General features: G+C 60.3%; 122 protein-coding genes (2 of these 122 cut by a window edge). 37 read left to right on the plus strand and 85 right to left on the minus strand.

What is annotated here, in order from left to right; all coding sequences use genetic code 11:
- The 4 genes in view from TSACC_RS16855 to TSACC_RS16870 are tightly spaced (at most 39 nt apart) and all read right to left on the minus strand, a layout consistent with a single transcriptional unit that may run on beyond the window.
- Positions 1-283, minus strand: partial view of a monocarboxylic acid transporter gene (locus tag TSACC_RS16855; RefSeq protein ID WP_075080384.1) — the beginning only. Its footprint begins 1,346 nt before the window's first position; the window shows 283 of its 1,629 coding nt (coding positions 1-283); the start codon lies at positions 281-283; its stop codon lies beyond the left edge, outside the window.
- Positions 284-322: 39 nt separating this feature from the next.
- The gene (locus tag TSACC_RS22225; RefSeq protein WP_202815988.1) at positions 323-742 is read right to left on the minus strand and encodes a DUF485 domain-containing protein; all 420 of its coding nucleotides are present in this window, start codon (positions 740-742) and stop codon (positions 323-325) included.
- Between the two features lie 25 nt (positions 743-767).
- On the minus strand, positions 768-1,898 hold the full coding sequence (gene alr, locus TSACC_RS16865; RefSeq protein ID WP_169809685.1) for an alanine racemase: 1,131 nt from the start codon (positions 1,896-1,898) through the stop codon (positions 768-770).
- Between the two features lie 31 nt (positions 1,899-1,929).
- Entirely contained in the window at positions 1,930-2,811 is an 882-nt protein-coding gene (locus tag TSACC_RS16870) for a 3-methyladenine DNA glycosylase (RefSeq protein ID WP_075080385.1), read from the minus strand.
- A gap of 91 nt (positions 2,812-2,902) precedes the next feature.
- Between TSACC_RS16870 and TSACC_RS16875 the strand changes: the two genes are divergently transcribed.
- Genes TSACC_RS16875 through TSACC_RS16885 form a run of 3 tightly spaced genes read left to right on the plus strand, consistent with a single transcriptional unit; the run spans position 2,903 to position 3,832 of the window.
- Positions 2,903-3,301 carry a hypothetical protein gene (locus TSACC_RS16875; protein ID WP_075080386.1) on the plus strand — a complete coding sequence of 133 codons (399 nt, stop codon included), beginning with the start codon at positions 2,903-2,905 and terminating at the stop codon, positions 3,299-3,301.
- A complete protein-coding gene (locus tag TSACC_RS16880; protein ID WP_075080387.1) occupies positions 3,298-3,603 on the plus strand; it encodes a hypothetical protein in 306 nt (101 codons plus the stop codon). The genes TSACC_RS16875 and TSACC_RS16880 overlap by 4 nt, the downstream gene beginning before the upstream one ends.
- Before the next feature lie 10 nt (positions 3,604-3,613).
- Positions 3,614-3,832, plus strand: a complete 219-nt coding sequence (locus tag TSACC_RS16885) for a hypothetical protein (RefSeq protein WP_075080388.1) — start codon at positions 3,614-3,616, stop codon at positions 3,830-3,832.
- 12 nt (positions 3,833-3,844) lie between these two features.
- Here TSACC_RS16885 and TSACC_RS16890 read toward each other — a convergent pair whose 3' ends face one another.
- Complete coding sequence (locus TSACC_RS16890; RefSeq protein WP_237763987.1) at positions 3,845-4,102, minus strand: DUF167 domain-containing protein; 258 nt, start codon at positions 4,100-4,102, stop codon at positions 3,845-3,847.
- 198 nt (positions 4,103-4,300) lie between these two features.
- Here TSACC_RS16890 and TSACC_RS16895 point away from each other — a divergent pair, with 198 nt between their 5' ends.
- Genes TSACC_RS16895 through TSACC_RS16910 form a run of 4 tightly spaced genes read left to right on the plus strand, consistent with a single transcriptional unit; the run spans position 4,301 to position 6,806 of the window.
- On the plus strand, positions 4,301-5,659 hold the full coding sequence (locus tag TSACC_RS16895; protein WP_075080390.1) for an Nramp family divalent metal transporter: 1,359 nt from the start codon (positions 4,301-4,303) through the stop codon (positions 5,657-5,659).
- Positions 5,660-5,667: 8 nt separating this feature from the next.
- Positions 5,668-6,096: a universal stress protein gene (locus tag TSACC_RS16900; RefSeq protein WP_075080391.1), complete on the plus strand. Its 429-nt coding sequence runs from the start codon at positions 5,668-5,670 to the stop codon at positions 6,094-6,096.
- Positions 6,097-6,147: 51 nt separating this feature from the next.
- On the plus strand, positions 6,148-6,396 hold the full coding sequence (locus TSACC_RS16905; RefSeq protein ID WP_075080392.1) for a type II toxin-antitoxin system Phd/YefM family antitoxin: 249 nt from the start codon (positions 6,148-6,150) through the stop codon (positions 6,394-6,396).
- Positions 6,393-6,806: a putative toxin-antitoxin system toxin component, PIN family gene (locus TSACC_RS16910; RefSeq protein WP_075080393.1), complete on the plus strand. Its 414-nt coding sequence runs from the start codon at positions 6,393-6,395 to the stop codon at positions 6,804-6,806. The genes TSACC_RS16905 and TSACC_RS16910 overlap by 4 nt, the downstream gene beginning before the upstream one ends.
- Positions 6,807-6,886: 80 nt before the next feature.
- Here the strand turns inward: TSACC_RS16910 and TSACC_RS16915 are convergent, their stop codons facing one another.
- The gene (locus TSACC_RS16915) at positions 6,887-8,482 is read right to left on the minus strand and encodes a hybrid sensor histidine kinase/response regulator (protein ID WP_075080394.1); all 1,596 of its coding nucleotides are present in this window, start codon (positions 8,480-8,482) and stop codon (positions 6,887-6,889) included.
- Between the two features lie 683 nt (positions 8,483-9,165).
- Between TSACC_RS16915 and TSACC_RS16920 the strand changes: the two genes are divergently transcribed.
- Positions 9,166-10,347 (plus strand): tyrosine-protein phosphatase, encoded by a 1,182-nt coding sequence (locus TSACC_RS16920; protein WP_075080395.1) that lies wholly within the window; start codon positions 9,166-9,168, stop codon positions 10,345-10,347.
- Between the two features lie 16 nt (positions 10,348-10,363).
- On the opposite strand, the gene TSACC_RS16925 is transcribed toward TSACC_RS16920, so the two are convergent.
- The 4 genes from TSACC_RS16925 to TSACC_RS16940 all read right to left on the minus strand — a co-directional run bounded on the left by TSACC_RS16925 (position 10,364) and on the right by TSACC_RS16940 (position 13,987).
- Positions 10,364-10,711 carry a hypothetical protein gene (locus TSACC_RS16925; protein WP_075080396.1) on the minus strand — a complete coding sequence of 116 codons (348 nt, stop codon included), beginning with the start codon at positions 10,709-10,711 and terminating at the stop codon, positions 10,364-10,366.
- A 147-nt stretch (positions 10,712-10,858) separates the two neighbouring features.
- The gene (locus tag TSACC_RS16930; RefSeq protein ID WP_237763988.1) at positions 10,859-11,311 is read right to left on the minus strand and encodes a hypothetical protein; all 453 of its coding nucleotides are present in this window, start codon (positions 11,309-11,311) and stop codon (positions 10,859-10,861) included.
- 25 nt (positions 11,312-11,336) lie between these two features.
- Positions 11,337-12,764: an aldehyde dehydrogenase family protein gene (locus TSACC_RS16935; RefSeq protein WP_075080398.1), complete on the minus strand. Its 1,428-nt coding sequence runs from the start codon at positions 12,762-12,764 to the stop codon at positions 11,337-11,339.
- A complete protein-coding gene (locus tag TSACC_RS16940) occupies positions 12,761-13,987 on the minus strand; it encodes a saccharopine dehydrogenase family protein (RefSeq protein ID WP_084400558.1) in 1,227 nt (408 codons plus the stop codon). Before TSACC_RS16940 ends, TSACC_RS16935 begins: the two co-directional genes overlap by 4 nt.
- 108 nt (positions 13,988-14,095) lie before the next feature.
- On the opposite strand from TSACC_RS16940, the gene TSACC_RS16945 reads away from it, so the two are divergent.
- Complete coding sequence (locus TSACC_RS16945) at positions 14,096-14,614, plus strand: hypothetical protein (RefSeq protein ID WP_075080400.1); 519 nt, start codon at positions 14,096-14,098, stop codon at positions 14,612-14,614.
- A 233-nt stretch (positions 14,615-14,847) separates the two neighbouring features.
- On the opposite strand, the gene TSACC_RS16950 is transcribed toward TSACC_RS16945, so the two are convergent.
- The 14 genes from TSACC_RS16950 to TSACC_RS17015 form a co-directional block, all read right to left on the minus strand.
- A complete protein-coding gene (locus TSACC_RS16950; protein WP_075080797.1) occupies positions 14,848-15,528 on the minus strand; it encodes an LbetaH domain-containing protein in 681 nt (226 codons plus the stop codon).
- A 74-nt stretch (positions 15,529-15,602) separates the two neighbouring features.
- Complete coding sequence (gene cysS / locus TSACC_RS16955; RefSeq protein WP_075080401.1) at positions 15,603-16,997, minus strand: cysteine--tRNA ligase; 1,395 nt, start codon at positions 16,995-16,997, stop codon at positions 15,603-15,605.
- On the minus strand, positions 16,994-17,470 hold the full coding sequence (gene ispF, locus TSACC_RS16960; protein WP_075080402.1) for a 2-C-methyl-D-erythritol 2,4-cyclodiphosphate synthase: 477 nt from the start codon (positions 17,468-17,470) through the stop codon (positions 16,994-16,996). Before ispF ends, cysS begins: the two co-directional genes overlap by 4 nt.
- 1 nt (position 17,471) lies before the next feature.
- Positions 17,472-18,218, minus strand: coding sequence for an inositol monophosphatase family protein (locus tag TSACC_RS16965; protein WP_075080798.1), 747 nt, complete (start codon positions 18,216-18,218; stop codon positions 17,472-17,474).
- Between the two features lie 158 nt (positions 18,219-18,376).
- Complete coding sequence (locus tag TSACC_RS16970; protein ID WP_075080403.1) at positions 18,377-18,631, minus strand: hypothetical protein; 255 nt, start codon at positions 18,629-18,631, stop codon at positions 18,377-18,379.
- Between the two features lie 144 nt (positions 18,632-18,775).
- On the minus strand, positions 18,776-19,333 hold the full coding sequence (locus TSACC_RS16975; RefSeq protein ID WP_075080404.1) for a flavoprotein: 558 nt from the start codon (positions 19,331-19,333) through the stop codon (positions 18,776-18,778).
- A complete protein-coding gene (gene gmk, locus TSACC_RS16980; RefSeq protein WP_075080405.1) occupies positions 19,330-19,944 on the minus strand; it encodes a guanylate kinase in 615 nt (204 codons plus the stop codon). The genes TSACC_RS16975 and gmk overlap by 4 nt, the downstream gene beginning before the upstream one ends.
- The gene (locus TSACC_RS16985; RefSeq protein ID WP_075080406.1) at positions 19,937-20,803 is read right to left on the minus strand and encodes a YicC/YloC family endoribonuclease; all 867 of its coding nucleotides are present in this window, start codon (positions 20,801-20,803) and stop codon (positions 19,937-19,939) included. The genes gmk and TSACC_RS16985 overlap by 8 nt, the downstream gene beginning before the upstream one ends.
- Before the next feature lie 33 nt (positions 20,804-20,836).
- Positions 20,837-21,682 carry an ABC transporter permease gene (locus tag TSACC_RS16990; protein ID WP_075080407.1) on the minus strand — a complete coding sequence of 282 codons (846 nt, stop codon included), beginning with the start codon at positions 21,680-21,682 and terminating at the stop codon, positions 20,837-20,839.
- Entirely contained in the window at positions 21,679-22,548 is an 870-nt protein-coding gene (locus tag TSACC_RS16995) for an ABC transporter ATP-binding protein (protein WP_075080408.1), read from the minus strand. The genes TSACC_RS16990 and TSACC_RS16995 overlap by 4 nt, the downstream gene beginning before the upstream one ends.
- Before the next feature lie 4 nt (positions 22,549-22,552).
- The gene (locus tag TSACC_RS17000; RefSeq protein WP_075080409.1) at positions 22,553-23,068 is read right to left on the minus strand and encodes a type II secretion system protein; all 516 of its coding nucleotides are present in this window, start codon (positions 23,066-23,068) and stop codon (positions 22,553-22,555) included.
- The gene (locus TSACC_RS17005; protein ID WP_075080410.1) at positions 23,065-23,616 is read right to left on the minus strand and encodes a magnesium transporter; all 552 of its coding nucleotides are present in this window, start codon (positions 23,614-23,616) and stop codon (positions 23,065-23,067) included. Before TSACC_RS17005 ends, TSACC_RS17000 begins: the two co-directional genes overlap by 4 nt.
- Before the next feature lie 48 nt (positions 23,617-23,664).
- Entirely contained in the window at positions 23,665-25,680 is a 2,016-nt protein-coding gene (locus TSACC_RS17010) for a BamA/OMP85 family outer membrane protein (RefSeq protein WP_075080411.1), read from the minus strand.
- On the minus strand, positions 25,677-29,150 hold the full coding sequence (locus tag TSACC_RS17015; protein WP_075080412.1) for a translocation/assembly module TamB domain-containing protein: 3,474 nt from the start codon (positions 29,148-29,150) through the stop codon (positions 25,677-25,679). Before TSACC_RS17015 ends, TSACC_RS17010 begins: the two co-directional genes overlap by 4 nt.
- A gap of 93 nt (positions 29,151-29,243) precedes the next feature.
- Between TSACC_RS17015 and TSACC_RS17020 the strand changes: the two genes are divergently transcribed.
- Positions 29,244-30,203, plus strand: a complete 960-nt coding sequence (locus TSACC_RS17020) for an MlaD family protein (protein ID WP_075080413.1) — start codon at positions 29,244-29,246, stop codon at positions 30,201-30,203.
- On the opposite strand, the gene TSACC_RS17025 is transcribed toward TSACC_RS17020, so the two are convergent.
- The gene (locus TSACC_RS17025; RefSeq protein ID WP_075080799.1) at positions 30,200-30,754 is read right to left on the minus strand and encodes a histidine phosphatase family protein; all 555 of its coding nucleotides are present in this window, start codon (positions 30,752-30,754) and stop codon (positions 30,200-30,202) included. The genes TSACC_RS17020 and TSACC_RS17025 overlap by 4 nt on opposite strands.
- A gap of 210 nt (positions 30,755-30,964) precedes the next feature.
- On the opposite strand from TSACC_RS17025, the gene TSACC_RS17030 reads away from it, so the two are divergent.
- The 4 genes from TSACC_RS17030 to TSACC_RS17045 all read left to right on the plus strand — a co-directional run bounded on the left by TSACC_RS17030 (position 30,965) and on the right by TSACC_RS17045 (position 34,935).
- Positions 30,965-31,225: a heavy-metal-associated domain-containing protein gene (locus tag TSACC_RS17030; protein ID WP_075080414.1), complete on the plus strand. Its 261-nt coding sequence runs from the start codon at positions 30,965-30,967 to the stop codon at positions 31,223-31,225.
- A 126-nt stretch (positions 31,226-31,351) separates the two neighbouring features.
- Entirely contained in the window at positions 31,352-31,819 is a 468-nt protein-coding gene (locus TSACC_RS17035; RefSeq protein WP_075080415.1) for a PTS sugar transporter subunit IIA, read from the plus strand.
- A 3-nt stretch (positions 31,820-31,822) separates the two neighbouring features.
- Entirely contained in the window at positions 31,823-33,535 is a 1,713-nt protein-coding gene (argS, locus tag TSACC_RS17040; protein ID WP_075080416.1) for an arginine--tRNA ligase, read from the plus strand.
- An 80-nt stretch (positions 33,536-33,615) separates the two neighbouring features.
- Positions 33,616-34,935, plus strand: a complete 1,320-nt coding sequence (locus tag TSACC_RS17045) for an ATP-dependent 6-phosphofructokinase (RefSeq protein ID WP_075080417.1) — start codon at positions 33,616-33,618, stop codon at positions 34,933-34,935.
- Positions 34,936-35,014: 79 nt separating this feature from the next.
- Here the strand turns inward: TSACC_RS17045 and TSACC_RS17050 are convergent, their stop codons facing one another.
- From TSACC_RS17050 to TSACC_RS17080, 7 genes are read right to left on the minus strand one after another with little or no spacing between them, the layout of a single operon-like run.
- Positions 35,015-36,016 (minus strand): 2-hydroxyacid dehydrogenase, encoded by a 1,002-nt coding sequence (locus TSACC_RS17050; protein WP_075080418.1) that lies wholly within the window; start codon positions 36,014-36,016, stop codon positions 35,015-35,017.
- Positions 36,017-36,073: 57 nt separating this feature from the next.
- Positions 36,074-36,541: a GNAT family N-acetyltransferase gene (locus TSACC_RS17055; protein ID WP_075080419.1), complete on the minus strand. Its 468-nt coding sequence runs from the start codon at positions 36,539-36,541 to the stop codon at positions 36,074-36,076.
- Between the two features lie 56 nt (positions 36,542-36,597).
- Positions 36,598-37,251 carry a purine nucleoside phosphorylase YfiH/LACC1 family protein gene (locus TSACC_RS17060; protein WP_084400561.1) on the minus strand — a complete coding sequence of 218 codons (654 nt, stop codon included), beginning with the start codon at positions 37,249-37,251 and terminating at the stop codon, positions 36,598-36,600.
- Positions 37,248-39,344, minus strand: a complete 2,097-nt coding sequence (locus TSACC_RS17065) for a TolC family protein (protein WP_075080420.1) — start codon at positions 39,342-39,344, stop codon at positions 37,248-37,250. Before TSACC_RS17065 ends, TSACC_RS17060 begins: the two co-directional genes overlap by 4 nt.
- Positions 39,332-39,805 (minus strand): MarR family winged helix-turn-helix transcriptional regulator, encoded by a 474-nt coding sequence (locus tag TSACC_RS17070; RefSeq protein WP_075080421.1) that lies wholly within the window; start codon positions 39,803-39,805, stop codon positions 39,332-39,334. The genes TSACC_RS17065 and TSACC_RS17070 overlap by 13 nt, the downstream gene beginning before the upstream one ends.
- Positions 39,806-39,859: 54 nt before the next feature.
- Positions 39,860-40,351 carry a hypothetical protein gene (locus TSACC_RS17075; RefSeq protein WP_075080422.1) on the minus strand — a complete coding sequence of 164 codons (492 nt, stop codon included), beginning with the start codon at positions 40,349-40,351 and terminating at the stop codon, positions 39,860-39,862.
- Entirely contained in the window at positions 40,351-40,584 is a 234-nt protein-coding gene (locus TSACC_RS17080) for an FmdB family zinc ribbon protein (RefSeq protein WP_075080423.1), read from the minus strand. Before TSACC_RS17080 ends, TSACC_RS17075 begins: the two co-directional genes overlap by 1 nt.
- Before the next feature lie 44 nt (positions 40,585-40,628).
- On the opposite strand from TSACC_RS17080, the gene TSACC_RS17085 reads away from it, so the two are divergent.
- Both TSACC_RS17085 and TSACC_RS17090 read left to right on the plus strand, forming a co-directional pair.
- Positions 40,629-41,504 carry a prephenate dehydratase gene (locus TSACC_RS17085; protein ID WP_075080424.1) on the plus strand — a complete coding sequence of 292 codons (876 nt, stop codon included), beginning with the start codon at positions 40,629-40,631 and terminating at the stop codon, positions 41,502-41,504.
- Between the two features lie 46 nt (positions 41,505-41,550).
- Positions 41,551-42,687, plus strand: a complete 1,137-nt coding sequence (locus TSACC_RS17090) for a PD40 domain-containing protein (protein ID WP_075080425.1) — start codon at positions 41,551-41,553, stop codon at positions 42,685-42,687.
- Between the two features lie 12 nt (positions 42,688-42,699).
- On the opposite strand, the gene TSACC_RS17095 is transcribed toward TSACC_RS17090, so the two are convergent.
- The 3 genes from TSACC_RS17095 to zwf all read right to left on the minus strand — a co-directional run bounded on the left by TSACC_RS17095 (position 42,700) and on the right by zwf (position 48,056).
- Complete coding sequence (locus TSACC_RS17095) at positions 42,700-45,336, minus strand: autotransporter outer membrane beta-barrel domain-containing protein (RefSeq protein ID WP_153811496.1); 2,637 nt, start codon at positions 45,334-45,336, stop codon at positions 42,700-42,702.
- 147 nt (positions 45,337-45,483) lie between these two features.
- On the minus strand, positions 45,484-46,527 hold the full coding sequence (locus tag TSACC_RS17100) for a glucose-6-phosphate dehydrogenase assembly protein OpcA (protein WP_075080427.1): 1,044 nt from the start codon (positions 46,525-46,527) through the stop codon (positions 45,484-45,486).
- Positions 46,524-48,056, minus strand: coding sequence for a glucose-6-phosphate dehydrogenase (gene zwf, locus TSACC_RS17105; protein WP_075080801.1), 1,533 nt, complete (start codon positions 48,054-48,056; stop codon positions 46,524-46,526). Before zwf ends, TSACC_RS17100 begins: the two co-directional genes overlap by 4 nt.
- Before the next feature lie 55 nt (positions 48,057-48,111).
- Here zwf and TSACC_RS17110 point away from each other — a divergent pair, with 55 nt between their 5' ends.
- The 6 genes from TSACC_RS17110 (at position 48,112) to TSACC_RS17135 (ending at position 55,565) form a co-directional block, all read left to right on the plus strand.
- Entirely contained in the window at positions 48,112-48,447 is a 336-nt protein-coding gene (locus TSACC_RS17110; protein ID WP_237763990.1) for a metallopeptidase family protein, read from the plus strand.
- A 52-nt stretch (positions 48,448-48,499) separates the two neighbouring features.
- Entirely contained in the window at positions 48,500-52,246 is a 3,747-nt protein-coding gene (locus tag TSACC_RS17115) for a protein kinase domain-containing protein (RefSeq protein ID WP_084400562.1), read from the plus strand.
- A gap of 85 nt (positions 52,247-52,331) precedes the next feature.
- Positions 52,332-52,514, plus strand: a complete 183-nt coding sequence (locus tag TSACC_RS17120) for a hypothetical protein (protein ID WP_075080430.1) — start codon at positions 52,332-52,334, stop codon at positions 52,512-52,514.
- A gap of 45 nt (positions 52,515-52,559) precedes the next feature.
- A complete protein-coding gene (locus tag TSACC_RS17125) occupies positions 52,560-52,976 on the plus strand; it encodes an OsmC family protein (protein WP_075080431.1) in 417 nt (138 codons plus the stop codon).
- Positions 52,977-53,030: 54 nt separating this feature from the next.
- Positions 53,031-54,329 (plus strand): adenylosuccinate lyase, encoded by a 1,299-nt coding sequence (gene purB, locus TSACC_RS17130; RefSeq protein WP_075080432.1) that lies wholly within the window; start codon positions 53,031-53,033, stop codon positions 54,327-54,329.
- Between the two features lie 33 nt (positions 54,330-54,362).
- Positions 54,363-55,565: a polysaccharide deacetylase family protein gene (locus TSACC_RS17135; RefSeq protein ID WP_075080433.1), complete on the plus strand. Its 1,203-nt coding sequence runs from the start codon at positions 54,363-54,365 to the stop codon at positions 55,563-55,565.
- Positions 55,566-55,659: 94 nt separating this feature from the next.
- On the opposite strand, the gene TSACC_RS22160 is transcribed toward TSACC_RS17135, so the two are convergent.
- On the minus strand, positions 55,660-56,529 hold the full coding sequence (locus TSACC_RS22160) for a 50S ribosomal protein L11 methyltransferase (RefSeq protein WP_169809687.1): 870 nt from the start codon (positions 56,527-56,529) through the stop codon (positions 55,660-55,662).
- Positions 56,530-56,541: 12 nt separating this feature from the next.
- Between TSACC_RS22160 and TSACC_RS21365 the strand changes: the two genes are divergently transcribed.
- From TSACC_RS21365 to thiD, 3 genes are all read left to right on the plus strand, one after another.
- Positions 56,542-57,666, plus strand: coding sequence for a M24 family metallopeptidase (locus TSACC_RS21365; RefSeq protein WP_169809688.1), 1,125 nt, complete (start codon positions 56,542-56,544; stop codon positions 57,664-57,666).
- A gap of 121 nt (positions 57,667-57,787) precedes the next feature.
- Complete coding sequence (locus tag TSACC_RS17150) at positions 57,788-58,480, plus strand: zinc metallopeptidase (protein WP_075080435.1); 693 nt, start codon at positions 57,788-57,790, stop codon at positions 58,478-58,480.
- Complete coding sequence (gene thiD / locus TSACC_RS17155) at positions 58,464-59,261, plus strand: bifunctional hydroxymethylpyrimidine kinase/phosphomethylpyrimidine kinase (protein ID WP_075080436.1); 798 nt, start codon at positions 58,464-58,466, stop codon at positions 59,259-59,261. Before TSACC_RS17150 ends, thiD begins: the two co-directional genes overlap by 17 nt.
- A gap of 98 nt (positions 59,262-59,359) precedes the next feature.
- Here the strand turns inward: thiD and TSACC_RS17160 are convergent, their stop codons facing one another.
- The 32 genes from TSACC_RS17160 to TSACC_RS17315 all read right to left on the minus strand — a co-directional run bounded on the left by TSACC_RS17160 (position 59,360) and on the right by TSACC_RS17315 (position 79,323).
- Positions 59,360-60,553, minus strand: a complete 1,194-nt coding sequence (locus tag TSACC_RS17160; RefSeq protein WP_075080437.1) for a DegT/DnrJ/EryC1/StrS family aminotransferase — start codon at positions 60,551-60,553, stop codon at positions 59,360-59,362.
- A gap of 8 nt (positions 60,554-60,561) precedes the next feature.
- On the minus strand, positions 60,562-61,062 hold the full coding sequence (locus tag TSACC_RS17165) for an OmpA family protein (RefSeq protein WP_075080438.1): 501 nt from the start codon (positions 61,060-61,062) through the stop codon (positions 60,562-60,564).
- 98 nt (positions 61,063-61,160) lie between these two features.
- Positions 61,161-62,201, minus strand: a complete 1,041-nt coding sequence (recA, locus tag TSACC_RS17170) for a recombinase RecA (protein WP_075080439.1) — start codon at positions 62,199-62,201, stop codon at positions 61,161-61,163.
- A gap of 238 nt (positions 62,202-62,439) precedes the next feature.
- The gene (rpsD, locus tag TSACC_RS17175) at positions 62,440-63,051 is read right to left on the minus strand and encodes a 30S ribosomal protein S4 (protein ID WP_075080440.1); all 612 of its coding nucleotides are present in this window, start codon (positions 63,049-63,051) and stop codon (positions 62,440-62,442) included.
- Positions 63,052-63,074: 23 nt separating this feature from the next.
- Positions 63,075-63,764 (minus strand): 30S ribosomal protein S11, encoded by a 690-nt coding sequence (gene rpsK, locus TSACC_RS22785; RefSeq protein WP_075080441.1) that lies wholly within the window; start codon positions 63,762-63,764, stop codon positions 63,075-63,077.
- Between the two features lie 11 nt (positions 63,765-63,775).
- A complete protein-coding gene (gene rpsM / locus TSACC_RS17185; RefSeq protein WP_075080442.1) occupies positions 63,776-64,171 on the minus strand; it encodes a 30S ribosomal protein S13 in 396 nt (131 codons plus the stop codon).
- 41 nt (positions 64,172-64,212) lie between these two features.
- The gene (gene rpmJ / locus TSACC_RS17190; protein WP_075080443.1) at positions 64,213-64,326 is read right to left on the minus strand and encodes a 50S ribosomal protein L36; all 114 of its coding nucleotides are present in this window, start codon (positions 64,324-64,326) and stop codon (positions 64,213-64,215) included.
- A complete protein-coding gene (gene infA / locus TSACC_RS17195; RefSeq protein WP_075080444.1) occupies positions 64,323-64,568 on the minus strand; it encodes a translation initiation factor IF-1 in 246 nt (81 codons plus the stop codon). Before infA (TSACC_RS17195) ends, rpmJ begins: the two co-directional genes overlap by 4 nt.
- Complete coding sequence (gene map, locus TSACC_RS17200; RefSeq protein ID WP_075080445.1) at positions 64,541-65,305, minus strand: type I methionyl aminopeptidase; 765 nt, start codon at positions 65,303-65,305, stop codon at positions 64,541-64,543. The genes infA (TSACC_RS17195) and map overlap by 28 nt, the downstream gene beginning before the upstream one ends.
- The gene (locus TSACC_RS17205; RefSeq protein WP_075080446.1) at positions 65,302-65,997 is read right to left on the minus strand and encodes an adenylate kinase family protein; all 696 of its coding nucleotides are present in this window, start codon (positions 65,995-65,997) and stop codon (positions 65,302-65,304) included. Before TSACC_RS17205 ends, map begins: the two co-directional genes overlap by 4 nt.
- Positions 65,998-66,001: 4 nt before the next feature.
- Positions 66,002-67,507, minus strand: a complete 1,506-nt coding sequence (gene secY / locus TSACC_RS17210) for a preprotein translocase subunit SecY (RefSeq protein WP_075080447.1) — start codon at positions 67,505-67,507, stop codon at positions 66,002-66,004.
- Between the two features lie 30 nt (positions 67,508-67,537).
- Entirely contained in the window at positions 67,538-68,011 is a 474-nt protein-coding gene (rplO, locus tag TSACC_RS17215) for a 50S ribosomal protein L15 (RefSeq protein WP_075080448.1), read from the minus strand.
- Positions 68,012-68,014: 3 nt separating this feature from the next.
- A complete protein-coding gene (rpsE, locus tag TSACC_RS17220; protein WP_075080449.1) occupies positions 68,015-68,566 on the minus strand; it encodes a 30S ribosomal protein S5 in 552 nt (183 codons plus the stop codon).
- 6 nt (positions 68,567-68,572) lie between these two features.
- Entirely contained in the window at positions 68,573-68,935 is a 363-nt protein-coding gene (gene rplR / locus TSACC_RS17225) for a 50S ribosomal protein L18 (protein WP_075080450.1), read from the minus strand.
- A 3-nt stretch (positions 68,936-68,938) separates the two neighbouring features.
- A complete protein-coding gene (gene rplF / locus TSACC_RS17230; RefSeq protein ID WP_075080451.1) occupies positions 68,939-69,478 on the minus strand; it encodes a 50S ribosomal protein L6 in 540 nt (179 codons plus the stop codon).
- A gap of 6 nt (positions 69,479-69,484) precedes the next feature.
- Complete coding sequence (rpsH, locus tag TSACC_RS17235) at positions 69,485-69,877, minus strand: 30S ribosomal protein S8 (protein ID WP_075080452.1); 393 nt, start codon at positions 69,875-69,877, stop codon at positions 69,485-69,487.
- Between the two features lie 16 nt (positions 69,878-69,893).
- Positions 69,894-70,508, minus strand: coding sequence for a 50S ribosomal protein L5 (gene rplE / locus TSACC_RS17240; RefSeq protein WP_075080453.1), 615 nt, complete (start codon positions 70,506-70,508; stop codon positions 69,894-69,896).
- Positions 70,509-70,518: 10 nt separating this feature from the next.
- The gene (gene rplX, locus TSACC_RS17245; RefSeq protein ID WP_075080454.1) at positions 70,519-70,791 is read right to left on the minus strand and encodes a 50S ribosomal protein L24; all 273 of its coding nucleotides are present in this window, start codon (positions 70,789-70,791) and stop codon (positions 70,519-70,521) included.
- Entirely contained in the window at positions 70,788-71,153 is a 366-nt protein-coding gene (gene rplN / locus TSACC_RS17250) for a 50S ribosomal protein L14 (protein ID WP_075080455.1), read from the minus strand. The genes rplX and rplN overlap by 4 nt, the downstream gene beginning before the upstream one ends.
- Positions 71,154-71,168: 15 nt before the next feature.
- Positions 71,169-71,456 carry a 30S ribosomal protein S17 gene (rpsQ, locus tag TSACC_RS17255; protein WP_075080456.1) on the minus strand — a complete coding sequence of 96 codons (288 nt, stop codon included), beginning with the start codon at positions 71,454-71,456 and terminating at the stop codon, positions 71,169-71,171.
- Positions 71,457-71,458: 2 nt separating this feature from the next.
- Positions 71,459-71,668, minus strand: a complete 210-nt coding sequence (gene rpmC, locus TSACC_RS17260; protein WP_075080457.1) for a 50S ribosomal protein L29 — start codon at positions 71,666-71,668, stop codon at positions 71,459-71,461.
- Positions 71,669-71,677: 9 nt separating this feature from the next.
- Complete coding sequence (rplP, locus tag TSACC_RS17265) at positions 71,678-72,100, minus strand: 50S ribosomal protein L16 (RefSeq protein WP_075080458.1); 423 nt, start codon at positions 72,098-72,100, stop codon at positions 71,678-71,680.
- A 20-nt stretch (positions 72,101-72,120) separates the two neighbouring features.
- The gene (gene rpsC / locus TSACC_RS17270; RefSeq protein WP_075080459.1) at positions 72,121-72,885 is read right to left on the minus strand and encodes a 30S ribosomal protein S3; all 765 of its coding nucleotides are present in this window, start codon (positions 72,883-72,885) and stop codon (positions 72,121-72,123) included.
- Between the two features lie 2 nt (positions 72,886-72,887).
- Positions 72,888-73,373, minus strand: a complete 486-nt coding sequence (gene rplV, locus TSACC_RS17275; protein ID WP_075080460.1) for a 50S ribosomal protein L22 — start codon at positions 73,371-73,373, stop codon at positions 72,888-72,890.
- Positions 73,374-73,403: 30 nt separating this feature from the next.
- On the minus strand, positions 73,404-74,084 hold the full coding sequence (locus tag TSACC_RS17280) for a hypothetical protein (RefSeq protein ID WP_237763991.1): 681 nt from the start codon (positions 74,082-74,084) through the stop codon (positions 73,404-73,406).
- 131 nt (positions 74,085-74,215) lie between these two features.
- Complete coding sequence (rpsS, locus tag TSACC_RS17285; RefSeq protein WP_075080462.1) at positions 74,216-74,494, minus strand: 30S ribosomal protein S19; 279 nt, start codon at positions 74,492-74,494, stop codon at positions 74,216-74,218.
- 2 nt (positions 74,495-74,496) lie between these two features.
- A complete protein-coding gene (gene rplB, locus TSACC_RS17290; RefSeq protein ID WP_075080463.1) occupies positions 74,497-75,342 on the minus strand; it encodes a 50S ribosomal protein L2 in 846 nt (281 codons plus the stop codon).
- A 14-nt stretch (positions 75,343-75,356) separates the two neighbouring features.
- Positions 75,357-75,641 carry a 50S ribosomal protein L23 gene (rplW, locus tag TSACC_RS17295; protein ID WP_075080464.1) on the minus strand — a complete coding sequence of 95 codons (285 nt, stop codon included), beginning with the start codon at positions 75,639-75,641 and terminating at the stop codon, positions 75,357-75,359.
- Positions 75,641-76,255: a 50S ribosomal protein L4 gene (gene rplD, locus TSACC_RS17300; RefSeq protein ID WP_075080465.1), complete on the minus strand. Its 615-nt coding sequence runs from the start codon at positions 76,253-76,255 to the stop codon at positions 75,641-75,643. Before rplD ends, rplW begins: the two co-directional genes overlap by 1 nt.
- A 3-nt stretch (positions 76,256-76,258) precedes the next feature.
- On the minus strand, positions 76,259-76,906 hold the full coding sequence (gene rplC, locus TSACC_RS17305) for a 50S ribosomal protein L3 (RefSeq protein WP_075080466.1): 648 nt from the start codon (positions 76,904-76,906) through the stop codon (positions 76,259-76,261).
- Positions 76,907-76,914: 8 nt separating this feature from the next.
- Positions 76,915-77,232, minus strand: a complete 318-nt coding sequence (rpsJ, locus tag TSACC_RS17310; RefSeq protein WP_075080467.1) for a 30S ribosomal protein S10 — start codon at positions 77,230-77,232, stop codon at positions 76,915-76,917.
- 936 nt (positions 77,233-78,168) lie between these two features.
- Positions 78,169-79,323, minus strand: coding sequence for an acyl-CoA desaturase (locus TSACC_RS17315; protein ID WP_075080468.1), 1,155 nt, complete (start codon positions 79,321-79,323; stop codon positions 78,169-78,171).
- Positions 79,324-79,441: 118 nt separating this feature from the next.
- On the opposite strand from TSACC_RS17315, the gene TSACC_RS17320 reads away from it, so the two are divergent.
- The 4 genes from TSACC_RS17320 to TSACC_RS17335 are packed head-to-tail and all read left to right on the plus strand — an operon-like array spanning position 79,442 to position 83,703.
- A complete protein-coding gene (locus tag TSACC_RS17320) occupies positions 79,442-80,425 on the plus strand; it encodes a hypothetical protein (RefSeq protein ID WP_075080469.1) in 984 nt (327 codons plus the stop codon).
- Positions 80,422-81,498 (plus strand): acyl-CoA reductase, encoded by a 1,077-nt coding sequence (locus TSACC_RS17325; protein ID WP_075080470.1) that lies wholly within the window; start codon positions 80,422-80,424, stop codon positions 81,496-81,498. Before TSACC_RS17320 ends, TSACC_RS17325 begins: the two co-directional genes overlap by 4 nt.
- 19 nt (positions 81,499-81,517) lie before the next feature.
- Positions 81,518-81,769, plus strand: coding sequence for a translation initiation factor IF-1 (gene infA, locus TSACC_RS17330; protein ID WP_075080471.1), 252 nt, complete (start codon positions 81,518-81,520; stop codon positions 81,767-81,769).
- Between the two features lie 20 nt (positions 81,770-81,789).
- Positions 81,790-83,703 (plus strand): AMP-dependent synthetase/ligase, encoded by a 1,914-nt coding sequence (locus TSACC_RS17335; protein ID WP_075080472.1) that lies wholly within the window; start codon positions 81,790-81,792, stop codon positions 83,701-83,703.
- Here TSACC_RS17335 and TSACC_RS17340 read toward each other — a convergent pair.
- Positions 83,681-84,721, minus strand: coding sequence for a DUF2059 domain-containing protein (locus tag TSACC_RS17340; protein WP_075080473.1), 1,041 nt, complete (start codon positions 84,719-84,721; stop codon positions 83,681-83,683). The genes TSACC_RS17335 and TSACC_RS17340 overlap by 23 nt on opposite strands.
- A 61-nt stretch (positions 84,722-84,782) precedes the next feature.
- On the minus strand, positions 84,783-85,757 hold the full coding sequence (locus TSACC_RS17345) for a metallophosphoesterase (RefSeq protein ID WP_075080803.1): 975 nt from the start codon (positions 85,755-85,757) through the stop codon (positions 84,783-84,785).
- A 105-nt stretch (positions 85,758-85,862) separates the two neighbouring features.
- On the opposite strand from TSACC_RS17345, the gene TSACC_RS17350 reads away from it, so the two are divergent.
- The 8 genes from TSACC_RS17350 to TSACC_RS17385 all read left to right on the plus strand — a co-directional run bounded on the left by TSACC_RS17350 (position 85,863) and on the right by TSACC_RS17385 (position 95,020).
- Positions 85,863-88,043 (plus strand): PAS domain-containing sensor histidine kinase, encoded by a 2,181-nt coding sequence (locus TSACC_RS17350; RefSeq protein ID WP_075080474.1) that lies wholly within the window; start codon positions 85,863-85,865, stop codon positions 88,041-88,043.
- Positions 88,024-88,659 carry a response regulator gene (locus tag TSACC_RS17355; protein WP_075080475.1) on the plus strand — a complete coding sequence of 212 codons (636 nt, stop codon included), beginning with the start codon at positions 88,024-88,026 and terminating at the stop codon, positions 88,657-88,659. The genes TSACC_RS17350 and TSACC_RS17355 overlap by 20 nt, the downstream gene beginning before the upstream one ends.
- A 123-nt stretch (positions 88,660-88,782) precedes the next feature.
- Positions 88,783-89,460 carry a hydrolase gene (locus TSACC_RS17360; RefSeq protein ID WP_075080804.1) on the plus strand — a complete coding sequence of 226 codons (678 nt, stop codon included), beginning with the start codon at positions 88,783-88,785 and terminating at the stop codon, positions 89,458-89,460.
- A 12-nt stretch (positions 89,461-89,472) separates the two neighbouring features.
- Entirely contained in the window at positions 89,473-90,024 is a 552-nt protein-coding gene (locus TSACC_RS17365) for an antibiotic biosynthesis monooxygenase (RefSeq protein ID WP_075080476.1), read from the plus strand.
- Complete coding sequence (locus tag TSACC_RS17370; protein WP_084400565.1) at positions 90,021-91,862, plus strand: amidohydrolase; 1,842 nt, start codon at positions 90,021-90,023, stop codon at positions 91,860-91,862. The genes TSACC_RS17365 and TSACC_RS17370 overlap by 4 nt, the downstream gene beginning before the upstream one ends.
- Positions 91,863-91,872: 10 nt before the next feature.
- Positions 91,873-92,718, plus strand: coding sequence for an alpha/beta fold hydrolase (locus TSACC_RS17375; protein WP_075080477.1), 846 nt, complete (start codon positions 91,873-91,875; stop codon positions 92,716-92,718).
- A gap of 110 nt (positions 92,719-92,828) precedes the next feature.
- Positions 92,829-94,184, plus strand: a complete 1,356-nt coding sequence (locus TSACC_RS17380) for an alginate export family protein (RefSeq protein ID WP_084400566.1) — start codon at positions 92,829-92,831, stop codon at positions 94,182-94,184.
- A 65-nt stretch (positions 94,185-94,249) separates the two neighbouring features.
- Positions 94,250-95,020 carry a hypothetical protein gene (locus TSACC_RS17385; protein WP_075080479.1) on the plus strand — a complete coding sequence of 257 codons (771 nt, stop codon included), beginning with the start codon at positions 94,250-94,252 and terminating at the stop codon, positions 95,018-95,020.
- A 21-nt stretch (positions 95,021-95,041) separates the two neighbouring features.
- Here the strand turns inward: TSACC_RS17385 and TSACC_RS17390 are convergent, their stop codons facing one another.
- The 15 genes from TSACC_RS17390 to TSACC_RS17460 all read right to left on the minus strand — a co-directional run.
- Entirely contained in the window at positions 95,042-95,629 is a 588-nt protein-coding gene (locus TSACC_RS17390) for a hypothetical protein (protein WP_075080480.1), read from the minus strand.
- Between the two features lie 126 nt (positions 95,630-95,755).
- Positions 95,756-96,031, minus strand: a complete 276-nt coding sequence (locus TSACC_RS17395) for a hypothetical protein (RefSeq protein ID WP_153811498.1) — start codon at positions 96,029-96,031, stop codon at positions 95,756-95,758.
- A 170-nt stretch (positions 96,032-96,201) separates the two neighbouring features.
- Positions 96,202-97,596: an O-antigen ligase family protein gene (locus TSACC_RS17400; RefSeq protein ID WP_084400567.1), complete on the minus strand. Its 1,395-nt coding sequence runs from the start codon at positions 97,594-97,596 to the stop codon at positions 96,202-96,204.
- 67 nt (positions 97,597-97,663) lie between these two features.
- Entirely contained in the window at positions 97,664-99,418 is a 1,755-nt protein-coding gene (locus TSACC_RS17405; protein ID WP_075080483.1) for a glycosyl hydrolase family 28-related protein, read from the minus strand.
- Positions 99,415-100,776, minus strand: a complete 1,362-nt coding sequence (locus TSACC_RS17410) for a glycoside hydrolase 5 family protein (RefSeq protein ID WP_153811499.1) — start codon at positions 100,774-100,776, stop codon at positions 99,415-99,417. The genes TSACC_RS17405 and TSACC_RS17410 overlap by 4 nt, the downstream gene beginning before the upstream one ends.
- Positions 100,760-101,962: a glycosyltransferase family 4 protein gene (locus TSACC_RS17415; RefSeq protein ID WP_153811500.1), complete on the minus strand. Its 1,203-nt coding sequence runs from the start codon at positions 101,960-101,962 to the stop codon at positions 100,760-100,762. The genes TSACC_RS17410 and TSACC_RS17415 overlap by 17 nt, the downstream gene beginning before the upstream one ends.
- The gene (locus tag TSACC_RS17420; RefSeq protein WP_075080486.1) at positions 101,955-102,953 is read right to left on the minus strand and encodes a glycosyltransferase family 4 protein; all 999 of its coding nucleotides are present in this window, start codon (positions 102,951-102,953) and stop codon (positions 101,955-101,957) included. Before TSACC_RS17420 ends, TSACC_RS17415 begins: the two co-directional genes overlap by 8 nt.
- Positions 102,954-103,108: 155 nt before the next feature.
- Positions 103,109-104,071 carry an acyltransferase family protein gene (locus TSACC_RS17425; protein ID WP_153811501.1) on the minus strand — a complete coding sequence of 321 codons (963 nt, stop codon included), beginning with the start codon at positions 104,069-104,071 and terminating at the stop codon, positions 103,109-103,111.
- A gap of 102 nt (positions 104,072-104,173) precedes the next feature.
- On the minus strand, positions 104,174-105,475 hold the full coding sequence (locus TSACC_RS17430) for an oligosaccharide repeat unit polymerase (protein ID WP_075080488.1): 1,302 nt from the start codon (positions 105,473-105,475) through the stop codon (positions 104,174-104,176).
- Positions 105,476-105,491: 16 nt separating this feature from the next.
- Positions 105,492-106,400: a glycosyltransferase family 2 protein gene (locus TSACC_RS17435; RefSeq protein ID WP_075080489.1), complete on the minus strand. Its 909-nt coding sequence runs from the start codon at positions 106,398-106,400 to the stop codon at positions 105,492-105,494.
- Between the two features lie 37 nt (positions 106,401-106,437).
- Positions 106,438-107,328, minus strand: a complete 891-nt coding sequence (locus TSACC_RS17440) for a glycosyltransferase family 2 protein (RefSeq protein ID WP_075080490.1) — start codon at positions 107,326-107,328, stop codon at positions 106,438-106,440.
- Between the two features lie 203 nt (positions 107,329-107,531).
- The gene (locus TSACC_RS17445) at positions 107,532-108,509 is read right to left on the minus strand and encodes a glycosyltransferase family 2 protein (RefSeq protein ID WP_075080491.1); all 978 of its coding nucleotides are present in this window, start codon (positions 108,507-108,509) and stop codon (positions 107,532-107,534) included.
- 17 nt (positions 108,510-108,526) lie between these two features.
- Positions 108,527-109,702 carry a polysaccharide pyruvyl transferase family protein gene (locus TSACC_RS17450; RefSeq protein ID WP_075080492.1) on the minus strand — a complete coding sequence of 392 codons (1,176 nt, stop codon included), beginning with the start codon at positions 109,700-109,702 and terminating at the stop codon, positions 108,527-108,529.
- Positions 109,699-110,499, minus strand: a complete 801-nt coding sequence (locus TSACC_RS17455; protein WP_202815990.1) for a nitroreductase family protein — start codon at positions 110,497-110,499, stop codon at positions 109,699-109,701. Before TSACC_RS17455 ends, TSACC_RS17450 begins: the two co-directional genes overlap by 4 nt.
- Positions 110,500-110,840: 341 nt before the next feature.
- Positions 110,841-111,172 carry the 3' portion of an MOP flippase family protein gene (locus TSACC_RS17460; RefSeq protein ID WP_075080493.1) on the minus strand. Its footprint extends 1,168 nt past the window's final position, so the window shows 332 of its 1,500 coding nt (coding positions 1,169-1,500); its start codon lies beyond the right edge, outside the window; its stop codon occupies positions 110,841-110,843.

The raw sequence follows: 111,172 nt of genomic DNA on the forward strand, positions 1-111,172 counted from the left end.
AGGCGACGAGGAAGCCGACAGAGTACATGAAACCGTCGTATCCCTTGAAGGCGATCATCCCGGCGATGCCGAGAAAGCTCGCCGCGCTCATGTAGTCACCGGCAACGGCGAGGCCGTTTTGCCAGCCCGTGATGCGCCGCCCGGCGGCGAAGTAACCAGCTGACCCCGACGACTTGCGGGCGCTGAAGTACGTGATGACGAGCGTGGCCGCGACAAAGGCCATGAACATGAAGAGAGCGGTATGACTCTGCTGAGCCACCGCCAGAAGCAATGTGGAGGACATGGTGTGGAGAAAGTGGGGGAGGAGTGATGCGAGACCTGATTACTTGCGAAACTTCGCCAGCAGCGCCGCCGCCTGCTTGTCCCAGCCCGCAGCCGCAGCCACGTAAAGGAACGCGACGACCCAGGCCATGATGAACTGCGAGAAAGCAAAGACGTACGCCCAGTTCAGGCCGCCAAATGCCTCTTTGGTCATCAGATTGGGGAACCAGCCCACCAGAATGGGAAGGGCAAGGTAATACGCCAGGAAGAACACGGTCGCCGGCACGATGAAGCGGGCCTTGGAGGCGAGGAGACTCTTGAAATCCGGGTCAGCCGCGATGGCATCCCAGTCGGCCATGGCCTTTTCCTCGTCGGCGGTGCGTTCATGGGCGGGGACGGTGTCCCGGCCGAGTGGAGCAATATCCGTCGGAGCCGCAGACTCCGGGGTCAGGTCGCGATTGTGGGGGTCGCTTGGGGGCATGGTGGGGGAACTTAGGCAGGTTTTCTTACACTGTCGAGCCTGTGTCGGAATCGTAATAAAAGTACGATCCGCGCGGCTTCAAGCCGGTAAAAATGTGCCATGAGATCGTTCCCGCCTTGTCGGCCAGCTCCCGGGCGAGGATTTCCTCCCCGCCTTGACGACCGATCAGCACCGTCTCGTCGCCCACCCGGGCGTCGGGCACATCGGTGACGTCGACGAGGATCTGGTCCATCGTCACCCGGCCAAGCACCAGACAGCGCTTGCCATGAACCAGCACCGCCGCATCGTGGCCGGAAACCTGTCGCGGAAACCCATCGGCATAGCCGACCGGCACCGTGGCGATACGCATCTGGTGCGGTGTAAAAAAGGTGCGCCCATAGCTCACGCTGCGGCCTGCCGGGACATCGCGCACGAGCACGAGCCGGGCCTTCCAGCTCAGAGCGGGCTGGATTTGCGGCTGGTAGATATCCGGGTAACACGACCCGTAAAGCACGAGTCCCGCCCGCACGTAATCCGGCGCAAACCCTGCGAACTCAAAGATGCCCGCGCTGTTGAGGGCGTGGAACTTCGCCCGCGGCGCGATGGCCTTGATTTCCGCCGCGAGCCGCCCGAACCCCTCCAGCTCCTCCCGCGTAAAGTCCGCATCCTCATCCGGCGCGGGGAGATGGGTCGAAATATGAAACGCGCCAAGATTGGGGAGCTTCACGATCTGGCGCACAACCTCCGCGGCGTCCTCGTGCCAGCAGCCCATACGCCCCATGCCGGTATCGACCTTGAGATTGAGCGCACAGGACCGGGTCCCCGCCAACCCAGCAACGGCAGACGCTTCCTCAGCGCTGGAAACGGAAACGATGTACCCGGCATCCACCGCCGCCTGCCGTTCATCGGGCAGGCAGGGGCCGAGGAGCAGGATATCCCGCCCAAGGCCGAGCGCCGCAAGTTCGTCCGCCTCATGCACATTGGCCACGGCAAAAAGATCGATTTGATCCACTATTGCCGGTGCGACCCGCGTAATACCGTGCCCGTAAGCGTCGGCTTTAACCACGGCGATGATCCCTGCCGTCGAGCCGATTCGCGCGCGAATGGCCTTCAGATTATGCCGGAAGGCGGCGAGATCGATTTGAACCCAGGTACGAAGGTTCGAAGGAATGGACACCTGACTAGATGACACCCACGACGGAAGGATTTCAACCAACTTCCACCCCGGGCGCGATGAGTTCCTGGCACAGAGCGATCAAATTTTCCCGCAAGGGAGCAGCCCGTCGGCTGAAATCCCGTTGCCGCGATTCGTACTCCGCGCGCCCCTCCGGCGTCTCCACTCGGACCGGCTCATACCCGAGCTCTCGCAGGTCGTATGGGCTGGCCTGCATGTCGAGGGTGCGAATGTCCCGCGCCAGTTCGAAGCAATCGGCCACCAGCTCCGAGGACGAAAAGGGCGCGAGTTTGAAGGCCCATTTGTACAGGTCCATGTTGGCGTGGAGGCAGCCGGGCTGCTCAAAATCGATCGTCGTCTCGCGCGTGAGCGAGTGCTTGTTCAGCGGCACGGCCTCCGTGGTGAAAAACCGGAAGGCGTCGTAGTGCGTGCAGCGCAGCCCGAGCGACTCCACCGCCGAGGCCAGTTCGTCGCCCGAAACCCGCAGCGGCCAGGAGTGGCGCGTCTCTTGGGTCCGGTACACCATCGCCCACTCGTGCAATCCGAAACACCCGAAGACCGCCGGGCGATTCGCCGCTGCCATGAGAAACCCGGCGAGCCAGCGCGGGAAGGTCCGCCGTTTTTCCGGCAACTCCGCCGGATCAACCATCACCCCATCGCCCTCTCGCCGATACCCGGTGATGGCGAGATATTCCTCGCAACCTTCGCCCCTGAGCACGACCCCCAGCCCCGGATGCCAAAGCAGCAGCTTCGCGGGGCGGTTCGGGTAGTATTCGAAAAGGAAATCATCCACAGGGTGCTTCTGCTGCAATGACATGCGCCGCAGCCTCGGCTCGATCCATGGGCGCACCCGCGCCTCATGGTCGCGGCGCATCTGCCGCCACGCCGGGGCATTGAGGATGAGAGCGGATTTCATGGAGCGCCGATCTTAACCCACCGCGCGGGATTTGCCACCCGCTCCGCAATTCTTCTCGCACCCATCAACCGCCGGGCGCACACTTTCCCTCATGCGATTCCTCCGCATCCTCCCCGTTCTCACGCTGTTTTTCATCCTTCCCTGTGCCCTCGCCGAGTCCGATCTCTCTGGTACCTACTCGGGTGAACACGCCGTCAATAAAGACACCCTTCTTTGCGAAGTCACCATCACGGCAGAAGGCAAAGGCTACGCCATCTCCGGCTCGTATGCGCTGGAGTCCGGTCGTGGAGCGACTCCGAGCTTCGACGGTTCAGGCAAGGTCAATGAGCAAGGCACGCTCGTCGCCACCTTCACCGACTCTTTTGAAAACACCGGAACCGCGATGATTACGCCCACCGATGAGGGTGTCACCATTTCCATTCGCGTGACTGATGTAAAAGACCCTCGCTGCATCCCGCTCTACAAAGAGTGCACCCTGAAAAAGCAATGATGCCACGTCTCGCCCTACTTGCCGTCCTGGCGCTCTTGGTGGTCACACCTCTTTTCGCCGAGGTGACACTCGCTGGAGGAGACGGATCATCGTTCGAAAAAGCTATCCTCGTCCAGGGAGCAACCGAACCCACCGGTGTTGCGGCTGAGTACGCGTATCTAGACAAACACTACCCTGGATACGCCGTCACCAAGCAATCTTTACTTAACCACAAAGATCGTCTCTACGACGCGCTCGATTTCACCTGGGAGGGGAAGCCGCATCGCATCTATTTCGATATCACCGAGTTCTTTGGTAAATAATCGCATCCTTATGAGCACTTACGAGAAAGTCGTGATTGTCGTCATTCGCTTCGTCGCCGTCCTTTGGTTCGTCTACTCGCTTACGGCGTTCGCTTCGATGACATTGTCGGGACTCAACCAGTTGGGAATCCGGCTCACTCCCGTTTTCCTCATCTCCTTCCTCGCCCCGCTGGCACTCTATTTCGCAGCCCGACTCCTTGCCCGCATCATCACGGCAGGAGTGGATTAGCTGGAAATTCGCTTACTCCGCCAGCAGTCTGGCGCGGATCTCCGCCGCCGCCAGTCCGCTGACAAGCACCTGCTTTTCCCGACTCGACTGGCCCCGCAGCAGGCTCAACGCCGCGCTGGGGACGCCGAGTTTCTCCGCGAGGAACTTCAGCAGCCGGTCATTCGCCTTGCCATCGACCGGTGGCGCATTGAGCCGCACCTTCAGCGCGTCGCCATGCGTACCAGCGATCGCATCCTTGCTCGCGCGCGGCGCGGCATGCACGGCTATCACACATCCTTGCGAACTCTCTCGGAGCCAACTCATTGCACCCTCCACCCTACCCAGTCGGAGCCAAGGCGTCAGCAGGAATCCCGATTTTGTCTATTGACACATTATGCCAAAGAGAAGTAGCTAAACCTACAAAAGTGTATCACTGGCTACAAATAAAGGGACTCCATGGGAACTGGTAGCGGGCCGGAATCTCCAGATATGGCATGGCGGAGGGAAGCGGCGGCGGTGAGCCTGCCGGAGGTCCACCGCAGTATTTTCGTCCCGAACAAGGCGCCGTTCTGGCGCAAGATGATGGCCTTCGCCGGTCCGGGCTTCCTCGTGGCCGTGGGCTACATGGACCCGGGCAACTGGGCCACCGACCTCGCGGGCGGGTCCAAGTTTGGCTACACGCTGCTCAGCGTCATCCTCATATCCAATCTGATGGCCATCCTGCTGCAGCACCTATGCGTGAAGCTCGGCGTGGCTACAGGGCGCGATCTGGCCCAGGCCTGCCGCGATCATTATCCCACTCCCGTCGTGTGGGGTCTCTGGTTCCTCTGCGAACTCGCCATCGCAGCATGCGACCTCGCGGAGGTCATCGGCTCGGCCATCGGCCTCCAGCTCCTCTTTGGCATTCCGCTTGTCTGGGGCTGCATCATCACCTGTCTCGACGTGCTGGCCGTGCTGTATTTGCAAAACAAGGGCTTCCGCTACATCGAGGCGCTCGTGCTGACGCTTATCCTCACCATCGGAGGGTGCTTCGTGGCCGAGCTGTTCTTTGCCAAGCCCAGCCTCACCGGCGTGCTGCTAGGCTTCGTGCCGAGCACGGAGATCCTGAAGAACCAGGAAATGCTCTACGTCAGCATCGGCATCCTCGGCGCGACCGTCATGCCGCACAATCTGTACCTGCACTCCTCCATCGTGCAGACGCGCAACTTTGAGCGCACGAACGAGGGCAAGCGGGAGGCCGTCCGGTTTGCGACGATCGATTCCACCGCAGCGCTCATGTTTGCCCTCTTCATCAATGGCGGCATCCTGGTCCTGGCGGCGGCGGCGTTTCACTTCAACGGCCACAACGAGGTCGCGGAGATTCAGGACGCCTTCCAGCTCCTGAGCCCGACGCTGGGAGTCGGGGTCGCGAGCACGCTCTTCGCCGTGGCCCTGCTCGCTTCCGGACAGAACGCCACGCTCACCGGCACACTCGCCGGGCAGATCGTGATGGAGGGTCTCTTGAATTTCCGCCTGAAGCCCTGGCTGCGCCGCCTCATCACCCGCGCCATCGCCATCGTGCCGGCCGTCGTGGTGATCGGCATGTATGGCGAGAGCAGCACGACCTCGCTCCTCATCGCCAGCCAGGTCGTGCTCAGCATGCAACTCGGTTTCGCCGTGTGGCCGCTCATGCGCTTTACCGGGGAAAAGGCCAAGATGGGCGAGTTCGCCAATCCGCTCTGGATCAAGATCCTTGGCTGGTCGACCGCGATCATCATCATCGTGCTCAACCTGAAGCTGCTCTTCGACACCTTCGTGCCGGAATCCATCCGGCGTCCGTTCTACGCGTTCTTCGGACTCAGCATTTAAAATCCGTCATGTACCACCACATCCTCATCCCGGTGGAGAACAGCCCCGCCGACGAAACGATCCTCGACCACATCAAGCCGCTCGCGCGCTGGTCGAATGCCTGCATCGTCCTCCTCCACGTGGCCGACGGCTGGGTCGCCCGCAACTACGACCAGCTCAAGCTCGCGGAGAGCGAGGAGATCATCGAGGACCGCGCCTACCTGGAGCGCCGCGCGAAAGAACTCACCGCCGAGGGATTTACCGTCACGTATCATCTCGCGATGGGCGAACCTTCCGACGAGATCGTGAAATTCGCCAAACAGGATCACATCGACCTCATCGCGATGTCGACCCACGGCCACCGCTTCATCAGCGACCTGCTCTACGGCGCCACCGTGGACAAGGTGAGGCACCTCGTCGACATTCCGGTCTTGTTGCTGAAGGCGAAGGATCGGTAACGGCCCAAAAGCACGCTTGAAGATTCATCCATATCATCTATTTTAGATGATATGACGATCATTGCCGCAAACGAGGCCAAGCAGAGCTTTGGGAAAGTCCTCGATGCTGCCCAACGAGAGCCGGTGCTGATCCAAAAGCACAACCGGGCAACTGCGGTCATTCTCTCCGCTGAAGAGTATGAGCGCCTGCGCGGCATCAATACCGCCGAATTTGAAGCTTTTTGCGATCGCGTCGGCGAACGTGCCAAGCAAGCAGGACTGACGGAGAAGAAGCTTTCCGATCTCTTGGATAATCCATGATCCCACCGCGCCGTTGGGTCGTGGATACCAATGCGCTCATCAGTCGCCTCCTCCTCCCGACATCAGTGTCTGCACACGCTGTTCAAAAAGCGCTGTCTTCAGGTGATCTCATTGTATCCGATGCCACCCTGCAGGAACTGGCAGACGTTCTGGGCCGCCCAAAGTTTAACAAGTATCTCTCTCCGGAAGAGCGCCGAGAATTCTTTCAACTCCTCAGTCGGGTCGCGATACGCATCGAAGTTTTACGCCCCATCAAAGCTTGCCGCGATCCCAAGGATGACAAATTCCTCGAGCTGGCAATCAATGGTAGAGCGGACGCGATCATCACGGGCGACGAAGATCTGCTTGTTCTCCATCCTTTTCTCGGGATCCCAATTCTGAGCCCGAAATCGTTCCTTGATCAGATGTAAGAGCTGGGATCAGTTAATACCTCCAGACCCCCGGTCAGTGTACTGAAAAGCACGGAGATCTCGCGCCGAAAAATGTCTTCCTACACCCTTCCCAGCAGCGCCATCAGCTCGGCCTGCTCGACGGGTTTGACGAGATGGGCATTGCAACCAGCCTCCAGCGAGTTGCGGCGGTCTTCCTCCTGGCCCCAGCCCGTCAGTGCGATGAGCGCGATATTTTCACCCCACGGCTCCTGCCGGATGAGGCGCGCCACGTCGAGCCCGCTCATGCCGGGCAGGCCGATATCGAGCAACACTACGTCCGGACGAAACTCTGCCGCCGCCGCCAGCGCGGCCAGGCCGTCATGCGTCGTGCGGGTTTCGTTTCCGCCCATCGCCAGCAGGATGGCCATGGACTCCGCCGCGTCGACATTGTCATCGACCACGAGAATGCGCCGACCTCGTATTGCCTGCGCCTTCACCTCCGGCGCTTCTTCTCCCGATTCGCCTAAAGATTCGTCATAAAGCGGAAGGCGAACAAGGAATTCACTCCCGTGCCCCAGCCCTTCACTGAACGCCTCGACCGTGCCATCGTGCATCTCGACCAGTCCCTGCACGAGCGTTAACCCGATGCCGAGCCCGCCGTGCATGTGCTCCTGAGATTTACTCGCCTGGCGAAACATGTCGAAGATATGCGGCAACTGGTCAGGTTGAATGCCCACGCCGGTATCGGCCACCTTCACGACGACCTTGTCCGCCTCCGTCCAGACTTCCAGAGAGACCCGGCCGTTGGCATCCGTGTACTTGCAGGCGTTATTCAGGAGATTGCTGAAGACCTGGGTCAGCCGGGCGCGATCCGCCAGCAAGTACACAGGCTCGGCGGGCAACTGCACGACGATCTCGTGACTCAGGCGCTCAGCCAGAGGACAGCATACCTCGAGCGCCTGCTCGATGACCGGAGCCAGCTCCACCCGCGACTTGCGCAAAACCAGTTTGTCGCGACCGACCCGGTTGACGTCGAGCAGGTCGTCCACCAGACGCACCATCTGCCCGAGTTGACGCTCCATTGTCTCGGTTGCCTGGCGGACCAGATCCACGTCGGCCTCGGAGTGCTTCAGGACATTGAGCATGTTGACCAGCGGAGCGAGCGGACTGCGCAGTTCGTGCGCCAGCATGGCGAGAAACTCGTCCTTGCGGCGGTGCGCCTCTGCGAGTTCCTCCTCGGCTTGTTTCCTCTCGGTGATGTCGCTGAAGATCGCCGCCACGCGACGCTGCTCAGGCTCGTCGATGCGAAACGCATATACGCTGAACCATCGCCCCATTCCCTCGCCGCGCTCCTCAAACCGGATCGATTCGCCCGTCTCAGCAACGCGCCCGTAAATCTCATGCCAGTGTTTTTCATGAGCTGGCACCATCTCAAGAATCGTCCGACCCTCGGCATCAGCCAGCCCCGTGTGCTTTTCAAACGCCGGGTTTACCTCAAGAAACCGGTAGTCCACCGGCTGCCCAGTAGCATCGTAAATCATCTCGAAGACGCAAAACCCCTCGTCAATCGAATTGAAGAGCGTACGATAACGCTCCTCGCTCCGCCGAAACTTCGCTTCCGTGCGCAGGCGACGTTCCGCCTCGCTCTCGGAAAAAATCTCACCCTTAGCCGCGGCTACGGCAAACACATCATCGGGCAAATGCGAATCGGTCATAATCTGGCGGCAAACCGTCGCGCCGTCTTGGTGGGTTGTTTGACCAAAGATACATCGTCCTTTTCTGGTCGGGGACGCGCATGCCGATTCGACTCATCCATATTACCGAGTCTGGCAAACTCGGCAAGTGCTCCGCATGCAATTCACCGAAATTTACGCATGGTGTCTCCTAAGGTAATACATGCGCCCCGGGGCACATTAGCTACACAACCGCGAACCCCCGGTTTTTACTAATCACTAGTTTTTTAGAATAAGTTCAACGTGAGGAAAAGCTTCCCGGAGAGCGCCGAACAGGATGACCACGCTTGATGGCTCGGATGTCAGCACGAAACCCACACCCCCCTTGTCTGAATCCATCATCCGTAATTTCTCATCCCCCCACTTCGTCGAAAAACGTCGGCGGCATTCGAACTACACCTGCTCCTGCACGTGTAGAAGAGCTTTGGAGAATACTCTCACTCCGTCTCCTGAAAGATGTTCACCGACACGCCACCGCAAAAGAGAACCGCTGGAGCACCCTGGGCTTGTCACATCCCGACAAAATGGAGAGCACACCGATCTCCCAAACCACGACGGATCTTTTGAATGCTCGCATCGATCCATACTGAAGAAACTGGCGGCCTCCAATGCAAGCCGCCAAATCCCCTTTACCCACCGAAGCGAATTTTTGACAATCCGGCACGATGAAAAGCCGTACGTTCCTGATCGCGCTGGTGTGGGCTCTTCCAGGGTTGCTGCACGCCGAGATCGTCCTGAAATCACCTGCCCCGGATGCCACCATCTCGACAGTCGCCCCCGAACTCCGCGCCTTCCTCGACATGCCGCAGGAACAGCGTCGCGAGTTTTTTAACGATCCGGAAAAGCGCAAATCCCTCAACAAGGTTCGCAACGCCCAGCCCTACGCCTTCACCTGGGAGTGCACCGATGGCGAACACGGTCCCTTCCGGGTGGTGATTTCCGAGAAGGAAGATTTCTCCACGCCATCGCCAGCTCTCGCCTTGCCAACGGGCAAGGACGCATCCCCCAACGAAGCCCGTATCGCGAATTTCCTCATCGAAAAAACCTACTACTGGAAAGTCGAGGGCCTGGATGCGAATGGCCAGCCCACGTCTTCACAGACGGCTCGATTTCATACCGATCCGCTCGCTCCGCGCCTCCTCACCATTCCCAATATCGAAAACGCACGCGACCTCGGAGGCCGCACCGGGCTCGATGGCCGCAATATCCGCCAGGGACTCATCTATCGCTCCGCCGGACTGAATGCCAACAGTCCCGATTTCGACTGGGATCGCACGAAGTGGAAGAAGGAGCGCATCGAGGACTTCCGCATCGGCGACACCAAGCTCTCCCCGGAAGGCGTCGCCTACATCAACGACGTGCTGCGCTGGAAGACCGATCTCGACCTGCGAGGCCCGGGCGAAGTCGCCACCATGAAGGAATCTCCCGCCGGACCAGCCGTAAAGTGGGTTCACAACTCGTCACTCTCCTATGGCAAGGTCTTCGGACAGGACGGAAACTGCACCGGCGAGGGCCCGGAAGCCATGGCCAGAAACTTCCGCCTCTTCTGCGACCGCGCCAATTACCCCATCGAGTTTCACTGCATCGCCGGAGCCGACCGGACGGGCGCCCTCGCCTACGTCCTCAATGGGGTGCTGGGCGTGAAGGCCGACGACCTCGAAAAGGACTGGGAAATCACCGCCAACAGTTATTTCAAGTACGAGAAAATGTTCAACGACCTCTCAGGAGGATTCGAAAAATTCGGCGCGCCCGGCGATCCGCTCCACAAGAAGATTGAAGCCTACCTTCAAAAGATCGGCATCACTCCCGAGGAGATCGCCTCCTTTCGTGCGATCATGTTGGAGTAGCCAACATTCTGCGGAGCTAAACCGCGTCCAATTCAGCCATCAGTCCCTCATAGTCGCTTCCGAGGTCTGACCTCCAGACCTCCAGAGCGTTGAGGATTTTCTGCCGACCGTTCTCCTTGAGCGCCCGGTAGCCGATAAACGAAGGAATAAAGACTATGAGGAAAATCGGAATAATGCTAAGGATGCCCATCATCACCATCATGATGCGGAAGGACTTCAGGTTCATCCGATAGTCAGCAATCGCATTGCGGATGAAGAGCGACTTCGCCTTGCGAATCTCGTCCGTGGGAAGAGTCGACAGCGACGCCACAAAGGCCGTTAGTGCCGCGGGATCTAGGGAAAGCTGGGAGGCGCTGGTGTTCATGGCTGCGTCGCAAGGCTACCCGATTTTCGCGGATGGACAAGGCCGTGCGAACACTCTCCCTGAAGGATTCCCACACGATGGGGCAGCCAACCTTACTCCCACTGAATCAATGAAAGAAGGCCTGAAATCCGCGCATCCTTTTCCAGGTCAACGCAGCCTTTGCTTTAGGTCAGGATGTTCCTCGGAAAACTCCTGGATTCTTTTCAGCATCTCCTTGCCGTCGCCGTTCACGTAGTACTTCGGTGCTTCCGACGGTCCATGAGTATTGTAATACGACACGATCACCATGGACAAAATCTCCTTCGCCGCCCGGGGTTTTGATTGTTCGATAAAATCGATGGCCCTCATCGCCGCCAAGGCCCCCGGTTGAGAGCCCTGCTCAAGGCCGGAGCCGACCTCGGTTATTCGTTTGACGACCTGTTCAGGCGGCACACCTTCGGCGGCAAAAGCCCTTACCATTCGCCTTGCTGCCAACTCCACCTCGGAATCAACCTGCTGCCCGCGGATATACGACCCGGAACCAAATCCGATGATGAATACCAAAACGGAAGCCAATCCATACCAAAAGATTCGCATCAGCGGAAAGGTTGTACTCCTCATCTTCACTTTTCAACGGCGAGAAGAATCACCCGAGATTAACAATCAGGCTCCGTGGCTCGGTCATTTCCTCCATCGCGTAGCGGATTCCTTCGCGACCGAAGCCGCTGTCCTTCACGCCGCCGTAGGGCATGTTTTCCACGCGGAAGGTCGGGACCTGATTGATCATCACGCCGCCAACATCGAGAGCTTCATAAGCCTGAAAGGCTTTGGTGATATTCGGCGTGAAGACACCCGCCTGAAGGCCGAAAGCGGAGTCGTTCACAATGTTCAGCGCTTCCTCGAAGGTGTCGTAGGGCTGGAGCACGGCGAGCGGAGCGAAAGCTTCCTCGCAGGAAACCGCCGCATCGCCGGGAGCGTTTTCGATCAGGACGGGATGCAGGAGCGAAGCTCCCTCGACCTTGAGCGGGGTGAGAAGTTTCGCCCCGGCAAGCTCGGCATCCTGAATCCAGTCGACCACCTTGTCGCGAGCGCGGGAGTTGATCATGGGACCGACGATGGTGGCGGGAAGCGAGGGGTCACCTGCTGCGATCTTTTCGCGAATATAAGCAATGAGTTCGCTACGGAAGTCCTCATAAATCCCACGCTGGACGAGGATGCGCTGCACGCTAATGCACGACTGGCCCGCGTAGCCATATGCGCCTGAGGCGACCTTCGGAATGGCGGCGCGCCAGTCCGCGTCGGATTCGATCACGACTGCGGCATTGCCTCCGAGCTCGAGAGCGACCTTGAGCTTCGCGGCCTCAGTCTTGAGCTTCCAGCCCACATCGACACTGCCGGTGAAGCTCAGCATCTTGATCCGCTCATCCATGAGGAGTTGCTTGATATGCTCGTGACCGAAGGGCGTGACGTTGATCTGCCCCGCAGGCAGGCCCGCCTCGTGCAGCACCTCGGCAAGGAGCAGTGCGGAAAGCGGAGTTTTCAGCGCAGGCTTGAGCACCATCGTATTTCCCGTCGCGATGGCGGGAGCCACCTTGTGAGCGACGAGATTGAGCGGGAAATTGAAGGGTGTGATCCCAAGGATGACGCCGAGCGGAAACCGCCGCACGAGGCCAAAGTGATTGCGCCCCGGTTTTGTGGCGCCCATCTCGAGGATCTCTCCCGGAGGGTGTGCCGTTTCATGCGCTGCCTGGCGAAAGCAGATCTCCGCGCGCTCGACCTCCACGCGGGCAAAGGTCACCGGCTTGCCCGCCTCAGCGATAAGGGTGGCGATGAAATCCTCACGCCGCGCCGCAATGCCGTCCGCGATGCGCGTGAGCAACTCGGCGCGCTCGACCGGAGGCGTCTTGCGCACAACTTCAAATGCTGCCGCCGCCGTGGCGACCGCCTCCTCGACCTGCGCCGCCTCCGCCACCGCGATCTCGGCTACGAGTTCACCATTCCACGGATTTTCCACCGCGTGGCTCTCGCCTGAGTTCACCCACGACCCGTTCAGATAAAACGCCCGGTTGCTCATAGTCTCTCCACTTCACGCTTCTCAACGAAAATGGGCAATCCTTCGCGCGTGAAATTTGCCATGAGCTCCTCGGGATCGAGGGCCTCCGGCATCATCACGCCGCGCTCGGGGATCTTCCCCATCACGAGGAGCTTGGCCGTGAGCGCAGGCGGGATACCCGTTTGTACCAGCGTAAGTGAGTATCCGTAGCGCTCGTAGGTATCGCGGTGGTTATCCATCGAGTAGACAAAGTACTCCACCCTGCGGCGGTCCTTCGTACCGCGTACCTCCGTGCCCACGCAGGAGTACCCGTCCACGGTGGGACCGAGTTGAGCCGGCTTCGGCAAATGCGCGCTCGCCACCCGGACGGGGGCGACCTCCACGCCATCGACCTTCACCTTTTTCCAGGTGTCGAGGTTGAGGAGTTGGAGGGACTTCGAGATATTCACCACCTTGTCCGGGACGCTGTACTTGAAGACCGAATACCGCACGCCCTTTTCCACAAAGGGCGGATAAATCCCGAGACTCACGCCCTCCTCGTGGGCGACGGCGTAGGTTTTCTGAAGGCCAATCGGATCAGGAAACCGGACCCATTCCACCTCCGTCTCCAGCGGACGTCCGCTAATCACCCGGCCATCCTTCACGAAATACGGCGCAGCGCCCAGCTCTTCAAAGAATGTCTCTGGCGAAAACAGCACCGCAAAGCGGTACCCTCGCACCTCGGCGTTATCCGCATCCAGCACGCGAATGCTGGATGCCGTGTCGAGACGATCCATCGCCCAGCGGGCAAAGACGTTTACCGCCCCGGGGTCCATCCCCATGCAAAGAATGCCTGCGAGGCCGCGCTGCAGGTAGGCGTCGTTGAATTTCTCAATCTCGGCCTCGAAGGAATTCTTTCCCGGTCGTTTCACGCCGGGGGGCGAATAAATATCTGCCGCCATGTCGAGGTAATGCGATCCGGCACGTAAGCAGGCCTCCATCACGGAGTGATTGGTCTGGCAGACGCAGGCATTGCACGTCACCTCGACCTTGTGTTCTTTCATTAATGCAGCGAGACGCTCCGTCTCCATGGCGTTTGCCTGCACGACCACGAAGCGGCTCTTGGGTGTTCTCGCTGCAAGCTGTTGCGCGAAAACAGGATCCAAATCCGCCAGGATAATCCTGTCGAAGCAATCATACTCATGGAGCTTCTGCCCGATGACAGAGCCCACGCCGCCTATCCCGATGACCATTGCGTTAGCCATACTATAGGGTGCTTATACGTAACTAAGGTACCCTAAGTCCTTTATTTACACAAGTCGCAGAGCTTTCCTCTGGACAGTCGAAAGCGGGAATTTGCACGCTCGGCGCGCGTGATCAAAGCACTCATCCTTGCTACCTTCTGCCTTCCTTTTGCACTCACCTCCGCCCTCGCAGGGCTTCAGGATTTTGACATCTCGACCACACGCGAAAAGCTCAGTCAGGACCGCGGTCGTGACTCCGGCAACATGACAGTCACCTCGCGCGAGATCCGGTACCGTATCGACGTCAAGAGCCGCTCATTCAAGCCTCTCTCCAACGTCGAGGTAAAATACAATATCGTCTATCAGGACCAGCAGGAAGGATCAAAGGACGATGGCCTTTTGCAATCTCACAAGGGTTCCCAGAAGTTTGACAAGGTCGATCCCAATGGATCTCTGGTCGTCAGTACCGAACCATTTCAGCTCACGACCCATCAACTCGACGGCAACTGGGTGTGGGCGAATGGCGCAAGCAACAAGGCTTCGGACCGCGTGGTCGGCATCTGGACCCGCATCTATGTGGACGGTCAACTCAAGCAGGAATACTGCAACCCTTCCACCCTGTCCAAAAAGGTGGACTGGAAAGACTGAATCTCCCCCCGATATCCCACTCCCCATACCACCAGGAAACCCGTCCTGCTCACGGCTCAAACTCGATCTTGGTCGTGCTCGTGCGAGTGATCATTCCCTCCTTGAAGTAGCAGTGGCTGGCACAAGCCGGCCATGAAAATGGCGTGGAGTCCTCCTCTGTCACCGCGGATCAACTCCCTCGCGGGGTGCGTTCACCAATCAGGGCAACTAATCGCCCTGTCGATAGTCCCGCGTCAGTCGCGGCGCGGGACGATGTCGACCGGCTGGCGGACCTTGGCGATCTGGTTTTCGCCCAGCACGCCGCGCCATTGGATGCCAGGATAGAGAATCGACCGGCGACCGATGATGGAACCGGGCGAAAGCACACTATTGCAGCCCACCTCGGCTTCATCGCCGACGATGGCGCCGAATTTCCGCAGTCCCGTTGACACCGGCTTTCCCTCAGGACCAACGAGCGACACCTCGCGTTTGTCGAGCTTCACGTTGGAAAGGATCACGCCCGCGCCAAGGTGCGCCTTGTAGCCGAGGATGGAGTCTCCGACGTAGTTGTAATGCGGCACCTGCGCTTCGTCGAAGACGAGACAGTTCTTGAACTCGCACGAGTTGCCCGCCACCACGCCATTGCCGATGATGACGTTTTCGCGAATGTAGCAGCCGTTGCGGATCTCGCATCCCTCGCCGATCCAGGCCGGCCCCTTGATCATGGCGCCATGCTCGATGACGGTGCCGCGCCCGATGAAGACCGCGTTGCTGATGAACGGCTTGCCGATCAGCTTGCCATAGATGCCGGGCTTGAGGCGAAATTGCAGGTACGCGGAGATTTTCGGGAGGGCCTGCCACACTGCCTCCACGTTCTCGAAGATCACCCTGTGTTCCGTACGGGTGAGATCGAGAAAACGGTCTGGCTCGAACATCGACGCACTATGCGCGACACCGCGCCCGACCGGAAGCGGAAAAACTCCCGGCTCCATCGGCGCGATGGATCGCTCTACCCCTTGCGGGAGACTTTCTGGCCGTCCTTTGTGTCCTTCACCTGCCAGCCGAGGGCGAGGATCTGGTCGCGCAGCACATCGCTGAGCGCCCATTCCTTCTTCACACGGGCTTCGGCACGCTGATCGACCAGCGACTGCACCTCGGCGGGAACACCCTCGTCGTCGGCAGAGAAATTCAGCACCGAGTCGATGCGCTCGCGCCAGGCGAGAAGCGACCGCGCCTGTCCCGGCGTGAGCTGCCCGGCATCGAGCAGGCGATTGGACTCGCGGATAAGCTCAAATAACGCGCCCAGCGCAGCCGAGATGTTCAGATCATCGTCCAGGGCCGCACCGAATCGCTCGGGGTCGAGGCTCTCAGGCAGCGGCTCCGGCGTGGTCGAGGCGGTTTCCTGCAACCGGCGGCTCCACTCGTCGAAGCGGGCCAGCGATTTGCGGGCAGCCTCAAGGCTCTCGAAGGTGAAATTCAACTGCTCGCGATACTTCACGGAAAGCAGCACGTAGCGCACCTCCCGGCCAGTCCAGCCCTTGGCCTGGAGGTCGCGGAGGGTGAAAAAATTTCCCTCGCTCTTGGCCATCTTGCGGCCATCGACGAGGAGGTGTTTGCAGTGCAGCCAGTAGCGGACGAAGGGCTCGCCCGTCACGCTCTCGCTCTGCGCGATCTCCGCTTCATGGTGCGGGAAGATGTTGTCCTCGCCACCGCAGTGAATATCGAGGCTCGCGCCGAGGATCGCCGTCGCCATCGCGCTGCACTCGATGTGCCAGCCTGGGCGTCCGCGTCCCCAGGGGCTTTCCCAGAAGACATCGCCATCGGCTTCGTCCCACGCCTTCCACAGTGCGAAGTCGCCGATCTGCTCCTTCTCGTACTCGTCGCTGGCCACGCGGCCGGAGGGTTGGAGTTCGTCGAGATTGAAGTGCGCCAGCTTGCCGTAGTTTGGGAAGGTACGGATGCGGAAGTACACCGACCCGTCCTCCGCGCGATAGGCGTGGCCCTTTTTCACGAGGTCGGAGATCATCTCGATCATCCGCGCGATGTGATTCGACGCCGTAGCCTCGGGATAGTGCGATGCGCGCTTGATTCGCAGCGCATCGAGATCCTGGAAGAACGCCTGCTTGTACTCCCGGGTGAACTCACCCAGCGGCACCCCGGCATGGCGGCACCCGCGGATGGTCTTGTCATCCACGTCGGTGAGGTTCATCACGCGATCGATCGTGAACCCGCGAAACTCCAGGTGACGCTGGAGCAGGTCCTCAAAGACGTAGGCGCGGAAGTTGCCGATGTGCGCGTAGTTGTAAACCGTCGGGCCGCAGGTGTACATGCGCACGCGGTTCGGGTCCGCCGGCTGAAAGTCCTCGATCTCTCTGGTGAGAGTATTGAAAAGGCGAATGCTCATTGACGTTCGATGGCGGCGACCGCCATGGCGGCTATCCCTTCCCCGCGCCCGAGGAATCCCAGTTTTTCATTGGTCGTGGCCTTGATGCCCACATGACCGGGAGGCAGGCCCAGCGCCCCGGCGATGTTTTCCTTCATGGCCATGAGATGCGGCCCGATCTTGGGCGCCTCGGCGATGAGGGTCGAGTCGATGGTATTCAGCACATGCCCGCGCTCGTCCAACACCGCGCGCACACGCCGCAGGATCTCCAGGCTGCTGATTCCCCGTATCGACTCATCCGTATTGGGGAAAAGATGCCCGATGTCGGGCTCGCCCGCCGCGCCGAGGATGGCATCGGCGATGGCATGGCACAGCACGTCGGCATCGGAATGCCCCTCGAGCCCGAGCGGGTAATCAAAGGTCACGCCGCCCAGCACGAGGGGACGCCCCTCCACCAGGCAATGCACGTCGTAGCCGATGCCGGTCGCAAACATCTCAGAGTCCCAGGTCGAGTTTTCCGCTGTACGCGACGATGCCGTATTTCTCCTTCACCGTCTCGTGTGGGGTGAGGGTCACAATGCCGCCCGCCTTTTCGACGAGGAGCAGTCCGGCGGCGATGTCCCAGATACTGATCTGGCTTTCGATATAGGCGTCGAGACGTCCACAGGCCACATAGGCAATGTCGAGAGATGCGCTGCCCATCATACGGCACTTCTTGGCAGAACGTGCCATGCGCTCAAAGAGCGGGAGTCCGCGGTCGATCGACTCGGAGGTCTTCGCCACGCCCACCGAGACCACAGCCTCGGAGAGCTCCTTCCGCTGGCTCACCTGAATGGGCTGGCCATTCAGGGTGGCGGGAGAGCTTTCATCCACCGCCCAGAGGTCGTCGCGCATCGGATCGTAGATCACACCCGCGATGATCTGCCCCTTGCGGCGCAGCGCGATGGAGACGGCAAAGTGCGGGATGCCGTAAAAGAAATTCACCGTGCCATCGATGGGATCGATGATCCACTCGTACTCGCTCCCGGCCTCGCCGCGCACGCCTTCCTCACCGAGGATGGCATGATCGGGGAAACGCGAAAGCAGCAGCGACTCGATCAGCGCCTGGCTGCGGCGATCGAGCTCCAGCTTGATGTCGTGCGCCTCGTTGGCGTCTACAGTGAGGGGACGCTCAAAGGCGGCGCGCAAAAGGCCGCCCGCCGCCTGCGCGGCTTCGATAGCTGGTGTGAGATAGTCGGACACGGGTTCGGTTTTAGAGGGAGGCGCGACCGGGGGCAAAAAGATTTTCGCTCCCGGACCTGGCAACAAAGTCCCCCGCGCCATCCGGGCAAAAAATTTGGGAGAAGCCTTTCGGCCTCTCCCAAATCAAGTTGAGTCGTTCGCGGCCGCGAACAACCAGTTTATTTCTTGGTCGCTTTTTTGGCGACTGGCTTCTTGGCAACGGTCTTCTTGGCGACCGGCTTCTTGACTGCTGCGGCCTTCTTGGCCACCGGCTTCTTAGCGACCGCTTTCTTAACGGCGGGCTTTTTAGCTGCGACGGTCTTCTTGGCTGCGGGCTTCTTCGCGACTGCTGCCTTCTTGGCCGGAGCGGCCTTCTTGGCAGGAGCTTTTTTCGCGGGAGCCTTCTTGGCTGCGGGTTTCTTAGCAACTGGCATCAAATTTCCCCCCTTTCCATTCGCAACGGCGAAAGATTGTGAAAAGCATGTGAATAACTCACTATGCGCTGTGAATAAGTCGCCGTTTCTCTCTCGTCAACGAAATTTTCTCGATTTTCTCTTGATTTTTGCGCGCCAATTTATTCACGCAATTTCGCCCTGTGGACCGCGGAGCAAGATTTCATGAGCCTTCGCGACGATTTCGTCCGTCGGCCAGAGTCGTCCAACTCCTTCATATCCGCAGGCTAACATTCCCTCTTCCGGACCGATAAACTCGGCTCCGCGCTCGCGCAGAGTCGCGACATTCTTCTGCGTCGCAGGATGCAGCCACATCTTTCCGTTCATCGCGGGAGCGATGAGAAACGGTGCGCGCGTGGCGAGCGAGATGGAGGTGAGCGCATCATCCGCAATGCCGTTCGCAAGTTTCGCGAGGACATTGGCTGTCGCTGGAGCGATGAGGAAAAGATCCGCGCGGTCCGCGAGATCAATGTGCGTCGGTCTCCAGGACTCCTTTTCATCAAAGACGCCGGTCGTCACGGGATTGCGCGATAGCGTCTGAAAGGTCATCGCGCCGATGAATTGCGTGGCGTTCCCGGTCATCACGACATGTACGCTGCATCCGTCGCGCGTGAGGCGGCTGGTGATATCCGCCGCCTTGTAGGCTGCGATGGAACCGCAGACACCGAGAACGATCGTTTTCATGGCGTATTGACGTAGCGGCGGGTGAGCTGGCGCTCCGCCTGCATGATGGCACGGAAGCTCTCCACATCCTCGGGAGGCGTCCGGCTGAGGATGGTGTATTTGTACTCGTACCAGCGCTCCATCTCGGCCACGGCATTGCGCACGCGCAGGGCGATCTGCTCCGGTGCCTCGGTGCCGCGCCGCTCCAGGCGCTGGCGGAGTTCCTCCACGCTGGGAGGCATCACAAAAACATCGGCGAGCGAATCGGTGATGAACTTGTCGCCGCATCCGCGAATGGAAGCCGCGCCCGCGATGTCGACGTCGATCAACACATCGACGCCCTTGCGCAGGTTCTCTATCACCGTGCTCTTCAGCGTGCCGTAGCAGCGGCCATGCACCTCGGCGTATTCCAGGAACTCCTCCGCCTCCACGCGGCGGGTGAATTCCTCCTGGGAAAGAAAGTGGTAGTGCTCGCCATCACGCTCGCCGGGACGCGGCGCGCGCGTGGTGCAGGAGACGGAATACACGAAGTCCTGGTTGGCGCGCAGGCCGGCGCAGAGCGTGGTTTTTCCTCCTCCGGACGGAGCGGAGAGAACGAACAGGACGCCGGTGCGTTGGAAGGTGCTATTCAATGTTGGCAAGTTGTTCGCGTATTCTATCAAGCTCGGCTTTTGCGTCCACGACCACACGTGAGATTTCCGAGTCGTTGGCCTTGGAGCCGGTCGTATTCCACTCGCGCCCCATCTCCTGAGCGAGAAACTCCAGCGTGCGGCCGACAGGGGCGTCGGATTTCAACGCATCGCGAAATTGCGCGATATGGCTGTCGAGCCGCGTCAGTTCCTCCGCGATGTCGCAGCGTTCGGCAAAGACGGCTATCTCCGTGGCGAGCCTCGGCTCCATCACGTCGATGGGCAACTGCGCGGACTCCAGGCGGCGCAGCAGATTCTCGCGCTGGCGCTTCGGCACATTGGGCGCGAGCGTGCGAACGCGCTTCACCATCGCGGCCATGCGGGTGAGCGATTTCGCCAGATCCTTTTGCAGATGCGAGCCCTCGCGCACTCTCATCTCCAACAGAGCGTCGAGCGAAAGCCCGAGCGCCTTCTTCACGGCGGGCAGCACGTCGCGCTCCGACGGATCACCGGCACGGATCACGCCTGGCGCGGCCAGCACGGTCTCCAGGCTGATCTCGCCGGTAAGGCCGAGATGTTTCTGCAAAGCCTTTGCTTCTTTCAAAAATGCCGCGGCGCGGCTGCGGTCAATGAGTCCGTGGACGGAATCGTCTGTCGTTTCGATCGCCACCGATACCTGCACCTTGCCACGCGAGACGCGCTTGAGGACCTCCTCGCGCACATGCGGCTCCAGCCAGGCGAGTTCGCGGCCGGCAGCCAGCGAAACCTCGGCTTGTTTGCGATTGACGGAGAAACACTCCACGACAGCACGCACCCCCTTGGCGGCGGTCTCTCCGCGTCCGTGGCCGGTCATGCTCTTCATCGGAAAATCTCTAGCGGGGCGGAGCGCCTGTTGTCACGACTTGAAGTCCCGTCGCTCAAAGACCGCCCAGCCGATGATGAAGAGCGTGACATTGATGGCAAAGAGAAACACGTAGCTCTCCACCATCGTCTCCCATGGCACCCGCGCCTGGAAGACCTGGATCCAGGCCGACATCTTGGTGGTCAGAAACCATCCACGGATGCCTTCAAAGAACGGAACGCTCCGCACGATCACATCGGCAAAGAGCAGCGACAGCGTGATGATCGTCGCCGCCGCCGGTTTCATGTTGAAGCACGACAGGCAGAAGGCCAGTAGCGTCACCGTGCACAGGCTCAGCGCCAGCAATGGCAGCGCAATCGCGTAACGCGCCAGCCCCGGCCAGAAATCGTGAAAGGCAAAGATGCCCGCCGGAGGATCGATCACGAACAAGCCTCCCGGGCCACTGTTCAGCAAACCCACTCCCAGTGCGGTGAGCCCCACGAAGAGCGTCAGCACGATCGTGTACAGCAACGTCACGATCACCTTGACCGTCAGGATGCGCGTGCGGGAGATCGGGCGGCACAGCATCATGCGCAGCGTACCGTCCTCGACTTCCTTGCTAACCACATCGCCCGCGACCAGCGCCAGAAACAGCGCCTCGAGTAGAAACACCGTCCACGCCACGATGAGCAGGCCCAGCGTGAGACCGGAGAGATATTGCGTCGGGTCGTACCCCATCCGCTCGATCGCGCCTGAGAGCGACCTTTGCACCGGCGGCAGCCGCAGCAGGAAGAGCACGACGATTTCAAAAACGAGAAACGCGCCGAAACCGATAAACGTCCGCTTGCGGGCGAAGAGCTTGCGGGTTTCCCCGCGCAGTTGGAGCCAGAAGAGATTCATCCTGTCGTACGCTCCAGGTAAAAACTTTCCAGTGTGCGCTCGAACGGTTGCACCCGGCTCACCCGCACGCCGCCGCGCACCAGCGCATCGACCACATCCGCGATCTCCAGCCCGTCTGGCAATGCCACGTGGGAATCCGTGCGAACGACCTTGAGCGCCGCAAGAACACGGTCCGCCGCATCCCACGCATCGACTTCCAGTTCCCACTCCGGTCGTGCATCACGCCAGTTGCCGCAATACATCAACCGCCCCTGGTGGAGGATGGCGACGCGATCGCACAGCTGCTCAACCTCCGAAAGCAGGTGCGAGGAAAGCAGGATCGTCAGCCCATGTTCGTCGCGCAGCCGCAGGATCATCTCGCGCATTTCGCGAATGCCCTGCGGATCGAGTCCCTCGGTCGGTTCATCGAGCAGGATAAAATCGGGATCGGGCAGCAAGGCCTGCGCGAGGGCGAGCCGCTGCCGCATGCCGTGGCTATAGGTGCGCACGGGATCATTTATGCGTTTCTCCAAGCCCACCAGCCGCAGCACATCCTGCATGCGCTCCCGGCTTACCGCTCCGCTCAGCGAAACGAAGAACCGCAGGTTCTGCCAGCCGCTCATGTAATCGTAGAACGACGGCGTCTCAAAAATCGCCCCGACCTTTTCCAGCGCGCGCGGGCGGTCCTGCGTCACCGAGTGCCCGGCGATAAAGGCATCGCCCTCGTCGGGATGCACATGCCCGAGCATCATGCCGAAGGTCGTGCTCTTGCCCGCGCCGTTGTGCCCGAGCAGGCCGAAAATCTCGCCCTTTGCGATCTCGAGCGAGAGCGAATCGAGCGCCTTGCGCCCGCGCCAGGATTTGGAAAGACGTTCGAGCCGGACCACTGGGTTACTCCGTAAAAAGCCGCAGTTCCTTCGTCGCGTGGCCGTCGGCGAAGAGGTGGTTCACCTTGTTATCCGAGTACGTGTGCCAGCCCTCCTTGTCGACCAGCACGGGAATTCGGCCCAGATCCGATACCATGCCGAAGAGATTCAACGCCGCGAGCCTCTGGCCATTGAGCGCGCTGTCCCAGTAGTAACTCGTGCCGGTGTCTCGAAAGTACCGGCGATCCGCGGGACAGGCGAAAACCCGCTGGTCGTCGACGTAGGAGTTCAGCGTGTTGTCGATCACCGGTACGTCTTCGTTACGAGAAGCTCGACCGGCCTTCAGATCCGGCATGGTCGAGTCATGCTCGGCCAGGTAGGCGCTCAGCGCCACGCCCAGCCCGCGGAGATTGCCGAGACATTTCGCCGACTCGCCCCTTGCCTTCACCATCGAGAAAAGCGGCACGGTCAATCCCGCCAGCAGCACGATGATCCCGATCGCAACCATCATCTCGATCAACGTGAAAGCCCGCCGTCTCATGGCCGCTGCGCCGCGCGCTGGAGTTGCTCGATCACGGGGGCGAAGTCGAGTTTCACGTCGGCATTCGCCTCTTCGTAAAAGCTGCTCATGCCCTGATTCACGATCTTGCGCACCTCATCCTCCTGCATGCGCTGGCTGATCTCGGGATTATCCTTTTCCAGATTCTCCAACGCCCGCTTCACGATGCGCTTGCGCCGCTCGGGGTCCATCTTGTTCAGGGCGAGCATGAACTGGCGGAAACCCTCGGGCATCGTCATTTCGATGAACTGCTTTCGCTCCTCCGGGGTGAGTTGTTCGAAGAACCTCCGATCCGATCCCCCGCGGCGCAATTCCTGCCGCTCGTCGAAATTCAGCCGGTTAAGCCGGTCCGCCACGCCGCGAATCACATCCTCTCGCGCCGGTTCGGAGAGCGAAGCCAGCGGATGCTTTTCGATGTAGGCCTGCAGCGAGGCTGGAGTGGGTTTCAGCCCGCGCATCCAAAGCATGACCCCCGCCGCCACGGCCCAGACGACCAGCAGTACCACGACGATCCTGACGACGCGATTCATGCCTTTACTTACGCATGAGGTCCGCCGGGAGCAACAGGGGAATCATCCTCAAAAGGTGAAGCCAAATCCGAACTGCCACGCGCCGACCGGATCGCCCTCCTTGCGAATGAGGTTGTACCCGTAGTCCACGCGCAGCGCCCCGATGGGCGTGTAGAGCCGCGCTCCGAGCCCCGGCCCGACTCGCGTATAACTCCACGATAACGACTCCAGGCTGGGAGAAAGGTTGCCTACATCGACAAAACCCGCCACGTACAGCGCGCGCCAGATGGGCCACTGGATTTCCGCATTGCCGAGCAGGTAGGCCATGCCGCCGACCGGATAGCCGTTCTGGTCCTTCGGCCCGAGGCCATCAAGCTGGAAGCTCCGGACGGTATCCGGTCCACCAAGGAAAAAACGCTCGGGAATGGGCGCCGTGGTGTCGTTGTCGTAGGGAACCATCAGCCCGGCCCGGTGGTTCAGGATCAGAAAGGGAACAAAAGGCCGCTCCGGCGTGATTTTGCGGAACGGAATGTACCAGGTCGCCTGCACGGATAGCCGGAGAAACGACACCTCGCCAGCCAGATAGCGCGACGCGACATCGCCCTGCCAGTTGAGGAAGTACCCCTTGGTCGGCGAGAGTAGATCGTTGCGGCGGTCGAGCGTCTGTTCAAAGCTCACCGCGCCCAGGGTGTAGTCGTCGAGCACATCGTTCGCCTCATCGGCGTAGATCACGGTATTGGTCACGGCCTTCCACTGATACCCCGCCCGCCAGCCTGTAAGGTTGTTCTGGTCATATTGCCGCTCCACGTTGAAACCGCCTCCGTATTGACTCACTTGGAACGCCGGAGTCTCCTCGCGCTGGGCAAATCCGCTCACGGTCGCGATGACCGGCGTGCGCAGGAAAAACGGATCGGAGAGCGCGGCCTGGATGCCGTAGTTCTTGGTCGAGATGTTGCCGCGCAGCGAGAATCGGTTGAGCGTGCCGAGGAAATTGCGGTCCGTATAGGTGGCATCGGCAAATCCGCGTTGCCACTGCCCATACCCGAGCGTGGTGGTGAGCTGCTTTGCCGCCGTTTCCGTCACCTTCACCACCATGTTGACCGTGCCATCGGAGGTCGGCGTCTGCCGGGCATCCACATCGGAGAAGGCTCCCGTAAACCAAAGCCGCCGGATTCCGGCATCCACCGTCGCGGCATCATAGGTTGCACCGGCCTTCACCCCGAGACGCTGAAGGATGGCCGTAGTGAGCGTGCGCCGGTTGCCCGTCACTCCGATCGTCCCCAGGCGAAACTGGCCGCCCGGTTGCACCGCGATCACGATGCGTACTCCCCCGGTCGCTGAGTCGAAGGTGGTCTGCTGGGTCACGACCGCGTTGAAGTACCCGTTGGCTTTTAAATAATCCTGCACCTGCGAACGAATCGTCAGTTCCTGCCCCGGATGATAAACACCGCCTTGCGCCCGCCTCGCAATCTCGTGAATTTTTTCCGGGAGCTCGCTGGAGCTCTCCACCACGGCCTGGTCGACGACAGACTGAGGGCCGGGCGTCGCGGTGACGGCCACATTCACCATTCTCTCCACAAAGTCCGGCTTAACCTGCACCGTTGCACCTAGGAAACCATCCTGCACCAGCGCCTGCCGGATGCGGTCCGCTGCGCTTTCGGTCGCGCTCTGCACATAGCGCAACGCTCCAAAGGGGTTCCGCGTCGCCTGCCGCATTTCCGCCGTGAAGATATCCTCCATCCGCTCGGCGGTGATCGCCTCGCCGCCGGAAAACGTCATCTTTCCCAGCAGGTACTTGGGCCCCTCGCTAATGGTGAAAAACACCGTCGATCCAGCGAAGCGATACTCCACATCGGCCTCCGGCAAACCCTGCTCGAATAGAAACTCCCGCAAAAAATACGCCGCGTCGTCCGCCGTGGTTGGTTCGATCGGCGGCGTAAGGTCGATCTCGTAGCGACCCAACGCCTTGATCAACTGCGCACGGGTGTAGGTTTCGTTTCCCTCAAAGACAAACTCCGTCGCCTGCTGCGCCATCGCCACCGCGCACCAGACGAGAAAAGAAAGGAGTGCCAGCCCGCGTCTCATCGGAACCTCAGCTGGTAGGTAACGCCGGCATTGTAATAGCCGTAGCTGTCCCGTTCGCTCATCACGGAAATCCCCCGCCAGATCTCGAACCGCCCGCGGATGCCTGCGCGGTCGTACGGATCGACCGGCGGCACCGCACTGATCTGGAGGCGATTGACCAGCGACTCGACATCGAAGCCCTTCGCATCGATCTGCCGTAGCAGCGTGCGCAATACCAGCAGCCCCCCCTGCCCCGCCGCGGCCTCGCCGAATCCCGCCCCGGCATACGCACCCGGCGCGAAGCCTGTCGTCAGCAAAAGCACGATCGACTCCTGTGGCAGCGGCGGCTCGGAGCGCAGGATGAGATGCTTTTCATCCAGCGGACCGTAGGCATACGCCTGCACCGTGTAATCCAGCGCCTGCGCCGTGGCGTGAATGTCCAGCATCGGCACCCACGGGCTGGCGGGCGTGAAGGTTATCTCGCCCTGCGGGATCTGCATCGTACTGAAGGGAAGGTACGCGCGCGTATCCTTCAGCGTCACACGCCCGGAGGGCACGGGATTTCCCAGCGTGCCAACGATGCGCAGGTCGGGAATGATTTCCCCCGATGCGATGTTGCCAACGATCTTGAATGGCGTTTCGTTGGAAATCCCGATGTCCACCGTCCAGCCGGCAAATGGGGGCGGGGCTAGCCCCGCCAGCACCGGCGGAACCCAGAGCGGGCCGTTCACCGGCGATGGCACCAGCAGCGGCGTGATCTCCAGCTTCCTGTACACCCGCCCATCAACGAGCTTCACCACTCCCGTGACGGAACCGCCCGAGTTGTCACCCCGGGCACGGATATCGAGATTGGCGCGCAGCCGCAGACCGGCATCGCGAGCCAGGAGGATCTTTCGCCCGGTGAATGCGATGTCGTATTTCAGATTCTTCGGATCGGAAAACGTGACGCCTCCCGTGACCTGAAACGGACCCGCCGCCATGTCGCCCGTGAAGCGCTCGACGGCTACACTGTCCGAGTCGAAGCGCATGGAGCCATTGAGATTCCCGATGATCGGAGCACGGGTGGAAATCTGGAAGCTGCCGCCCGCTAGCGCGATCATGCCTTCCACCTTGGGCTTCGCAAGCGTCCCGGATAGAGTCAATCCACCCGTCAGCGTTCCAGTCAGCCGCCGCATCGGGGGAAAGAATGGCTGCAACGCGCCCACATCCGTGCGCGGCACGGAGACATTTCCCGCGATGGTGCCGTCAGGATTTGCCCAGACCAGCTTGCCATCCGCTCCGCGCACGAAACCAAAGGGAGTCTGCGCCGAAATGGTGAGCGACGGGAAGCCGGGGGTTGCCAGCATTCCCTCGAGTGAAGCCTTGCCATTGGCTGCGCGCAGGGTGGCGTCGAAATTCGCGCGGGGGCTGGTGTGATCCTCCATGCGCACGGCGAGGTCGCGGCCTTGCAGCGATCCATCCACCACCAAGGCGGAGGGCAGGCCGGAGGCTTTCAGGTTCAGCGCCACCGTGCCCTCCGTAGGAAGCGCCTGACCGCAGAGCCGCCCGAGATCGGAAATGCTGAGTGCGCCCGCCGTTGCCACATTGGCCGCCACCTCCCGACCGGCGATCAGGGCGTCACCCAACGGCTTGCGGGCCACGAGGGAGGAATAGTCAACCGGCAGGTACATTTCTCCACCGGCCAATGGAGTTGCCCCCGAGACGAGCTTGAGCCCGGAAACCGCGAGTCCCTCCGGCGTGAATGAAAGCGCTGCCGTGAGTTGCAAGGGGCCGGAGGAAAGCTCGCAAGCCGTGAGGTTCAGCGCCGTCGGCGAGTACGATCCGGCGAACCTCCCATTCAATCCGCTCGCGGTCTTTTCCGTGAAGAGATCGCGCAGTGCGATGTCAAAAGTCCCCGAGTGCCCGGCCTCGCTCCCGCTGCCATCCCATTGCGCCGTGAGGCCGCCGGAATATATCCCCGAGGCCTCCGATCCCGGAATGAGCGACAGAAACGGGCTGATCTCTCCCAGGTCCGCCCGCAGTGTGCCGGAGTACGCAAAGGGCTTTTGCAACGCCACCTCGCCCGAGCCGCGAATCGTATCCGTCCCGCTCTGGATCTCCAGCGAGGTGATCGTGGCCTTTCCATCCCGGAAAACCGCCTCAGCCCGCGAGCGGTCGACCATCAGGCCGCGAAACGACGCCTCGCCCGTCTCGATGCTGGCGGAACCATCGAGGACGCCCGCCTTTCGCGACACCGCTCCGAGCATCGACACCCAGCCCGCCGCATCCTCGCGCGGCGCTCCAAGCCACTCCGCCAGGTCGCCGCCTTCCGCACGACCTCGGAGATTCACCAGGAAGTCTCCCTTCTCCGCGTCGAAGTGGCCACCGGTCGTGGTCAGTTCACCCTCGCCTTCCAGCGAGCTTTGCTGCCGCGCGATGGAGAAGCGCTTCACCCGCAGCACCTCGTTTTCATAGGACGCCGCGGCTTCCAGTGTGTCGCATGAGCGTCCCTGCCACACGAGGTCCTTCAGCAGCAGGCGGGTCGACGAACGCGCCTCGAAGGGCCGCTCGGGGATCCCCCGGAATGCATACCCACCCTCGGCCAGTGTCCCTGTCGCAGCGGGAGCGAAGTTCATGAGTTCGCAAAGAGGTGCGAGGGAGACATTCCGCGCTGTCACGGTGGTATCGATGCCCGGAAGCCCGCGATAGCCGATAAAGGTGATCTGCCCGTTCAACGTTCCGCCAAAGGCATTCCCATCCAGCGTCAGCGTGATGCCCTCGAGCTGGGTGAACCGCGCTTCGAAAAGATTCACCTTCATGTCCGGGCGCAGGGTGAAGTCGGAGAGCGACGCCGTGCCTCGCCCCCACTGCGTCACCGCATGCAGCGGACCGATCCGGGTATGGATGCCGCCGGCATTCACCTCCGCCCACTCTGCCGTGAGGGTTCCCGGCTGGTCTTCGCGAAAATCCGCCGCCGCATTCATCAGCCGGTAGGATTGGTCGATACCGAGAAAGGTCAGATCCGCCTGGCGAAGACGCACCTCGTGCGGGAGGAACTTCAGGATGGTCTCGGCCTGGAGGCGTAGTTCCTCCGTCGTCAGATCCGGAATGTGCGGAGGGGGCGGCAGCGCCGTCGGCCTCAGGTCAAAGCTCCCCTGGATGCCCTGAATCTCGGCCAGCCCGATGAGCCGCTGCCTTCCTTTCCAGACGCTCCAGAGATTGGAGAAATCCACCTGGAGCCGCTGCACTCGGACATCCGTGCCGGAGCGTTTCGGGTCATCGGCATAAATATGGACATCGGTAAGCACGACCGGGCGCCCCGCCGCGACCTGCACCTCGCCGATCGTGATCTTCCACCAAGCCATCCCGATGACATGACGCAGGCCCTCCCGCAGTGCGACGCCGAGCAGCAGCGGGTGAAACACGAAAGCAAGGAGCGCCATGATCGCCAGGGCGACGAGAAGGCGTCTCCAGCGCGAGAGCCGGACGCGCGGACACGGCTCCCCGGTCATGGGAGCTCGGTCTCCGGAGTTAGGCCTTGATACGTCGAGTCCGGACGCATAGAGAACAGCTACATTACGGCGTCAAAGCCGACTCGTGGGAACATGAAAAGCAAGAATTTCGGCGATTGGGCGGTCGCATTGGTGGTGGTCGCATGCAGCGTGGCACTTTTCGCCGCGCTTGCCATGGCTTTAAGCGGTCGCCTGATTACACAACCGGGCCGCACCCTGAAGGTTTATTTCCACGATGTCACCGGCATCAAGGTCAGCTCCAATGTCCGTTACGCCGGAGCTCCCGCCGGACGTGTCGCAGGCATTCGCATGCTCTCGCCGCAGGAACGCATCGCCACGGGCGACCCGCGCAATGTCGTGGAGCTTTCCCTCGCCGTTGACCGCCGCGTTCCCGCCTTGCCCGCCGATGTCGAGGTAAGCGTGGCCGCCGATACACTACTGGCGGACAAGTTCATCCTCATCTCGGGAGGCAATCCTTCCGGTCCCGAGCTGGACGACAAGGTTGTCCTGCAGGGCATCACCCCAGTCACCTTTGACCGTCTCACCCGCAATCTGGACGGCGTCATCGACGGCATCGCAGGCATCCTGAAGAGTTCGCCCGGCGACTCGAGCGATCTTTTCGACCGCCTCCAGGCTTTCATTCAGAACGCCCAGCAAGCCCTCGACGAGGCGCGCGGCCTCATCACCTCGGCCAAGCCCGTCGTGCAGGACGCCTCCGCTCTCCTCACCGATTCGCGTCAATTGATCACGACGAACCGCGATGGTATCACCCGCACGGTGACGAATCTCGAGCGCGCCAGCGTATCCCTCGACAAGCTCACCATCCGCGCCACGACCTTCATCAACACGACAGAAACCAAGATCACGCCTCTCCTCTCGGATTTCCGCGTGACCGCCGAGAATCTCAAGATCACCTCGACCTACACACGCTTCCTCCTCCGCAGCCTCGCGGCGCGCCCGCAGCAGCTCATCTGGGGCAACCGGCGCCCGAACGAGCTCCCGAGCCCCGAAGAAATCCTCAAGTCGGCCAAGCCGCTGCCCTACAATCCCTAGCGGTTCCAGCGCCGGATTGCCGGCAGGTCAAACTCCCGGTCCAACACCGAGATACACCCGGTCTGGAGCATGAGCTGGGCGGCAAAAACCGGCGGCAAACCGAGATAGCACGCAGTCAGCGTACGCAGCAGATGCCCGTGAGCAAAAATCGCGACGGGGCCGGGTTCGTTCTGAACGCGCTCGAGCACCCGGCGGGCGCGGTCGGCTACTTCTTCATGCGTTTCACCACCTGGATACCCATGCGTCCAGGGCGACCATGCCGGTTCCTTTTCCCGGATCTGCTCGACCGTCAGGCCTTCGTAATCACCGTAGTTCCACTCCATCAGGTCGTTGTCCGTGACGAGCCGCTGGCCAAACCCGCAAATCTCCGCCGTCTCCCGCGCCCGGGCGAGTGGACTGCTCAGGATCGTCTGAAACGAAAAACCCTCCAGCTTGAACGCCGCTTTCCTCGCCTCCGAGCGGCCTTCCTCGTTCAGCGGCATGTCTTTGCGACCCGTGTGCAGACGCAGGTCCGTCCAGTCAGTGCGTCCATGACGTATGAGTACGATCATTCCAGACACGTTGCATCCCATGCGCCAGCGAGCAAGCGGCAAAAACCTCCCGCCCTCGCAGAGACTCGCGAATATTCCTGCGTCCCCAGCCATGGAAGGCCCGTCAAACCGCCTCATCCCCCATGAAATCATCCGGGGATTCCCCGCAGGAAATCCCTTTCCCTCCACCACTTCCGGTGCAAACATGGAAAAGCAATCGCTTCGAGCATTATGAAACATCACGGCTTCGATGAGTTGGACTTGATGATTCCCGAATTGCACGATCCCGAGCAGGAAGCCAGGGCCGGAGCGGCTCTGCGCGGCATCTCGGGTATTGAATCCGTGCGCTTCGTCACCGGCGGCGCCCTCGTCACCTACCGCGCCGACAGCGTGAGCAAGGACGAGATCTGCCACACCCTGCGGCAGGCCGGGTTCCGCGCGAGCACCTTTCAGGACTCGTTTTCCGGCGCTACCGGTGTCTCGTCAGATTGAGCAGTTCGCAGCAGGGATGATGGGTTTACTGAAGGATTTCCGTACGCAACATTGCGTTCCGTACGACGGCGAAATGCTTTTCCCTCTTGTCATCTTTGGGGTGATCAGTAGCCTCACGGCTCGCACATGACGTTGGCAAATCTTTTATCGGCCGAGCAAATCGTGCCGGAAATGAAGGCCAAAGGACGGTGGGAGGCCATTGCTGAATTGGTCGACAGGCTGGTGATAGCGGGTCGCATACGCGCCGATGACCGGGAACATGTTCTCGAGTCGATCAAGCAGCGTGAGCAGACCATGAGCACCGGCATCGGCTTCGGCATAGCCATCCCGCATGCTTCATCGGAGAAAGTCGGTGAAGTCGTGGCGTCCTTCGGTCGGTCGACCACTGGCATCGAGTTTGAATCGCTCGACGGCCAGCCGGTCTTCTTTGTCGTGCTCTTTGTCGTTCCCCGCGATCAGTTCCAGACTCACCTCCGCACCTTGGCGGCCATCGCGAAATTTCTCAACGACAAGGCGGTGCGCGACGAGTTGGGCAAGGCGAAGGACGCTCAGCAGATTCTCCAGGTTTTCGAAAACCGTTCTCCCCGCGGATAACACATGATCACCGTTCGCGAACTCCTCGCGGAACGGCTCAAGTCGGCGCTCGACGCCGCGGGCTTTTCCGACATCACTCCCGAAGTCACCCCCACCGCCGACGCCCGTTTTGGCGACTATCAGGCGAACGCGGCCATGATCCTCGCCAAACAGCGCCGCATGAATCCCCGCCAGGTCGCTGCGGAGATCATCCAGCACCTCGCCGTCGACGACATCTCGGCCGCGCCGGAAATCGCCGGGGCCGGGTTCATCAATTTCCGCCTCCTCCCGCAATTCCTCGCCGACCGCGCGCAGGAAATTGTGAAGGACGACCGCCTCGGCGTGTCGGACTCGAGGCAACCGCGCCGCATCGTCGTCGATTTCAGCTCGCCCAATGTGGCCAAGCCGATGCACGTCGGCCACATCCGCAGCACGATCATCGGCGATACACTCGTGCGCATCGCCCGTTTCCTCGGCCACGAGGTCATCGCCGACAACCATATCGGCGACTGGGGTACGCAATTTGGCAAGGTCATCTACGGCTGGAAGCATTTCCTCAACCGTGAGGAACTCGCCGCCAATCCCATTGGCACGCTGGTCGGCCTCTACCGCAAGGTCAACGCCGCCGAGGAAAACGACGAGGCGCTCAAGAAGACCGTTCGCGAGGAACTCGTGAAACTCCAGCAGGGCGACGCGGAGAATTTCGCCATCTGGCAGGAAACCGTGAAGCTCTCCTGGGCCGAGTTTGAAAAAATCTACGGCCTGCTCGACATCCATTTCGACGCGGTCCTCGGCGAAAGCGCCTACAACGACGCCCTCGCCCCGCTCTGCGAACGCCTCGAAAAGGACGGCATCGCCGAGGTCAGCGAAGGCGCTCTCTGCATTTTCTTCCGCGACATCCCGGAGCTGGCCGAAAAGCCCGCCATCGTACGCAAGGCCGACGGCGGCTTCCTCTACGCCACCACCGATCTCGCCACCATCGAGTACCGTGTGAAGCATTGGAACCCCGATGCCATCTGGTACGTCGTCGGCGCTCCCCAGGCTCTCCATTTCCAGCAGATCTTCCTCGCAGCCCAGCGCATGGGCGTCAGTGCCGAGCTAAAGCACATCGCCTTTGGCAGCATCCTTGGCGAGGACCGCAAGATCATGCGCACCCGCGCCGGAGAAAGCGTGGGCCTCGATGACGTGCTGAACGAAGCCATCGAGCGCGCCACCGCCGTCGTAGCGGAAAAAAATCCCGACCTTCCCGCTGAGGATCGCGCCGCCATCGCCCGCACCATCGGCCTGGGAGCGGTGAAATACACCGAACTCTCTCAGCACCGCATGACGGACTACGTGTTCTCGTGGGAGAAAATGCTCTCCTTCCAGGGCAATACCGCGCCGTATCTCCAGAATGCCTACGTGCGCATTCGCTCCATTTTCCGCAAGCTGGAAGCGCCCTTCGATCCCGCCTCGGCCACGATCAGCGTGAACGAGGACGCCGAGCGCGCCCTCGCGATCAAACTCGGCCAGTTTGCCGAGATCCTCCCACTCGTGTTGGAGGATTTCCGCCCGAACCTCCTGGCGAACTATCTCTACGAGCTCGCGATCACGTTCCATGGCTTCTACGAAGCCTGCCCCGTGCTGAAGTCCGAGGAGCCTGTACGTTCCTCCCGCTTAGCCCTTTGCGACCTCACTGCCCGCATCCTGAGGCATGGTCTCGGGCTGATGGGAATACAGTGCCCTGAGCGAATGTAATAATTCGCTCGCCCGACCTTCCCGTTCCGATTATTTTTTCGTCCTCGAAGGGTGCCATCGCACAAGGGGATAGAATTTTCATGAAAGAACTCACGCCTGCCGACCTGACAGTCAGAAACCTGGGCGAGCGAACGATCGTTTCGCCTCTGGAAATCCAGTTCGGCGAGATGGGATACGAACACGCGTTTTTCTCAGACGATTCGCGCGTGCTGGTGGACCACTCGCTGAGCCATCTGAAGAACCTCAATGGCGCGGAACCCGCCTGCTTTGAAGTAGCCGGACCGCGACGCAAGATCTACTTCCACCCGAGAAAGACCACTGGGGCCATCGTCACCTGCGGCGGCCTGTGTCCCGGGTTGAATGACGTCATTCGTGCCATCGTCAACCAATCCTTCTACCGCTACGGCGTGCGCCGCATCTTCGGCATCCGCTACGGGTTTGAAGGTCTCGTGGAATCCTACGGCCACCAGCCGTACAACCTCACCCCCGAGTCCGTCAGCAACATCCACTCCTTTGGTGGGACGCGGCTCGGCTCTTCACGCGGTCCGCAAGACCCGGCGAAGATGGTGGATTATCTCTCCGATCTCGGCGTCAATATCCTGTACGTCATCGGAGGCGATGGCTCCCAGCGCGGAGCGCTCGCAATTGAACAGGAAGCGATTCGCCGCGGCATGGAGCTTGCCGTTGTCGGTGTGCCCAAGACCATCGACAACGACATGATCTACATGGACAAGAGTTTCGGCTACGAAACTGCCTGCGCCGCCGCGGTCACCGCCATCAATGCCGCGCACACCGAGGCCCGCAGCGCCCGCAATGGCGTCGGCCTCGTCCGCCTCATGGGCCGCCACTCCGGCTTTATTGCCTGCTCCGCCTCCATCGCCAGCGGCGATGTGAACTGCGTCCTCATTCCCGAGGTCCCGTTCGAGCTCGACGGAGAACATGGCGTTTTGGCCAACCTCTACGAGCGCGTCATGCGCCGCGGCCATTCCGTGATCATCGTGGCCGAGGGCGCGGGGGAACACCTCATGACCGGTCCCGGCGGTGCGGATGCGTCGGGCAACAAGAAGCTCGGCGACATCGGTGTCTTCCTGAAGGGGAAAATCGAGGAGTATTTCCGCAGCCGCGAGACCGAGCTGACGCTCAAGTACATCGACCCGAGCTACATGATCCGCAGCGTGCCCGCCTCGCCTCAGGACCGCATCTACTGCATGCGTCTCGGCCAGGCTGCCGTGCACGCCGCCATGGCAGGCAAGACCGGCATCGTCGTGGGCCGCTGGCACAGTACCTACGTGCACCTGCCGATCAGTCTTGTCACCTCGGCCCGCAAACAGGTCGATCCCAAGGGCGACATCTGGCTCTCCGTGCTCGAGTCCACCGGACAACCCGCCCGGTTCTACTAAGCCAGAGGCCAACCAACCGCATTCCCAAACGCTCCGCTCGCCGACCGGCTGGCGGAGCGTTTGTCTTAGAGAAGCCCCTTTAGTGGAGCATCTCGATCGTCACGGCGTTCTTCAACTCCTCGCCGTTGGCGAAGGCGGCCACGTTGTCGAGCGTGGTCTGGGCGATATTCTTAAGTGCCGTGTCTGTGAAATACGCCTGGTGCGAAGTCACGAGAACGTTGGGAAAGGCCACAAGACGCTGGAGGACGTCATCCTGAATGATCTCCTCGGAGAGGTTTTCGTAAAAGACATCCGCCTCCTGCTCGTATACGTCGAGACCGAGATAGCCGATCTGGCCGCTCTTGAGACCCTCGATCACCGCCGGAGCATCGACAAGAGCGCCACGGCTCGTGTTGATGATCATCACGCCGCGCTTCATCTTGGCGATGCTGTGCTGGTCGATGATGTGGTACGTGTCCGGGGTGAGCGGGCAGTGCAGGCTCACGATGTTGGACTCGGCAAAGAGCGTGTCCAGATCGACATACTTGCCCATCGCGCCGAATTCCTTGTTGGGAAACACGTCGTAGCCGAGCACGCGCACGCCGAATCCGGAAAGGATCTGCGCCATCACACGGCCGATCTTGCCCGTGCCGACGAGACCGATTGTGCAGCCATTGAGGTCAAAGCCCTGCAGTCCCTCGATGGAGAAATTGCCGTCGCGCACGCGATTGTAGGCGCGGTGAATCTTGCGGTTCAGCGCGAGAATCAGCGTGAGCGCAAACTCCGCCACCGCAAAGGGCGAGTAGGCTGGGACGTGCGTGACCTTGATGCCGATGGAATCCGCATGGCGGATGTCGACCTGGTTGAAACCCGCGCAACGCAGCGCGATGAACTTGATCCCCAGTGCCTTGAGCTGATCCAGCACATGGGCGGTCAGGATGTCATTAACGAAGCAGCAGATCGCATCGTGCCCCTGGGCTAGGAAGACGGTATTGGAGTTAAGCTTCTCCTCAAAGAAGTTGAACTCATGCTCCCCAGCGCCATTGGCGGCGAGAAGGAACTTCTGGTCGTACTGCTTCGTGCTGAACACTGCGATTTTCATGCGTGGCAAAATGGTGCGCACGTCTTTGCGGTATTCAGACGATGATTGGCAAGGCTTTTACGCCTCGAGCTTGCGCTGAAAAATCCGGACTTCGTGCCCATTGGCGGTCGTTTCCGCCATCTCGAGCCACCCCATGCGCCGGAACAACCCTGGCGCGGACTCCGTGAAAAGGTACATCTCACCATACCCGGCCTCGCGTGCAAATCGCTCCGCCTCCCGCACCAAAAACGCCCCGATGCCGCGTCCGCGCTGCTCCGGCACTACGAGCAGCGTGGCCAGCCACGGATTCAGATGCTCAAAGCCCGGCAGGTCATCCTCTATCACGCTCACCGTTCCCAGCAGAGTCCCATCCTCATCGAGTGCAACCAGGGTTGCAGGTATCCCGCCATCCGTCCGCGCCATGCGAAACTCCTCAACCGCCTCCCCTTCTCCCCAGGCCAGATAAAGATGCGCCCATTCGTTGGCGCATTGCTGCGCGAGCGGTGCGATCAGCTCCGGATGATGGGAGAGATAGTCGATATGCATGTCATGACGGAACGAAACTGCATTTCTCCGGCAACGGCGCAGTCGACAATCCCTCTCTAGACCAGCGCAAGCAAGGCGAGAAGGCGTCCCGTTCTCCCCATCTCCCGGCGATAAGAATAGTACGTATCGGGATGCGAAGCGGTGCAGGTGCCGCAATCGATCACTTCGGTGACTCCGGCTTCGCGCGCATCGCGTACGATCTGCGCCGCGAAATCGATCTCGTAATGCGGTGGACGAATGCACGGCGCGATCTGAACGACCAGGTCTTCGGCCGGGATGCCATAGTTCTCACGCAAGGCATCGATGGCAGCGACAACGATGCGTTGCTCGGTGCCCTTCTTGCCGGAATGTACCAGTCCTATCCCCCGCCCCTTTTTGTCGACGAGATAAACCGCTGCGCAATCCGCCACATAAACAGCGAGGCAAAGGCCGCGGGATGAGGTAATAAGTCCATCTGCTCCCGGAACGGGTGCGGAGGTCGGCCCTGAGACTGCGGCCACGATGCTGCCATGCACCTGCTCGGCGACGGCAAAGGGCATGCCCGCAAAACCCGCCTCATCCGCCGTATGGCGATGGACCTCCCAGAGCCGCGCCAGCGCAGTCTCCCGGTCGGTCAGGACGTCAATGCCGGGCGCGCGTTGGAGAAACGCGGCCCGTGCAAACGGCAGGGCGTCGAGGGCGGGAAACGTCTCGACCGGACAGGCGATCACTTGGAAGAGTTCGCCTTGGTCTGCTTCTTTTTCGGAGCCGGAGTCGGATTCGTCTCGAGGATCGGCTTGATCAGATCGCTGTCGCGGAAGGCGCGAGGCAAGGCCGGCTGCGGCTTGTCGGGATTCGTCGCCTTCTGGAAGTGGGCTGTCTCCGCCTTGCTGAGAGCCTGCGGGTTGAGCGGACGCACGAGCGGATCGGAGAATGTCTCGACGTACTGGGTATCGAGCGAAAGTGCATAGTCGTAGCTGGCCATCGCCGCGATGTAATCGTAGCGAGCCTGGAGTACGTTGGTCTGGGCTTGAAGGAGCTGCACCTGGGCGTTCAAGACGTCCAGCTGGGTGCCGGCACCGGCATCGAGTCGCTCGCGGGCGAGTCGGAGGGCTTCCGTCGCCTGTACGACGCTGGCCGTCTGGCTGTCGATCGTCTCCTTGGCCTGTTGCAAATTGGAGATCGACTGCTGGACATCGAGCACGACCTGGCGAATACCGTTGTCGTAGGTGTTCTTGGCCTGCATCAACTGTGCCTTGGCCTGTGCGACATTGCCGTAGGTGAGGCCGCCGTCCCAGATATTCCAAGTGCCCGTAGCACCGAAGAACCATCCCGAAAGCGTGTCGGCCAGGTTCGTCGATCCGGTGTTGTTCGTGTATTGGTAACCGCCGTTGGCGTTAATCGTCGGGAGGAACCCGGCGAGTTGGGCGTTGACGTTGGCTCCGTTGGAGAGGATGTCGAGGCGCTGGGCCTTCAGAGCCGGGTTGCGGGCGATGGCCACACGGATCGATTCATCCGTGTCGATCTTGCGCGGGTTGTAGCCGAGATTGCCAACCACATTGAACGGCACCTCGCTCGGGCGGCCTTTCGGATAATCCATGCCAAGCAGAGCGACGAGTTGGTACAGCGAGATGCGGTAGGCATTCTGCGCCTGAATGAGCGGCGGCTGGGCATTGGCCAGCGCCACCTCGGCCTGCAGCACGTTGAAACGCGGCACGGTTCCCGCCTCGTAGCGGTTCTGCTGATCCTTCACCTGCTGCTGGAGGAGGTTGACGTTCTGCTCCTGCGCCACGATGAGGGCGCGGTTCAGCACCACCTGGTAAAAGCTGGTGACTACCTGCGAGACAATGTTGTCGATCGTCGCTCGGAGGCTGAAGAACGCGCTATTATAGGCGGAGCTTCCGGCCGAAATCCCGGCGACCGCCTGAAGGTCGAAGATCGTCTGAGTTGCCTGGAACTGGATATTCCAAGTCTGATTCTGCACGCCTCCCTGGTTGCCGCCAAAGGTCAGCACGGTGGATTTGCCGTTCGGGTTCGGAATCTCAATGCGGCCACCGGAGGAGCGGCCATTCGTGGTCAAATCCTGCGCCTGCTGGGTGTAACCCGAGGTGATGCCCAGTTGCGGCATCACCTGTGAGACCACCTGGATCAACTGGCCGCGGGTCAAGCGGATCTGCTGGATCGCATTGAGGATTTGCGGATTCTGCTTCAACGCGATCTGCACGGCATCATTGAGCGTGAGGTCCGCGACTTTGGGATTGCGCTGGCGGGCAATGAGAGCCGTGAGGGATTTCTCAAAGTCGGCCATCACCATCTTCTGCTTCATCGCCAGTTCCTCGGAGCTCTCCATCTTGCCGGTCTCTTTGGTCGGCAAAAGATTCTCTGCAGACTGCGTGGGAGCGGGCAAGGGAGGTAACTGGTCGGAGAGCGTCGACGCGTCCTGCATCACCGGGGTGGGCAGAGGCGGAGGTGTAAGCGGCATCGTGCCATCGGGCAGCGGGGTGGGAGCCGGAGTCACTCCCGGCGTGGGTGTGGCCGCTGGAGTCGGAGTCGGAGAGGCCAGGGTGACCTGCACCGGATTGGCCAGCGAGGTCGGCTGCTGGTTCAGGTTATATGGCGTCGGCATCGGCGGCGGCGTGCCGGGCCCGGCATAGGCGGGCATCTGAGGCAGCACCGGCTGGCTCGCACTGAGATTCGGAGTCGGCAGCGGAGACGGGGTCGGGAACTGGCTGTTTGTATTCTGGGCAAAACCCACGGTCGCCGTGATCGCCCAAGCGCAAACGGTCGTCCTGTAAATCGTGCTGACGGTGACTAGGCTTCGCATGACTTTTCCTTGTTGTGGCAAAATTGGTAAATTTTCTCGTAAATGTTCAACCAGGAGCGGCGCTCTTCCGGCTCGAGCATGTCCATGATCTGGCTGAGGTTGTTGACGATGTCCTGACGCATCCGCTCGACCAGCTCCGTCCCCTTGGGCGTAATGCGCACGAGGACCTTTCTCCGATCGTTGGTGGCGTGAGTACGTTCGACGTACCCGAGATTCTCCAGGCGATCGACCAATCCCGTCGCAGCCGCGGTGGAATGATCCATCCGCTCGGCCACCTCACTCATCGTCACCGGCATCCCGTCGGACAGATGGCCCAGCAGGAAGTACTGCGGGAACGACACCTGCCCGCGACCGAGTTGCTCCGAGAGACGCAGCACAAAACAGCGCTGAAGTGACATCACGATATCGGCAAGCCGTTCCACATCGGGCCGGCTCTGGTTCGGTGTCAGGTCTATCGCCATGAAAAATAGTTAAGGTGGTTAAGGATTAGGGGGCAAACTTCACGTTGTCAACCATCATGGCTTGTAAACGCGATCCCCCACCGACGGGGTTCCGGACACGATGTCCGCGATGAGGAAAGGAGGTTTGCGGAGCGGGCTGACATGGAGGCCGGCCGTCTCGCGCTGGTTCGAAATGCAGATGAGCGAATCGCCCGGCGCGCCCGGTGTGTAGACCAAGGCGTCGATCAGGACAAATTTGTCGTCAAGGTTGACCATTTTCACCGTACCGATCAACTGGGCAGGCTCTGCCTTGGGCGGACCTTTTTTCTTGGGAAAAAGCTTATCAAAGAGGCCGAAGCAGGAGAAGACCTGCACCAAAAGCGGCTTCTTGAACTTCTGAGGCGGAGCTGGCGTCGGGGTCGGGATGGGTGCCGGACGCAAAAAGCTCGGTGTTTGCGCCGTGGCAGCTGTCTCTGCGGGCTTGGGTTCCTTCTTGCCAAAAACGGAGCATCCGGCTGGCAGGCAGACCAGCGCCATGGCAAGAACGAGGCTCCCGAGAATGCGCATTACCGACCGCATCCGCCTGCGCCACATCCACAGGACGAGGTATGCACGTGACGGCTCGTCGATGAGGATGAACCGGTTAACACGCCAACTCCCCCGGCGATCACCCGGCGCACAGGTTCGCCGCTCTCCGGATCATGAGTCAACGCGGCATCCTTGATGCTCTGGCGAATCTCGAAGCGGCGCGGCTTGGCGCCCTTCTTTGCCGGAATCGTTTCATACACGTACGTGGGCATTCCGTGATGTAGAGTCCCCCCATCGCCCCCTGACAAGTGAAATAATGCAAACTCGCCACTTGTCAGGCAGCCTGATCAGCCGGAAAAAGAGAGGAATGCCGGAGATTTACTACCTGGGCCCAGAAGGAACCTTCTCTCATATCCTTGCCCGGAAGCGATTTGGCCGCCGCGCCAACCTCGTCGCCTGCCCTGCGATCGAGGCCATTTATGATCGTGTGCGCGAAAATCCCTCCGGCCTCGGCCTCGTCCCGGTGGAGAACTCCAGCGGCGGGACCGTTTACGATTCCGTCGACGCCATGATCCGCAATGCCGGAAAGATCTTCCTCCGCGAAGAACTCTCCCTCGACGTCCGTATCGCCCTCCTCGGTCACGCCGGGCAGGAGGTCACGACCATCTACTCGCATTTCATCCAGCTCAAGCATCACGCGGAATGGCTGAAACAGCGTTATCCCAAGGCTCGCCAGCGAGCCGTCGCCAGTACCGCCATCGCGGCGCAGAAGGCTAAGGCGTCGCCCCACGCGGCGGCTCTCGCCTCGCCCGGAGCCGCCGAGGTGTACGGCCTCGACGTCCTGGAGAAATCCCACGCTGGCAGCGTAAATGTGACCCACTTTGCGATCATCGGCGCATCACCCGCGCCGGAAATCGACGAGGTGCGCAAGACGGCCCTCATCGCCGCCTTGCCCAACTCCTGCGGCAGCCTCCATCAATTCCTTGGTCCCTTCGCCCGTCTCGGCGTGAGCCTCACCCGCATCGTTTCGCGGCCGGTGCCAGGAAAACCACAGACCTACGTCTTCTTTGTCGAGATCGAGGGCGGCGAGCACGATCCAGCAGCAGCCAAGGCGCTCGCACGTGCACGCAAGCTTTCCGAGTCACTCGTAAGCCTCGGAACGTTCCCCGTGCGAGGGCGTTTCAAATCGTAAGTTGCAAACCCGCGATTCTTTTGCCAATTCACACCTACCCATCATTATGAAGCGAGCTGTCCTACTCCTCTTTGCCCTTGCCGCTCTGGCGCAAGCGCAGGAACCGGCCACCATCACCATCCGCAAAGGCGATACCACGAGCGTCGCGCTGAAGACCATCGGAGGCGGAGATGGCGCAACCGCCACCAAGGTGCTGCAGAACGACCTCGACCTCTCCGGTCTCTTCTCGCTCACGCCGCCCGAGCGTGCGAGCTACATCATCTCCGGCAATGCCAACGGCGGTTCCCTGGAGGGACAGGTCGTCGACCAGCGCGGCAGCGTCGTGCTGCAGAAGTCGTATGCTGGCGGCACCCGCGCCGCAGTGCATCACTTCGCCGATGACATCGTCGAAACGCTTACGGGCAAGAAGGGTATCGCGAGCACCAAGATCGCCTTTGTCGCCACCCGCACTGGCCGCAAGGAAATCTATACCGCCGACTACGATGGCGCGAACGTCCGACAGATCACCAATGACGGCTCGATCAGCGTCGCTCCGGCCCTTTCCTCCGACGGCTCGAAACTCGCCTATACGGGATACCAGAGCGGCTACGCCGACATTTATCTCATCGATCTCGCCTCCGGTGCTCGCAACCGCATCATCAAATTCCCCGGCACCAACTCGGGCGCTTCCTTCTCGCCCGATGGCGACCGCATCGCCTGCACACTAAGCAAGGACGGCAACCCCGAGCTTTACATCGTCGGCGCCAACGGCTCCGGCGCTCGCCGCCTGACCAAGACCTCCGGTGTGGAGTCTTCGCCAACCTGGTCGCCTGATGGTTCGCAGATCATCTACTCCTCCGACGATCGCGGCGGTCCGCAGCTTTACAAGATCGGAGCGGGCGGCGGCTCAGGCCAGCCCATCTCGACCGGCTACAACTACTGCACCGAGCCGAGCTGGTCGCCTGATGGTCGCAAGGTTGCCTTCACCGTCCGCACGGGCGGTTTCTCCATCGCCGTGAAGGATCTCCAGGGTGGTGCGACCCAGCTCCTCACCGCGGGCGAAGACCCCGTTTTCGGCGCGGATTCCCGCCACGTGATCTTCAGCAACGGCTCGTCACTCATCCTGCTCGACACGCAGAACGGACGTCAGGTTCCCATCGTTACCGGCCTCGGGAAAGTAACCGAGCCCACCTGGTCTCTGTAAGGCCAGCCCGTCTCAACGGCGTTGGCGGATTCTCCGCGAGGCGATCATCGCTCCGCAGCCCGCCAGCGCCAGCCAGATCACCGCAGGCTCAGGCACCGCGACATACTTCAGATACACGGAGTTGTCAGCAGCCTTCTCCACCACGTCAAAATTTCCATAGTTGAACGACGTGTTTCCATCACCCGAGTCATCCCATGAGTAGGATGTAGCCTGGGAAAAATCCCAGATTTTCCACTCGTGATCTGTCATCCAGAAGGGATCAGCGGTATCCGGCGTGATCACCCCTGCCGCAAACTGGAGATAGATCGTCACCGGGGCGTCCTCCGATCCCACGTGGGAATCGCCAAGGAATGTCAGCAGATTCCACTCGATCCCGGCCTGGGAGGCGTCATCGGTCAGCGAATCCAACTGCCAGAAAAATTGGGAGCTGTTCAGATCAGCCGAGCCTTCAAAGGTGATGTTGCCTCCTGACGCCCCTGAGGTGATAACACCCCGAGCGGTCGTGGAGCCCGAGAGAGTTCCACTACCGGCCAGTGTGCCACCAGGATTCGCCGAGCTTTGTCCCACCTCGGCTACAGTCACATTTCCAGAGATTGTGCCGCCGGAAAGCAACAGCGTACCGTTATTCTGCACGGAGACATTGCCCGCCACGGCCCCGGCTCCGCTGACTGAGAGAGTCGCATTAGCCTGCACGGAAACATTGGCAGAACCCGTGGCCGAACCCTGGGCGCTCTGGGCCGAGAGCGTGCCGGAGTTGACCGTCACAGTACCCGAAAGCGTACTCGTGCTGTCTCCGCTCAAAGCCACCGTACCAGGACCGAAGGTAGTCAGTCCCGCGGAGCTGGTGATCGTCGACGAGATGGCTCCTCCTGCCTCGCTTGCATAAATCACACCCTCTGCAGCTCCAAAATCCAACGAACTGGCCGAGATCGTGCCACCATTCAGGATCACCCCGGCAGAGTCGCCCGCCTGCCGCGATCCGACCTCGAGCGTCGCATTCGTTCCACTCACTTCGGAATCATTAACCTGGAGAGCGTACACTCTTGCCGTTTCATTCGTGGCGATGACCTGATCGGTCTCTGCCGCATAAACCGTGGAACTGGTCGCCACATCGATTGCCGTGCTCAGGGAGGACACTGCTGCCGCCTTCTGAAAGCCCGCGCTTCCGTCATAGTTGAGGAAATACCCGCTGGCACCTGCGTCATTGTCCTGTCCGACGATATACGGAGCGACCATGCCATTCACACTCGCCGGCCTGCTCGACGATCCTCCAGCCACGAGCACCCGCTCGGTCGTGCCAAGCGCCGAAATGCCATGGGCGGGAATGATGACAAACGTCCCCGCGCTCTGACGGATCAGGTTGCTGGAAGTCGCAGATCCATCGCCCATCGTCACCGAGAGCGAATCGTACCCGCCCGCGTCAATCTCCAGAGCCCCTCCACCTGCTCCGAATGTCACGGAGCTGCCCGAGCCGGACGCGATGGAAAAGGCAAGCGGCCCTCCGCTTCCCGCGGGAGTGAGACCGATGGTGCCGCCATTCGTCAGCACGAATGACCCGGTGCCCAGCGGGGTCGAGTCTCCGGCATTGGTGCTACCAAGCGCCCCACCGGAGACAGCATTGTTTCCTGTGAGATCATCGCCCGCAGTCAGCACCAGTGCACCTTCGCCCGTCTTGTTGAAACCTCCCGCGCCAGTCACCGCCGCCTGCACGGTAAATGTCGCACTATTTGTATTGATCGTCTTGCTGCCTGAGATCACCCAATCCGCCGGAGTCCATGACGGGTTCAAAGTCGGATTGGCCATAGTGTCGACAGAGAAGGCATACGCGGAATCCACGATGGCCTTGGTAGTCGACCCATCGCCCACCGTGCCATCAGAGCTCTGGAGTTGCCAGTAGTCCTCTGATGGCAGCGCCATGCCCGGGAGATTCCATCCGGCTGGTACCTGAGTGATGCCGAGCGTCTGGGGATCGCTCTCAGGAACATTGGGAACGTTTTCCAGCGTGCTCGGGTAGGCGTTGTTCAAGATAAGCTGGGCGTTGCCAGTCGGATCAACCACGGCCAGGAGGGCCAGCTCATGGCCGCCTTCGGCACTGAAACTCGTTGAACTGCCCGAGTTCTGGCCGTACCACGAGATCGAAAAATCAATAAAGGTAATGCTGCCCGGATTCGCTCCCGCATTGGGCGCGAGTTGGGCAGCCAGCCAGGATGGATTCAAGAGATTCGATGCCGAATCCCCGCCATTGTAGATATAGCTGAAGGACCCACTGAGACCAGCTGCGGCAAGATAATCCGAAATGCCCTGGATCGCAGAGGAGTCGTACGTTCCTTGCGTGGCGGAAGTCTGCATGAGTCCGCCCATAAGACGCTCGAGGTTGTAGGTATAGGGATCGTTCTGTCCAGGATAGGTCGAGGGCGTAAGTTGAGTGAATCCATTGCTACCCAGCCAGAAGAGCGACATCACCGCCGAGGTGGGTTCGCAATAGTTCTGACCATCGCCGGGGAGCTTGTTTCCGTAAGGGCCAAAATCCAGTTGAATAATGGCCGGCGTATTTGTCACCGGATCATTCCATGCCGCCGCGGCCATCCCGGCTGCAAGCAACGACAATACCCCGATCCAACCACCTGTCCTGGCGAGTTTTCCCTTCATGCGATGAGATGATTCTGCGGCGTTAACATAGTGAGTCCCGCTTCGCAAGCGGAGTCCGCCAAGGTTTGAGATAATCGCTCCTTATCACGAAAAAGCCGCAGCGATCGACCTGATGATCGACGGCTGCGGCCAGGATTTTCGGATCAGCTAGTGGCCGAGCAACGGCTCGATCGCTGAGATCGCCTTGGCGTACAACGGGTGCTTGCCGCCGCGGCTGAGTTCCATGAGGAGAATGTCCTCGATGCGGGACTTGCCGGCCGACAACACCATGTTCGTGTTGCAGAAGCCGCCGCCGTCGATGTAGCCGTGGAAATACTCGGAATACTCCTCGCGTCGGATGCCAAAGGACACATCCGCCGTCTGGAAAGAAACCTCCGCAATATCCGCACCGGGCTTTTCGGTTACGCTGAAATCGATGTGCCCGCCGCTCTGCGGAAGGAAAAACTCCTTGCCGAGCAGCGACTGGAACTTCCAGCCGAACTGTGTAGCCAGCCACCCGAGCAGGAGCAGGCCCGTGCTGCGGCGCGACGTCGTGATCGTGACCTTCTCGATCTCGCGCATGCGGGCATTCGCACAGGAGTGGTCAAACAGTTGGGCCAGCGCGAAGCGTGTCCCAAGCAGACGAGTCCAGTTGAGATCGCAAAGGATCGTGCGCTCGGCATTGAGCGTGGCGATCTTGCGTGCGATGGCGAGCTGCTCGACGGGCTTCTGCCAGTCGGCGCTGTCAAAGATGAGCCGGTCGATCCAGCTCCAGAGCTTCTGGTCCAGCGGCTCGCGGAATTCCCCCTGCCACCAGAAATAAAGTGGCAGGTCGGAGTCGAGGTGGGAAAAGACGATGTTGGGCAGCGAATGCACCATCTCGCCATCGAGCTCGAAGGTGATCTGCTCGGAGCAAATTTGCCGCTCGCCCTTGCCTGCCATGTGGCAGTGAGCGCTGATCCAGGCTCGGGCGTCGGGTTTCTCCGAGGCCGGGTCGGCAAAGATCAGCAGGGCACGGCAGGCGTGTTCGCCCGCGATTTCTGCGATGAGTCCGGTATTCCACGGCACCGCGTCGGGATTCTCGGTATAGATCGCGAGATTGATGAGTGAGGCGCGCGTCTTTGTGTCGCCGCTCTCCTCCCACAATTTCCCGAGCTCCTTGCCGATCGTGCCGATTTCCACCGGCAATCCGGGGTCCACCGCGAGGCTCATAGTCTTCTCCAGGTTGCGCCGTGGCGCTTGATGAGTTCGTCAGCCTCGGTCGGCCCCCACGTGCCCGCGGAGTACATGGCGAGGTCTTCAGACTCCTTCGCCCAGGCATCATGCAGGGCATCAACAAATTTCCACGCCTCCTCGACCTCGTCGCGGCGGGCGAAGAGCGTCGCGTCGCCGCTCATCGCGTCGAGGAGCAGGCGCTCGTAAGCCTCCGGCGTGGCCTTGCCAAAGCTGGTGCCGTAATGAAAATCCATCTTCACCGGCTCAATCTGCAGGCTCGAACCCGGCATCTTCGCACTCATGCGCAGGGAGATGCCCTCGTCGGGCTGGATACGGATCACGAGCACGTTGCTGTCGATCGTCTCGCCCGTGGCATTGAAAAGCACCGCCGGCGCGCCCTTGAACTGCACAGCGATTTCCGTGCAGGCCTTGGGCAGACGCTTGCCCACGCGCACAAAGAACGGCACGCCCGCCCAGCGCCAGTTGTCGATATTCACCTGAAGCGCCACGTAGGTCTCCGTGACGGATGTCGGGTTCACGCCCTGCTCGTCGCGATAGGCCGCCACGCGTTTGCCGTTGATCGCTCCCGCACCGTACTGGGCGCGCACCACGTACTTGCGCACGTCGTCACCCACGATGGGACGGAGGGATTTCAAGACCTTCACCTTCTCGTCGCGGATGGCGTCGGCATCGAGGCCTGCCGGCGGTTCCATCGCGGTGAGGCAGAGGAGTTGCAGGAGATGGTTTTGCACCATGTCGCGCAGGGCGCCTGACTTGTCATAGTACCCGGCACGTCCCTCCACGCCGAGCGGCTCGCTGGCCGTGATCTGCACATGGTCGATGTAGCGGGAGTTCCACAACTGCTCGAAGATCGCGTTGGCAAAGCGCAACACCATCATGTTTTGTGCGGTCTCCTTGCCGAGGTAGTGGTCGATACGGAAGGTATCCTTTTCCGGGAAAGCCTCGACGACCATATTGTTGAGGATCTGCGCTGTCGGCAAGTCGGTGCCGAATGGCTTCTCGACGATCACGCGGGCCCAACTGCCGGGCTGGGCTTTGTTCAGGCCACTCTTGCGGAGATTCTCGAGGATGACCGGGAACTGGTCAGGACCGGCAGAGAGATAAAACAGGCGGTTGCCGCGCGTGCCGCGCTGGGCGTCCAGCTCATCGAGCCGCTTGGCGAGAGCCTCGTAGCCCTCCAGGTTGTCAAATTCGCTGCGGTGATAGAAGATCGATGACGAGAAGCTGGACCACAGCTCGTCATTGATCTTCTGCCGGGAAAACTTCCGGGCCGCCTCCTCGATTTCCGTGCGGAAAACTTCATCGGTCTTGTCGCGTCGGGCAAATCCGACCACGCTCACAGCGGGAGGGAGAGCTCCGTCGGCTGCGAGATTGTACAGGGCGGGAACCAGCTTCCGGTGGGTCAGGTCGCCGGTGGCGCCAAAAATCACCACGGCGCAGGGCTCGGGCATGTTGCGGCTCGAGAGGCCTTCGCGGAGCGGATTTCCTTCGTTGGTATCTGGCATGGGCGTTTGATAAACGTTCAATCGGCTGGTGACAACGGCAATGAATTTCAAACAAATGGTCTCCTGGGCGGAGCAGATTTCCGCGGAAACGCTAAAGGAACTCCCCCTGGAAGTACGCACGGCTTTGGATGAGGTGCCGATTTTCTTCGAGGCGCTTCCCTCCGAAAAAGATATCGACGAGGGAATCGCCCCCGACACACTCGGTCTCTTTGATCCGGGTCCGGATTCCGCACCCATGGCGTGTATCCGGCTCTGGTTGGAGAATATCTGGGATGAGGCGGAAGAGGCTGGCACCACGTTTGAGGAGGAAGTGCGAATCACCCTGCTTCACGAGATCGGCCACCTTCTGGGCTGGGATGAGGATGAGGTGGAGGATCGCGGCCTCGCCTAGCATGCAACGGAGGATTGCGTATTCAGCCTCAGGCAGTTAAGAAAGCAACTTGATGGAAACCTCCCCTAGGGCGCCGCTGAGGGCGATGCTGGCCAGGGTGTCGCCGGATGACCTGGTGATCTACGCGAATGCTTCGCTATGCCAATATCTCGGAGTTTCCAAGCGCGACCTCGTAGGCACCCCCCTCGACGTGCTGGCCGCTCGATGCCAGGGCGAAATCTCCACCTGCTTCGTCCGCGACGTCAGTCACCGCACCAGCAACCACCTCGTCACCGATGCCGAGGGGCGGGTGTTTGAAGCAAAGGTCTACAGCGAGGGCGGTGTGCTCGATATCGTGCTCGACGAGGTTTCCAGCACGGAATTTGTCGGCAGTGATCTGCGCTATGTCAGCGGCACGCCTTTTGAATCGCTCGAAGAGGATGAATTGCGCACCGCTCGCCTCCCGGAGCGCCGTTACATCACCATCGGTCACACCCAGCTCCGCGGTCTTTCCGAGGTGAGCGAACGCAGCTCGGCCATGGACGTTCGCCTCCTGGTCAATTGCTTCATCGAGGAGGCCGGAGATGCCATTTGGGAGTCCGGCTGCACCGTGGGCGAGATCCAGGGCGGCTCAATCCTCGGCATCTACGGAGCACCGCGCTATTTCGCCGACCACCCGCTGCGCGCCATCCGGGCGGCCTGTGAGCAGATGGCCAAGATGTCACGCATTCACGGAGAGTTCCTCCGCCAGGGCAAGGAGCTTCCTCCATGTTCCTGCGGACTCTGGACCGGAGATACCCTCGTCGGGTCCGTCGGCAACTCGTACACCCAGCACTACACCGCTCTCGGGAAGCCTGTGGAGCTCGCTCGCCGGCTCTCCGACCTTGCCCGGCCGGGCGAAACCATCCTTCCCGAGCATACTCTCACACATCTCCTACGGGTATTGCCTCCTGGATGGCAGCACGTCCGCGCGGAGAACTCTACGGAACCTGATCTCAGTGATTTCCAGTGGGTCGGCGATGAGGTGGCTCCCCTACCGGAAAACCTGAAGCGTATCGTCTATCTCGTCGGTCCGGACGTGCAAAACAATGCTTCCAACGCCGAATACTACTTCGATTATCTCTGGTCATTCCGCGTGCCAGGTCGCGACCAGACCGTTCCCATCCTGCGCGTCGTGCGACCGCAGGAGGTTGGCGACTCCCTTGAGCTGCGCGACGACAACGTCATCTCCCAGTCCGTCCAGACCGTCGGAAAATATAAACTCATCGAGGTTGTCGGCACCGGCGGCATGGGCAAGGTCTGGCGAGGTATCGATCGATTCGGCAACTCCGTCGCGATCAAGGTCCTTCACACCGCGGAATCCGTCACCGAGGCGCAGCTGAAGCGCTTTCGTCGCGAAGCTGAGGTGATGGCCCGTCTGCCTCATCGCAATATCTGCCGTGTGTATGAGATGAACGAATTCGAGGGAATCCACTACCTCGCCATGGAGTTCGTCAATGGTCTTCCGCTCTACGATCTGCTGTACGAGAGCACACCGACCGATTCCGAAAAGACGCCCAGCCGTGAGCACGTCGATCTGCCCGCGCTCATTTCGTCCATTCGGTCTGCCAAGTCGCTGCGCGACAGCCTGCCACCGCCAGAAGGGGAGAATGGGCCCGAAGTCAGCCGCCCCAAGGACACCCGCATCCTCCCTGTCGAGCAGACTCTCAACATATTCCTCAAGGTTTGCGACGCCGTGCAGTTTGCCCACGAGCATGGCGTGCTCCATCGGGACCTGAAACCCGGCAACATCCTGCTGCGCGAGGATGGCGAGCCATTGGTGGCAGACTTCGGCCTCGCCAAACTCAGCGCTGATGGCACTCACTCGCTCTCCGTCACCGGGCATGTGGTCGGCACATTGGAAAACATGGCCCCCGAGCAGGCCGAATCGAGCAAGGATGTCGACGAGCGCGCCGACGTATACAGCCTGGGCACGATCCTGTACCAGATGCTGACGGGGCGCCGACACTTCGAGGCTACAGGCAACATCATCGGCGACGCGCAGGCTCTCCAGTCCCACGAGCCTCCCAAGCTCCGCTCGATCAATCCCAACATCGATCCCGACCTCGAGATCATCACACTAAAGGCATTGCGCAATGACCCCGCCGAACGCTATCGCAATGTCGCCGCGCTCAGCGCCGATATCGGGCGTTTTCGCAAGGGCGAGGTCATCTCGGCCAAGCCAGTGCAGGCCATCGACCTCGTCAAGAAGCTCATCCAGCGCAATCGCGCCGTCGCCGCCGTCACGGCCGCCTCCATCCTGGTCTTTATCACCGGCACGCTCGTCGCCATCGTCATTCTCTCTCGTCAGCTCAAGCGCGCGCAGGATGCCTCGGATTTCGCCCATCAGCAGCAGGCCTTCGCCGAGGAGCAGCGCGCGCTCGCTGAAATGCGCCGCCGCGCAGCGGAGGATCAGGAAACCAAAGCCCGCGCCGCCCAGGTACGCGCGGAAGAGCAGGAAAAAATCGCCCGGGATGCCCTGGACGAGGCCCGGCGAGCGAAGGAACTCGGCGCAGAAGCCACCGCCCTCACCGAAACCGAGCGAAAACGCCGTGAGGAGGCCGAGAAAAACGCCCAGGCCAACGAACAGCTGCTGCGCGAAACTCGCGAACGCATGGAAAACCTGCGCATCGCCGCGGAGAACTCACAGGAAACCCATCGCGCGGCTCCTGCCGACGCCTCTCCCGATCCCTCCTTCGAAGAGCAGATGAAGGAGGCCATTCGTATCTCGCGCTGGGATCTCGCTCCTCTCGAGGTTCAGCGTCTCGCACGCACGCCCTCGGAGATCATTCGCCGCGTCAGCAGCGCCATCGATCAGTCCTCAATGGTCCTTCTGGCCAATCCCACCTTTGCCCCGGCCTGGCTCCTCAAGGGTCGCATGCATCTCGCGCTGCTTGAGTGCGACCTTGCTGCCGACAGCTTTGCCCAGGCCGCGAAGTATGGAAAAAGCGAGATCGCCGATGATGCCCTGCGTTTGCATTCCGTCGCCCAGGACGCCCTGAAATCCTTCGGAGATCGTCCGGAACGCGCTCTTTCGCTGCTCTCCGACGCCAATCTCCCGGGTAACGAATCCACAGTCGCGATCATCAAGACGCTCAGCGAAAAGAACTCCCGCCGCAGCGCGGCCGTCACCGAGACCCGGATTCCGTCTTCCAACGAAGTCGCGCTTTCCCTCCTGACGAGGAATCCCGGCATTTCCACACCCACACTATCCTCGGACTCCTCAGGACGCTTCACCGTGACGCTGAAGACCAGCGGAGACCTGAATGATCTCTCGCCCCTCAAACCGCTCAATGTTTCCAGCCTCACGATCCAGGGGGCCACTGGCATAGACTGGAACTCCCTGCTCGGATTGCCGCTGGAAAAGCTCGCGCTCACAGACTGCCGCATCGACTCCCTCCCCATGTCCCGCACGCTCTTGCGGGTGAAGTCGATCGATCTCTCCGGGAGCCGGATTACAAGTATCGACGCTCTCCGGCTCGTCGCCGCCCTCGAGGATCTCTCTCTTGCCAACACCTACGTGGGCGACCTGTCCCCACTGGCCGGATCGCGCTACCTGCGTCGACTTGACATCTCCGGCCTCAATCCCGCCGGAATTCGCGTCCTTGCCGCCTTGCCGCTCGATTCCCTTACGCTCAGCCCGGAAATAATTACGGACCTCTCGTGGGTCGCGATCGTCCGTAATCACCGCTCCATCAAGATCCTCCGGACTCCCAACGACCCAGCCGACCAAAAAGCAGCGGATTTTTTCCAACGGATCGATCATCAGGTTTCTCCCTGATCGTAGCGGTAATCGGGTGTTTTTTTTGAACGGGGACAACCAAGCCCCCGTCTAACCCGTAAATCCTTTAAAAGAGGAAGTTCCTATGAAAAACCGCTACCGCAAAATCAATCGCAAGCACTACTCACTCGGAGAACTGGTCGAGATCGTCTCCTCTTGCGCCCGCGACAGCCGTGAAACTCTTGCTGCCATCGTTGATCTTTTCGAAACCGGACGCGTCCGCGTCGAAAGCAACGGCAAGCTCAAGAGGGTTCGCATTGCCGCGTAACGCATTACGTCTTTCTTTGCCATGCCGCCCGGCTAGTCTGGGCGCATGGTAGAGATCACTGTCCAGTACGAAGGAGAGCTGCATTGCTCTTCCGTCCACGGCCCTTCCAAGGCCACGCTTTCCACCGATGCGCCCGCTGATAATCTGGGGCGCGGTGCCGCCTTCAGCCCGACGGACCTTACCGCCACATCGTTAGGCACTTGCATGCTCACCACGATGGGCATCATCGCCCAGAAAAAGGGCCTCGCGATCGAACTGTCAGGCTCTTCCGCCGTCATCCGCAAGCACATGACTCCGGCTCCGCCACGTCGCATCGCGAAAATCGAGGTGGAAATCACCATCCCTCAGCCTGCCAACCACCCGGATCGCGCGGAAATCGAGAATGCCGCCCTTACCTGCCCGGTCGCCCTCAGCCTCCATCCCGAGACCGAGAAGGCCGTGACATTTCGCTGGCAGGGATAATCCCCCGGGGTTTTTTATTGGTAACACGACGTTCACCCGCTTACGCTCCAGCGGGTGATTGATCGTTATTCATTGCCCGAGATGCGCTCGCTGTGGACCGAGCAGCGCAAACTCGAAATCTGGCTCGAAATCGAGACCCTCGCCTGCGAGGCGATGGCCGACCTCGGAGAAATCCCCAAGGAGGATGCCGTCACGATTCGCTCCAAGGCCACTTTTAACATTGAGAAGGTCCGCGAAATCGAAAAACGCACGAACCACGACGTCATCGCCTTCCTCGAGGAAGTGGCGACGCACGTGGGCCCCGCCGCCCGCTGGGTGCACCAAGGGCTGACCTCCTCCGACCTGCTCGACACAACGCTGGCCGTGCAGATGAACTCCGCCTGCGAGATCCTGGAGAAAGACCTCCTCTCGCTGCGCGAGGCCATCGCCAAGCGCGCCATCGAGCACAAGTTTACCCCGATGATCGGGCGGAGCCATGGCATCCACGCCGAGCCGATCACCTTCGGCCTCAAGATGGCCCTCATGTATGATGAGTTTGGCCGTGCCATCGACCGCCTGCGCGAGATGCGCGAGCGCGTCCGTGTCGGCAAGATCAGCGGCGCCGTCGGCACCCACGCCCACCTCGACCCACGCGTCGAGAAGCATGTCTGCGAGAAGCTCGGCCTGAAGGCCTCCCCGCTCTCGACCCAGATCATCCAGCGCGATCGCCACGCTGAGTTCATGACTGTGCTGGCCCTCATCGCCAGCTCCATCGACCGCTGGGCCACGGAGTTCCGCCACCTCCAGCGCACGGAAGTGCTCGAGGTTGAGGAATACTTCGCCGCCGGTCAGAAAGGCAGTTCCGCCATGCCGCACAAGCGCAACCCGATCACCGGTGAGCGCCTCAGCGGCCTCGCCCGCGTCATTCGCGGCAATGCCATGACGGCCCTTGAGAACGTCGCCCTCTGGCACGAGCGCGACATCAGCCATAGTTCCGCCGAGCGCATCATCCTGCCCGACTCCTGCACGCTCATGGATTACATGCTCGTCCTCCTGCGCAAGCTCGTCGACGGCCTCCAGGTTTATCCGGAGAACATGCAGCGCAACATGGACATCACCCGCGGCCTCTATGCCAGCCAGTCCGCGCTCCTCATGCTCACCGCCCGCGGCCTCGAGCGTAAGGACGCCTACGAAGCCGTGCAGCGCGCTGCCATGAAGACCTGGAAGGAAGGCGGTAACTTCGCCGACAACCTCGCCCAGGAGCCCACAGTTTCCCAGCACCTCGGCCCCGACGAAATCGCGCACGCCTGTGCTCCCGAGCGGCATTTCCGCTTCGTGGAGGACAAATTCCGCGCCGTCGGCATCGAGGGCTAGTTGCACGAAACAAATCTGCTGCTATCGAATCCTATGCGTAAATGTCTCCTCGCCGTGGCCATGGCCGCCCTCGCGCTCTCCGGCTGCAAGAAATCCGCTCCGGCCCCCGCGCCCGAGCCCACTCCGGCCCCTACCGCGACTCCGGCTCCCACCCCCGAGCCCACGCCCACTCCGGTCGTGATCGACAAAACCGCCCGCGTCATCGTGCTGTGCTACCATCGCTTCGACCAGAAGCCGAAGGACAGCCTCTCGATCTCGCCGCAGGACTTTGAGGCGCAGATGCAGGCTCTCAAGGACCAGGGCATCGAAGTCATCCCGATGGAAGACTTCCTCGCCTGGCGCCGCGGAGAAAAGAACATCCCGTCCAAGGCTGCCGTCGTCACCATCGATGACGGCTACCTCTCGGGCTACACCACCGCGTGGCCGATCCTGAGGAAGTTCAACTACCCCTTCACCATGTTCATCTATACGGACTACGTGAAGGGCGGCCCCAAGTCCGGCGGCCAGTCCATGACTTGGGAACAGCTCGCCGAAATGCGCGACGCCGGAGTCGACATCGGCAGCCACACGGTCTCTCACACTGCCCTCACCGGCAAAAAAGGCCGCACGCCCGAGCAGTACGAGGCCTGGGTGAAGGATGAACTTGAACGCTCCAAGCAGATCCTCGAGCAAAAACTCGGCATCCAGATCAAGACGCTCGCGTATCCGTACGGCATGCACAATGAGCTCGTGCGCAAGATCGCCACGGACGCAGGTTATGAAGCTGCCTTCACCGTATACGGTCAGCACCTGGGCTTCGGAGGCGACCCCGTCATGCAGGGTCGCTATGCCATCGAGTCGACCAAGCCGGATGTGTTCCAGAAGGCCATCGCCTTCAGTGCGGGTGCAGCCGCTCCCGCCGGAGTGGAAGGCATCACCGCGATCCCGGCCAGCGCCGCCATGGTGACCATTCCTGCCGAGGGAGAGACCATCTCCACCGCCGAGCCGGAGATCAAGGCCAACCTCGCCGCCCTTGGCAAGGTCGATCCGAAATCGGTCGTCATGCGCGTCAGCGGCCTCGGCGCCGTCCCGGCCACCTACGATCCAGCCACCAAGACGGTCTCGTACAAGATGCAGCAGAAGATCCGCTCCAGCGAAGTCACCGTCATCATTTCGGCCACTGCCGACGGTCGCAAGATCGAGACTCGCTGGACCTTCAAATACGACCCGACCGCCGCCCCGGCTCCTCAGAGCTAAGAGCGGTCACTGGTTCCAATCACGCAAAAAGCCGGAGTTCAGAGAACTCCGGCTTTTTTGTGCCCTGAAATGGACTCTGGATTCTATTGGGGGTCTATTTTTGTCCTTTGAAACAAATGCCTGCGCACCACTTGCCGCGGGTGACAATGCGGGGTTTGGAAAGTCCCTTCGCCTCAAAGGCCGCCACGACCTCTTCCGCCTGCTTGCGCAGCACGCCGGAAAAAATCAGCACACCTTTGCGCTTCAGCGCCCGCACAATACGCGGCGCAACGGAAATAAGCACTTCGCTAAAGAGGTTGGCCATCACGAGGTCATATTGCCCGCGCTCGTCGAATTCCAAGGCGTCGCCTTGGGCCGATTTCACGCGGCGGCAACCATTGACCTTTGCGTTCTGACGTGTGATACGCACCGCCGCAGGATCGTAGTCGATCGCACTGACTGCTCCCGCCCCCAGCGCCTCGGCGGCCACGGCAAGAATTCCGCTCCCCGCACCCAGATCGAGCGCGGTAAAATCCTCCGGCAGTTCCTCCGCCACGTCCGCCAGGAAGCGCAGGCAGGTCGCCGTCGTCGCGTGCTCGCCGGTGCCAAAGGCCATGCCGGCCGGGATCAGGATGCCCGGCGGCTTGCGACCCGAGTCCTTCCATTCCCGCCAGGACACCTCGTCCGAATACACCTTGAGCTTGCCCCGGATCGCCAGCGGCGCCCGCGGAGCGGACGGCGTGCCGCTAAATGCCTCTGGCGCCACCTTGGCCGCACGTCCGCCGAAACTCTTCACCAGCCGCTTCGCTGTTGGCTCGTCGCAGTACACCTCGATCTTCAGCGCCCGCGAGTTCGGCCACGTCAACATCACGACCCGCTCGGGATCGAGGAACCGCAGGCGTTCCGTCCAGGCATCTTCCCACTTCTGCGAGCTGAGGCGGGTCCATCGGTGGAGGTTCTTGATCACGCGTGGTACCTTGAGCACAATTCCCTCATCGTGAAACGCGCAAAATTGATCATCGCTGCCAGCGAATCCAATGCCGACATCCTGTATGCCACCCGATTCCGCGCGCCCGATGCATTCGTGCTGCTGGAGGCCGATGGCAGAAAAACGCTCCTCCTGAGCGACCTCGAGATCGACCGCGGCCGCCGCGACGCGAAGGTCGACGAGGTGCTTTCCTACTCGGCACTGGAGAAGGAGATACAGGGCAAAAAGAAAATCCGCCCATCCATCGCGCAGGTCGTCGCGCGTTTCCTCAAGTCCCGTCGCATCACCCGCGTCGAGGTGCCGGCTGACTTTCCCCATCTCATCGCAACCAATCTTCAAAAGGAGGGCATCAAGACCGTTCCGGCCTCGTCGACGCTCTGGCCGGAGCGCGTCATCAAGACGCCCGACGAAATCAAGGCTCTCACCGCGGCCAATCGTATCGCCGAGGCGGGACTCGCGCGTGCCGAGGAAATCCTCAAGGCCTCGGAAATCCGCAAAGATCACAAGCTCCTCTGGGGCGGAAAAGTCCTTACCTCCGAAATCCTGCGCACCGAGATGGAGATCGCCGTCATTCGCGCCGGAGGCGAGGCTCGGGGCGATACCATCGTGGCCTGCGGCGACGCGGCCTGCGACCCGCACGAGCGCGGGCATGGCCCGTTGCTCGCCCATCAGCTCATCATTCTGGACATCTTTCCGCGGGCCGCTGGATCAGGATACTATGGCGACATCACCCGCACTGTCTTGCGCGGCCGGGCCAGCGATGCTCAGCTCAGGATCTGGGAAACCTGCCTCGCCGCGCAGAAGTTCGCGCTCAAGGCCATCCGCCCCGGCGTCGCAGGCATTGAGATTCATAACGGCATCAAGACCTACTTCGCCGAGCAGGGCTACCCGACTGAGGTTCGCGACGGGCGCTGGCATGGTTTTTTCCACGGCACCGGCCACGGCCTGGGCTTGGAAATCCACGAGGAGCCGCGCTTCGCCGCCGCCACCTTCCAGCCCGGACAGGTCTTCACCGTGGAGCCCGGCATTTACTGGCCCGGCATCGGCGGCGTCCGCCACGAGGACGTGGTCGTCGTCACAGAAACCGGCTGCAAGCTCCTGACGAAATACCCGAAACCGTTCGAGATTGCGTAGTCACGCCATCGGCCAAAGCCATTGAAGCCTGCCCCCGATCCGCCCATTGGGGAGCGACGGATTTGATGAACGTCCGGTTTCGGTTGATTGTCTGAAGAACCGAGATAACTTTCCGACCGCTATGATACTCTGGATATTACTTATTGGTGTACCGATCCTGCTCGGCCTCTGGGCTCAGATGCGGGTCAAAGGCGCATTCAATCGTTGGAGCCAGGTAGCCGCCTCGTCGGGCGTTACCGGCGCCCAGGCGGCGCGGGAAATCCTGCGCGCGGCCAACATCAACGATGTCGAAGTCCTCGAGATCAACGACATGCTCGGTGATCACTATGACCCGACGCACAAGCGCCTTTGCCTGTCCACGGACGTGTACAATACCCCGTCAGTCGCCGCCCTCGGCATCGCCGCCCACGAATGCGGTCACGCCATCCAGGACGCGAAACGTTACGCCCCGCTCCATTGGCGTATGGCCATCGTGCCGCTCACCATGGTGGTTTCAAACATCCTGCCTATCATCATCCTGGCAGGTCTGTTTGTCCCCGCCCTCGGCATGAAGGTCATCATGATCGCTGCGGTCTGCTATGCGGTGCTCGCACTCTTCCAGCTCATCACCCTGCCGGTGGAGTTTGACGCTTCGCGCCGAGCCAAGGTGATCCTGCAGCAAATGGGCATGATCAGCCCCGGCACGGAGGCCGGGGGTGTCAACAAAGTGCTCGATGCCGCCGCGCTCACCTATGTCGCTGCGTTCGTCGCGGTACTCGGCCAGCTTCTGTATTACGTCCTCATCCTGACCGGCAACCGTGGCGAGGAACGCTAAAAGCGCCACGCCGGTCGCCCTGACCATCGCCGGTTCCGACAACAGCGCCGGAGCCGGCATTCAGGCCGATCTCAAGTCGTTCTCCCACTTCGGCGTCTATGGCCTTACCGCCATCACCTGCGTGGTGGCGGAGATCCCGGGCAAAGTCACAGCGATCCAGCCAATCAAACCCGAGATCGTCGGCGAGCAGATCGCCCTGAGCCTGGAGGCGTTCCCGGTCGGCGCAGTCAAGACAGGCATGCTTTACTCGACGGCCATCATTGAGGAGGTGGCCTCGAATCTCGATCTTTACGAGGGCGAAATCGTCGTCGACCCGGTCATGGTCGCAACGAGCGGCGATCCGCTGCTGAAGAAATCGGCTATCGCCGCCTACGAATCGCTCCTCCTGGGTCGTGCCACCTTGGTCACCCCAAACCTCGACGAACTCGCCATGCTCTCCGGACGCGAGACCAATTCGCTCGACAAAATGAAGGATGCTGGCCGTGCGCTAGTCGAACGCTACGGCACCGCCTTTCTCTTGAAAGGCGGCCACCTGCGCGGACGCACCGCCATCGACTTCCTCGCCACGGAGGACGGATTCGAGGAATTCGCCGCACCCTTCGTACCCAACGTAGAAACCCACGGCACCGGCTGTACATATTCCTCCGCCATCGCCGCCAACCTGGCCAAAGGCCTCTCGCTTTCCAAAGCGGTCGCTGCAGCCAAGGAATACATCACCGCAGCCATCCGCCAGTCCCACCGCTGGGACGGCGTGACCGCGCTACGGCATTTTCCAAGGTAGCCACTTCGCGCTTGCAGCCCTCCAATGGAGGGACTGTGACGATTTCACCTACACCAGGGGAAGGTGGACGAGAGCCCACCCGGCGGGGACTCGATGTCCTACCCCTTGTAGAACGTCGCGATCGCGTCGACGACTTCCTTGATCTCCTCGGGGCGAAGCTCCGCGAAAATCGGCAGGGCGATCGTCTCGCGCGCCGCCGCCTCGGCATGAGGCAGACTGCCTTCCTGGTAGCCGAGGTAGGCAAAGCACTCCTGAAGATGCAGTGGGACGGGGTAATATACCGCGCAGCCGATCTTGTTTGCCTGGAGATGAGCCATCAGTTCGTCGCGGCGATGAGCGCGCAGGACGTACTGGTGATAGATGTGGTGATTCTCCACCGCGCGGCCATACCATGGCTCGGCCGGCAGTGTGACAAAGTCGAGCAGCCCGGCGGCGGTGAAGCCATCCCGGTAGTCGGTCGCATTGCCGCGACGCTCGGAGTTCCACTCATGCACGAGCGGCATCTTGGCCAGCAGGACGGCGGCCTGGAGGGCGTCGAGACGGAAATTGCCTCCCACCACGCGGTGGTAGTACCGCTGCTCCATGCCGTGATTGCGCACGAGGCGGAGCTTGTTGGCGAAATCTGCGTCCTTGCAGACACTGATGCCAGCGTCTCCGGCGGCACCGAGGTTCTTCGTCGGGAAAAAGCTGAAGTAGGCGGAATCGCCAATGGCACCTGCTCGTGACATCTCGCCAGTGGCCCAGGAGCGAAACTCCGCTCCTACGGCCTGCGCCGCGTCCTCGACGATCGGGACCGAGTATTTTTCGCTCAGGTTTTGCAGCGCGTCCGCCGCCACACAGACGCCGAAAAGATGCACCGGGATGATAGCCCGAATGCGTGCGCCTTTATCAGTGAGAAGGTATCCTTCGTCGTCCCGCTGGCGGGACTCCAGGTACTGCTCAAGGAGCGTGAGGTCGATGAGATACGTCGCGGGGTCGATGTCGATGAACACCGTCTCCGCGCCTACGCGATGAATGCAGCCAGCCGTGGCAAAGAAGGTGTACGGGGTCGTGATGACCGCGTCTCCCTCTCCGATGCCCATTGCCATGAGGATGGCGAGTTGGGCATCCGTGCCGGACGACATGCCCACGGCATGCGGCACACCGATCAACTCGGCAAAGCTGTTTTCGAAATCCTCGACCGTCTTGCCGAGGATGAACTGCTGCGAGGCAAAAACTGCAGCGACTCCGTCAGCGACGGCGGTACGGACCCGCTCGTGCTGGCGCGGAAGATCAAGAAGGGGCACGCCCACGGCGCGCCTTACTTGACGACGCCGAACTCGGCGCGACGATTAAGAGCCCAGGCGGATTCGCCACTGCCGGGATCGGCTGGCATTTCTTCTCCGAAACTGACGGTCTGGATCTTCGATCCGCTCACGCCCATCGAAATGAGAGCATCGCGCACGGCCCCGGCGCGTTTCTCACCAAGACCGCGGTTGTATTCCTCCGTACCACGCTCGTCGGTGAAACCGGCAATGATGAGAGTCTTGTTGATGCTCTTCATCGCGGTTGCCACCTTCTCAAGCTTGATCAGCTCGGAATCGGAGACCGAGAAGCTGTCGTAACCGAAGTAAACCGGAGCGAACTGGCCGCGCTGGACATTACTGCCGAAGAAATTCGAGCCCTCGATGCGGTCCGGCAGCGGAGTGCCCGTCACATAATCGCCATCAACACCGGCGAACTGATTGTTTTCCTTCTTTTTGCAGGAGTCGAAGCTCAGCACGAGCGCAAGTGCGGCAGCTACGGTTAACAGCTTTTTCATTGTGGTAATCGGAATAGGGATTTTGACGGAAAAGATCAATGCGCGACTGCACGGGGTGACCACCTGGCCGCCCGTGCGTCGCGACGATGTAAGGAAGCTTACTTCTTGTCTTTGTCCAGCGCTTCGCGCACCTCAGCTTCGATTTTAGCGTAAAGCTCGGGGTCATTCTTGAGCGCCTCCTTGGCGGCATCGCGTCCCTGCGCAAGCTGTGTGCCCTTGTAGCTGAGCCAGGAACCACGTTTCTCGAGGACATTTTTCTCGATGGCGAGATCGAGAAGCGAGCCGGTGCTCGAGATGCCCTCGTTGTACATGATATCAAACTCCGCCTCGGCAAACGGCGGAGCCACCTTGTTCTTCACCACCTTCACCTTCGTGCGGTTGCCCGTCACGGTGCCGTCGCTGGTCTTGATCGCGCCGATGCGGCGGATGTCGATGCGAACGCTGGAATAAAACTTGAGCGCCTTACCGCCCGGCGTCGTCTCGGGGTTGCCAAACATCACGCCGATTTTTTCGCGGATCTGGTTCGTGAACACGCAGACCGTCTGGGCTTTGGAGATAAAGGCCGTGAGCTTGCGCAGGGCATTGCTCATCAAGCGCGCCTGAGCACCGACGACGGCGTCGCCGATCTCGCCTTCCAGTTCCGATTTTGTCACCAGTGCGGCGACGGAGTCGAGGACGATAACGTCGAGCGCATTGGAACGCACGAGCGTTTCACAGATGCGGAGAGCCTCTTCACCCGAGCTCGGCTGGGAAACGAGGAGATCGTCGAGGTTCACGCCTAGCTTGCGGGCATAGGACGGGTCGAGCGCGTGCTCGACGTCGATGAAGCCGGCCAGGCCGCCGCGCTTCTGCGCCTGGGCGATGGCGGTGAGAGTCAGAGTCGTTTTGCCAGAGCTTTCCGGTCCGTAGATTTCCACGATTCGGCCACGCGGAAAGCCTCCCACGCCGAGGGCGCGGTCGATCAAAATGTTTCCGGTGGGAATGACCTCCACCGCAGAGGTGCTGGCATCCCCGAGGCGACGGATCGCCTCGCTGCCGTAATCTTTTTCAATCTGCTGGATGGCAAGCTCCAGGTTTTTGTTGCGCAGCGCTGCGGCTTTGTCATCAGTCGGAGAGGAGACGTCGTCGGTCTTGGCCATAGTGTCGCCCGACTTTATCGGGATATTTCCCGATATCAAGCTCCCATCCCGGAAAAATCCTTATGGCATCACTTTCCACATTCAGCCCCTTTTCGCTGAATGATGATTCCGGGGTTTCAGGTACGATCAAGAACCCTGCCTGGAGTCGCGTAAAGCTTCCCGGGTTCGCAAGAATACAAAAAAGCCCGCTGTTGCCAGCGGGCTTTTTCAAAGGAGAGGACTTTGACTCCGCTAGAAACTAGCGGGAGTAAAGTTCGACAACGAGCTGCTCGTTGACGATCGGATTGATGTCGTCGCGGGTCGGGATGCGAACGACCGTGCCGACGAGAGCGTCCTTGTCGACCTGGAGCCAGTCCGGAGTCGCGTGAGCGGAGGTCTGGTCGATAGCCTTGACGGCGAGGCGCTTGGAGCGCTCGGCCGGCTTCACAGCCACCTTGTCACCCGGCTTGACGTTCATCGACGAAGCATTGGTCTTGCGGCCGTTGACGGTCACGTGCCCATGCGAAACGAGCTGACGCGCTGCGCGGAGTGTCTTGGCAAAGCCGAGCTTCTGCACCACGTTATCGAGGCGGGTCTCGAGGAGCTGGAGCAGGATCTCACCGGTGACGCCGCGCTTGCTGGAAGCCAGCGCGAAGTAACGGCGGAACTGGCGCTCGAGTACGCCGTACTGGAAGCGGAGCTTCTGCTTCTCGGCGAGAGCGAGTGCGTAGTCGGAGAGCTTGCGACGCGAGCCCTTGGGGCCATGCTGTCCCGGCGGGTAGCTCTTGCGTTCAAATGCCTTCGGAGAACCGTGGATGAGCGTGCCGTAGCGGCGGCTGACCTTGGTCTTGGGTCCTGTATAACGAGCCATAACTTTCCTTTCCTAAAATCTGATCAGACGCGACGCTGTTTCGGCGGGCGGCAACCGTTGTGAGGCACCGGGGTCACGTCACGGATGACAGTGATCTCGAGGCCGATGGCCTGCATGGCGCGGACGGCGGATTCACGACCGGCACCGGGGCCCTTGACGCGGACTTCCACTTCCTTGAGGCCGTGTCCCATCGCCTGCTTGCAGGCGTCCTGGGCGACCATCTGGGCGGCGTAGGCCGTGCTCTTGCGGGAGCCCTTGAAGCCACACTTGCCAGCGCTGGACCAGCCGATGACACCGCCACGGAGGTCCGTGATGCTGACGATCGTGTTGTTAAAGCTGGCCTGCACATGGGCGATGCCCTGGGTGACGTTCTTGCTTCCCTTGGCCTTGACGACCTTGATCGGCTCGATCGTGTCGTCGAGAGAGAGGCTCACGCTGACGGGAGCGGCGGCTTCCTTCTTCTCCTCCTTCTTGGCCTTCTTGGAAGCTTTGGGCTTGGCTTCCTTAGGGGCTGCAGCAGCGGGTGCGGCAGCCGGAGCCTCGGCGCCAGCGGCGGGCGCGACGGCTTCAGCAGGAGCAGCGGCCTCAACAGGCGCGGCGGCTTCCGTGGCGGGAGTTTCTTTTTTCTTGGGGGCCGCCTTCGGCTTCTTCTCGGCGGCGGGCTTTGCGTCTCCTTCAGGAGCCGCAGGCGTAGGGTTCAATTCGTCAGCCATGGTTCAATCAATTACACTTTGCCGGCTTTGGCGTTCGGGTTGCGCTGCACGCCAACGGTCCGACGCGGTCCCTTGCGGGTGCGGGCGTTGGTGGACGTGCGCTGTCCGCGGACAGGCAATCCACGCCGGTGGCGGATGCCGCGGTAGCAGTTAATGGCCTGGAGGCGCTTCAGATTGCTCTGCACCTCGCGGCGGAGATCGCCTTCGATCACGATCTTCAGCGAGTTGATCGCGTGGATGATCGCATTGAGCTGTTCAGGCGAAAGGTCTTTGGCGCGGGTGTTGGGATCGATGTTGGCGGTCTCCAACACACGCTTCGTGTTGCTCGGGCCGATGCCGTAGATGTACGGCAGCGAGGCCTCGATGCGTTTGTCACCGGGAATTTCTACTCCAAGAAGGCGGGGCATACTATTAGGTCGGTTAAGAGTTTGTACTTCAGGTCAGGCAATTAGCCCTGCTTCTGCTTGTGGCGCGGATTCTTGCAGATCACGCGCACGACATTCTTACGGCGCACGATCTTGCAGCTTTCACACTGACGTTTAACGGAGGCTCGAACTTTCATTTTGCAGTTTGTGGTTTGGGCGTATCTTTATGCCGGAATGTTATGCGGCCTTTGGTGAGATCGTATGGGGACATCTCCACCATGACTCTGTCACCAGGAAGAATGCGAATGAAGTGCAGCCGCATCTTTCCGGAAATGTGTGCAAGTACGCGGTGCCCATTCGACAGTTCGACTCGGAACATGGTATTGGGCAGCAACTCGACGACCTTCCCTTCTACTTCAATAGCGTCTTTCTTGGCCATGTCAAGACTTCGGGATCGCCGTCGGTTACGAGTACGGTGTGTTCAAAATGGGCAGACGGACGACCATCCTGGGTCACCACTGTCCACTTGTCGGAGAGGAGTTTAACGCGGGCCGTTCCCATGTTGACCATGGGTTCGATGGCGAGCGTCATGCCAGCGCGCAGGGTCGGCCCTGTGCCGCGGCGGCCAAAATTTGGGATCTGAGGTTCCTCGTGCAGGCTGCGGCCGACGCCATGGCCGACGAACTCGCGGACCACGGTGTAGCCGTACTTGGAAACATGTTCCTCCACCGAGGCACACACGTCTCCCAGATGCGTCCCGGCGCGAGCCAGCGAAACCGCGATGTTCAGCGACTGTTCAGAAACTGTCAAAAGCTGCTCGGCCTCGGGGCTGATGATGCCGACCGGAATGCTGGCTGCCGTGTCGCCGATCCATCCATCCTGCACGACACCGACATCGAGCTTAACGATATCGCCGTACTGGATCTTGCGGGGACCGCCGATGCCATGCACGACCTCTTCATTGAGGCTGATGCAGACGTAGCCCGGGAATTTCTTGTACCCGTGAAATGCGCTCTTCACCCCGGCCTCTGCCATGTACTGCGAGGCGGCATGATCGATCTCGCCGGTCGTCACGCCGGGCGCGATGAGGTCTGCAAGGCGATTGAGGATGTTCGCAGCCGTTTCACCAGCCTTGCGCATCTTCTGGATTTCGGGTCCACGCTTGATAGGAATCATGCGAGTGCCTCCAGGGCTGCGCGCACCTCTTGCGAGTTGGCGGGGAGTTCGGTGCCGGAAATGTCCCGGTAGAGAGTCTGGAAAATCGCGTCGCGACCCGGGCGGGCGTCGATCGTCTTGAGCAAGCCCGTTGCACGGTAATGCTCAACCACGGGCAGGGTATGCTCGCGGTACTGAGCCATTCGGCTATCGAGCGCCTCGTGAGTATCGTCAGCCCGGCGAGCCAGCGGCGAACCACAGGCAGGGCAAGGCGTTTCGGCAGTCACCTTGTGAAAGGTCTCGTTGTAGACCGCACTGCACCTGGTGCATGTCAGGCGGCTGCACATACGCTCACGGATGACCTCTTCAGGGAGATCGAGGAAATACACTACATCGAGATCGAGACCTCGATCCTTAAGGCCCGTGTCAAAAGTTTCCGCCTGGCCCTTGGTCCGGGGGAATCCGTCGAGGATAAAGCGATTGCGGCCATCGATCCATTGCCACACCACGCGCAGAGCGAGATCATCCGGAAAGAGCATCCCGCGGTCCGTCCACTTGGCGGCCTCGATGCCTGCGGCGCTGCCACGCGCCTTTTCCTCGCGGAGCATGGCTCCGGTCGAAGCTGCGGGAATTCCAAACGTCGCCGAGAGGAGTGCAGCTTGCGTGCCCTTGCCTGTAGCAGGCGGGCCGAGGAGTACGATCCGATTTTTCATGGCCTTACCGTCGGAAGGCGATGGAAATCGTAATACCAGCGATAACGAGCACTCCGATAGCAGCGTAGATCAGTACGAGCTTGCTGTCGTCGAGCACCTGGCCCGATCCCATGCGGGGGCGAGAATCGCGAGCCCCACGGATCTTGCCTTTGCGCAGGAATCCATCGTAATGGCGCTGCAGCAGGTGCGTTTCGATCTGGCGCATCGTATCAAGCACGACGCCAACGATAATCAGTACACCTGTGCCGCCGAAGAATTGGGCGGTCATGTACGGCACGCGCAGCCACTGGGACAGGAGCTGCGGCAACACCGCAATGATCGTGAGGAAGATGGCTCCGGCAAACGTCAACCGCGACATCGTGAAGTCGAGGAAGTCGGCTGTCGGCTTGCCCGGACGCACGCCCGGGATAAAACCACCATATTTCTTGAGGTCATCAGCGATCTGGACCGGCTGGAACTGCGTAGCCACCCAGAAATAGCTGAAGAAGAAAATCATCGCTCCGAAGAGCACGTAATGAAGCCATCCCACAGCCAGCATGTTGGCGAGCCATTGCGCAGTCGGATTCTGCGGGAACGCCATGTTGATGATGGTCGACGGGAAGAGCAGGATGGCCTGCGCGAAGATGATCGGCATGACACCCGCGTAGTTGACCTTGAGCGGCATGTACTGCGTCTGGCCGCCGTAGACTTTGCGACCCACTACTCGCTTGGCGTACTGGATGCTGATCTTTCGCTGGGCTTGCGTCACCGCAATGACCGAGGCGATGACAAAGACGAGGAACAAACACAGGAGCACCAGTACGATTGGGCTCACATTGGCCTGCTGCGCCGCACCCGAGGGCACGAACGTACGCCAGGCAAACACGAGGCCGGCCGGGAGCTGCGCCAGGATGCCCACCGTGATGATAAGCGAGACGCCATTGCCGATGCCTCGCTCCGTGATCTGGTCACCCAGCCACATGAGGAACATCGTGCCTGCCGTAAGGGTCAGGATCGTAATGACCTGAAACTGCCAGCCCGGCACTGGAACCAGCGCCATACCGAGGCGGTTCATCGTATCGACGATGCCAGGCAGGAAGGGATTGGCCTGGGGATTCTCCAGCGATTTCGCAAGGAGAAAGCCCTGAAACACACAGAGCACGATCGTCGCATAACGCGTGTACTGCATGATTTTGCGGCGGCCGCCGTCCTCTCGAGACAACTTGCCGAGCTGCGGGATCACCGCAGTCAGGAGCTGCAACATGATGGACGCACTGATGTACGGCATCACACCGAGCGAGAAGATGGCGCAATGCGCCAGGGAACCACCGCTGAACAGGTTGAACAATGCCGCAATGCCGCCCGCGGGATTGGATCCCGCGTGCTCGAACCATTGCCGCAGCACCTCTGCATTCACACCGGGCGTCGTGATGGCGGAACCAGCACGAATGATAATGATCATCGCCAGCGTGAAAAGAACACGCTGACGAAGTTCCGGAATCTTAAAGATGTTGGTGAAGGCAGAGATCATCGGAAGAGAGACAGGTTAGCGGGAAAAAAACTACTTCCCGCTAGCCGTTTCCGGCTTCCGAGTCAACGTCACCGAGCCGCCTGCCTTCTCAATCTTCTCTTTGGCAGAGGCGCTGATGCTGTCCACTTCGAGGTGGAATTTTTTCGTGGTCTCGCCACGGCCGAGGACTTTCACGCCGTCGAACGTGCCCTTGATGAGGCCCGAACCGCGGAGAAGCTTCTCGTTGATGGCGGCGCCGTCTTCAAAGCGCTTCTCGAGGTCGTCGATATTGACGACACCGTAGACCGTCTTGAAAGCGGTGTTGTTAAAGCCACGCTTGGCGAGCTGACGGTAGAGGGGCATCTGGCCGCCCTCGAAACCGAGGCGGATGCTGCCACCGGAACGGGCCTTCTGACCCTTGTGGCCCTTGCCGGATGTTTTACCTTTTCCGGAGCTTTCGCCGATACCAAGACGCTTGCGACGGTGCTTGGCACCAGGATTGGGTTTAAGATCGTGCAGTCTCATGGATTAAGCAGCGACGGGTTGAGCAGCCTTGGGCTTGATCTCCTTGCCGCGGATTTTGAAGATGGCTTCTTTCGGACGAAGCGCGGTGAGCGCCTCGAGAGTGGCCTTGGAAACGTTGGACGGGTTGCTGGAGCCGAGGGACTTCGCGAGAACGTCGCGGATGCCTACGGCCTCGATGACCGCACGCACAGCGCCACCGGCGATGATGCCGGTACCGGGCGAGGCGGGACGAAGCAGCACTCGACCGCCGCCGAATTCACCGATCACCTCATGCGGGATCGTGTTTTCGTGCACAGCGATGTCGAGCATGTGCTTCTTGGCCGACTCGGTCGCCTTGCGAATCGCTTCGCTGACCTCATTGGCCTTGCCGAAGCCGATACCCACGCGGCCCTTGTGGTTTCCAGAAACGATGAGCGCGCTGAAGCTGAAGCGGCGTCCGCCCTTCACGACCTTGGCGCAGCGGTTAATGAAAACCACCTTTTCTGTCGTCTCCTTGGGCTCCTTGTCGACGTTGTCGTTGGAGCGATGATTGTTGTGTTTTCTTGGAGGAGCCATGGTGGTTTAGAATTCGAGTCCTGCTTCACGGGCGGCGTCGGCCAGAGCCTTCACCTTGCCGTGGTATTTGAAACCGCCGCGGTCGAATACGACCTTCTTCACGCTCTTGGAAGAAACGCGCTCGGCGATGAGTTTGCCCACCTTGACGGCGGTTTCCACGTTCGCACGGGTATTCTTGTCGGAACGAAGCTCGGATTCCGTGGTGTGCACGGAGGCGACCGTCTTGCCGATCGTGTCGTCGATGACCTGGGCGGTGATGTGACGCTCCGAGAAGTGAACTGCCAGGCGAGGACGCTCGGTGGTTCCAGCGACCTTCTTGCGAAGGCGCACGTGACGGAGTTGACGTTTGTTGGATTGCTTTGCGGCCATGGCTTACTGGACGGTTTTGCCTTCCTTGCGGCGGATTTGTTCTCCGGCGAAACGGATGCCCTTGCCCTTGTAAGGCTCAGGCGGGTAGTACGCGCGGATGTCGGCAGCGGTCTGCCCGACGAGATGTTTGTCGATGCCTTCGATGGCGATCTTGGTGTTGTCTGCGACCGTGACCTTCACTTCCTTCGGAATGCTGAAGAGGATGGGGTGCGACTTGCCGAGGCTCAGGTTGAGCTTGTCACCCTGGACAGCGGCCTTGAAGCCGACGCCCTGGATCTCAAGGTCCTTGCGGAAGCCCTGCTCGACGCCGACGATCATATTGGCGAGGAGTGCACGGCTCAGGCCGTGGAGAGCTTTCGACTGGCGAGTCTCATCCGCACGGTCCACCGTGAGGATATTGCCTTCGATGCGGGCGCTGACAGCCTTGGGAAGGGTCCAGGACAGCTTGCCCTTGGGACCTTCCACCGTCACGGCGCCTTCGTTGCCGACCGCCACTTTGACCTTGGCGGACACTTCAATGGGTTTTTTGCCGATACGTGACATGGCTGATTACCAGATGTAGGCGAGGAGCTCCCCACCGACGTTTTGTTTGCGAGCTTCCTGACCGGTGAGAATCCCACGCGAGGTCGAAAGGACGGCGATGCCCATACCGCCGAGGACGCGGGGCACTTCCGTGGCTCCGACATAACGGCGGAGACCCGGCTTGCTGACGCGCTTCAGGCCGGCGATGGCGGCCGTCTTGTTGACAAACTTGTTGCGAATGCGGAGCTGCGGACGGCCCTTCTCCGGGGTCTCGAGTTCAAAGCCCTCGATATATCCTTCCTTCTGGAGGATACGGGCGATCTCACTCTTGAGCTTGGAGTAAGGAACCAGGAATTCCGACTTGCGGGCGCTGGAAGCGTTGCGCAAGCGGGTGAGCATATCTGCGATGGGATCGGTCATTTATGTGTAGCAGTAGTTAGGCAGCCGTGGCTTCCTCTTGCTGCTCCTCGGTTTTGCGCACAGGAGCCGGTTTCTTCTTGTCGGAGAAGGGCATGCCCAGCTCCGTCAGAAGCGACTTGGCTTCCTCGTTCGTGCGCGCGGTTGTGACGATGGTGATGTCAAAACCGATGTTGCGTTTGATTTTGTCGAGTTCGACTTCAGGGAAAATGGACTGGTCAGCGACGCCGAGCGTGTAGTTGCCATTGCCGTCGAAGGCTTTGGTCGACACACCACGAAAGTCACGGATGCGCGGGAGCGACATCTTGATGAGACGCTCGAGGAACTCGTACATGGTGCGGCCGCGAAGAGTCACCTTCGCTCCGATCGCCTGACCCTGGCGCAGCTTGAAGTTCGCAATGCTCTTTTTGGAGAGCGTGGCGACCGGGCGCTGGCCGGTGATGAGGGCGATTTCGGACTTGGCGATTTCCAGCGCCTCTTTGCTGTCGGCGCCTGCGCCCACGGAACTGTTGACCACCACCTTCTCGATCTTGGGGATCTGGTGAATGTTCTTGTAACCGTGCTTCTCGCGCAAAGCGGGCACGACGCGCGTCTTGTATTCTGTGTAAAGCTCGGGATCGAGTTGGGTAGCCATGGTGGTTTATTTAGGCGGCTTTCTTCTTCGCCTTCTTCTCGGTGGTGGCGCGCTCGACGACCTTCACATTCGAGATGTGAATCGGGCCTTCGCGTTCAATGATGGCGCCGTTGGGGTTGTCCTGGGTCTTGCGCTGATGCTTTTTGATCATGCGCACGCCCTCGATGATGACCTGCGACTTGGTCGGGTTGACCTGGAGAATCTTGCCGGCCGAACCACGGTGGTTGCCGGAGATCACCTGGACGGTGTCGCCGCGACGGACATGGGTTTTCACAGTGCTCATAGGACTTCAGGCGCCAGGGAAATGATCTTCATGAAGTTCTTCTCGCGGAGCTCGCGGGCCACAGGGCCGAAGATACGAGTGCCGCGGGGGTTCGAGTCCTTGTCGATGATGACAATGGCGTTGTTGTCAAAACGAAGGTACGAACCGTCTTCGCGCTTAACGGGTTGCTTGGAACGCACGATCACCGCGCGGACCACATCACCCTTTTTCACGGTGCCGCCAGAGGAGGCTTCCTTCACGTTTGCGGTGATGATGTCACCGACGTGGGCCGTGCGGGTGGGCTTGCCGATCACGCCGATCATCGTGGCCATGCGGGCGCCGGTGTTATCGGCAACGTCGAGGCGGGAGCGAATCTGAATCATAGCGGAGTCGGAAAGTTAGTGTTTAAGGATTTCGACGAGGCGCCAGCGCTTGAGGCGCGAGAGCGGGCGGGTCTCCGCGATGCTCACGCGATCGCCGACCTTGGCTTCATTCTTTTCGTCGTGGACGTAGAACTTCTTCACCATCTTCGTGATCTTGCCGAACTTTGGGTGCGGCACCCGGGTGACGGTGCGGACAACGATGGTCTTGTCCATCGCGCTGGAAACGACTTCGCCGACGCGGGTCTTGCGCAGGTTGCGCTCGCGCTCCGGGGCGGTCGTTGTGTTGGAAACTTCTTCGCTCATGGTTACTTGGCGGATTTGGCCGCGTTGCGCTTCTCGGCTAGCACGGTCTCGATGCGGGCGGCATCGCGACGAATGCTACGAAGCAGATGGGGTTTCTCGAGCTGGCCACCCTGCTGCTGGATGCGCAGGTTGAACGCCTCGTGGCGCAGTTCGCTCTTGCGAGCTTCGAGCTCCTTGATGGTGAGCTCCTTGAAATCAGCGATCTTGCTCATGGCTCAGGATTATTTGACAGCGTGGTGGCGGGCGACGAAGCGCGTACGCACGGGCAGCTTGTTGGCGGCGAGACGCAGGGACTCGCGGGCGACGGATTCCGGCACGCCGTCAAGTTCAAACAGCACGTTGCCGGGACGGACAACGGCCACCCAGTACTCGGGCTGGCCCTTACCTTTACCCATTCGGGTTTCCGGCGGGCGGGCGGTGACGGACTTGTCGGGGAAAATACGGATCCAGAGCTTTCCTTTACGCTTCATGTTGCGGGTCATGGCAACACGGGCGGCTTCGATCTGGGTGTTCGTGATCCAGGCGCGCTCGAGGGTTTGCAACCCGAATTCGCCGAAGTCGATCTTGAGCGTGCGTGAGGCGTTCCCCGAGCGGCTTCCGCGCTGGGTTTTGCGATACTTCACGCGTTTGGGCATCAATGGCATGGCTCTCTATCCTCCTAAAATTAAGCGTTGGCGGGTGCGTTCTGAGCAGGAGCCGATGCGGCGGGCGCTGCGTCGGCGTTATTACGACGACCGCGGGGTCCGCGTTCGCGGCGAGGAGCCGGCTGCTCGGCCTGGCCGTCCTGCTGCTGGTCTTCTGGGCGTTCCTGCTTTTTGCAGACCCAGCACTTGATGCCGATCTTGCCGGCGACGGTGTTGGCTTCCGTGAAGCCGTAGTCGATCGGCTGGCGCAAGGTATGAAGCGGGATCTTGCCTTCGCGGTACCATTCGGTACGTGCGATTTCCGCACCGCCAAGGCGGCCGGAGCAGCGAATCTTGATGCCGAGCGCGCCCTGTTCCATGGCGAGCTGCACAGCGCGCTTCATGGCGCGGCGGAAAGAGATACGGCGCTCGAGCTGCGAGGCGACGTTTTCCGCGACGAGCTGGGCGTCGGTGTCAGGTGTCTTGATCTCAACGATGTCGATCTTCACCTGCTTGCCACCGGCGAGACGGGAAATCTCCTCCGTCATCTTCTCAATCTCGGAACCCTTGCGGCCGATGACCACACCCGGGCGAGCCGTGTGGATGGTCACGCGCAGGCTGTTCCAGGCGCGTTCGATGACGATGCGGGCCACAGCGGCCTGACGGAGCTTCTTCTTAAGAAACTCACGGATCTTGCCGTCCGCAAAGAGGTAGTCGGCGAAATCCTTGCGCGAGGCGTACCAGCGCGACGACCAGTCGCGGCTGATCGGAAGGCGGAAGCCGATTGGATTGACTTTCTGTCCCATGGTTATTCCTTGGTTTCGGTTGCCGTCGTCTCAGGAGCGACGGTCTCGGTAGCAGCCGATTTTGCGGCGGCGGTGGTCTTCTTCTTGGCGCCGGCCTTCTTGGCGGCGGGTTTCTTGGATTTTTTCGCGGCCTTGTCCTCGCGGCGCTTGATCTCCACCTCGTCGGTCAGGACGATGCGGATGTGGCTCGTACGCTTGCGGATCGGGCCTGCGCTGCCGCGGGCCTTCGGCTGGAAACGCTTGAAGGTCGGTCCTTCGCCCACAACGGCTTCCTGGACGACCAGATTGGCAACATTGAGGTTGTTATTGTTCTCGGCGTTCGCAACCGCGCTCGAGAGCGTCTTGAAGATAAGCTCAGCGGCCTTCTTGGGCACAAAGCGGAGCAAGTCCAGAGCGTCCGTGGCCGGAAGACCCTGAATTTCCCGCGTGACCTCGCGAGCCTTGAAGGCCGAGATCCGCGCATTGCGGTAGATCGATTTAACCTGCATTGTTGTCTTTGTTATTTGGTTTCTCGCCGTCTACTGCCGGGCGTCCACCTTGAGGCGGTCGCCGGTTTTGATCGGCTCTTTCTCCGATGCGAGACTCTGAATGATGGCTCCACTGATGCGATCGCGTACGTCGATGACGCGCACTTCGCCGATTACCTTGTTGTCCCTCCAGATCTGGAAGGGCATTCCGATTTTCACCCCCTGCTTTTCGCCGATGTTGGCGACGACGAGAGAAAGGTCCTCTTTCACATCCAGGACCATTCCATCATTGAGGGTGGCTTCGACCGCACTGGCTTTTACCGCCGCCGGAGTGCCGAGCACTTCGTTGGTCTTCCGCAATTCGGTTTCAACCGTCATGCGGATCTGCGGATCGATTTGTTCGGTGCTCTTCAGGAGCACCTGTACGGCTTCGGTCAGTCTTACCAGCTGGTTGACCGCGTTTTCGTTTTGCTGCTTGAGCAAGCGAAGGTCGCGGACAGCGGAAAGCAGGCGCTGCTCGACTTTGCTTTGATCCTTTTCGGCACCCGGGACACCCAGGGCCTCGAGTTTCATTGCGAGGTCGGCAGACTGGCGCTTGAACATCTCGGCCTCCGCGTTTGCGATGGCCAGGCTGTCCGTCAGCGATTTGACGCTCGATCGCAGCAGGATCACTTTCTCCTGCAGGCTTTCGTCGCCACTATCACTGGAGCTGTTCTCTTCGCTCGTGGGCACGGTTATCGTGACCCCCTGCGCGAGGAGAATACCACTATCAGAGTCTGTCAAAGATCGGCTGCTCTGTGCCTCCAGCCATGCGGCCGGGAGGAGAGCGATAAGTCCCGCCGCTATCGCAGCGAGTCTCATTGTTACTTGGTCACTTTGGCGGTGTGAGAACCGTGTTTCTTAAAGATTCGAGTCGGGGAAAACTCACCCAACTTGTGCCCGACCATGTTTTCGGTGACGAACACAGGGATGAAGGTCTTGCCGTTGTGCACGTTGAAGGTGTGGCCCACGAAGTCGGGGGTCACCGTGCTGCGACGCGACCAGGTCTTGATCGGCTTCTTGGCGCCGGAGTCATTCATCCGGTCGATTTTATCGAGGAGCTTCCACTCCACGTAGGGGCCTTTTTTGAGCGAACGTGCCATGGTTACTTAGCTTTTGCTTTGCGCCGCTGGACGATGAAGCGGTCGGAGTTCTTGTGCTTGCGACGGGTCTTGAAGCCCTTGGCCAGCTGGCCCCAGGGGCTGACAGGATGGTGACGTCCGCCACCGCCCTTGCTCTTGCCCTGGCCACCACCCATGGGGTGATCGACGGGGTTCATGACCATACCGCGGACATGCGGACGGCGGCCGAGCCAACGGGAGCGACCGGCCTTGCCGCTCGACACGTTCATGTGGTCGGTGTTGCCGACCTGTCCGATCGTGGCGTAGCAGTCTTCGTTGATCTTGCGGATCTCACCGGAAGCCAGCTTGATGAGGGCGAAGCCTGCCTCGCGGTTGGCGAGGATGGCCTGGGCGCCTGCGCTGCGGATCATCTGAGCGCCGCGACCCGGAGTGAGCTCAACATTGTGAATGGCCGTACCGAGCGGGATCACACGCAGAGGGAGCGCATTGCCGACCGCCGGATCTGCCTTTTCACCAGCGCTCACCTTGGCGCCAACCAAGAGGCCGGCAGGAGCGAGGATGTAGGCCTTCTCGCCATCCGTATACTGAAGAAGGGCGATGCGGGCGGAGCGGTTGGGATCGTACTCGATCGCGATGACATCAGCGATGATGTCGCGCTTCTTGCGCTTGAAATCGATAACGCGGTACTTGCGCTTGTGGCCACCGCCGCGGTGACGCGAGGTCATGCGGCCGTTGTTGTTGCGTCCGCCGGACTTCTTCAGGGGTTCCAGGAGAGACTTCTCCGGGGTATCCTTCGTGATCTCGGCGAAGTCCGGGAGCGCCTTGAAGCGGCTCGCGGGCGTAAGGGGTCGAAAGGTCTTGAGTGCCATGGCTGTGTGTCTCCTTAGACGAGGTCGAGCTTCTCGCCCTCCTTGAGGGTTACGATCGCCTTCTTCCAGTTGGCACGACGGCCGAAGCTGGCAGTGCGCTCGCGCTTCTTCTTACCGGCGAAGTTCGCGGTATTGACGTTGACAACCGTCTTTTTGAAGAGGACTTCCACCGCTCGCTTGATCTCGAGCTTGTTGGCCCGGGGAGCGACGCGGAACACGTACTGGTTCTCCTTTTCGGAAAGCAGGGTCGCCTTCTCGGTCAGGAGGACCGTTTGCAGATGGTCAAAGGGTTCGTTCATTACGCGAGCCTTTCGGAGAGGGTGGTGAGCGCTTCCTTCGTCACGATGATCTTGTCGAACGCGAGGAGCTGCTCGGTATTGACGTCCAGGGCGCGAACCAGCTGGGCGGTGCGGACGTTGCGGGCCGCGAGGAAGGTGTTTTCGTCGAAGCCATTGCCAATGACGAGCGTCTTGCGGGCGTCTTTGGCGCTTTCAGCCACGAGGGCGAGGAACTTCTTGGTCTTCGGCTCGGCGACAACGAAGGCGTCGGTCACCAGCACGTCGCCGGCGAGGATGCGCTCGCTGAGAGCCTTGCGGAAGGCGAGGACCTTCACCTTCTTGGGAGTCTTCTTCGAGTAGTCGCGGGGATGCGGACCGAAGGCAACACCGCCGCCCACCCACACGGGGGAGGACTTGTAACCGGCGCGGGCGCGTCCGGTTCCCTTCTGGCGCCAGGGCTTCGCGCCGCTCAGGGCGACGTCGGCCTTGGTCTTGGTGCTGGCAGTACCGCGGCGGCGGTTGGCACGCATGGCGACCACGACATCGTGGACAGCCTGGCGGCCCTTTGCCTCTTCGGTGATGAGCTCGATATTGGCCTTCTTGGCCTCTTCAGCAGTAAATACAGTGGCGCTCATGGCTTAGCTCTTGGCTGGGGCTTTCTTTTTCTTGGCCGGGCGCACGATGACATTCGTGCCCTTGGCTCCGGGAATCGCGCCGCTCACGAGGATGACACCGTCTTCCTCGCGGACCTGCAGGACTCGCAGGTTCTGAACCGTGACACGCTCGTCACCCATGTGACCAGGCATGCCCATGTTCTTCCAAACACGACCGGGAGTGGAGCGGTTACCGATGGCACCGTTACGACGATGCATCATGGAACCGTGGCTCGCGGGCTGTCCGGCGAAATTGTGCTTCTTGACGACGCCCTGGAAGCCTTTGCCCTTGGACTGGCCGATGACGTCGACCCACTGTCCAACCTCAAAGGTGCCGAGGCCGAGATCCACGCTCTCCGGAGCGGTCTCACCTTCAGCGAGGCGAAATTCGCGAATGAACTTCTTCGCGGTCGAGGAGGATTTGGCGAAGTGCCCGGTCTGCGCCTTGCTGACGCGATGGGCTTTCTGGTCGCCGAAACCGACCTGAATGGCGTTGTAGCCGTCTTTCTCCGCGGTCTTGACCTGGAGAATGCGGTTGCCACCAGCTTCGATGACGGTGGCGGTGGTGATGCGGCCCTTGTCGTCATAGACGCGGGTCATCCCAAGTTTTTTTCCTAAAAGTCCGATGCTCATGGCGACGATCAGATTTTGATGGTGATATCAACGCCGGCCGGGAGATTGAGCTTACGCAGCTCGTCTACGGTCTTGGCGGTGGGTTCGACGATATCCAGCAGGCGCTTGTGCGTGCGGATCTCAAATTGATCCATGGACTTCTTGTCCACGTGGGGGGAGCGGTTGACAGTGAATTTCTCGATCCGGGTCGGGAGCGGAATAGGGCCTGTCACCTTCGAGCCCGTGCGCTTGGCTGTCTCGACGATTTCGGCCGCCGAGGCGTCCAGGATTCGATAATCAAACGCCTTGAGGCGGATGCGGATGCGTTGACCGGCAGGAGCTGACATAATCTGATAAAGAACAGTTGAGGGCGGTCCCCTTGGTTAGGTGGTTAGGAAATTCGTTTTCGTCGATGCACGCGCGATCCGGCCCAGCAGGACATCATCTTTTCGATATGGACGCGCGTTTGCATTGCTTGGTTAGGCCTGCACACCCTCGGAAAGGCGTCAGGGGACAAAAAAAGCACTCTGAGGTGCTCTACTCATTCCCCCGTCTGTGTGCGGGAGGGAAGAAACTATTGATACGCCCAAGGTAAGCAAGCCTTATTTTGGAATTTCTTGGGGAATTTTTAAGGGGGAATGGGGGAGAAATGAGAAAACTCTGGTTTTGCGCTTCCCGCTCGCTGCCTTCACCGCGGATGAGCGATAGGCAAAACGATCTCGACTCCATAGGTTTACAACCCTCAGAGGGGACGCGACGCGAAGTCGCAGCCGGGATTCCAATATCCTTGAGATACTGAACAACGCGGAGCCATTCCCACCGGAACAATCGAGCTTCTCGTGACACGATATCGTGCTCGGAACCTGCTAGAATTTCCCACGATCACGGATTCCTTACGCGTTTCTGTCGCAGGACCACTCAAGCAGGAAGAGGATTTCTCTCCACATCGCGCAAGCCGACAGCGGTCGGGTTTCTCGATACGAACGTCTTTCGGGGCTCCTATGACAAAGCTATTCGCAAACCAGCCCGACCAATTCCTCCCCCTGGCGGGACATGCACTGGGCAGCAGTTGACCGCGAGGCTGCGCCTGCTTACGGGAGAGACTCTCTGGTTCCAGGTCCCGACGGCCGAAGAGGCGATTCTCACCCTGCCTCGAGATCGGAGGACACGGTTCGAATCGCACTGGCAGATGGCATAAACGCTATCACCAGCCAAGGCCTCGCGGCCGTCGCCTCGCGTACTATCCCGGGGGATCGCAGGCGAGCACCGACCGCTGCCAATGCTTAAGCCGCAGCCGTGCCGCCAAAAACGATGCGGTGCGCACTCATCCACTCGCCCAAGGCCTCGCGGAGCTCGGAGGACGCCTGTGCGAGTTCACGCTTGAGCTGGCGGCGCTGGCGACGGGAGATCTCGTGACGGCGCTCCTTGGCAGCACGGTACTCCGTGAGGCGCTGTTCCCACTGGGCCAGAGCGTCATGCATCTGCTGCTGGGCGGAGTGCAGCATCGTCTGCAAGGACTCGGAAAGGGGAGCCGGGTGACTCTCAAGAGCCGCCGCGATACGGCGCTGCTGCTCGGCGATCTGGGCTTTGAGAATCTTTTCTTCCGGTACGGTGCGCAGATTGCGCACGAGACCGAGCTTGTGCAGCAACCAGATCGACCATTTCGTCGGGTCAAACTGCCACGGCTTTACGCCATTGCGGTAGTCGTACTGAAACTCGTGGTGAAAATTATGGTAGCCCTCGCCAAAGGTGAAGAGAGCCATGAGGAAACTGTCGCGCGCGGTGCAGTTCGTCGAGTACGGACGATCACCGATCCAATGGCACAACGAGTTGATGCAAAAGGTCATGTGATGAACGAAAACCACACGTGCCACACCCGCCATGAGAAAGGCCCCGAGAGCCGCCGTGGGACCGCCCCAGAGGTAGCCAATGAGGGCCGGAAGACCGAAGCCCACTCCGAATGCCAGCGGCACGTAGTACTGGTGCTGCCACCAGGCGAGCTTGTCCTTCTGAAGGTCGCGCACCCAGGTCAGCGGCGTATCCGGGCCGGTGCGAAAGAGAAGCCAGCCGATATGGGCGTGAAAGAAGCCCTTGGAAATATCGTACGGATCGTCATCGTGATCGACGAACTTGTGATGGCGGCGGTGGTCCGCCGACCAGCCGAGGGCGGAACCCTCGAAAGCGGCTGCGCCAAAGAGCAGGGTGAAGACCTTCACCGGCCACGAAGCGTTGAACGTGAGGTGCGAAAAAAGTCGATGATAGCCGAGCGTAATGCTCAAGCCGGTAGCAATGAAGAAGAAGAGGAACAACCCAAGCTGGAAGGCATCCACACCATGGCGCATGATGTAAAGCGGCACGGCTGTGACGGTTGTGACAAAAGTCGAGATGAGAAACAGGCTGTTTGCCCACCGTACTTTTTCCCAGGGGATTCGTAGCATAAGGCCGGGAACCTACACGCGTTCTGTGGGCTGGCGACTTAAATTTTTGGCAAAAGGCAATTCGCACCCTCCTTGCGGCGCGACGGCTTCCTGTGAGAAACTATGCCTTTCGCACGCCTTGGAATCCAACCTCCATCACCAGATCATCCGCTACATCGAGCATGGCGAGGGGAACTTTGCCGATCTGCTCGTGAAGGCACATCGTCGTCAGCGCGAGCTTTGCCCTCCATATCACGAGTACTGCAAGGGGTTTCCCGCCCCGTCCGTCTGGCGCGAAATTCCTCCCCTGCCGCTAGGCGCATTCCGCTGGAGCCGCATCGCCACCTTTCCGGAACCTGAGGCGGTGCGCACCTTTCGCACCAGCGGCACCACAGGTGAGGGCTACGGCCAGCATCATTTTGCAACGCTGGAGGTCTATCAGGCTGCCGCACTGGCGGGATGGCGGCATTCCGGGATTCCGGGCCATCGGGTTATCGGCTTGGTCCCACCACCCACGGAAGCTCCGCACTCCTCGCTCAGCACGATGGCCGGGTGGCTCGTGCAGCCGGAGGATTTCTTCTGGAATCAATGGGAGCGCCTCACTGAGTTCCTGGCTTCGGCGAAGGAACCGGTGGTCCTCTTTGGCACCGCGCTGGGCTTCCTCGACTTCTTTGAATTCCTCGGGGACCGCACATGGACTCTTCCCGCCGGTTCCGCCGCGATGGAAACCGGAGGCTACAAGGGCACACGGCGCAATCTCCCCAAGGAGGAGCTCTATGCCTTCTTCCAGAAACACCTTGGCCTCGCTGCCGATGACGTCTGGAACGAATACGGCATGACCGAGCTATCGTCGCAATTCTATACCCGCGGCCTGGGAACACCGCACCGCGGCGGATCGTGGGTGCGGGGCCTCGTGATCGATCCCTCGACGGGCCGAGAGGTTGCCGTCGGCGAAACCGGGGTGCTCGTCATTTTTGACCTGGCAAATATTGACTCCTCCTGCGTGCTGCAAACGCAGGATCTCGCCGTTCGCCATGAGGAGGGATTCCTCCTTGTCGGTCGCGACCCCGCCGCGCTGCCTCGCGGCTGCTCCCGCGCGGCCGACGACCTGTTAAGCCGATGAATACAGCCTCCCGAGCCGAAGCCCTCGCCCGCGCCGCGTCGCATTTCCCGATCCTCGGTCCCTGCTCCGCCGACGACCTCCTGGACGTCGTGCGCCTGGAGCTGGGCCACGCGGAGATCCTCGATGGTTTCCGCCCATATGGAGCGAATTTCGCCCGGGCGTATTGCCTCTCCCCGCTACTTCACATCGTGAGCGGTAACACGCCGCATGCGGCCCTCCAGAGTCTCATTCGCGGCCTGCTGCTGGGAGCGGAGAACCGGATCAAGCTCCCTTCCGAGGGTCTGCCGGAGGTCGGGGAGTTTCTCTCCCTGCTCCCTGCCGGTCTCCGCGAATGCGTCACAGTCTCCACCACGCTGCCGGATGAGTGGCAGCGCGAGGCGGCAGCCTGGGTCGTCTTCGGCTCGGATGAAACCATCGCGCACTTCCGCTCGCAGGCGCGGCCCGGCGTTCGTTTCGAGCCGCACGGGCATCTCTTCAGCTTCGGTCTCGTCGCATCGCCCACACCCGGAGCAGCCGATGCCGCCGCCCGGGACATCTCGCTTTTCAACCAGAAGGGCTGCCTTTCCCCGCATGACATTTATGTGCGAGGCGATGCAGCCGCCTTTGCGGCCGAACTGGCCGGCGCCATGGCCGATTTTGCCGCGGCGGAGCGACCGTTGCCCGTCACCGTGGCCGAGGCGGCGGAGATACACAATGTGCGGGCGAATTACCGATTCCGCTCCGCCAGTGACACTCGTGTGAAGCTTTATGAAAGCGAGGGTTCGCTCGACTGGACGGTGATCTATGAGAACGACCCGTGGTTTGCGAGTTCCTGCCTGAACCGTGTCGTCTATGTGAAGCCCTGGCCGGAAAGCGATGCCGCCACTGCCCTCGGCCCGGTGCTCGGGTGGCTCGGTGCAGTGGGCATCTGGCCGGCCCTTCCGGAAGTCGCGGAACTCGTCGCTCCGCTCGCCCCATCGCGCATCTGCCCGCTCGGTCGCATGCAGCTGCCACCCTGGTCCTGGCACCAGGAAGGCCGACAAAATCTCGCCGGACTCGTGCGATGGGTTGATTTTGAAGCCGATATCGGGTAAAAGGCCGCCATCTTCTCCTGTGGCTAAAGACGATTCGATTAACGCAGATGGGGTTGTGGTGGACGTTCTACCGGGAACGATGTTCCGGGTAAAACTTCCCAATGGCCATGTCGTCCTCGCCCACATTTCTGGCAAGATGCGGAAAAACTTCATTCGCATCGTCCCGGGCGACCGCGTGAGTCTCGAAATCTCCCCCTACGACCTGACGAAGGCTCGCATTACGTTTCGCGAGTCCGATTATTCCCCGAATTCCCCCAACCGCCGCCGCTAAGCGGCCCGTATTTCCCACTGATGGCACGTCTCCAAGTCTCCACCTTGGCCGAGTTGTATCGCAACGCCGCCGAGGCGTATGAGAACCGCCCGGCTTTCGCTTCAAAAAACGCCGAAGGCCAGTACCGGCCCACCAGTTACCGCTCGCTCTACGAGCAGGGTCTCGCACTCGCCACCGCGCTGATCGATCTCGGCGTGCAGCCGAGGGAGCACGTTGGCCTCCTGGCGGACAATCGCCTCGAGTGGATCATCTGCGACGCGGGCGTGCAGCTCGCCGGATGCGCCGACGTTCCGCGCGGCACGGACATCACGGAAGGCGAGATCGCCTACATCCTCGACCACGCGGACATCCGGGTCACCTTTGTGGAAAATCTCGCCACGCTGGAAAAGCTTGGGCGTGTCCAGGGGCAGTTGAACCAACTCGAGACCATCATCCTGATGGATCCCAAGGCCGCGGCCCGCGATGGCGTGTTGAGATTGCAGGACCTGCTCGCCCGTGGCGCGGAGCTTCGCGCTGCCGGCGATCGCCGCGCGGAGGATCGCAGCGCCGCCATCCAGCCCGAGGATCTTTTCACCATCATTTACACCTCAGGCACGACCGGCACTCCCAAGGGCGTCCAGCTTACTCATGCCAATATGGCGTCGCAGGTGCGCAACCTGCCCTTTGACCTCGTTCCCGGCGAACGTACGCTGTCCATTCTCCCCATCTGGCACAGCTACGAGCGTGTCTTTGAAATGGTCGCCATCAGCATGGGCGCGTGCACGTACTACACCTCGATCCGCTCGATTGCGGAGGATCTGAAGACCGTGAAGCCCAACGTGATGTGCTCCGCTCCGCGCCTTTGGGAGAATCTCTACCAAAAGCTCATGCACCGCGTAGAGGAGGGCGCGCCGTTCAAGCGACGGCTCTTTCACATGGCCCAGCATAGCACCTGCGCCGTCAAACGCGCCGAGCGATTCTTCCGCGGCCAGCAGCTCGATCTGACCGGTCGTTCCACGAAGGAAAATCTCCATCTCGGCATCAGCCATGCGGCCAACTGGCTGTTGTATTACCTCCCCCACCGCATCCTCGACAAGGTGGTCCTGTCCAAAATCCGCGAAGCCGTCGGCTGCTCGGAATTCCGCGGCACCATTTCCGGGGGCGGAGCGCTCCAGCCGCACGTCGATGAGTTTTTCAACTTCATCGGCATTCCCGTGCTGGAGGGGTACGGTCTGACCGAGTCCTCGCCTGTTCTCGCCGTCCGAACCTGGGACAATCTCGTCATTGGCACGGTCGGACCGCTTTATCCACAGACGGAGATACGAATCGTCGATCTCAACACCGGAGATATCCTGTATCCGAACAAATCCCGACGGGGACACGGTCGCGGGCTGCGCGGAGAGATTCACGTCAAGGGTCCGCAAGTGATGAAGGGCTACTATAAGAACCCGGCTGGCACCGCCAGCGTGCTGCACGACGGATGGCTCAATACCGGCGACATCGGGATGATAACCTTCAACGACTGCCTGAAGATCCTCGGCCGGTCGAAGGATACCATCGTTCTGCTCAGCGGCGAAAATGTCGAACCCGTGCCGATCGAGTGCCGCCTCGTCCACTCACCACTGATCGACAACTGCATGGTCGTCGGCCAGGACCAGAAAGCCCTTGCAGCCCTCATCGTGCCGAGTCTGCTCGGCTTTCGCTCCTCTGGTATCCAGACCTCCAGCCTGGAGGAGATCGCCAAAGACCCCGAGGCTCGGGACCTGATGGATCAGGAATTGCGCGGTCTGATCAGCAAGGCCACGGGATTCAAGAACTTCGAGCGCATCACGGATTTTCGGTTCGTGACGCGCCCCTTCGAGGTCGGTCGGGAGCTGACGGGCACCTACAAGCTGAAGCGCCACATCATCACCGAGATGTACGGTGACTTGATCAAGGATTTGTACCCGGAGTAGGCGCAGGCTGCGGCGTTGCCGCCTCTGCGGGAGCGGCTTCCGTCGACGCAGCGGGGGCTGGCTTGAGGATTTCCCGCAACTTGATGACCCACTTCGAGAAATCCGGGTGCTGCGGATACGTCTTCACCAGGATGTAGATATCATTCGCAGCCCGGTTCGTTTGTCCGAGCAGGATCATGTCATTGGCACGCGAAAAAATCATCTTCGGCCGCACCATGGTATTGAAATCGGCTGCCAGGAAATCGAGCCGTCCCGAGGTCGCGCGATCGGCCAGCACCTTCATCTCAAGATCCCAGGTTTGGATGAGGGCCGGATCTTTCACGGTACGCATGACCGAGCGAACGTTCTTTTCCAGGATTCCCGCGAGGTTCCCCGGTGTAAGCTCCCAGCCATCGCTCTTGGGTAGCCACTGCTGGAGACGAAGCCAGCGGGTGAAGACTCCATCGGAGATGGACTTGTCGAGGAGATCCTTCTTGGCGTTGAGGGTCTTTTGGGCAATGTCCCGGTCGCGCTGGGCGCGTTCGTTTGCCGGTTTGTCAGCCTGTTTCTTCTTCAAGTCCTGAAAACTGTCCTCTGTCGGGACCAGATCATTCGCATAGGCCAGCGAGGGAGCGATAAAGAGCTCTGGCTTGTCCGAGGCGCCACGCTCCAACGACATCACGAGATAGCGCAGGTGGAGAAGGATAACGTTTTGAAAGTCGGTCGAACGCAAAGCATCGCCCATACCGGATTTCCACTCCGCGAAAGCGGCTCCCTTGTTGGGTTTGCCCTCAAACTCCACCGCCTCGACGGCATCGGCATAAAGGGCTGCCGCGGCCGAGGGCGACACAGCGGCCGAACGCAGTTGGGAGATCGCCATTTGTCGCGCAGAGGCCAGCGTCTGCTTCTGCCGCTGCTCGATCATGTCGAGTTCACGGAGGATTACATCGGCATTAACCGGAGGAGCATCCTGGGCTCGCGCGACGGGAGTGAGCATCAAACCGGCCGCGAGAAAGCCGGGGAGGAACAGGGGTTTCATCGAGGGAAATATTCGCGCCGTCGGGCTTTCGGTCGAGCATTATTGCGCCCTCCCCCGGGGCCTACGACCTGCGGAGAGTATGTACCGTAATCTCTGGCCGGCAATTATACCGCGCTGCGACGCCACAACTCCCCGTGCCGCGCGATGTATAGCCTTGCAGTCTCCCACAGATCCAGCCACCAGCGACGAGCCAGCGCGGACCGGGGTAATTGTGCAGAACGGCCCTCCCGCCCGGCAGGCAGATCTGCCCGCCATGGGTGTGTCCGCAAAGCATCAGATCATATCCTGCCGCAGCGGCCTCCCGGTATGGCTCAGGGCTGTGACTGAGCAGAATGGACGTCTCTCCTACCGGTACGTCTTCACGAGCTTTGCGAAGATCGTGCGTTTGAAAAAAGCTGGGATCATCAACCCCGCAAAACCAGATTCTCTGGCCGTGCCGCTCAATCGGGACCGACTCATTAAGCAGCATTGGCAGACCGGCAGACTCGAGAAACGATACCTTCTCGATAAAATCGTGATTTCCGAGTGTGCCGTATAACGGTCCCTGCAAGGCGCGGATCAATCGCGCCATCAAATCGAGTGAAATATCGTAATCATCCCCGATTTGATTATGATAATCGCCCGTCAGCACAACGGCATCATACTGGACATCGGCCAGTAGCTCGATGAGCACATCGATCAGCTCGGGCTGAAGATCGCAATGCAGGTCCGTAAGGTGCAAGAGCCGGAAGCCATCGAAAGCCTCTGGAAGGGAGGTGAGAACCACGTCGCGCTCGACCAATTCGACATCCAGACAATTGCGCCGCCCACGCTCCTCGGCGCAAAAGAGCCAGAGCACCGAGCGGACGATGGCATTAACGGGAATCACGCTCTCGATACGGAAAATGCCCTTCCCCTGGTGATTTTTCCGCGCCCAGATGCCTGCCTGGGCAGAGATGCGTTTGCGCAGCATGTCGTGTCCCAAGCGCTGCGAGAGCAAACGGTAGTCCGTATGCCCCGCGGCTTCCTGCGACGACACCCTTCTCACAAGCCTCATCGACATCCCAAACCCTCTCGTTTCACAAGTCCAAACTGAGCACCCGCCGAGCGATTTCCCGCCCGATGTCTTGCACAACCTCTCCCCGACGGCGAAATAGGGTTCATGCCGTCGGAGAATTCCACCCCTTCCGCAAACGCTGCACCGACAGGGGAGGACTACCACGCCTCGGACTTGCGAGAGCTGAATCGCCAGTTGGTGGACAGCGAGCAGCGCCTGCGCCTGGCGCTCGAGACCGGCCGCATCGGACTCTGGGTATGGAACTCCTCGGACGTGGCCAACGCCGGAGACTGGTCGCCGCGACTGCGAGAGATATTCGGCATCCCGCTCACGGCCGAGGTGACACATGATGTGTTTTTGAACTGCGTGCATCCCGATGACCGCGAGAAAGTCGATGCCGCCGTGATGAACGCCCTCGGCGGCGCCAATGATGGCGAGTACCGCATGGAGTACCGCTCGATCCACCCGCGGGATGGATCTCTGCACTGGGTCACCGCGCATGGTCAGGCTTTTTTCGACGATCAGAAGCGCCCGATCCGTTTCATCGGCACGGTGATGGATATTACCGACCGCAAGGAGGCTGAAGTCGAGCTATCCAGTCTCAACCGCGAGCTGGAGTCGCGCATCGCGGAGCGAACCCGCGAGCTGGAGCTCGCGAATGCCGCTTTGCTGCGGAGTGAGGATCGGCTGCGACGGGTCATCGACACGATCCCCGGGCTCGTCTTCACCAGTTCGCCGGAAGGCTCTTTTGATTACCTGAACAAGCGCTGGCTCGACTATACCGGCATGTCGCTCGAGGACTCCACCGGCTGGGGCTGGCAGGTCGCCATCCACCCGGACGACCTTCCCGGCCTGACGCGATACTGGAAAGCACTGCTCCAGGCCGGGGTGCCGGGAAAATACGAGTCTCGCATGCGCGGGGCCGACGGCCAGTATCGCTGGTTTCTTTCCCGCGCGGTTCCCTATCGGAATGAGACAGGCGAGATCGTCAAGTGGTACGGCACCAAGGTGGATATCGAAGGGCACCGCGCATCAATGCGCCTCCTTCGCAATCAGTTCGACGCGATCACAGACCTGCTGGACTCCCTTTCCACCGAAGGGGATTCGGAAAAGCTCGTTGAGCACGTAGCCCGGGTTATTCGGGACCAGACTGCTTCCGACGTGCTGACCTTCTGGATTCGTAATGACGCCGGAGTGATCGACCGCATGGGGATATTCAGCGACAACCGCCTTCAGTTTCCCGCGGAGTCCGCCTCGGCAGACCAGATCGCCGCACTCCGTGCGTTGGGACATCCGGTGTGGAATCGCTTTTTTGAAACCTGCGTCGATTGCGTCGAACTCGACTTCGCCAGTGATCCGCCCATGGTGCGGATCGCAGGGAGCCCGGGGACAAACTGGATGCCTGCACTCGGATGTCCGCCAACACCCGCCCTACTGGAAGATTATCTGCGAAAGGTAAAAGAATCCGGCACCCTGACCGCCGTGACGGTACCCATGCCGATCAGCGGAAGCTTCGGCGGCATGGTCAGCGCACGGTTCCGCACACACCGCACCTTCCGCGATGAGGAACTCGAGCTTTTGAAGACGCTCGCCCAGCAGGCCATGCTCACCATCGAGATGATGCGACTGGCTCGTATCGGTCGGCAATCCGCCGTCATCTCGGAGCGCAACCGACTCGCCCGCGAGATCCACGATACGCTCGCTCAAGGGTTGACGGGCGTCATCGTTCAACTGGAAGCCGCCGAGGACGCCCGTTCGCAAGAACTGGATGCGGAAGCCGGAGCCCACATTGCCCGCGCCCGGGAGTTGGCGGCGGAAAGCCTCAAGGAAGCGCGCCGCTCCGTCCACGCCATCCGCCCCGAGGCTCTCAGCCGGATGGATCTCTGTGCAGCCCTGGCCGACCTCATCGAAAAGGCCACATCACGAACCTCGGTACGCGGTTCCGTATCCGTGGAAGGCGACTCCCGCCCGCTCCCAAAAAGCTGGGAGGACAATCTCCTCCGCATCGCCCAGGAAGCCCTCACCAATGTCCTGCGCCATTCGCGAGCCACCGAGTTTCACGCGAAACTCGCGTTCGCCAGCGGTTCACTGCAACTCGCACTCTCCGACAACGGCCAGGGTTTCGACCCGACTCAGAAACCGGATGGCTTCGGCCTGCGCGGAATGCGCGAACGCGTCGAGGCCATGGACGGCTCATTGACAGTCGAAAGCCATCCCGGCACAGGAACCCGTATCGCCGTAGTGCTCACCCTACCCTCTCCCACTGATGAAAACCGAATCGCCTGAGCGCATCCACATCCTGATCGCCGACGATCATTTTACCGTACTCGAAGGGCTGGCCGCCATCATCGCCCGACAGCCCGATATGCAGGTCACCGGACAGGCGGGCGACGGCGAAGAAGCGCTCGCCCTTTGGAAGACGACGCAGCCCGACATCTGCCTGCTGGACCTGCGCATGCCGAAGCTCGACGGCGTGACGGTCACCGAGTCCATCCGCGCCCTCGATCACTCGGCCCGGGTCATCGTTCTCACCACCTACGACACCGACAACGACATCCTCCGCGCGATCCGTGCCGGAGCCAAGGCCTACCTGCTCAAGGATTCCCGGCGCGAGGATCTCCTCGACTGCATCCGGCGGGTCTATCGCGGCGAAACGTTCATCACCCCCACGCTGGTCGAGAAACTCGCCAGCGGCCTGAGCGTGGAACCGCTCACCGGGCGCGAACTGGACGTCCTCACCCTCCTCGCCTCCGGCCTGAGCAACAAGGAAATCGGCACCCGGCTTTGCATTACGGAGACGACAGTGAAATCCCACCTCCGGGCCATCTTCAGCAAGCTGAACGTCCTGAGCCGCACCGAGGCGGTCACCGCCGCCAACAAGCGTGGGCTCATTCAGATTTAGGCAGGCGGAACGACGGGAGCTCATCCGGGAGGTTGGGCGGCATCTCCTTCTTCCGAAGGAGGAAAAGTTCACCGGCTCGGGCAATAGAAATACATGGCTGTCAGGGACTACGGTTCCCGGACCATGAGCCATTATCACAAGCTTTATACTGCTGAAGACAGCGCCGTCGTCTTCATCGATCATCAACCCCAGATGACCTTCGGTGTGTCCAATATCGACCGTGCTACGCTGATCAACAACGTCACCCTCCTCGCCAAGGTCGCGAAGGAATTCAACGTCCCCGCCGTGATCACGGCAGTGGAGACCGAGTCTTTCAGCGGCTACGTCTGGCCTCAGCTCCTGGATGTGTTTCCGGGACAGCAAGTGGTCGAACGCACATCGATGAACTCGTGGGATGACGAGGGCTTCCGCGCCGCGATCAAAGCCACGGGCCGCAAAAACATCATCATGACCGGCCTCTGGACGGAAGTTTGCGTGACCTGGCCGACCATCGAGATGCTTGGGGAAGGCTATAACATTTATGTCGTCGAGGATTGTTGCGGAGCCACGTCATCCGCAGCTCAGGAAGCCGCTCTTTCCCGCATGGTGCAGGCGGGCGCGGTGCGCGTCACCACCATGCCCGCTCTGCTCGAGTGGCAGCGCGACTGGGCGCGTCGCGATCATTACAACAACCTGATGGGCATCATCAAAAACCAGGGCGGCGCGTATGGCGTCGGCGTCGAGTACGCCTACACCATGGTGCATCACGCCCCGCAGTCGGCGATCCAGCCGCAAGTCGTCGCTCCGAAGGCTGCCCACTAGGTTCGCCACCTCATGGGTGAGACGATCCATATCGCAATCACCCGGCGCGTTCGAAGGTCGCATCTCGCCGACTTCGAACGCGCCCTGGCGGACTTTGCCAGCCGCTCCCTCGCGGAGCAGGGGATGACCGGGGTGCACATCCTGCACCCTGCGCCGGACTCCGGCTCGACCGAGTACGGCATCCTGCGTTCCTTCCAGAGCGCGCGGGATCTGGAGACCTTTTACCATTCGACGCTCTATCGCGATTGGGTCGAGCGCATCCAGCCGATGGTGGAGGGCGAGCCTCAAATCCGGCATCTCTCCGGGCTTGAGGCATGGTTCCGCGAAGGCCACCACATGCCGCCGCGATGGAAGATGGCGGTCCTCACCTTCCTGGCGGTCTGGCCGGTCAGCATCATCGTCCCCGCACTGCTTCGGCCCTTCATTCTCTCCCTCCACTTCATCCTTCAGGCCGGGCTGGTCTCAGCCGGGATCGTGATCGTCCTCACCTGGGTCGCCATGCCGCTCCTCGTGAAGCTCTCCCACCCCTGGCTGCACCCCGCCTCCAACAAACCCACGCCATGACTATCCAACCTGACCTCATTCTCGAAAACGGACGCATCTCCACCCTAGATCCCGCCCGACCCGAGGCCACCAGCGTCGCTGTGGCAGGCGGAAGGATCGTCGGTGTGGGCGACGGCTCCGACTTTCCCCGCGACGCATCCACACAGGTGATCGACCTGCGCGGTCGCCGCGTGATTCCTGGGCTCTACGACTCCCACCTCCACGTCATCCGAGGCGGACTGAATTACAACATGGAGCTCCGCTGGGAGGGCGTTCCCTCGGTGTCCATCGCCCTTGCCATGCTCCGCGACCAGGCCGAGCGCACTCCGGCTCCGCAATGGGTGCGCGTCGTGGGTGGGTGGACCGAGTTTCAATTCGCCGAGCGCCGCATGCCGACGCTGGAGGAAATCAACGCCGCTGCACCCGATACGCCGGTCTTCATCCTCCACCTCTACTGCCGTGCCATGCTCAACCAGGCCGCCCTTCGAGCCTGCGGCTATACGAAGGACACGCCGAACCCGCCTGGGGGAGAAATCGTCCGTGACAAGGCCGGTAATCCCACCGGCATGCTCATCGCGCGGCCCAACGCCATGATCCTGTACGCCACCCTGGCAAAGGGTCCCAAGCTCCCGGCCGAGTACCAGTACAACTCGACCCGCCACTTCATGCGCGAGCTGAACCGCCTCGGACTCACCGGAGTCTGTGATGCCGGCGGGGGTTTTCAGAATTACCCGGAGGATTACGAGATCATCCAGCAACTCCACCAGCGGGGAGAGATGACGCTGCGCATCGCGTACAATCTCTTCACCCAAAAACCCGGAGGCGAACTAGAGGACTTTGTCCGCTGGTCCAACATCATCAAGCCCGACCAGGGCGACGACATGTTCCGCTGCAATGGCGCGGGCGAGATGCTGGTCTTCTCCGCCGCCGATTTCGAGGACTTTCTGGAGCCCCGTCCCGACCTGGACGGAAAGCTGGAGGAACAACTCGAGAAGGTCGTCTCCTTCCTGGCGGAAAACCGCTGGCCCTTCCGGCTGCACGCCACCTATGAGGAATCCATCAGCCGGTTTCTCAATGTCTTCGAGCGGGTCAACCGGCATGCGCCCCTGGAGGGGCTGCACTGGTTTTTCGATCACTGCGAAACGATCTCCGACCGCAACATCGAGCGGGTCAAGGCGCTCGGCGGTGGCATCGCGATCCAGCATCGCATGGCCTTCCAGGGCGAGTATTTCGTCGACCGCTACGGTGCCAAGGCCGCGGAGCGCACCCCGCCGGTCCGACGCATGCTGGAAATGGGCGTACCCGTGGGCGCAGGCACCGATGCGACCCGCGTGGCGAGCTACAATCCTTTCGTCTCGCTCTACTGGCTAACGACCGGTCGGACCCTCGGCGGGTTCTCGCTTTACCCGGAAAAGGCGCTCCTTTCCCGCGAGGAGGCCCTGCGCCTTTACACCAGCGGAAGCGCCTGGATGTCTCGGCAGGAAACAGATCGGGGTACCATCGCACCGGGTCAGCTGGCGGACTTTGCCGTGCTCTCCGACGACTATTTCTCCATCCCGGACGAGGAAATCAAATCCCTGGAATCCGTGCTCACCATTCTCGGCGGCAAGCCGGTCTACGGGGCGGAGGAATTCACCCCCCTCGATCCCGGCGTGCCGCCTGCCATGCCGGACTGGTCGCCCGTCAGCCGCTACCCCGGGTGCTGGAAGGCCGAAAACACCAGCCACCTGCATCACGCCTCCTGCGGATGCAGCCATCACGTCACCGCCAAACCGCAGCCCAACCCGTTCAACATCCCCCGGTGGATGCTTGGCCCTCGCGGCCTGATGGACGGCGGATGCGAATGCTTCGCCTTTTAATCATAAACCCATGAGCACACATAAAATCACCGTCGGTCAGGAAGGATCGTCACCGATTGAAATCTTTTACAAGGACTGGGGCTCAAGCTCCGGCCGCCCCATCGTCTTTTCCCATGGCTGGCCGCTGAATTCCGACGCCTGGGATGAACAGCTTCTCTTCTTCGGCGAAAAGGGCTTTCGCGCCGTCGCCCATGATCGCCGTGGCCATGGCCGATCCAGCCAGACCTGGACCGGCAATGATATGGACACCTACGCCGACGATCTCGCCAAGGTGCTCGATACGCTCGACCTGAAGGACGTCGTCCTCATCGGACACTCCACCGGCGGAGGCGAGGTAACCCGCTATGTCGCCCGGCACGGAACCTCCCGCGTCTCGAAGCTCGTCCTCGTGGGGGCCGTCACGCCCTGCATGTTGCAGAGCGACACCAATCCCCAAGGCCTGCCTATGGAGGTTTTTGACAGCACCCGCGACGGAGTGCGGGCAGATCGGTCCAAGTTCTTTCTGGACCTCACGATGCCCTTCTACAACTACAACCGCCCCGGCGCGAATGTGTCCGAAGGTGTCCGTCAGGCCTTCTGGGTGCAAGGCATGCACGCCGGGCTGAAATCCGCCCTCGACTGCATCAAGGCGTTCTCGGAAACCGACTTCACAGACGACCTCAAGAAAATCGACATCCCGGTGCTCATCTGCCACGGCGAGGATGATCAGATCGTCCCGGTCGATATTTCCGCCAAGGCCGCCGCCAAGGTGCTGAAGCATCCCACCCTCAAACTTTATCCCGGGGGTTCACATGGCCTAGCTGTCACGGAACGCGATGCCTTCCATCGCGACCTCCTGGAGTTCATCCAAAGCTGAAGGCCCTCGTCCGCCTGCCTCTGGTCGGCCTGATTCTCTGTTGCGCCTTCCCCGCGAGGGCGCAACAGCCGCCATCCGGCCAGCCTCCTGACCCGCCGCCGATCAAACCCATGCGGCAGTTGGAGGATTACCGCTATCTCGGCGATCCGCAACAGCGCTCCGGGGAGTGGTGGGAGCATCTGAAGTACATCCGCCTTTGGCCATCGCCGTCCGCGCCGTTTCTTACACTCGGCGGCGAGATTCGCGTGCGCTATGAGTGGATCGACAATACCGATTTCGGCTCGGGGCCGCAGGATAACGGCGGCTATCTGCTCACCCGCTATCTCCCCTACGCCTCCCTGACGATCCCTGGACTGCCGGGAGGGTGGGATTTTCTCGCCTTTGGCCAGTTGGTTATCGCCAGCAATGACTACGACCAGCGGGGCGCCGGACCCATCGATGAAGATGGAATCGATATGCTGCAGGCCTTCGCCCGCGTCCGATTTCCCCTTGGGGATGGTCAGCTTTCCGTACAGGGCGGTCGTCAGGTCATCTCCTTCGGATCTGAACGCGTCATCGGTACCCGTTATGGGCCAAATGTTCCCCTGAGTTTCGATGGCGGGATCATCGAATGGAAAGACACCCGATGGGACATCCACGTCTTTTTCCTCCAGCCGGTGCAAGTCGCACCCGATCCGCTCGATAACGAGAGTAGCGGCAATCAGCAGTTCTGGGGCGTCTACTCAACGCGCCGCCTCGACAACGTCCTCTCCACCGGGTTCAGCACCGGGTTGGACGCCTACTATCTCGGCTACTACGACAACGACGCGGTTTACAACTCCGGCTCCGGCACCGAGCTGCGGCATACCCTCGGCGTGAGACTCTACGGGGACAAGGCCATCGGCCGCGGTACGGTCGACTGGAACTATGAGGGCATCGTGCAGTTCGGCCGTTTCGACAGCAATCTCGGCACGGGATCGATCTTCGCTTGGAGCGTGGGCACGGAAAGTGGCTACACCTTCGATGCTCCCTGGAAGCCACGCGCGTCCCTTCGGGCCAACATTGTCAGCGGCGACAACGACGCGAGCTCGCCCAATCTCCAGACCTTCAACCCCATGTTTCCAAAGGGGAAATACTTCGGCGAGCTCACGCCCATCGGGCCATACAATCTGATCAACCTCCTCGGCGCGATCGGCTTGCGCTTCACGGACTCCCTCACGCTCACGCTTCAGGGCGGCCCGTACTGGCGTTACAGCACACAGGACGCGGTCTACGGCGTGGGCGGGAATATCGTGCGGGCGTCGGATGGATCGAGCAATGCGCGGTTCATCGGCACACAGTTCGAGTGCGTGGCCGAGTGGAGCCCCCGCCGCGAACTATCCTTTCTCGTGAGCTACTCGCAATTCGTTCCAGGGACATTTATCGAGGAAACCGGACCGGCGGAAACCATTCATTTCGTCGCGGTGGAGGCGGTTTTTCAGTTTTAGCGAGCTCCCGGTGGCAAAGGGGAAAAAAGTTGCCAAGTTATCCCCGTCCCGAAAACATCCCTGCCGTGCGTTCCTCCCTAGCCCTCCTCCTCTGCCTGTCCCTTACGGCCTGCCCTGCGAAGAAGGCTGGCGACGCCGCGACGCCCTCTCCTGCCCCCGAACCATCCGCCACCCCGGCACAATCTCCCGTCTCCACGCCAGCGCCTGTCGCAGTCATCAAAGACCCGGAGCTGAAATCTGACGCCACGGAATTTATAGGAGCATGGTCGACCATTGACGAACAGGGTCAGCTTTTCGATCTGCTCATTTTCCCTGACGGGCAGGTCGTTACCACCTGGACCAAGGGGAAACATGGCGCCCGGGGCGAACTCGGTTTTTGGCGTCTCGAGAACAATCGTATCCTCATTTTTCTTGAGGATGGCTGGACGGATTCCTTGGAAAAAACGGCCGAGGGCATCGTCCACCATGGATATCCGCCCGGATCATCCCTGGACAAACCTCCGGCCACGACCGAGCCCGCACAGAAACTCTCTGCGGACATCGCGGGCACGGTGGGAGTCTGGCGGCTTAACAAGGAGCCGGACGGCGACTACCAATACCTGGCCATTCAGTCGAACGGGCGCGCCTTTAGTTCTGTCAATGGCGGCACGGAAGGCACCTGGAAACAAAAAGGCAAGACGATCGAGTGCACGTGGCCCGATGGATGGACGGACATCCTTGAGGCGACGCCGGAAGGCTTTCAAAAGCGCTCCTTTATCGGGGCGAATCAAGACCCGCCCGCGGATGTCTCACCGGCTGCCCGCATCGGAGAGAAGCCGTTCGCGATCGAGCCCTGACGCTCTGCCGCCAGAGATCAGCTACTGCGATACAGCAGGTGGAGGAGCATCCCCCTTGGCCACGGCCTGAATGGCCCGGAGCTTCGTGGTGGCGGCTTGCACCAGCGCAATTACGATTTCGTCCTGCGAACGGCCATTCGTCGAGGTTACCGCGATAACCCGCCAGACTCGTTCGACATTGCGGGTCTTGTCGGTGTCGAACCAATCCTTTTTGGTCACTGCAGTTATCCGTAAACCACACTTTTGTGGCGCCATGGAGGGAGCAGGAGTCCGGACTTCATCCAGTGAAGAAAACGAAAACGTGCTGTAGGTCATGCCCGACTGATTTCCCACGGTCGCGGGTTGAAAACCCTCGCGCGAGAATCTGGTCATCTCCGCTGCATCCACGGTCGGTGTCGAGTAGGCTAGAGAGGGTATCACGATCACATCGGCTTCGTCGGGTGAGGATTTCACGCGGAACCCGGCATCTTTCAGCGCCTGGGAGACCAAGGCAACGAGGTGATTTGCCTCCGCCGCGTCCGGCATGCTTACGTCAGGAACCACTGCGACCGAACCACGTGCGATCTTCGCATCTCCGATCTCCGCCTTCGCGTTGATCCCTGGCTCCATGCTCGCACACCCCGCCAAGGCTGCCAGCGCTCCGACACACAAAATTCCAGCTACCCTCCAAACTCGCATTTTATACATATATGCCCCACTGAGCCGCTCTCCAGCGCTCCATGGGAAAACAGCCATTTAGTTGGAAACCCGACCGATCGGTCCGGCCTGCCTGCGCGAGGCCGCCACCTCCGACGAAACTGGTGTGATCACGTCCGGCGTAGCCTGTAGATCTGGCTGCGGAAGATAGTAATCCGGCAGCCGAGCCAGCCGAGCCTCCTGCTCAGCCAGTACCTGCGGGATGCGCTTGTTGAGCGCCTGCTGCTCCAGACCGAGAAGCTGGGCCTCAAAGGGATCCTGGCGGGATACCTTTGCGGAAGTCGATGCGCATCCCGCAAAAATCGAAATCCCCAAGCCCGCAATCCCTAGCTGAAACCACCGCATCGCGCAGCGGTTTACCCGCTTTGCGCCCATCGTCAAAGAGACATCTCCTAAATTTTTCGTTCCCATTCCCTGTCGTCCCTCCTCCTGGAGAAAGTCAGTAGCACTTTCCGGGCCACGTGTAGTGACAATTCCCCGCGCGATCAAGCGGGTTCTTCCCTTTCCCGAGGCATTGATCTGCGTCGCCGCCTCCTCACAGGCATATTGCCATCCTCGTTTCCAACGGTCCAGGCGACCGCACAGGAAATCGCTGCAAAAAGCTGAAGCGACGCGATTTGGAGGGGAAAATCGACCAGCGCATGCAAGAGAACTCCCAGCAATGCCAGGCATCCCGCGAGCAGAAAATAACGAGTCTCGGAACGCCACTGGCCGCTGCGTTTGGTGAGGCGCCAGATGCCAACTCCTAGGCCGCCCAGCAGCAGTCCAGCCCATAGGATACCTCCGATCACCCCCCACTCGGTAAGGACCTGAAGGTAATCCTGATGAGCATTCACCCAATACCACCGCCCGACCGCATCGTTGCCCGACTCCTTGACGGAGAGAGGAAACACCATCTCGAATGTCCCCGGCCCGCTGCCGCCCCAACCGACAAAAGGCAGGGTCTTCTTCCAGATGATGTCATAGACCTGGTAACGCAGATTATTCGACAATTCGTTCCCGTCCTTTGGTTTCAGCCACCGCTTAACCGAACGGTCGGCTCCAAAAGCATACGCCAGCAGTCCCGCGACCAGGATTATCACGATCGCCCCACCCCATGCCGCAGGGCGACTGATCACCGTGCGCCTCTCGAAGAACAGCCACCAGCCCCCGAGAACCAGCAGCAGCATGAGGGCAATAGTCATCGCGGCTCGCGAGACATTGATGAATGCAGAAGCCACGACTATGGAACTCGCAACGATCCAAAAGGCCTTCTGCCACTGTGGCGATTCTCGGCGAAAAATCAAAAGCGTGCGCGCCAGGACAAATGGCATCACGAGATTGATGAACGCTCCAGCATTGGCGTGATAGCGAAAGGTCGCAAAAAAGGTGTTGCCCGTCTTTTCCCCGACAGCCCAGAAAATCGTCCTGGCTCCACTGAGCCTTTGAAAGATCCCGAATGCTATCAGGCTGAAGCCCACGAGAGCCACCACGAGCCAAAGCCGATCTCTCCATCTCGGATCTCCAGCCATCTCTACAGCAACACAAAAGGCTCCCAGCATCCCGGTCACCAGCAGCATACTGGCAACACTGCGAGACTGATCCATCGTGCCGGGCAACCAAGGCATCCAGGCGGAGATCATATGGAATGCCGGTCCAACGGGATCAAATACCGCCCGAGCATTGAAGGTCGTCCACCAGCCGATTACCAGCAAACTGACGACGAGAAACCCCGACCACACGGGCAGCCTGGGGCGGCGCCTTTCCATGACGAGCGCCATGGCGAACAAACCGCTCAATCCCAGCAACAGGCATCGCAAGACCTCAACCGTCCAGGGCCGGGTACTCCCATATGCCCATGGCGCCCATACCAGAATGACCAGGAGAAGCCAACGGGGCATCTCTCCAGCCCAGCTGCCGAGCCGGAAAGCCGCGGGGGAACGGACTTGGGATGAGTCCGGAGCCGCGCTACTCACGACCTGTCCTCCAGCTATTACCCTGTTCCTCCAGATGATAGCTTTCCTTCGCGGCGCGATTCACCAACGGTTTGCGACCAGGCGAAAGTTCCGCCACGGAATTCTGGATGAAGATTCCCGAGCCTTTCACAGATTCCGCGATGTAAATGGCGTCCTGGCCGGGAGCCACAATACGGTTTGACCGGAAAACAATCTCCTGAATCTCAGAGCCGGCGCAGTGAATCCCCCGATAAAGGGAACTCCGTATCACATTTCCAGTCAGGAAAGTCCCCCGAATGGAGGTTGATCCAGGATAGATCCAGATCGCGCCACGCTGCTGTCCCCCGAGATTGTTTCCGCACCGGATCAACTCGTTGTTTCGGACGATGGCTGAGCTGAGCGGTTTCATGGGAAAAGATGGCGGGAGGTTGATGACGAACCCTGGTCCATCGGAAAAGAGATTATTTTCGACGATGTGCTCGCTCCCACCCGCCAGGTCGCAATTCGCCCCCCACCATGGCGCTACTGCGGTATTATTTCGCATCACGACCTTCGTGGTGGAAGCCGGATTCCCTTTATTGTCATTGCACAAAATCGCCAGACCATCGTCTCCTGTGCCTCGTACGTGGTTGTTCTCGACCCGCACGTTGCTTGTCGTGTTTCCCTGCCCATTATTGATATTGATGCCATCCGCATAGGTGTTGCGGATACGGCAATCCGCCACCACGCCGTCAGTACCGGCGATCCAGATGGCCGCCCCGGTGTGGCTGATCCAAACGCGGCGGATTTCCCAGCCTTCGGCCTGCCCGACGAGGGCGATCCAATTTTTCTTCCGTGAGGTACAGGTCAGGCTGTCCATGGAAATATCCCTCACCGAAGCTCCCTTGCCTCGCAGGGTAAAGCCGGCCATGCCTCCCCAGTTCGTCGCGATGCCGGACATCGTATCGCAAACCGTTGTATGCCACATGCCCGCTCCCTGCACACCCACCCCGTCCAGGCGAATTCGTTTGTTCAACAGGTATCTTCCCGGAGGCAGCCAGATCATTTTCCCCTCAGCTTTCGCCGCTGCCGCGCAAGCTTGTATTCCCTGAGTCGTCGTCTCCGCATCCTCGCTGTCGGGCTGGACACCAAAATCGAGCACGGAGAGCGAACCGGGCGGCTGAGAAAGAGGTCGGCCCACATTTTCGAGGTCTATGAGGTCTATGCGGCAGTAGGCCGCTGTATCGCCCGGGTCCTTTTGCAATCGAATGACCTCACCCGCACGAATGCCCCCGGGAATAAAAAACCGGGCCTCGTCCCAATAGGCATGGGAGTATTCCGTAGGCGTATTGCCTTGCCCGTTCTCCCATGGTGATCCGTCACCATAGAGCCAGCTGTATTTTGAAGTGAGCTGGATGTCCTGGCGGTATGCTCCATTCACGGAGAGACGCAACCGGGCGATGGCACCTCCACCATCCGGGCTGTCCGGTACACAATGGCGAATAACGATCGCATTGGCGGAAATCGGCGAGACAAAATCGACGGAATCTTTTGCTGTCTTCAGTTCGACGTATGCTCTTCCGGAGGCTTCAGCAGCAGGAGTCGGTGGCCAGCGATCCGGATCCGTCATAAAAACCCTCTCCGCATTGGTGCGGCTCTTCTCTGCCTCCAGGGTCACAAAAGGCACACGCGCTCCAGCCTGCTCCGCGCCGATCGCAGGGCCGGAAGCCAGCAGAGTGACAATCACGAGAAAACCTGCCGCCCATTTCCAGATGCACGTCAGCCTCATTGATGAACCTCCACGGCATCGATACCCCCATCGCCAGCCCGGCTGCTGCGCAAGAAAAACGGCTCGTTCCCGACAACAAACCTCGACGTAAGGCTGTTAATCCCCACATCCCGCGATCCAGAGAGGGAGAACGGCACAGGGATCATTCGCCCGCCTTTATTCTCCATCACCCATTCCTCTCCCGGGAAGACACTCCATACAGCCCAGATGTCGGCGCCATCTTTCATAGTCAATACCATCGTAACAACCCGGTCTTTTGCGCTATTGGCAACTCGGCGCAGACTCCGCGCATCACGGAGCAGCGGAATGAGTGATCGCAAGGCATGGAATGCCGGCTTGGGCGTCCCGTCGGCTTTGACGACTCCAAAATGGTGCTCCCGGTCCTTGGGATCGGTTCCTCCATCCCGAAACTCATAGAGCCATACTCCCTTCACCTGGGGTTCGCAGGCAAATAGAAGAATCGAGCGAACCATGAAGCATGCCTGCTCCTCATAGGAAACGCCATGCGGCTCTCCGTAGGTGGGCCAGCCGAGTTCGGTAACATAAAGAGGCACATCCCCATGGACTGAGTCGGCCCGGAGCCAATCATGCAACTGCCCCAGGCGGGTCGCGATGGCAATCTCCGGCAATCGCTTCTCCCCATCGGCGCCATAAAAATACGGATGTATCGACAGTCCATCCAGCCACTGCAACATCCCGAGATTCACGGCCTTGACCATGTATCCCTCATCCGCGCCGATGCCGCCGGTGGCGCCTCCGAGGATGAAGAGGTCCGGAAACTGTTTCTTGAGCGCAGTATAGGTTTCCCTGAGCAGAGTCACATAGTCTTCCACCCTGCCAGTCCCTTCTTCCAGCGGTGTACGCCCCATGCCCGGGACATTCCATTCATTCCAAACCTCGAAAAATCTCGTGCGTTCATGCAGCCGGCCGACCCCTGCTAGCGCATAGTCGACGAAGGCGCGGCGGGATTCCGGGGTGCTCGGCCGCCCGGAATTTTGGAATGCACGATGGCCGTAGCCAAGAATGACGAGGGGCTGATGATACGCCTCCGGGGTGTTCGCGATCGCTGGAAAGACCGGATGCTCGGTATTGACCGCTCCATGATCATCGCTGACAGGGTTACGATAAAGATCGACTCGCAGGCTCCATATCCCCACACCCTCGAGCAGAGGCTGATCGTTTGCCAGCACCTTGTGAGTGTTGAACCCAAGGACAAAATCCCCCAAGTTTCGCGATTTATCCTCGGCTCGGCAAGACGCTGCGACGCAGAGCATGAAGAGGACGGCCGCAAGTCCGCCGATATCCCACCGCAGGAGGGTGCCTAAAGTCCGCCGCGATGTATCAGGCGGTGATCCCATACTCCTGCAGGATGTGACCATAGGAAGAGTCCAGGCTGAAATCGTGATCGGCGATCGCCCGATGGTTGGACGCCCGATTGGCTGCATGATCGGCCAACCAGCCTTCGATGGCCGCCTCGAGGCCCGCCACGTCACATGCAGCGGCACCCCACGCATGCGTCAATCCCTTGTGAAGAAATGTCCTGTTTCCCGGAACATCCGTGAGGATGATCGGCAATCCTGCCGACAACGCCTCAAGGACGGCGATGGAAAGCCCCTCGTATCGTGAAGCCAGGGCAAAGCCATCGATCGCACCGTAGAACGGAGCGGTGTCGGAGAGATAATCGATTCGGTGAAACCTGTCTGCCACAGAACTCGTACGGACCATCTGCTCACAAACTTCCACAAGCTCCCCCGTGCCCACGGCGAAAAAGTGCAGTCGTGGATGGCGAGGCAATACATTCAGTACAGCGCGCACCAAGGTTTCGGGATTCTTCTGAAAGCTAAACCTTCCCACAGTTCCGAGCACCACCGCATCCTCGGGCATCTTTCGCTCCAGGCGCCACGCGACCTTCTCCGCAGCCGTGAATGAGCGGAACCTTCGCGTATCGACACCGTTGGGGATCACCCGTAACCGACGCTCGCTCACACCAAGAGTACCTGTGGCGAAATCCGCCTCCTCCTGCGAGACATTGATCGTCAGGGCCTTCCGCCACAACAGGCGTTCCACTTGGTTGAAGACCTGCGCCTTGATCCCGGCTGTGTTCCTCATTCCAAAGTAAGCGTGAGGAGTGTAGAAAGTGCGCTGCGCAAGCAGCAGCCTCGGGAGCATACGCATCAGCGCACCCGCCTTGGAGCTGTGCGCGTGGATGACCGCAGGCTTTCGGCGACGAGTCATTCTGACCAGGGTGAGGATGGCAGGCACATCCGTCGGCTCTGGCGTATTCCCCACCCGTAAGTCCAGAGCCTCTCCACCGCGCTCACGCACCCGCTCGACCAGGGCCAACAGCCGGTCCGAACCTCTCCGCGATGAAAAGGCGAGATCCACGGGAATGTTGCGCTCGTGGAGATAATCCACCAGCCCCTCGACATGACGGAACACTCCATCGATACCCGGCTCCACGATTTGCAGGACCCGGTTCACCGTGGCGGGGTGATCAGTCATGATCGGCATCGTATCGGCAGCAGGCGAAATGATTCTAGACACTGCGCAGGATCTCCGCCATGTGCCGGCCTGCGACCGACCAGTCGTAAAGCTCCGCGCGTTGCCTTCCTTTTTCTTTCAGCTGCTGCCGCAGTTCGCCACTCTGCACCAAATCGATCATCGCAGCTTCGATGGCGCCAGCATCGGTCGGCTCGACGAATAGTGCGGCGTCCCCTGCGACCTCTGGAAGACAGGAGCGATTCGACGTAACCACTGGGCAACTGCAGTAAAAGGCCTCAACTACCGGGAGTCCGAATCCCTCCTCGCTCGAGGGATAGACAAACCCCGTCGCGCCCTTGTACAGCGCGATCAAGGCGGCATCATCCACATATCCGGTGAACTCCACGCCCGGCAGATCCTGGTTCATGTTCACATTCAGATGCGAAAACCCCGCCTGTTTACGCCCGACCACCTTGAGCTGGAAATACGGGTATCGCTCACGAAACCGATCCCAAGCCTCCAGCATCACTGCAAGATTCTTATGTGGCTGCATGCTGCCGACACAGAGAAAATAGGGTTGCTCTTCGGCTGGGCGCATGACGGTATCTGCATTGGCTATTCCATCCAGCCCGGGACCCTGCGAGATGACCCGGATGCGATCTCCGGAAATATGCAACCGGTCAATCAGCGACTGCCTGACGTACTCGGTGAAGCATACCACCACGTCCGCGCGTTTCCCGGCCTCCGCACAAGCCATCCAATACCAAGAGCGAAATGCTGCCGAGAAGAGGCCTGGCAGGAGGAGAAAATTAATGTCGTGAATGACCATGACGTGCTTCTTCCCAGGGTGCAGGACCGGGCCGCTGCCCATCAAAGTCCACAAGACGTCGGTCTCCGCGATATAAGGAAAAGCTACCTGCTCCCAGAGATGATCGAAGCGTCCGGTCGAACCGGGCAGCGTCCTCGCCTCCATGTTATCCACGCCGGAACGGTTTATGGTACCCGCCGGAGCATGCACCGTGGCAACTCCATCCTCCGGCGACCAATACGCCATCGTCGCATGGAGGAAATTGCGAGAGCTCCGCTGTGTGCCGGTAGGTTTTTCAACCCGGAAAAAGCGTCCTGAAACTGACACCCCCTTCATGATTGCCAAAAGTGTGCCTCTGCGTGCTCAATCGTTCCCACAAGATATCTCGCTTTGTGTTCCGCCTAGAGAAGGGTGAATTTCAGCCACGTGTTGCGCACCGCGAAATAGTATAGCGAACATATTAGGATCGCTACGCTCGCTGCCCCGAGCACACCCGCCACCTGCAACTGCCAGACGGGAATCAACGACACCCCGATGAGCAACCCCTGAAGGAGGAATGGCTGATGATAGATGTAAACCGTCCCGGAAGCCTCTCCCAGGGGATGCAGAAACTTCCAGCGGTCGAGTTTCAGCCAATACATCGCCCCAAGCAAAATAACAGGCAGCACCTTTGCCCAGCCCGCCCAACCAGCCCGGATGAAGACCGCCAGAGCAAGGACTCCCACGCAGGTCCAAAGCAGGCGAGAGCTTTTGTTTGTCCGGATGAGGAACCCGGCACCATAGCAGAAGCTTCCCCACGCCCACACCCCGGGAAGGAATCCCATGTTGGGTGAGGTCGGGAAAAAAGTCAGCCCCAGTACCAAGGCAATGCCCGTGGCGAAAGTTATGAATCGCCAGCCTCCGATGCACACCAGCCCATGCGCTCCGACGGAAATCACACACAGCATCGGTAAAAAGTATAACTGATCAGCGACCGTCTGATTGAGCGGCCAGAGCGAATAGAAGATTTTTTGTAGAAAGCCGCTCGGCACACGTGCCTCCGGCTGAAAAATCCCCGTCACCTGCATCACCTGCCAGAGGATCGAGTAGAGAATGACCACCGCGACAAAGGGCACCGCCAGCCGCTGGGCACGCACTGCCAGGAATTGCCCGAATGTCCGTCCTCGCTTCTCCTGAGACAACGCGTGCAGCCAACCCGAAATCGCAAAGAACAGCAACACCGCCCAGGAGAAGTAGGGATAAATCTCCAACCACTCGTTTGCTTGAGGATCGATCCTTCGGTTGAGAATGTGATGTGTAACCACACCCACAATCGCTACAGCCTTCAGGGAGAGGATCGCCGTGTCCTTGACGGAGGCAGGCATCGCTCCTCCTTCTTGTTGAGCTTTTACGGGTATCATCGGCATTTTTTTCGTTGGGTTGTCAGACGAATAAACGGCGATTTGCCGAGGCATGAGCTGGAGACGTCATTCATTGGATTCCCTCCAGCTCGCTTCCTCAGGGGCAGAAACCCTTGCCGCGCTACCGGTATTTCGCAACCGACGTCCGTTTCGATTCCTGAGGAATAACAGATATACCAAGGGAACCAGGCAATGCACAGCACCAAGCACCAGCACCCGACTGGAGTCAAACAGAGCGACCGCAACGATCGCATACGGCGCGATATCCAAGGGCGAATCTGAACCACACATCCGGCGGTAAAGCCAGGTGGAGATAGCTCCCCACAATACCCAGAAGGAGGCTCCCACCAGGTGGCCTTCGCTCCATGGCGTCGAGAAACCCCATGTGTTGGTAAACTCGGCCAGACGGTATTGCTCCTCGATAAGTGCCTTGGTCCTTCCCGGAGAAGGTTTACCCTCGATGGACATCTGCACGCCCATGATCCCCAAGACCTGAGACAAGGGATTGAGCGTATTATCAAAGACCGGAGTCGCCAGACCCTTATCAAGGAGCAGGCGATACTCCGCAATTCCTCCATTAACCGCGGTTACGTAATAAAGGAGAAGGCGCGCCGAAGTATACTCCCAGACATTTTCTTCCAATTTCCCACCTGCGGATTTCACCTGAAAGCTGCGGATGGACTCGGATGCGATAAAGTAAAGAGCAAGAAAGAGTGGAAATACGATGGAAATGGTTAGGATGCGTCGCACCACATTGCGACGAAGCATGGCTGCAACGACGATGATCGACGCCAGCACGGGCACCAGTAGCGAAATCCTCTCCGCTGTCAGATAGGCGCGGAGCCCTCCGACCATCAATGAAGCCAGCCCAATCAATAGGAAGGACCGGCTCCATCTACGATGGCCGGACCTCCATAACAGAATGGCCATACCAATGCCAAGGGGAGGCAGGGCCGTCCCGATATGAACGAGCGTGGTCACGCCCGGCACTGTAGCTCCCTTGAGCTTTCCTGCAATGGACTCTGCGATCGCGCCAGCTCCACCATTGGCGACCAGCATCGCCACCAGGATCGCGAGAAACCCGATCGTCGCGACTAATCCCATCATGCAATCGCGGCGCAACGGAACGACCTCCACGGTCAAGTCGGATTGGGATTTTCTGAAAAAGACCCGTTGAATGAAACAGCCCGCCACGAAGCATCCGCTGGACATCAGCGCCACGAGAGCCCCTGTCGCCGGATCCGCCTTGATCATGCCTTCCGCTTCAAGAAAGGAGGCGGACGTGAGCAGCCAGATCAAATAGGACCCCCAGCACGCCAGGACCATTAGCACGATCGGGTGGAGCAGAAATCGTTGCAGTCTATTCATCTTTGATTTCTCCGAGCTATTTGCCACATGGTTTTTCCAAAGGCGCGAGATCCACCCCTGCGTCCGGAGCTCCCGAAACACGAAACATTCCGCCCCAAACGCCCCTTACGCGGCCAGCAAACTCGTACCCGTGATGAATGCACTCCACGACGCGCAGACAGAGCAGCGAACGAAGGAATCTCACCAGCGGGCCAACCAGCATTTTTCCTATCGCCAACGCTCCAAGGCGATCTTTCACATATACAAAGCCGGTTCCACATCCGTAAGCCCATCGTTTCCTTGCGTGAGCCAGAGTTTGCTGTTCCTCGGGATGGAGGACGCCCATATCCCGAACATGCCACCCGCGGTATCCTGCTCTGAGAAGCTGTAACACGAAATCCGTCTCTTCTCCGGACTTGTAAGGGCCGGGGGATCCCACCCCAAGATCCGTATCGAAGCGGATGCCGCCTTGCAAACACCGGCTCCGCACGAAAAACGTATAGGAAATCACACACCTCCAGACATTGGACGGCGTGATTTCCGTATCTGTTGTCTCCTGCCGGGGACCCGAAAGTCCTCCGTTCAAACCAGCCGAGGCAAATGAGAAAAAATCCTCCGACCGGAGATTTGCCAGCTCGAGTAATCTCCGGAGCAATCCGGGAGGATAAACGCAATCGTCGTCAGGAAACCCGACAATAGCGGCCCGGACACGCTTCAACGCTTCGTTGCGCCCCAACGAAAGCCCGGTTGCCGTCCGAATGTGCACAAGGGAAACCTTGTCCTGGAAATCATTCAATACCGGCATCAGGCGATCGTCATCGTTCTGATCCACGATGATGACCTGAACCTCAGTCATTCGCTGCGCGACGAGTGACTCCAGAAAGCGTGCAAGCTCGGCAACGCGACCTTTCGTGCAAAGCACCAGTGAGAAAATGGGATCAGTCATTGCCAGGGATAGGTCAACGGAAAGTTCACTGGCCTCGTCATGGCCGCGCCCCCTTGCGCCGTGTCAGGCGGTACGGAAGGTAAATGGTGCAGTAACACTTGAAAACCGCCAGCTTGACCAGCCAGACAAAGAGCCAGGTTTTTAGCTTTTCCACCGCGGAGAAGCCAAATTCCCGTGTCCTTGTTGCTGGCAATGGCTTCGGAGGAATGATGAGTTTCCAAGCCAGCGCGATGTTGGGGCTGAAAATCCTGGCGTGCTGCGGATACATGGAAAACAAGGTCAGCTGTCCGTAGAAGATTCTCTTTAGGGAATGAAACAGCTGATGAGCATTCCGGGCCGGGTGAGTGCAGAGCATCTTTGGATTGTAGAGAAGCGAGCACCCATGGATCTCGGAGGCTCGCAGGGTGAACTCGATGTCCCCTCCAGATCTCAGCCGGCCATCAAACCATCCGCATTTTTCAAACACGCTGCGTCGGACAAAGAGATTTACGGTTTGCGCCACCTTTTGATTCTGCTGATAGGATTCCGCCCAGAAGGCATAGCAGGCCTGGTACAACTCCGCGATGGTCCGTCGGGAAGAGACTTCGATCTTCGTCTTCCCGGATGCCATGTCAGCACCCTGCAAGGTCAGGACCGCCTCTTTGCACCATGCGCTGTCTACCGTGACATCAGCGTCGGTAAAACCGATGTACTCACCGCGCGACTCTGCCAGCGCGCGGTTTCTCGCCACATAAGCGCCCTGATTTGGCACCACCAGGATTTCTTTCACAGGAAACATCCGGCACACCGCAGAGATCTCCTCTGCCCCGCCATCGTTCGCGACCAGGATTTCCAGTCGTTCCTTGGGAAGATCCTGAGCAGCGAGAGATGCCAGAGTGCAGCGAAGTCCATCGACATCCTGATAAACCGGGATGATCAATGAAACCATTCCCCGCTCTATCGCATGGCGGAACACGACAGCGTCGCCCGTTTGCGTCGTCGCGCCGATTAAAAAAGCGTTTGTTTCGTCGTTAATCATCTCCCCCTACGCTCCGGACTCCAACCGGCGCATTGAGACACCGCCCAAAGACGGCCAGCGATTTTGCCGGAACTTCTCGATGATGTTTTTCCTTCGTCCGCCATGACAGTCCTTTAGCTACGGATGCCTGCAGGCGCCGAGGCGGGCGCTTCACTGGAAAGAGCCGGCTCCACCTTCCATTCAAAGGCATCGGGATTCTTGAGGGGGCTGGCATATCCGACCCATGTCGCCAGTTTCACGGCATAGGCGACGAGATACACCCCAACGCGCGTCGTCAGCGAAGCCTCCCGGAGCCGTGCAACTTCCGATGGCCCTATACCCCGACCGCTCCGCCCTGGGCACAGAAGCCAGAAATGCGCGGGAGGCAGTAACAGCTTGAAGCGAGCCCCACGACCGATCAACCGTGATGAAAACCGCTCCGGGTGCAGACGTGCAAGATGGCGCGTGCCCATCACCAATCGCATCTGCTTTTTTAGGATCCCCTCCAAACTACGATACGGGTGCACGACGTATCTCTCCACATCAAAGCACTGGCGATAGCTCCCCGCAGACGCCAGCCGGCTGCCGAATTCAAGGTCACCCGAGGATCTCAAGCGGCCATCGAATTTTCCCGCTTTCACAAAGACGTCCTTGCGCACCACCACATTCGCCGTGGGTCCAAATTTTGCTTCGGAAAACAGCCTCTCGATCTTGAAGGAAAACAGATCCTGATAAATGGCCACAGCGCCGTCATGTTCGAGAGGTCCATGCCGGATGTCTCCCGCTATATAGTCCGCGCTCACGGCTGCCTGTCTCGCCATCGCACACCAGCCCGGACATACCGTGATGCCTGCATCGATAAACCCAAGGACTTCACCCAGCGCCACGTCGGCTCCCTCATTGCGGGCATTATAGGATCCTCGATTGGGCCGGATGGAAAGGCACTTCACTTCCCGGTCACGGCATATCTTCTCCACCCCGGCATGCCCGCCGTCGTTTGCCACGATCACCTCTATATCGTACTGCGATCGCACCTCCGGCAGCAGAGAGTCCAGAGTCTGGGCCAGTCCATCGGGATCGTCTCCGACAGGTATGATTATGGACAAATGCATGCGATAGTGCTCGGGTCTCAGTGGAGAAGTTGCCCGACCTCCGTCCACATTCTGCGACAGGCCTCTTTCTGTTCCATCGCAGCAGCAGTGATCTTGCGACGGGTCTCCGCGGCGTCGTCGCCCTCCAAAACTGCCAGCAGGCGTCTCGCAACATCAGCGCCGTCTGCGTCTTTGATGACGAATTCCGGGTATCCGAATGACGCGGCGAATTCCTCATACTTGTGACTCCAGGAGGTGGAGAAGGCCGGAACACCCTGAAACAAGCTGCTCGCAAATCCGTGAAACCGGGAGGTTACCACCCCGGCGCAACGACCGATCGCCGCCTTGATCTCTCGCGGGTCCGAGCGCTCGACCAAGAGGGCAGGTTCACTCAGTCTCTCCATGATCTCCTTGCAGAGCGCCAGGTCTTTTTGTCCCTCGTGCAGGATCAGGGACACCTTCCGGCCTCGCGCCTGAATCTCCCGGGCAATGGCCACGAAAAAGTCAAAATACCGATCCTTCGAAAGGCCTTTGCCCATCTCATACATTTTGTGATTCGGAATGAGTCCGATCGTTTCGGAAAGCTGATCGACTCCCTCGAAAGCGCGTGCCTGGACGAGGCAGGAAAAATCCACACTCATCGTAAGATTCTTCCGCTCACCGGTGATCTCCTGCAAAGCGCCAAAAGAAATCGAGTCGCGCGCATAGACGTGGTCGGCGTGGTCCACGATGTGTTTCATCGTTGCCCGCAATGCGGGATCCTGAAACGGACCAAAGGCCTGCGGGAGCATCACGACTTTCTTCCCCTGTCGCTTCCATCCTGTAATGACTTCCCCCAACCGATGCTCCGCCTTTCGCGCTCCCCATGGATCACCGTAGGCGTAGCCCGACGCATCCAGGACGAGATCGACATCCTTGTCGGCGACCACCCCGAGCTTTTCCGTCCATTCCTTCTTAAGGAAATCGACAGCGCGTCCATATGGCACGCGCATCCTGGCATCCATGGGATGCCATATTTTTGCCCAAAGGCCATAATACGCCCGTTTCTGGTAGGGACTCTGCCAGTTTACTACGATGCGCGTTTCCCTTCCCAGTTGGGCGGCCCAATCCTGGATGGCGCACAGCATCAACTCTGCGCCCTTGTTGGGAAAACCAATCCCGAGAACCTCGATATTCAACCTCTTGTCCTTCATGAACTCTCCCTTGCTCTTCATTGATACCGCCGCATGCAGGAGAGAGGGGCCTTCTCGGAATAGGGTATACCCCCCGTCGGATCCGGCTTGCCCACTGCCATGAGCATGATCGGCCTTTCCCACGGCTTGAGATCGAGGGCTTTGTCCATCGCTCGCTCGCGCTCCTCGATATCGGGCCAGTTGATCGGGCAGGAAGCCAGACCGAGGGTTTCCAGCGCCAGCATGAAACTCATGGAAGCCAGTGCTCCGTCCACATAGATAACGTGACGATCCCGCTCGTCGAAGTAGGCATCGAGGCTGCCGACCACGGCCACGATCACAGGGATGTTACCCGAGTACCCGGAGGTTCCCATCGGGATGGAGGCGATCTGCTTCACCTCAGGTCCGTCGATGATGCGAAACTGGAACGGCTGTCTATTGCAAGCGCTCGGAGATTGCAGAGCCGCCAGTACCGCCTTGTCCAGCACGTCCCGGGGCACCGGCTCATCCAGAAACCACCGCGTCGAACGGCGCTGCCTAAACAGGCCCAGCAACTGGTCGTACGAAACCTCACTACGTTGTATGGAGGATCGCAAGTATGGCACGGATCCTTCGAGATTAATGAACCTGGAGCTTCCTGCTTCCTCAAACTGCTTTTTCAGGGCGTTGGTTTTGTCATTGCCCTCGATCGTTTGAAAATAAAGCGCAAGCACGCTTGTACACCACTTTAGCTCGTCAGCACGCTCAGGGTCCTTCCCGTCTTCTCCCACCACCACAAGATACGCAGAGATCGTTTGCCCTATGTAGTCGGTCGCAAAAAGACTCCGGCGCGGTCTCATTATCAGAGCCTTCTCTAGGCGATGAATATTCCTACGGAGTGTAAATCGTTCCGGATCTATCCGGTCACCTCCCTTCAAATGTGCGACCTTCCCGGCAAATACAGCAGCCTGTTCGCGTCGAAAGGACTCATTGAAGAAAAGATAGTAGATGGTAGCAAAAAGGGAACCCGAGGGCACAGCCCTCAAAAATGCACGATCCAACCGGACCCTTATCCGCTTCCAAATAGAAGATAACTTACCCGGTCTCTGTTGATTTCCCTTCGCTGCATGTTGCTCTTTGCAGCTTATCGGGCCTACAAGGGAATCCCTATCCACAGATTTTGCAGTCATCTCATTCATCGCTATTTCTTCAGAAAACTCGAGCTGAGGTTTCCCAAAAGGGATGCCAGTTCCTTGCGTCCTCCAGGTAAAAGACAAAACGCGAAAAGGTACGCCACCCCTCCACTAACTGCCTGGGCGATCAAGATCACTATATGCGGCTGACCTTTGAGCCATTGCCCCGATATCCAGGCAGCTCCGATCAGGATAAATGAAGCCACGGCAGGCCGCCATACAGCATGATGAAAATCAGCGATGCGTACTTCCGTGTTTCCAAACAGTAGCGCCATGGAAGGATAAAGGATCAGGTAATTTTGTACGGCATAGGCGCTCGCAACACCCACAGCACCCCATG

Origin of the sequence: Terrimicrobium sacchariphilum (genome assembly GCF_001613545.1) — a bacterium.
GTDB lineage: Bacteria > Verrucomicrobiota > Verrucomicrobiia > Chthoniobacterales > Terrimicrobiaceae > Terrimicrobium > Terrimicrobium sacchariphilum.

What these genes read in the sequence shown, in the direction of transcription:
- rplX (WP_075080454.1), bottom strand. Translation starts at nt 70,791, where the DNA reads ATGAGCACTGTGAAAACCCATGTCCGTCGCGGCGACACCGTCCAGGTG.
- rplC (WP_075080466.1), bottom strand. Translation starts at nt 76,906, where the DNA reads ATGAGCATCGGACTTTTAGGAAAAAAACTTGGGATGACCCGCGTCTAT.
- TSACC_RS16930 (WP_237763988.1), bottom strand. Translation starts at nt 11,311, where the DNA reads ATGAGGAGTACAACCTTTCCGCTGATGCGAATCTTTTGGTATGGATTG.
- TSACC_RS17425 (WP_153811501.1), bottom strand. Translation starts at nt 104,071, where the DNA reads ATGCCTGCCTCCGTCAAGGACACGGCGATCCTCTCCCTGAAGGCTGTA.
- TSACC_RS17410 (WP_153811499.1), bottom strand. Translation starts at nt 100,776, where the DNA reads ATGGGATCACCGCCTGATACATCGCGGCGGACTTTAGGCACCCTCCTG.
- ispF (WP_075080402.1), bottom strand. Translation starts at nt 17,470, where the DNA reads ATGTTTGCGACCGGCATCGGCTACGACGTGCATTGCCTGGTGGAGGGG.
- TSACC_RS16970 (WP_075080403.1), bottom strand. Translation starts at nt 18,631, where the DNA reads ATGCCAGTTGCTAAGAAACCCGCAGCCAAGAAGGCTCCCGCGAAAAAA.
- TSACC_RS16895 (WP_075080390.1), top strand. Translation starts at nt 4,301, where the DNA reads ATGGCATGGCGGAGGGAAGCGGCGGCGGTGAGCCTGCCGGAGGTCCAC.
- rplE (WP_075080453.1), bottom strand. Translation starts at nt 70,508, where the DNA reads ATGGCTACCCAACTCGATCCCGAGCTTTACACAGAATACAAGACGCGC.
- TSACC_RS17075 (WP_075080422.1), bottom strand. Translation starts at nt 40,351, where the DNA reads ATGCGCATTCTCGGGAGCCTCGTTCTTGCCATGGCGCTGGTCTGCCTG.
- TSACC_RS17345 (WP_075080803.1), bottom strand. Translation starts at nt 85,757, where the DNA reads ATGAGGCTTGTGAGAAGGGTGTCGTCGCAGGAAGCCGCGGGGCATACG.
- rpsE (WP_075080449.1), bottom strand. Translation starts at nt 68,566, where the DNA reads ATGGCTCCTCCAAGAAAACACAACAATCATCGCTCCAACGACAACGTC.
- rpsM (WP_075080442.1), bottom strand. Translation starts at nt 64,171, where the DNA reads ATGCCCCGCCTTCTTGGAGTAGAAATTCCCGGTGACAAACGCATCGAG.
- rpsQ (WP_075080456.1), bottom strand. Translation starts at nt 71,456, where the DNA reads ATGAGCGAAGAAGTTTCCAACACAACGACCGCCCCGGAGCGCGAGCGC.
- TSACC_RS17080 (WP_075080423.1), bottom strand. Translation starts at nt 40,584, where the DNA reads ATGCCCACGTACGTGTATGAAACGATTCCGGCAAAGAAGGGCGCCAAG.
- rplW (WP_075080464.1), bottom strand. Translation starts at nt 75,641, where the DNA reads ATGAACGAACCCTTTGACCATCTGCAAACGGTCCTCCTGACCGAGAAG.
- TSACC_RS17445 (WP_075080491.1), bottom strand. Translation starts at nt 108,509, where the DNA reads ATGCATTTGTCCATAATCATACCTGTCGGAGACGATCCCGATGGACTG.
- TSACC_RS16875 (WP_075080386.1), top strand. Translation starts at nt 2,903, where the DNA reads ATGCGATTCCTCCGCATCCTCCCCGTTCTCACGCTGTTTTTCATCCTT.
- rpsC (WP_075080459.1), bottom strand. Translation starts at nt 72,885, where the DNA reads ATGGGACAGAAAGTCAATCCAATCGGCTTCCGCCTTCCGATCAGCCGC.
- rpsS (WP_075080462.1), bottom strand. Translation starts at nt 74,494, where the DNA reads ATGGCACGTTCGCTCAAAAAAGGCCCCTACGTGGAGTGGAAGCTCCTC.
- TSACC_RS17325 (WP_075080470.1), top strand. Translation starts at nt 80,422, where the DNA reads ATGAATACAGCCTCCCGAGCCGAAGCCCTCGCCCGCGCCGCGTCGCAT.
- TSACC_RS16910 (WP_075080393.1), top strand. Translation starts at nt 6,393, where the DNA reads ATGATCCCACCGCGCCGTTGGGTCGTGGATACCAATGCGCTCATCAGT.
- TSACC_RS17085 (WP_075080424.1), top strand. Translation starts at nt 40,629, where the DNA reads ATGCAAACTCGCCACTTGTCAGGCAGCCTGATCAGCCGGAAAAAGAGA.
- TSACC_RS17020 (WP_075080413.1), top strand. Translation starts at nt 29,244, where the DNA reads ATGAAAAGCAAGAATTTCGGCGATTGGGCGGTCGCATTGGTGGTGGTC.
- TSACC_RS16900 (WP_075080391.1), top strand. Translation starts at nt 5,668, where the DNA reads ATGTACCACCACATCCTCATCCCGGTGGAGAACAGCCCCGCCGACGAA.
- TSACC_RS17355 (WP_075080475.1), top strand. Translation starts at nt 88,024, where the DNA reads ATGAAAACCGAATCGCCTGAGCGCATCCACATCCTGATCGCCGACGAT.
- TSACC_RS16950 (WP_075080797.1), bottom strand. Translation starts at nt 15,528, where the DNA reads ATGTTCGAGCCAGACCGTTTTCTCGATCTCACCCGTACGGAACACAGG.
- rpsK (WP_075080441.1), bottom strand. Translation starts at nt 63,764, where the DNA reads ATGGCTGACGAATTGAACCCTACGCCTGCGGCTCCTGAAGGAGACGCA.
- TSACC_RS17090 (WP_075080425.1), top strand. Translation starts at nt 41,551, where the DNA reads ATGAAGCGAGCTGTCCTACTCCTCTTTGCCCTTGCCGCTCTGGCGCAA.
- TSACC_RS22225 (WP_202815988.1), bottom strand. Translation starts at nt 742, where the DNA reads ATGCCCCCAAGCGACCCCCACAATCGCGACCTGACCCCGGAGTCTGCG.
- TSACC_RS17375 (WP_075080477.1), top strand. Translation starts at nt 91,873, where the DNA reads ATGAGCACACATAAAATCACCGTCGGTCAGGAAGGATCGTCACCGATT.
- TSACC_RS17125 (WP_075080431.1), top strand. Translation starts at nt 52,560, where the DNA reads ATGGTAGAGATCACTGTCCAGTACGAAGGAGAGCTGCATTGCTCTTCC.
- infA (WP_075080444.1), bottom strand. Translation starts at nt 64,568, where the DNA reads ATGGCCAAGAAAGACGCTATTGAAGTAGAAGGGAAGGTCGTCGAGTTG.
- TSACC_RS17150 (WP_075080435.1), top strand. Translation starts at nt 57,788, where the DNA reads ATGATACTCTGGATATTACTTATTGGTGTACCGATCCTGCTCGGCCTC.
- rplR (WP_075080450.1), bottom strand. Translation starts at nt 68,935, where the DNA reads ATGGCCGCAAAGCAATCCAACAAACGTCAACTCCGTCACGTGCGCCTT.
- TSACC_RS17035 (WP_075080415.1), top strand. Translation starts at nt 31,352, where the DNA reads ATGACGTTGGCAAATCTTTTATCGGCCGAGCAAATCGTGCCGGAAATG.
- TSACC_RS17095 (WP_153811496.1), bottom strand. Translation starts at nt 45,336, where the DNA reads ATGAAGGGAAAACTCGCCAGGACAGGTGGTTGGATCGGGGTATTGTCG.
- TSACC_RS17370 (WP_084400565.1), top strand. Translation starts at nt 90,021, where the DNA reads ATGACTATCCAACCTGACCTCATTCTCGAAAACGGACGCATCTCCACC.
- TSACC_RS17450 (WP_075080492.1), bottom strand. Translation starts at nt 109,702, where the DNA reads ATGAAGAGCAAGGGAGAGTTCATGAAGGACAAGAGGTTGAATATCGAG.
- TSACC_RS17045 (WP_075080417.1), top strand. Translation starts at nt 33,616, where the DNA reads ATGAAAGAACTCACGCCTGCCGACCTGACAGTCAGAAACCTGGGCGAG.
- rplD (WP_075080465.1), bottom strand. Translation starts at nt 76,255, where the DNA reads ATGAGCGCCACTGTATTTACTGCTGAAGAGGCCAAGAAGGCCAATATC.
- TSACC_RS17015 (WP_075080412.1), bottom strand. Translation starts at nt 29,150, where the DNA reads ATGACCGGGGAGCCGTGTCCGCGCGTCCGGCTCTCGCGCTGGAGACGC.
- rplN (WP_075080455.1), bottom strand. Translation starts at nt 71,153, where the DNA reads ATGATTCAGATTCGCTCCCGCCTCGACGTTGCCGATAACACCGGCGCC.
- TSACC_RS17420 (WP_075080486.1), bottom strand. Translation starts at nt 102,953, where the DNA reads ATGGCGTATTGGTCGCCGGAGGATGGAGTTGCCACGGTGCATGCTCCG.
- TSACC_RS16990 (WP_075080407.1), bottom strand. Translation starts at nt 21,682, where the DNA reads ATGAATCTCTTCTGGCTCCAACTGCGCGGGGAAACCCGCAAGCTCTTC.
- map (WP_075080445.1), bottom strand. Translation starts at nt 65,305, where the DNA reads ATGATTCCTATCAAGCGTGGACCCGAAATCCAGAAGATGCGCAAGGCT.
- TSACC_RS16880 (WP_075080387.1), top strand. Translation starts at nt 3,298, where the DNA reads ATGATGCCACGTCTCGCCCTACTTGCCGTCCTGGCGCTCTTGGTGGTC.
- TSACC_RS17165 (WP_075080438.1), bottom strand. Translation starts at nt 61,062, where the DNA reads ATGAAAAAGCTGTTAACCGTAGCTGCCGCACTTGCGCTCGTGCTGAGC.
- rpsH (WP_075080452.1), bottom strand. Translation starts at nt 69,877, where the DNA reads ATGACCGATCCCATCGCAGATATGCTCACCCGCTTGCGCAACGCTTCC.
- TSACC_RS17340 (WP_075080473.1), bottom strand. Translation starts at nt 84,721, where the DNA reads ATGAAACCCCTGTTCCTCCCCGGCTTTCTCGCGGCCGGTTTGATGCTC.
- TSACC_RS17115 (WP_084400562.1), top strand. Translation starts at nt 48,500, where the DNA reads ATGGAAACCTCCCCTAGGGCGCCGCTGAGGGCGATGCTGGCCAGGGTG.
- TSACC_RS16920 (WP_075080395.1), top strand. Translation starts at nt 9,166, where the DNA reads ATGAAAAGCCGTACGTTCCTGATCGCGCTGGTGTGGGCTCTTCCAGGG.
- TSACC_RS17400 (WP_084400567.1), bottom strand. Translation starts at nt 97,596, where the DNA reads ATGCCCCGTTGGCTTCTCCTGGTCATTCTGGTATGGGCGCCATGGGCA.
- TSACC_RS16985 (WP_075080406.1), bottom strand. Translation starts at nt 20,803, where the DNA reads ATGAAGAGCATGACCGGCCACGGACGCGGAGAGACCGCCGCCAAGGGG.
- TSACC_RS17360 (WP_075080804.1), top strand. Translation starts at nt 88,783, where the DNA reads ATGAGCCATTATCACAAGCTTTATACTGCTGAAGACAGCGCCGTCGTC.
- rplB (WP_075080463.1), bottom strand. Translation starts at nt 75,342, where the DNA reads ATGGCACTCAAGACCTTTCGACCCCTTACGCCCGCGAGCCGCTTCAAG.
- TSACC_RS17365 (WP_075080476.1), top strand. Translation starts at nt 89,473, where the DNA reads ATGGGTGAGACGATCCATATCGCAATCACCCGGCGCGTTCGAAGGTCG.
- rpmC (WP_075080457.1), bottom strand. Translation starts at nt 71,668, where the DNA reads ATGAGCAAGATCGCTGATTTCAAGGAGCTCACCATCAAGGAGCTCGAA.
- TSACC_RS17120 (WP_075080430.1), top strand. Translation starts at nt 52,332, where the DNA reads ATGAAAAACCGCTACCGCAAAATCAATCGCAAGCACTACTCACTCGGA.
- TSACC_RS17005 (WP_075080410.1), bottom strand. Translation starts at nt 23,616, where the DNA reads ATGAATCGCGTCGTCAGGATCGTCGTGGTACTGCTGGTCGTCTGGGCC.
- TSACC_RS17110 (WP_237763990.1), top strand. Translation starts at nt 48,112, where the DNA reads ATGGTCTCCTGGGCGGAGCAGATTTCCGCGGAAACGCTAAAGGAACTC.
- TSACC_RS17315 (WP_075080468.1), bottom strand. Translation starts at nt 79,323, where the DNA reads ATGCTACGAATCCCCTGGGAAAAAGTACGGTGGGCAAACAGCCTGTTT.
- TSACC_RS17030 (WP_075080414.1), top strand. Translation starts at nt 30,965, where the DNA reads ATGAAACATCACGGCTTCGATGAGTTGGACTTGATGATTCCCGAATTG.
- TSACC_RS17390 (WP_075080480.1), bottom strand. Translation starts at nt 95,629, where the DNA reads ATGGAGCCAGGGATCAACGCGAAGGCGGAGATCGGAGATGCGAAGATC.
- TSACC_RS17100 (WP_075080427.1), bottom strand. Translation starts at nt 46,527, where the DNA reads ATGAGCCTCGCGGTGGACCCCGGATTGCCGGTGGAAATCGGCACGATC.
- TSACC_RS17380 (WP_084400566.1), top strand. Translation starts at nt 92,829, where the DNA reads ATGCGGCAGTTGGAGGATTACCGCTATCTCGGCGATCCGCAACAGCGC.
- TSACC_RS17335 (WP_075080472.1), top strand. Translation starts at nt 81,790, where the DNA reads ATGGCACGTCTCCAAGTCTCCACCTTGGCCGAGTTGTATCGCAACGCC.
- rpsJ (WP_075080467.1), bottom strand. Translation starts at nt 77,232, where the DNA reads ATGTCAGCTCCTGCCGGTCAACGCATCCGCATCCGCCTCAAGGCGTTT.
- TSACC_RS17440 (WP_075080490.1), bottom strand. Translation starts at nt 107,328, where the DNA reads ATGGTTTCATTGATCATCCCGGTTTATCAGGATGTCGATGGACTTCGC.
- rplV (WP_075080460.1), bottom strand. Translation starts at nt 73,373, where the DNA reads ATGCAGGTTAAATCGATCTACCGCAATGCGCGGATCTCGGCCTTCAAG.
- rplO (WP_075080448.1), bottom strand. Translation starts at nt 68,011, where the DNA reads ATGAGACTGCACGATCTTAAACCCAATCCTGGTGCCAAGCACCGTCGC.
- TSACC_RS16940 (WP_084400558.1), bottom strand. Translation starts at nt 13,987, where the DNA reads ATGGCTAACGCAATGGTCATCGGGATAGGCGGCGTGGGCTCTGTCATC.
- TSACC_RS16870 (WP_075080385.1), bottom strand. Translation starts at nt 2,811, where the DNA reads ATGAAATCCGCTCTCATCCTCAATGCCCCGGCGTGGCGGCAGATGCGC.
- TSACC_RS17065 (WP_075080420.1), bottom strand. Translation starts at nt 39,344, where the DNA reads ATGCGAAGCCTAGTCACCGTCAGCACGATTTACAGGACGACCGTTTGC.
- TSACC_RS16885 (WP_075080388.1), top strand. Translation starts at nt 3,614, where the DNA reads ATGAGCACTTACGAGAAAGTCGTGATTGTCGTCATTCGCTTCGTCGCC.
- TSACC_RS17000 (WP_075080409.1), bottom strand. Translation starts at nt 23,068, where the DNA reads ATGAGACGGCGGGCTTTCACGTTGATCGAGATGATGGTTGCGATCGGG.
- TSACC_RS17055 (WP_075080419.1), bottom strand. Translation starts at nt 36,541, where the DNA reads ATGCATATCGACTATCTCTCCCATCATCCGGAGCTGATCGCACCGCTC.
- secY (WP_075080447.1), bottom strand. Translation starts at nt 67,507, where the DNA reads ATGATCTCTGCCTTCACCAACATCTTTAAGATTCCGGAACTTCGTCAG.
- rpmJ (WP_075080443.1), bottom strand. Translation starts at nt 64,326, where the DNA reads ATGAAAGTTCGAGCCTCCGTTAAACGTCAGTGTGAAAGCTGCAAGATC.
- zwf (WP_075080801.1), bottom strand. Translation starts at nt 48,056, where the DNA reads ATGCCAGATACCAACGAAGGAAATCCGCTCCGCGAAGGCCTCTCGAGC.
- TSACC_RS16935 (WP_075080398.1), bottom strand. Translation starts at nt 12,764, where the DNA reads ATGAGCAACCGGGCGTTTTATCTGAACGGGTCGTGGGTGAACTCAGGC.
- TSACC_RS17435 (WP_075080489.1), bottom strand. Translation starts at nt 106,400, where the DNA reads ATGACTGATCCCATTTTCTCACTGGTGCTTTGCACGAAAGGTCGCGTT.
- TSACC_RS17025 (WP_075080799.1), bottom strand. Translation starts at nt 30,754, where the DNA reads ATGATCGTACTCATACGTCATGGACGCACTGACTGGACGGACCTGCGT.
- TSACC_RS17405 (WP_075080483.1), bottom strand. Translation starts at nt 99,418, where the DNA reads ATGAGGCTGACGTGCATCTGGAAATGGGCGGCAGGTTTTCTCGTGATT.
- TSACC_RS17455 (WP_202815990.1), bottom strand. Translation starts at nt 110,499, where the DNA reads ATGAGACCGCGCCGGAGTCTTTTTGCGACCGACTACATAGGGCAAACG.
- TSACC_RS17050 (WP_075080418.1), bottom strand. Translation starts at nt 36,016, where the DNA reads ATGAAAATCGCAGTGTTCAGCACGAAGCAGTACGACCAGAAGTTCCTT.
- TSACC_RS17010 (WP_075080411.1), bottom strand. Translation starts at nt 25,680, where the DNA reads ATGAGACGCGGGCTGGCACTCCTTTCTTTTCTCGTCTGGTGCGCGGTG.
- TSACC_RS16975 (WP_075080404.1), bottom strand. Translation starts at nt 19,333, where the DNA reads ATGAAAACGATCGTTCTCGGTGTCTGCGGTTCCATCGCAGCCTACAAG.
- recA (WP_075080439.1), bottom strand. Translation starts at nt 62,201, where the DNA reads ATGGCCAAGACCGACGACGTCTCCTCTCCGACTGATGACAAAGCCGCA.
- TSACC_RS17430 (WP_075080488.1), bottom strand. Translation starts at nt 105,475, where the DNA reads ATGAATAGACTGCAACGATTTCTGCTCCACCCGATCGTGCTAATGGTC.
- TSACC_RS17350 (WP_075080474.1), top strand. Translation starts at nt 85,863, where the DNA reads ATGCCGTCGGAGAATTCCACCCCTTCCGCAAACGCTGCACCGACAGGG.
- rpsD (WP_075080440.1), bottom strand. Translation starts at nt 63,051, where the DNA reads ATGGCTCGTTATACAGGACCCAAGACCAAGGTCAGCCGCCGCTACGGC.
- TSACC_RS16905 (WP_075080392.1), top strand. Translation starts at nt 6,148, where the DNA reads ATGACGATCATTGCCGCAAACGAGGCCAAGCAGAGCTTTGGGAAAGTC.
- argS (WP_075080416.1), top strand. Translation starts at nt 31,823, where the DNA reads ATGATCACCGTTCGCGAACTCCTCGCGGAACGGCTCAAGTCGGCGCTC.
- TSACC_RS17070 (WP_075080421.1), bottom strand. Translation starts at nt 39,805, where the DNA reads ATGGCGATAGACCTGACACCGAACCAGAGCCGGCCCGATGTGGAACGG.
- cysS (WP_075080401.1), bottom strand. Translation starts at nt 16,997, where the DNA reads ATGAGCATTCGCCTTTTCAATACTCTCACCAGAGAGATCGAGGACTTT.
- TSACC_RS17205 (WP_075080446.1), bottom strand. Translation starts at nt 65,997, where the DNA reads ATGAAAAATCGGATCGTACTCCTCGGCCCGCCTGCTACAGGCAAGGGC.
- TSACC_RS16915 (WP_075080394.1), bottom strand. Translation starts at nt 8,482, where the DNA reads ATGACCGATTCGCATTTGCCCGATGATGTGTTTGCCGTAGCCGCGGCT.
- rplP (WP_075080458.1), bottom strand. Translation starts at nt 72,100, where the DNA reads ATGCCATTGATGCCCAAACGCGTGAAGTATCGCAAAACCCAGCGCGGA.
- TSACC_RS17135 (WP_075080433.1), top strand. Translation starts at nt 54,363, where the DNA reads ATGCGTAAATGTCTCCTCGCCGTGGCCATGGCCGCCCTCGCGCTCTCC.
- rplF (WP_075080451.1), bottom strand. Translation starts at nt 69,478, where the DNA reads ATGTCACGTATCGGCAAAAAACCCATTGAAGTGTCCGCCAAGGTCAAA.
- TSACC_RS16925 (WP_075080396.1), bottom strand. Translation starts at nt 10,711, where the DNA reads ATGAACACCAGCGCCTCCCAGCTTTCCCTAGATCCCGCGGCACTAACG.